The following is a 115,343-nucleotide window of genomic DNA, read 5'->3' as shown; positions in this document are numbered from 1 at the left end:
CTCTGAGCTTTGACACCCCAAGCGGCCTTGCCTATCGTCATCTTTATCTCACTGCTATACGCAAGCTTGATCATGATGGCAGCTATGGCTACTACCGCCTCATCGCCCAGCCCCTCACCTATCGCTTGCACCAGCATACCCGTAGTCAGATAGATACCGACCTATCCGTTCAAGCGATGGTCGCGGAGCGCACCGCTGTACTCAAGATAGACGTCATCGATGACAGTGGCTCTGATGGCAGTAGTGAGGAAAACGCCAGTTGGACCCCAGCGCGCCTAACCCAGTGGCAAAGCAGTGACTGGGCACACATCTGTGAGCGTCTGACGCGTCAGGGTCTCAGCGCCTACTTGCGTCATGCTCAAACCGAGAAGCACACCCCGCCCACCCTCGTCATCACCTCAGCCTATCCCAGTACTGAAGAGGGTATCAGTCAACACATCGGCCCTATCCGCTACCAACAAGTCTTGCATGATCGCACGCACGCCCCTATCATTGCCATCAGTGAACAGATCAGCACTCAGCCAAGCACCATCAGGGTACAGCGCTTCAATAGCGCTAGTGTCTCGCACCCCACCCAGTCCGCCGAAGTGGTCAATCAATCCAGCGGTACGCTTACCCTTGACACCCCAGCCGCCTTTGCTCCTGTAACGGACACTGAGACGATTGATGATGCCCGAATACTAGCCCATCATCATCACAGCCGTCATCATATCTATCATGCCATAGCCCACTGTACTGACCTAAACGTTGCCGATACCTTTACCCTAGTGGATCATAACCATCTCAACCAGCAGTACCGTGCCACCCATATCCTCCACCTTGCTCGTAATAGTCTCGCCCATGTCACAGGACTCACTGTCAGCACCCGTCACCATCAGCGTCATGCCTCAAGCCTAGAGAGCGGCCGTCACTTAACCCAGCTGACCCTGCTTACTGTCGATACCCCTTGGGTCGGTGCGCTATACAGCAGACAAGTGCTCCCGCCGATGACAGGTATCACTGAGAGTCAATCTGATAGCGACAGCCGCAATCATATGACGCCAACCAAACCCTACTTGCTGGACGCTCCTGCGCAACCTATTAATCGATTAGAGACCCAAGCCGGTAGCAATTACGGTAGCCACTTTACCCATAGAGCGGATGATCAAACCCTCATTCAGTCCATCGGTGATGGTGAGCATTTGATGAATACGGGTAGTCTCCTCAGCCAAAGCCGTCATAGTCTCTTCAGTACAGATAACGAGCAAGCCGTTGAGAGCGGTTATCGCAACACCAGTAGCGGTATGACCGAATGGATCAGCGATCATAGAGACCAGCAAGCCTACTCGCAGTTCAAAATCGATGAGGGGCAAGTTGCTGCCAGTCTCAAGATGGGGGTTATCAACCCAGCAGTAAAAGGTAGTAGTAACGGTAAGTGCGAAGGCATTAGTGCCACGACCAACGCGCAGATCAATATCAAATCGGGACAAGCGCTCACCCTGTCCACCCAGCCGCAAACTCATGCGCAAGTCCAAGAGCACAACTATCAGCAGCACATCCCGACCCTGACTCAGACCAGTCTCGGTGGTCAGCACCTAAATGAGCGCCTTGCCCAACTGGCGACAGGCTTAGGTCGCAATGTGAATGATCATAAAACCATTAAAACCCAATTAGAGACTATCGCCAAAGAGCAAGACGTTAACGGACTTAATAAGACGCATCACACCACACCTTTTACCCTTATAGACAGCAATGCTGATATTAGCTATGTCAGTAGCGATACCCTTGTACAAAGAACCATGGGTGAGATGATCACCACCACCCAGCAAGACCTAAATATTAGCAGTGGTGATACTCATAGCCAAATTAGTAGCGAATCGCTCAACATCGTAGCCGACGGTCAAGTGAGTTTCACTAACGCCAAAGACAATATCACTCTCTCCGCGCATACAGGCAAAATGGAAGCGACGGCCAAGCAGGATGTCAACATCGCTTCCTCTACCAAAGAGGTTGAAGTCGTCGCCACCAACAAAGTGACGATAACGGCAGGCGGTGCGAGTATTACTTTGGACGGTAGCAATATCACTATCGCTGCTAAAGAGGTGACGGAAAAAGGCGGTAAGCATAGTAAGGCGATGGGTGGAAAAGATGGGTTTGGTTTGGCGGGGTTGCCGAGTAAATCGATAGAGACAGATGATAATTTAAGAATTGTATATGATGAAGGATTCGTGATCGTTGATGAAGATACTCAAAAACCTATACCAAACTGTCACTATAAAATTACGAAACCTGATGGAAGTATTGAAACAGGGATTACAGATGATGAAGGCAGAACAAAAGTAATAGAGAGCTATGCAATTGAAGATCTTAAAATAGAGGTAAGATTCTAATGACCGATAACTGGCAAAGAATTGGACAGTCATCAACTAGTCCAAGAAGTAATACTAATAGAGCAGTAGTAAGTACGAAAGTACCAAAAACTGAAAATATTATATTTATTGGTTCTGAATTTGAGTATAATAATTTTTGGTTAAAGAATATGTTTATTGCAGCTGCATATCCTTTTACCAAAAGCAGAATTAAGTTTAGAGAATGTGATAAAGTAACAATTGCTTATGTTGATTATGGCTATACTCGCTTGGAAAAATTGGCTATTGAAGGACTAAAAAACGAAATAGAATTTACCGATAACATAAATTTTGTCGCGTTGAAAACCAAATCAAAAATTATAGAACTATTAAACGCGGATAGAGAAAACTATAAAATAAAAGACTTAGCTTTTTTTTGTCATGGGTTGAATGGAAAGATTACCTTGAATTATAGTGCTAGACCTAATATCGACTTAACTACTTCAGATATAAATGCTATTGGTAACACTAACTTTCTTAGTTCAGCTAGAGCTAGTTCGTATGCTTGTAGAACAGGAATGGCAGATAGTATAACACTTAGGACTCAAGGATCGTTTGATGACATTAGCGAGGCAAATCCTGACAACAGTTTTGCTCAACTATTCGCAAATAGACATAATATGGATTTTTATGCATTTTATAAACGTACACTATATAGTAATATTTTGAACCCTAAGGAAGATGCCGAAAAAATATCTGAAGACCTTAAAGATAAAAGAAAAATAAATAGTAATAATGTCATTTCTATATTAGAAAATTATGAAGCATTACTACATCCAGAATTAGGTGAAAGTTATAAAAATATGTGGGGATGGATTCCTAGAGGGGCGGTATCAGAAGGAACAGTTGGTTATTCATTATGGCGAAAAGGGGGTGGATTAAAAATACCAGTTGCTGCCAATACCCCTACAGGATTACCTTCAACAATGACTAGATTCAGTCCTAAATAATATGATCAACAAAAAATTAAAACTCACATTCCTTATATTTACGCTAATAATCTTATTAGTTTTTTCGTATATTTATATGGTGAAATCAATGAATGCATTCAATCATCAATATTTTGATGAGAAAGACTTTTTACTTATTCAGGCAGATTTAAAAAAAGAATATAGCCTTTATTTAAATAGCTTTGAAAAAGATAACAGTGTTCAAGTTACTTTTAATTTTCACAATGTAATACCCCCGCATGAGGCGACTATAGAACTATACTCTCATAAAATACCTAACTACATATATATTGGCCCTTATCAACCTACAATTTCATTTGCTGTAAAAGATGATTTATTCGAAGATAGTCTTGATTCACTAACTATTTCAATAGTAGATTCAGAAAATAGATCTTCCTACACTATAGAACAAGAAAAGGTTTTTGAAGTTTGGAAAAAAGGAAAAGTTGTTAATATTTGGTTTCTACCTTTTAGAAAATATGATGAAGAAACTGGTAGAGACATAGGCTACACAGTTTCACTCAGTTAAATTTTAGACTACTAGTATTAGTATCAGCCGTCGCCACCATCAGCGTCATGCCTCAAGCCTAGAGAGCGGCCGTCACTTAACCCAGCTGACCCTGCTTACTGTCGATACCCCTTGGGTCGGTGCGCTATACAGCAGACAAGTGCTCCCGCCGATGACAGGTATCACTGAGAGTCAATCTGATAGCGACAGCCGCAATCATATGACGCCAACCAAACCCTACTTGCTGGACGCTCCTGCGCAACCTATTAATCGATTAGAGACCCAAGCCGGTAGCAATTACGGTAGCCACTTTACCCATAGAGCGGATGATCAAACCCTCATTCAGTCCATCGGTGATGGTGAGCATTTGATGAATACGGGTAGTCTCCTCAGCCAAAGCCGTCATAGTCTCTTCAGTACAGATAACGAGCAAGCCGTTGAGAGCGGTTATCGCAACACCAGTAGCGGTATGACCGAATGGATCAGCGATCATAGAGACCAGCAAGCCTACTCGCAGTTCAAAATCGATGAGGGGCAAGTTGCTGCCAGTCTCAAGATGGGGGTTATCAACCCAGCAGTAAAAGGTAGTAGTAACGGTAAGTGCGAAGGCATTAGTGCCACGACCAACGCGCAGATCAATATCAAATCGGGACAAGCGCTCACCCTGTCCACCCAGCCGCAAACTCATGCGCAAGTCCAAGAGCACAACTATCAGCAGCACATCCCGACCCTGACTCAGACCAGTCTCGGTGGTCAGCACCTAAATGAGCGCCTTGCCCAACTGGCGACAGGCTTAGGTCGCAATGTGAATGATCATAAAACCATTAAAACCCAATTAGAGACTATCGCCAAAGAGCAAGACGTTAACGGACTTAATAAGACGCATCACACCACACCTTTTACCCTTATAGACAGCAATGCTGATATTAGCTATGTCAGTAGCGATACCCTTGTACAAAGAACCATGGGTGAGATGATCACCACCACCCAGCAAGACCTAAATATTAGCAGTGGTGATACTCATAGCCAAATTAGTAGCGAATCGCTCAACATCGTAGCCGACGGTCAAGTGAGTTTCACTAACGCCAAAGACAATATCACTCTCTCCGCGCATACAGGCAAAATGGAAGCGACGGCCAAGCAGGATGTCAACATCGCTTCCTCTACCAAAGAGGTTGAAGTCGTCGCCACCAACAAAGTGACGATAACGGCAGGCGGTGCGAGTATTACTTTGGACGGTAGCAATATCACTATCGCTGCTAAAGAGGTGACGGAAAAAGGCGGTAAGCATAGTAAGGCGATGGGTGCGGTTGATAGCAGTTATTTGTCGCGATTACCATTTGATAAGCTGGTAGAAAAAGAATTCTTTGATGAACAGGTACAGTTTTTAGATCCTACAGGTACTCCTTTGACCGATCTAGAATATAGATTGATGAGTAAAACTGTCAATATTGAATCGAAATCGGATAGTGAAGGTAAGACACCTCGTGTAAATTCAGGGGATAAAGAGGATGAATTAAAGGTAAAGCTGGTTTGGTCTACGTTTAATAAGAAAAACAATAAATAAGGGAAAATTATGGTAACCAAAGCAAAGGCTAAAACCAATGCAACTTTAAATAGCTGTACGCCAACGACATGTACTTGTGAAGAGTTATGGTCTGTTTCTCAACAGTTTTGCCTAAAACGTTTAAGCGAAGAAGTGTCAGCAAACTCTTACAATTTTGTAGACAGTTATAGCGTAAGAGCCAGACAGATCGCAGGCACCTATGCACGATTTTATTTGGAAACTGAAGAAAACGGTGATCCAAGTAAAAAAGGCCGCTTTTACTGGATGGCACTTGGGGCCTTTGCGAGCAAAACTGTAGCTTGTACACTAGAGCATTGGACGCTTACGTCAACTAAGCATGGCATTGTAGTCACTGCTAGTGATTGGTTTGGCCAAGGCAATTTTTGGCTGTTCCAAGATATCGCAGGATGGCATCATTACTATAGTAGATTTGGATCAACAGTTTTTTTCAACTGTATAGATAAGCGCAATACAAGTACGCTCGTTCCTGAAATAAAATCAGCTATTGATAAAACAGACTGGGCAGCAGAATCTTTACCCAAAATCAATAATCTTAAAAGTAATGACTTTATAAAAAAAGGATTTAATGAAGTTAAGAAATTTGAGAGATTTCCTTCAACTGCAAATAATAAATCGCTAAGAGCAATAGCTCAATATCAAAATGTACTAATTATAGCTGAACATGAACAAGGTGAGATTTTACAGCCTTTAATATACGAAGGCTGGAGAAACAGGCGTGAAATCGATTCAATGGAAATGTTTAGTTGGTTTGCGCCTGATGTTGCCTTGTTTTTTACTAGCAACTGTTCATCGAGTATTGAAAAATATACCGCAAGTGCGCCTGAGGGTACTGTTGTTTATGACTATGAAAGTCGCATGGACTGGATTAGAAAGGTCGCTGAAAAATTTCATGGGCTAATGCAAAATGAGTCTACCTATATGGAAATACAATTGCAAACTATGGCAGGCTGGTACAACAAAGCAGACCGTTGGGTCAATTTTAATTAGATAAGTAGATGAGTATGTTTAAACAATTAACTTATTTTATTTTTTATATCTCCATTATTTTAACGGCTACTTCTTGCCAAGCCGAACCAGAGGTCACTATGCCTGATAAACCGTTAGAGATTGTTTTAAATACAACTGCAAAAGCATTGTATGAGAGAAATCCTGAATATACAGCGTTTCAAGAAAACGATGCTCAGCCTATGGGAGTTACGTTTCAAGGGTATGACTTTCCAAGATACAAAGAGCCTACTGTTGCTATCAAATATCCGAACGGTCAGATAAGTATTGATGGTGTTATGTCAATTTTGGCTTATGACAATACTAAACAGCAAAACTATAAACTCTCTAAGATCAGTCTTGGATTTTTGTTTGATCACAAAGTAAGTGGCATAACAGACGAACGCGCTTATAAAGAGATGATGTCTTTATTTAAAAAGTTAAATAATAAAGGTTGGATGCATGCAAAAACTTTAAGTGAACCTCGTTTAAGTCCCGAGGACAGCTTTACATTCGCCACTAAAGAAGATGGATATGCCTTCAGTCTTAATTATACTTATCCATTAAGTTTTAAACAGTGGTTGCAGCTCGATGATCTTCAAACATGGCAGCTTCGCCATGGTGCAGACACCTTTTTAAATATTAGAATGAATAGACAAACAGACTCATCTACAGGTAAGCGTCATTACCTGATTAGTTCAGAGATTTTCAATGAAGTAGAGCCACTACAACAAGTCGTTCCGAATGATTATGTCGACCCCTTGACTAAAGAATATAGTAAGCTTTATGACAAATTACCCGAAGCTAGACTCTTTATTGAAACTGAAGCTATCAAAATGGGCTTAGATATACAACAATACCAACCCGACTACACTCTACCCCTTGTACTAGAAAAAACAGGTATCGACACTGGTAAGTTTGTATCTATCGATTCCTATAAAATAACCTACGAGGAGTTTATCAAGCGTCAAGAGGCTGGCGAAGACATGACGCCTTATTACGAGAACTAGCCTACCGCTAAACCCGAAATTACCAGTCAAGCCAAAGGACGTTGCCTAGCCAATCAGCCTTGTCCTAAATCTGGCTACTGGTTCACTTTAGCTAAAGAGAACAGCCGAGCTTACTTTAAACAAGGTGACATCATGCCTGACTACCCTAACAATAACTGGGGCGAGGTGATTTGGCAATTTGATGGTGATAAAGGATAATTTATTATTATGTCTACTTGACAGCCTTCGGGTGGTTTTTATCATAATTTAGCATACAAACTCTAATCACGACCACCCTTTGCAAGCAATTGATGCCACCGCTAGCCCTGATTGCAGCGGATATCCTTTACTGATCACAGGATTGCAGGCGCTTAGACAGAGACGTTATCGCAGCGCAGGAACGGCACGGTCTTTAGTGCCTGATCTTGCGTGCCGTCAAGATAGCAGCGAAAAGCAGGAATGGCTACAGTAGTCACTAACTTAGGCAAGCATGTCTATATATAGAAGAGGAGTAAATAGAACGACCCTAGGCTTGTATATATTGCCATACAATGACTAATATAGCGGCGGCGATAGACCATGCCACAACGCCCAATAGCAGAGCCTTGTACAAGCTCATATAATTAATACCAAAAAAGACCACGAGCGTATAAATCAGATGCGGTATGACGCCTAGCATACTAAAGATTAACGCGACCTTTAAGTCTGCACCGCTACGTTCAGTACCAACGATAAAGTGACTAATAAGCGTAAAGGTTGGAAAAAGCGGTGCCAAAGCCGCCAAATAAAAAAAGCGCGTCTGTGCGAAAAGCTGTATCAACAATACCATGAGCGCACCAATAATCATCTTTACCCAGATCATAATGAGGTGCCTCCCCTTATCACGTTATATATAGTCGATCCACTATAAAACAAACACAGTGCTACTGGGATGAATTTTGCGCAGCCTCTGGGGACGCAGCACGCAAGGAAAATTTATACCAGTAACACGCTGACATAGCTGTATTCTTTTTATTTAGGATTAACTATATCACTAACAGAAGCATAGCTCAGTTTGTCATGACACAATAGCCTCTATATAGAATTTGATCAGTAATATCTACGATAAACCCTATTTAGCTCAGGACTAAATAGGGTTTTTGAATTGTTCGATGCATTAAGTACCTGCTCGTTATTGCAGGGCCTTAGTGATATCAGCAAGTAGCGGCGGGATATCGTGCTTATCGGTTATCACCTCTAGCATTACCAGTTTATCCGTCGTTGCCGCCGCTGTCTGTAGTGCAGATTTTAGCTCGCCTGCTGTTTGGGCTCTTAACGTTAAGCTATTGGCCTCATTACCACCAAAGGCTTGCAGCATTACTTGCCAATCACAATGCGGAATATCATTATAAGGTTGGTTCTCACCATGTATCGCACGCTCAACGGTATAGCCGTCATTGTTAACCAGTATGATAAAGGGGTTGATGCCTTCTTTGAGCATGACCGCGATATCTTGAATCGTTAATAGTGCCGAGCCATCGCCTATCAGTAGTACGCTGCGTTTGTGCGTGGAAGCAATCCCAGCGCCGAGGCTAGCGGGCAAAGTATAGCCAATTGAGCCCCACATCGGTTGTCCGTAGCACGTCACTCCAGCAGGCAGGCGCGTATCGCTAATACCAAAATACGCCGTTCCTTGATCAGCGAATACTAGATTGTTATGGGTCAGACCTTTGGCGATGATGTGCCATAGGTCGTCTTGACGTATCGCTTCGCTATCTGCGCCAATCTGCTCGTGAGGCGTCATAGGCTCACATAGTGGCATAGGTATGATATTGATACCTGAGGTCATCACCTCGTGTACAGCTTGCAAGCTGTCCTTTAGTGCGATTGGGGCAAAATTTTGCCCACCTATGCTGGCGCGCTCATAGTGCAAATCAACCACTGATTTTTCATCAATATTTTGGCTAAATCCTGCGGTCGTCGTATCCGTATAATTGACCCCAACTTTGATCAAGCATTCGCAGTTCTCAACTGCATCTTTGGCGACAGGTCTGGAGGCAACACCTGAGTAGGTGCCCACCCAGCGCTCGCCTTGTTCATCGAGTAAGCTTTTGCCCCATGACAAGGTGGTATAAGGCACATCGGTATCAGAGATTAAGGCTTTAAGCTCCTCTTGTAGTCCCAAACGATGCACCATTAGATCAGCCATCAAGGTGGTTGTTTTATTGGGTAAAAAATCAGTTAATGCTTGTTTAAATGCGCTCAGTGCAGCAGCGCTTGTGATATCTTCTTGACTATCATCTAGCTTGGTCGTTGGTGGATAGATCGGCAGCTTTGCCACATCGGGTGAGAGCATTAAGTAGCCTGGACGATGCTTTTTGAGGGTCATGCGTATCACTCTGTCAATCTCTGATGCCGCATTTTCTGGAGTAATCTGCGCACGCGCGACAGTTACAGGTTCAACCATCTTGATAAAGTGATTGAAAACGCCATCGCCCAAGGAGTGATGAATACGGCTCTTGGCATTTTGCAGTGATGTCGCAGGGGCACCAACAATATGCAATACTGGCGCATACTCAGCAAACGAGCCTGCAGTCGCATTAATCGCCGACAGCTCGCCCACGCCAAAAGTAGTCACCATCGCTGCAAAGCCACGCTCGCGAGCGTAGCCGTCTGCAGCATATCCTGCGTTTAGCTCATTGGTATTGCCGACCCAACGCAGCTTGTCCGAGGCTATGATGTTATCTAAAAATGATAAGTTGTAGTCGCCTGGCACGCCAAATACTTCAGAAGCTCCTGCTTCTGCTACTCGGTCAAATAGATAATCAGCAATAGTATAAGGTTGAGTCATGTTTGTTGTCCTTGTTTTATAGTTCTAGCATTAGGGTTATAAGTGTAGTTGCAGCTTTAAAGCTGTTTTGTACTTCACAAATATTATGGAATACTTATTATAAAAATATGTTATACCATAAGACAATCTTGAAGTCACACGTGGTTTGATGACTGAGATAATTTATACAAAAATTATTGACAGACTAATAAATATACGTATAATATGCTGTCATCATCTGGCGATGCTTAGGTATGGCTAATACGATGATTTAGCGGGAATAGCTCAGTGGTAGAGCATAACCTTGCCAAGGTTGGGGTCGAGAGTTCGAATCTCTTTTCCCGCTCCAAATTTGCTTTGATAAAGCACAAAAGCCTCACTACTCTTTATATGAGCGGTGAGGCTTTTTTTTGTCCGATCTTTAAGGGTTGTAGAAGATATTTCGAAATATCTTTTCTGTTTTAGTTAAGTTTAGCTACTTAATCGAAAAGCTCGTTTTCGGTATGGTGCCCATTTGGTGCCCAAACCGTGCCTCACTTCTTATATCAAAAGCTCGTTTCAATCGTTAAAGTTATAGTACTATTAGAGTCGACTATCAACACAGTCCATTCTAATTAATGATAGATTGAGCCATTCATGAACTTTATAGATGTTGAACCCACGCTAGAAAACTACTGGCGAGCTATTATTTTGTTTGGTAGAAACACGGCTTCTTATAAATTCGCGCTTGCCAAAACGTTAATCGATGTCAGTTTGGAGAGAGATTCTGATTTAATTTCACTGGAAGATTTAGCACTGCCCTACGCCACGCATCTTTGTGAACATCTAAAACATAGCCCTAAACAGAGCACTTTTGGTAGTAGTAAGTTTATCAATGCTTGCATTCAATTTAACCATCAACAAATCAGCGAAGACGAACTCATTGATATCACGAATAAAGAAGGATTTAAATACGTTTTGAACGCTTTTCATGTGGTCAATACCAAAGCGGTGCAAGAACGATTCTATGATGTGATTAATGAAGCGTTTTTTATTGATGAGCGCAAGCATAATAAAGGAATACGTCTAACAGATAACTTGTTTAAATTATTCTATGTGTTTGATCACTCGGCTGAAAACCTCAATTTTGAGACAGAATCACGTTGGAATTTGGTTGAAAAAGCATGGGAACTTAATTTAAATAAAAATTTAATTGCGGTCGAATTTGACCAAGATACCAAACAGCTATTTACTCAAGATACTAAACATCGCCGCATTGATATCACCAGTTCAAGAGGCGCATTAAACGGTTATCAAAAGAGTAGATGCTTTTACTGCTTTACAGAAATCAGCGTTGCTCCTAATGACTCGATGCTAGCAGACGTTGACCACTTCTTTCCGCACACTTTAAAACCCCAAGTAGCAACCGCTGGTTGCTGTCGTCCAGTTAATGTCGATGGTGTTTGGAATCTAGTACTTGCTTGCTCTTATTGCAATCGTGGTATAGACGGTAAATCTGCTCAAGTCCCTAATATTGAATTATTAAAAAGACTGCACACACGCAACGAATATTTGATTGGCAGTCACCACCCCTTACGTGAGACTTTGATCAATCAAACGGGTAAAAATGAAAAGACGCGTCAACAGTTTTTGCAAAAGTCTTTTAACTTCTCAAAAGAACATTTGATTCATGTTTGGCACCCTAAACAACAAGGCTGTAGTCTTTTCTGATAATAGTCAGCGATATATAACCTATGATAAACCAATCAAATACCCTAGCCTTTTATAACAGCAATGCACACTCATTCATTGAGCAAACCATCGATGTAAATATGCGTCTACTATATCAACCCTTTATAAATAACCTGCCTGTTAGACCACCAAACCAACAAAAAATACTGGATTTAGGCTGCGGTTCAGGTCGTGACAGTATACATTTTGCCAGTTTAGGCTTTAATGTTACTGCTATTGATAGTGGCTCGGCATTACTTGACCTTGCAAAAGCGGCTGCTCAAAAGCGCATGGACTATCAAGATACGATTGAGTGGCATTGTGCTAGTTTTCAAGACCTTATCCAAAAAGACTGGCAACGTCAATTTACCGCTATCTGGGCATGCGCTTCATTGCTTCATGTGGCTTATGATGAGTTGCCTGAATTAATAGATGGATTACTACACATGCTTACAGACGATGGTGTGTTTTACGCATCATTTAAATACGGTAATAGTGAGCGCGTGAAAGATAGTCGCTTTTTTTGCGATATGAATGAAAAACGCTGGGAAACTATCAAGCAAAAAACCAACCATGAATTCAAAGACGAAATTTGGCTTACTGATGATCAAAGAGCAGATAGAGATGAAAAGTGGTTTAATATTATGATTAAGCGATGATACACTTAAATTCTTACATTAAATAATTTAATATGCTTATTTAGGCTATATTGTATGTGAATACTGCGATTATACTTGCCTGATTGAAGTACCTATACATGTGAGCATAATTTTTGTCAGACAAATAAGTATTACTTATAAGAAAAGCCAGACAGCTTAAGTTGTCTGGCTTAGTTGTATGCACCATCTTTTAAAACAGCTCAGAGCTTTTATGTATCTATAAACTCTAACGCCTAGGTTCTATAAAGCACCTTTACCACATGCCAGCCAAACTTGGTCTTGACTAAATGCGGGATAAACAGCTCGCCGTTGAAGCAGACTTTATCAAATGGCCCTACCATATCGCCTTTTTCAAACTCGCCTAAGCTGCCACCTTTTTTACCTGATGGGCAGGTTGAATGCTTCTTAGCCAGCACATCAAACTGAGCGCCTTTTTTAAGCTTAGCAATAATCCCCTCAGCCACTTCTTTGTCTTTTACTAAAATATGTAATGCGCTAGCGGTACGAGCCATAATATAAACCTTTTATAACATATTGATTATCAGAGCATTGTATCACTACTTACTTTGGGTGCTGACCTAACTGGTATGATCGATTCGAAATAAAATCGATACGCTAATATTATCAGTTTTATAGTGAGTCAACTATGTACTCTATTTTAGGGTCACCCATAGCTTGAACGATATGTTGTACCTGTAAAAAGCGATTTACAAAGGACATTTTTTAATAATTCTCTAATATAATTATGTATCAATGCCTCTACGAAGATAGCTCGTCTAAAACACTTAATAGCTCATAAAACCGCTTGCGTAGCACCCGCAGCCCGCTCAATTAATAGATCCACTGGGGCGTCAGGACTCAAAGTGCCAAAGGCTAAGCCATGCTCATTTGCAAGCCTAGAGCGACAGAATATCGTTGCGATTTCAGTATTGTCAGTGAGTAGCAAGATAGACGCTTGTAGCATTAATGCTAGGCGCTCAATCACGTAACGGCTACGGAACTCCAAGGTTTGAGTATCCTCAAAACGCCCTGTCAGACGCTTGAGTTCAGCATCATAATCAGAGTTTTTACCTGCTGCTTTTTGCAGCTCTGTGAATAGTGCATCGCGAGTTTCGGGCTCTTTTTTTAATGCTCGAAGCACATCTAGACATTGTACATTACCACTGCCTTCCCAAATTGAATTGAGCGGTGCTTGTCTGTAGAGACGCGGCATAATAGTTTCCTCCACATAGCCATTACCTCCTAGACATTCTTGCGCCTCATTGACAAGGACAGGAGTGCGTTTGCATATCCAATATTTGCCAATGGCCGTGGCGATACGCGCAAGGGCGGCTTCATGAGGGTCGTGGTCGATGCTATCAACCGCGCGAGCAATACGCATAGTTAGGGCAATCGCAGCTTCTGACTCTAAGGCTAAATCTGCCAACACATTACGCATAATAGGCTGATCAATGAGTAGCTTACCAAATGCCTCGCGCTGGCTGGTGTGATGAATAGCTTGAACGATAGCTTGACGCATTTGTGCTGATGAGCCAATCATACAGTCGAGTCGGGTTAGCGCTACCATTTCAATAATTGTCGGGATACCGCGACCTTCTATGCCCACTAACTCGCCAAACGCTTCTTGAAACTCTACTTCTGATGAGGCATTTGACCAGTCGCCTAATTTGTCTTTTAGGCGCTGTACTTGGATAGCATTGCGCGTGCCATCAGGACAAAAACGCGGTACTAAGAAGCAGCTAAGACCATTTTCTGACTGGGCCAAAACAAGGTGAGCGTCACACATTGGCGCTGAGAAAAACCATTTATGACCGATAATTTTATATGAGCCGTCCTCTTGTAGCGTAGCTTTCGTCGTATTACGACGTAAGTCTGAGCCGCCTTGTTTTTCTGTCATTCCCATGCCCATAGTACAGCCTAGCTTCTCCTCCATAGGTAAGCTACGCGGATCATAGTCTGAAGATAACAACTTAGGTAACCATTTATCGGCCAGTGTAGGCGCATGTCGTAGTGCAGCAATTGCAGCATAGCTCATAGACATCGGGCACCCAAACCCGGCCTCAGGCTGTGACCCTAAATACATCACGGCGGCGCGTGCCACGTGCGCGCTACTGCGCTCTTCATTACGCCAGGCAAAATTGCTCATGCCATACTTCATGCCCGCCCTCATCAAATCATGGTAGGCTGGATGAAACTCTACTTCATCTATACGCCGTCCATAACTGTCAAAGTTTCGCAGTTTAGGCTTGTTCTCGTTAGCCAAAAAACCGCTAGTGATCAGCTCACCACCAGTAAGTGCACCAAACTCGCTCAAATGATTCTCTGCCCAAGACGCGCCCTCTCGAGCCACTGCTTCTTTTAGCGCTATGTCTGTTTCCCATGCATTATAATTGGCTAAGGCATAAGGCTGATTTTGCACCTCATGAGTATGAAATTGATTTACAATTGACATAATGGTTATCTTCCTTGGTTTTAAATGGCCTATCCTAGGCTTTAGTAGTCAGTATTATAGTCTCGTCTTAAAATGCAACGCATCTGTTTTATCCAGTAATGATTAGATAGCGATATAAGCGTAGGCTAATTCATATAGTATTCAATATGTAGTGAGGCTTTTTTGCTTAACCTTAGAACAACAGGTTATCATTGTCTCTAAAGCGTTCTGTATAATAGAAAATATACACCCAAATACATATCAATAATCAGGTAAATCTTATGGCAAAACTAGAATCAAACACTGAATTAGAAGCCGCGGCATTTCGCCGCTTGCTCGCCCATTTAGACGAGCGCAAAGATGTACAAAATATTGAGCTGATGAACCTTGCTGACTTTTGTCGCAACTGTCTATCCAAATGGTACAAAGCGGCTGGGGAGGAGCGCGGTATTGATATTGATTATGAAGATGCGCGTGAGCTTATCTACGGTATGCCCTATTCTGAGTGGAAAGAGAAATATCAGCAAAAAGCAACACCCGAGCAATTAGCGCGCTTTAACGAGATTGAAGCTGCAAAAAACAAGTCTGATGAAGACAAACAATAGTTACTCGCACTCTATACCCTAATTTTGACACGCACCCTAAGACACACCAATCACTCAACCTTGCCGCGACTTTAGCGGCTTTCTATAGATTTAAGTATGCTGCTGAACCCTACGGTTCCTTGTTTTTGCATTTGACGGTCAAATAGGCGACCGATCAATGGCAATGGTAACATCAAGCGACCCTCAGATACCCAAGTGACGTGTGTGGTGCCGTCCCCTAAGTCTTTTAGATCAATGACACCTTTATCATGTTGCATTTTCATCGGTCTAGATTTCTCGATTTTGTATTGCATATGAGTAGGACGCTCAAATGCCTTGATTCGCTCCCAAAATTTAACAGGCCCGGTTTGAATCACGCGTAAAGCGCCGACACCATTTCGCTCCTCGCTACCTTCCGTTACTAGCTTAGCAGCCCCAACCGCTTTAAATGACCCATAACTAGCATGGTCGCTGAGTGCTTCAAACACGTCGTTAATCGGTTTTTTGACGATACGTTCTACTTTTATTTTAAACATACTATTATCTCGTTAAGATTAAAATTATTTAGCTTATTGCCATCTCAAAACTTAATTAAGCAACCACACTTTAAGAATTAATTATCGTGAAGAGCGCTTAGACCCTCGGCCTTTAGCAGGGCGTTTGCCATTGCCAGCAGGTTTGCCCTTGCCACCTGAATGCTTACCGCGACCAGCAGGACGCCCATCCCTACCCTTTGAACCCTTAGGGTTTCTAGCGCCCTCTTTAGAGTGTTTATTATCCTTTGCGGCGCCCGTTGATTTAGAAGCCGATTTTGATGTATTGCTACGAGATTTTTTTCGTGGGCCGTTGCGAGACTTTTTACCTGCATTGCTATCTTCTGAAGACGACTCTCCAATAGATTTAAGCAATACAGATAACTCTTTTTCGGTCAGATCTCGCCAGTCGCCAACGGGAATACCCTTGAGGCTGACATTCATAATTCGCGTACGCTCAAGCTTGACGACGTCATAGCCAAAATGCTCACACATACGGCGGATTTGACGGTTCAGCCCCTGCACTAAGGTAATATTAAAGACGGTGGGCGCAACCTTTGTCACGGGGCACTTCTTGGTCATCTGCCCTAGTATAGGGACGCCACCTGCTAAACCCTCAATAAAACTATCGGTTATCGGCTTATTCACCGTCACCAAATACTCTTTTTCGTGATTATTGCCCGCGCGCAGTACCTTGTTGACCAGATCGCCATTATTGGTCAAAAAGATTAACCCTTGCGAGTCTTTGTCCAAGCGGCCAATGGGGAAAATACGTAAACTATGCCTCACAAAATCGACAATGTTGTTTTTCTCTGAAGCTTCAGTGGTGCTGACAATGCCAACGGGTTTATTTAAAACGATAAACACAAAATCATCGGGCTCTCGCGGCTCGATAAGTTGTCCATTCACCTTTACCGCATCTCCTGCGCTCACTTGCGCGCCGACTTGCGCGCGCTTGCCATTAACGTATACATTACCTTGTTCGATAAAGCGATCAGCGTCGCGCCTAGAACATATACCGCTTTCGCTAATATATTTATTTAATCGAGTCGTGGTCGCGTTAAACATAGAGCACCGTTTTGTCTAATTAAAAGCTGTTTTGTTAAAGAGCCTAAATCGAATGAATCATCATAAAGGAGATTGCATTATATAGGAAATTTGGTGCTTACCTCAGCAGAGACCAGTAGCACTCAACGTGCATCTAGAATGGTTGATTATCAAAACCAGCCTTTTTCTAATAATTGCTCGGTATTACTGACGGTAAACTCAGTATGCAAGTCATAAAACGTGCCTGCATCTTCAACCTTATCGAGCAACTCTCGTTTGCTAAGCGCTACAAACATTGCTAGCGAATAAGCGGCGCAGTGGATAGACTTTTTGGGATTAAACGTAATATCGGTAAAAGCTTGATACTGCATAACCTCATCATGAAGCTGCGTATTTTGCTTGAGCGCATTGATGTATAACCAGTCATAAAATACAGTCAAAGGCTCTATGCCCCACTCCATACCGAAATCATTGTAGCCAATAAGCTGACCTGAGTGATGCAAGCGCTCGTCCTTTTTAGCTTGTCTTGGCGCAGTAGTAAGCAAATCTGTAAAAGGGCCACCACGCTCAAATACTTTACTCGCCTGAAAGATATTCTCGACACTATACTGCCCGCCGCTATCCTCGTCAGTGAGTTGTAGGCTGAGTGGACTGAGCAAAAAGCTCAGCTTATTACCTGATTTGCTAGACATCTCTAAGACATTGCTAAAGCCATATTTTTTGCGGATGACTTGATGCAAATCATTGATAGATTTTTTCTTTTGGCGACTGGCAAACCCAACATGGCGCTCTACTCTCACCATATCTGTTTTGACCAAATTGTCACTATTGACTCTTGGCATAAATACCGGTTTTTGTTCTACAGCGTTGTGTTCCATAGTTGATAATCTTTATTTTATAGCGTTGGGCATTATAGCAAGAGTTCGGTTTGAGTGTTCTTATATGATGATTTTAGACACTAAACACCAAAAACCACAACCTCATCGCCCTCCGCCCACGGCTGATACTTGGTCATGACTTGCAAAAATAGAGTGTGTGCCAGGCAATGATTCAGCCAGCGCTGCACATTTGGATAGGGCAATTCATAAAAAGTATTGCGATCGACATGAGCGAATTGACGCACAAAAGGCATAATAGCAATGTCAGCAAGCGTTACTTTATCTGCTAACAAATACAAGTTCTGCGTAAGTAGCTCCTCTAAAACTTGCAAAAACGTCTCGCCTTTTTGCCGATATTCAATTTGGGTCATTTCAAGATGACGATCTGCGTATTTGTAGCGATCCAGCCAGTGCTTAAACTCATGATCATTTTGATCGATCAGCGTATTGGCTTGCTGCAACACTTGGGCATCAAGCAAATCTTGCGGATCATTTTGCGCAAGCGCCCACTCCATGATCTCCCTACTCTCTTCAATCACTTGACCATCGCTCAGTTGCAATACAGGGACTGTACCCTTTGGGCTAATCGCTAGCATCTGCGCGGGTTTATCCTTTAGTACGATTTCTCGCAGTACAACTTGCTGCTCTGAGAACAAAATACCAAGCCTCGCCCGCATGGCATAAGGGCAGCGGCGAAAGGAATATAAGAGTGGCAAGGAAGCAGTCATAATCAGTCTCACGGTTGAAATACAAAAAAGACCTCACCAGTCTAGCAGGCAAGGTCTATTTATTGAGTGTTATTTATAAGAATAAGAGTCCTAAAGCGATTATCACGCCGCTGACAAGCAATACAATGACGCAAAAGCCCATGATATCTTTGGCTTTGAGTCCAGCAATGGCTAATGCTGGCAGTGCCCAAAATGGCTGAATCATGTTTGTCCAAGCATCGCCCCATGCCACCGCCATCGCAACGCGCGAGGGGTCGCTCCCTAGCATGTCGGCCGCCTCTAACATAATTGGTGCTTGTACTGCCCACTGCCCGCCGCCTGATGGCACAAAGAAATTGACCAGCCCTGCGCTCAAAAAGGCAAAAAGCGGCAGCGTCTGCTCGGTTGAGACACTGACAAAAGCCTCAGACATTAACCCCGCCAACCCGGAGGCCGCTTAAACACTAGGCGCTATCGGTCTTTTTTTGCTGGACAGTAAATTTATAGTCATTAGTCGCATCGAGCAGCAGTTTGGTATTATCAAATTGAATATTAATGTCATCTCGCAAGCTGTATTTGGGCAAGGCGTGTAAGTTGGGGTTTAATTCATATTTGATCTGCGCGGTATCCTCGGCGAACAGCTCATAGGGCATCTCGAGTACTGTGAACAGCTTAGCTAAAAACGCATCGGCAGTAAAGTATCCGTCCCTATAACTACCGTCAAGCCCAAGGTATTGATTGGACAACACATGACGCAGGCGCTCGCACGCTGGCAAGGTATGTTTGGTAGGATAACCCATGGCTTTTATGATGTCCTGCGCGCGTAGCTCAAGTGTCTCTATTTGACTGATCGCATACTGTGCAAGAGGATGACGCGAACGATATTGGCGTGTGTATTTGGCGTGAGAAGTGCTGTGGTTCATGATAGGTGATACCTTATCCTATGACTCCGGCAAAATAATAAAATTAGGCACAAATGAGGATGTCGGAGTACAGGCTCATGCGCTTTACCAGAATTGTTTTGTATCGTGCTGGAAGTTGCAAGGATTGTCCGTATTTATAGCGGCGCAAACCTGTTAAACCCACGATGTGCACATAGTAACAAGGGTAACTACGACTGTCTAGAGCGTAAAAGTTACTCTAAGGTAAACCTACTCAGCGTCATCTATTAGCGCGTTTAGCGCATCAATCATGTCATCATCAATAATGTGGTCTTCGATATAATCAACCAGTTGATGTACGGTCGCCAGATCCATCTCTGTAATGCCTAAGCGGGCAAGGTCTTCATTGATGGACTCTAAACTATCTAGGTTATCAGGGTTATCTAATAGATGCTCCTCAAACCCAGCATGGACAAGCCAGTATATCTTCTCAAGGACCGTGTCTCTTTCGGTCAATGTTGAGTATCCATCGCCTTGAACGAACAAATTAAAATGATAAGGTATCTTGACATCATTGATAAAAAACGTACGCATACAGTCTATCGTGTAGGCTTGGTTGTCTAAGCTTTCATGGCTTTCTTCGTCTGCGTCTACTTCAATCTGCTCTGTGACTAAGCTTCCTACTATTTGATACTCGCCTGTTTTTACCTTGTGATTATAAATAATCGTCGCGTCCGCTATGGCATCAAAGATCACGGCGCTGACATCTAAAGTGTTGTCATCGATATTATAAAAACGCTTTAGCGCGGGCAAAAACTCGGTCAGCTCGTCCTTGGGTACGGGAATAAGGAACTGCTGCTCGTATATCTTGATCATGTCCTCAGGTGAGTACGTATTGACGCCGTCTTTGTCATCTCTGCCCGTAGGATTGAGCGGTACAAAATTATAAGGGTTATTATTGGACATGTAAGATGCCTGTATCTAAAAGTTTATGGTTATCGATTTGAACGGTGATTCGCTTGGATGCAAATTTATGAGGGTATTATCGCTTATCTAGCGGCTTTTGGATATACCGACTGTAGTAATGGCAATATAGGCTTGTGTTATAGGCAGACGCTTCGCTTCAAACTACTACCCATATTTAGGAACTGTATTACTATTATCCTAGAAACCTATATAGACCAAAAAAGAAGTCATCAGATATCACAAAATCGGACATTCAGTTGTTATATAATAGCCTTTAAGTGGCTTTAGCTTAGTACTTGAGAGATGACCTGACAATGAGTCAAGTTAGAGTCCAGCCTACTCAACTATGAGACCTGTTCATGAAAATTACAGATAACTTCTTGCAAGAAATCCTTGAAAATAGGAAGTTTAAAAAAGACTTCATCCATCAGCAAAATAAGATTGCAGCACTGACTCACTTTTTGAATAATACAAATAACTTATACTCTGATCACTTCAAAGTTGAAGCATTTGACTTTTTAGAGGCCGTATTATCATGGAAGTTTCCTAATGAGACCATATCTGAGGATTTAGTTGAAAATGTCATGAGTTCACTTGAGAACAATGTAAACATAGACTACCCATTCCTAGCGCCTGAGAACCCGAAATTTACTTTTATAGATTTATTTGCTGGTATTGGTGGTTTTAGATTGGCATTGCAAAACCTTGGCGGCAGTTGTGTTTTTTCGAGTGAGTGGGATACTTATTCAAAGCAGACCTATAAAGCCAATTTTGGAAAGTTACCCTTTGGTGATATTACCCTTCCTGAAACTAAGGCTGCCGTCCCTAAGTCATTTGATATTTTATGTGCAGGTTTTCCTTGTCAGGCGTTTTCTATCGCTGGCAAAAGAGGTGGATTTGAGGACACTAGAGGGACTCTTTTTTTTGACGTCGCTGAAATTATTGCCAAACACAAACCTAAAGCTTTTTTCTTAGAAAACGTTAAAGGTTTGACCAACCATGATAAAGGGAGAACCTTAGCAACCATATTAAATGTGCTAAGAGAAGATCTTGGATACTATGTGCCAGAACCAAAGATAATGAATGCAAAAGACTTTGGAGTACCTCAGAACCGAGAGCGCATATTTATAGTGGGTTTTAGAAAAGACTTAAATATAAATTCATTCCAGTACCCTGAGCCACTGTCTTTGGATACTTGTGTTAGCGATATTATTGAAGAAAAAGAAGTGTCTGTTAAATACTATCTATCCAAACAATATCTATCTACATTAGTAGAACATAAAAAACGACATGCCGATAAAGGTAATGGTTTTGGTTATGAAATTTTAAACAATGACGGTATTGCCAATGCAGTCGTTTGTGGTGGCATGGGACGAGAACGTAATTTAGTATTAGACAATAGATTAACCAACTTCACACCCGTCACTAATATCAAAGGTGAAGTAAACCGTGAGGGTGTCCGTAAAATGACACCGAGAGAATGGGCAAGACTTCAAGGCTTTCCAGACAGTTATAAACTTGTGGTTTCAGATGCTCAGGCGTATAAACAGTTTGGTAACTCGGTAGCAGTTCCAGCTATTCAAGCAACCGCTAAACAAATACTTAATACTTTGGAAATACAATGACGGTAAAAGGCAATATCGGTGAATGGAGCGAGATTTATACCCTCCTCAAAGTGTTAGGTGAAGAAAAACTTTATGCAGGTAACGAATCGCTGGAAAAGCTAGAAGATATCGTTTACCCAGTAATCAAAGTCTTAAGAACAGAAGCAAGCGGAGATTTTGAATACCAAATCAATCAAAACATAGTATTCATATCCTCAAATGGAAAAGAGCTATTGAGATTACCTGCCGAAGAATTTACGCGAAAAGCACAGATAACTCTTAAGCAAGTTCTAAATAATAAAAAACTTAAAAACACTACTTTTGCTATTCCAGAAATAGAATCGTTTATGGAGCAAATCCACTGTAAATCTTTAAAAGCATCATCCACTCAAAAAACCGATATCACCATCGTGATTCACGATGAAAAAACCAATCAACAACCTGTCCTTGGCTTTAGTATCAAATCGCAGCTTGGCAGCCCCTCGACTTTATTAAACGCCGGGAAAACTACAAACTTTCGCTATAAAGTTAATGGGTTAACAAGCACTCAATTAGCTGAAATAAACGCCATTGAGGGTCGCAAAAAAATTATAGACAGGGTCGCAAAAATAAAAATACTGGGTGGTATTCTGACGTTTGATAAAATCTTAAATAGCACCTTTTCAAATAACCTCATATTAATTGATAGCCTTTTGCCCCAAATAATCAGTGAGATGCTTCTTAGTTTTTATACTAAAGACTCATCTACTGTAGCTGACTTGGTTCAACTGATAGAAAACTCAAACCCTATCGGCTTTGATAATTCAAATGAACACCGTTTTTACACCTACAAGGTAAAAAAGATGCTTACCGATATGGCATTAGGTCTAACACCTGCTAAGGTTTGGACTGGAAAATATGATGCTACTGGCGGGTACTTGGTGGTTAAAGATGATGGCGAGGTACTTTGCTATCACCTTTATAATAGGAATGACTTTGAGGACTATTTGTTTACTAATACCAAACTAGAAACAGCAAGCACGACAAGATATACTTTTGGCAGTATTTATCAAGAAGGTGAGGATTTATATTTTAATTTGAATTTACAAATCCGCTTTATAAAATAGCTTCAATGTCTCAACATTCAATGAATCTTACTATCTTGGATTACTTCATAAAGCAAAATGAGAGGATCACCTAGGTATAATTTAGTTTGAAATTATAGTATTACTAATTTTTTATAAGACCTGATTCAATTGTATAAAAAACAAGCCATGCTATGATTAACGATAACGAACACTGCTTATCAAGGAAGATAGATGAATACTACAAATACAGAGGCGACTAGTCAAAGCGCCAACGAGACCAACAAGCCGTTTATCATTAGAGAAAACAGCGCTGATAGTGTTGTCACTTTGACACTTAATCGTCCTAAACAGTTCAATGCGTTGTCGGTTGATATGCTCAACGCTATGCAAACCGAGCTTGATGATATCGCGCAAGATGAAAAGGTTCGCGTGGTCGTCATCGCCGCTACGGGTAAGGCATTTTGTGCTGGTCACAATCTCAAAGAGATGCGCGCTCATAGCGATGAGGCCTTTCATAGAGCACTGTTTAAGCAGTGTAGTCAGATGATGCTAACTCTAAACCGTATGCCGCAAATCGTCATTGCAAAAGTACAAGGCATTGCAACGGCGGCAGGTTGTCAGCTGGTCGCTGCTTGTGATTTGGCAGTCGCCTCAGACGATTCTAAGTTTGCGACTTCTGGGATAAATGTTGGACTGTTCTGTTCCACTCCCGCCGTTGCAGTCAGTCGTAACCTCTCTCGCAAGCAAGCCTTTGAGATGCTGATTACAGGCGAGTTTATCGATGCCGATACTGCTATGAGACAAGGGCTTGTCAATCGCGTGGCAACAGCCGATCAGCTGGACGCCGCGCTACAATCCTTGATCGATGCTATCACTAGCAAATCCTCTGTCGCCATCAAAACGGGCAAAGATATGTTCTACAAGCAGCTAGATATGGATCTGCCGCACGCCTATGAGTACGCGGGCAAGGTGATGACTGGTAACATGATGGCGAACGATGTTAGCGAAGGTATTGACGCCTTTATTCAAAAGCGTCATGCGGTGTGGACAGGACATTAGTGCTTTGTCTTTATTAACAATATTTTTAACTATAGCCCTTTAGGCAAGCTTTGTACCCCAAGGCTTGCCGCCTCGACAGCACCTGCGAGATATCCCGAAAAACTTGGCGACCACTCACTACCTATCCCTGTCAGACTATCCGCCCATATACCTGATATTGGCTGAGATTGAGGCGCTTGTGGATGCTGACCGTTGCTACTGGCATCGGCTAGCGTCGCGGTAAATGAATCTTGTGCCCAATCCTTGAGATATTCAGACTTTGGCGCGCCTGCTTGCTCACCAAATAAACGTACCAGTTGCGTGCGGCAATGCTCTTTTAGTACCTCAGTTGAGACGCTTTGACGGACAGATGCAGGTACGCCTACAAAGCCAAATAGCGCGCCGCTGCCATCCATGATAGAGGCATCATGAATCTCAACCATTGGTCCTTGCGAGCTACGAGCAGCGCCAGAGAGACCGTGCCCGCGCCAAAAAGGGGTATCATAAACCGCAAAGTATTTGGCATGAGGCGCCATCCAAGTCGCGGTATTGCGCCACTCATCCCTCAAGTCCGTCGGCAACTCAGGTTCAAAGGTAATACTGGCTTCGACCAAACGAGGTGGCAGTGCCAATAACACTTGCTCTGCTTGCCATATTTTCACTTGCCCTACCTTATCTTCACTCGTTATTCGCGCAAAACCATCCGTATAATCAAGGCTTTTCACTCTCTGACCTGTGACTACTTTTGAAGGATCAAGGCGATGATATAAAGCGTCGATCAAGGCCTTCATGCCACCTTTAATACGCATAGATGGCGGTGAGCTTTTATACCCTAATGTACGCATAGCAGGCTCGTTAGGAGCGCGCTCGATTAATGTATCACCCTCTTCAAACTGTGCAAAAGTCTCAAGCTCTAACTCATCGACCAGAGCACTTAGCTGCGGCTGAAACTCAGGCCAAAACCAAGAGGGCCCTAAATCGAAGCTATCTACATCTTTTGCATTATCAGAGCCAAGATGTTGTGAAGTCGTCTGCTCAGAGTTTGAGTCTCTTAAGAGTCTATTATCTAAAATACGACCACCCAGAGTAGGACGCGCTTCTATCAAGACATAATCGATACTTTGTTTCTCTAGTAAATAAGCGGCGTATAGACCACTTAACCCGCCCCCAATAATAGCTACAGGTATATTTGTCATATTTATTTTTCTTGTATTAAAGGTCTCAAATCGTAAATGTGAAAATCGAGCTCATTAAACGTCCAAATCTTCGACATCTGCGCCAATCACTTGTGCTAAATGACCCGTCTTAAGATAGACGGTAGCGCCTTGCGACCCTGCTTTTATCGACGACGACGTAGCTGCGGTAGCTGTGGGCATACGTATCCAACTGTCTTTATTATAAGTTTGATGCCCTTCTATAAGCGTACCTTTGACAACTAATAGCTCTGCGCCGCCTGTCGTCAATTGGGCAAGTAGATCATCGCTGAACAAAACCTCATCTGCACCCAAACGCTGCAAGCTGACCTGCTCACGGTTGTCTAAAGAGTGCTCACTTGAATATAAAGGACAAACTTCCCGGCTGCCGACGCGTTGCCAGTTAGCGTTATCGTACGTGTCGATAGCGACATGACGATTTTCTGATGCTAGCATCTGTCGCAGCTTAACAAAGATAATCGCTCCTTCATCGCTAAAGGGAGTGTGACCTGACGCTGGTGGATTACGCAAGTACCAGCCTGCAGGGTAATGCTCGTCATCGGCTGAAAACGTCCCTGACAATACCAAAATCTCCTCGCCGCCTGGGTGCTGATGACGGGGAAAGTGAGAGCTTGGCGCATAACGCACAAGACTCGTCGCGCGCGCTTTTTCCGCGCCTACGCGATCGAGCATCACGCGCTCAACGCCGCCTTGCGGGGACTTTACCCACTGGTGTTCTTCAGACGGTAGCTCAGCACGACGCGAAAAATCTGCATTAATTAACATAGGATAGTATCCAAATTTGAGTTAAGAGAAGCCAGCTTAGAAGTCTACCTTGCCGCGTAGCGCTTTGGTTTTGCCGCGCTGGGTCTTTTGATCGACGCGTTTACGTTTAGCATTTCTGCTAGGCTTAGTGGGTCTGCGCGCCTTGGCGACTTGGGTTGCTTGCAAGATAAAGGCTTTAAGACGTTCAAAGGCATCTATTTTGTTACGCTCTTGGGTGCGGTACTGCTGAGCTTTTAACACAAAAATGCCGTCTTTAGTCACTCTGCTATCTTGACTAGCGAGCAAGCGCTGCTTTTGAGAGTCGCTTAGACTTGAGGCGTTAATATCAAAGCGTAAATGTATAGCAGACGAGACTTTATTGACGTTTTGCCCGCCTGCTCCTTGTGCGCGAATAGCACTAATCTCGACCTCACTTTCACTTAGGCTAATGGTATTACTGATAAAAATCATAATTGTCTTTTATTGGTTTGAATATTTGGTATATGGGGCATTATTTGATAATAATCTACGCTATTTATGCAATTGTGTAACTTCAGATGTAAAACTTAACTAATAAAATAACGAATTATACTAAGTCAAAAAGCACCTTATCAGGTGCTTTTTTGTGTCTGCTTATTTTACAGAGTTACTCTAATACCTGTCATTGTTTTTGGTATCCATTATCATTTATCAAAGATGATTGGGTATATATCGCCGCTTGTCTTGTGCAATCACCAGTCATCTCTGACCGACTACTTTTGTAGCGATTTCTGCTAAAATATTCAGCGAATAAAATTAGCTATAAAAAAGGATTTTACATGCGCTTGGCCTCAGTGTTTCAAAAAATGCATGACCGTACGCCAAAGCTTGGCAAAGCGGTCTCACTGGCGACGGCGACTGGTGTCATTTTGGGCAATAGCTTTGCAGGTAGCATTCCTGTTTGGCTTATGGGCGCAACCAAAATCATCACTGGTGCTGATGTCGCTGACAAAGCAGTCATCAAAATCGCCAATCACTGGATTAAAAGTAATAATGCGGTAATCGATACGGTACTCCCCAAGAAAGACTGGCGTATCCAGCTGCCAGAGGATGTCGATACCAGCGGTAAGTACTTGCTCGTGAGCAATCATCAATCTTGGGTTGATACCAGTATCGTGCAGTACATTAGCCAAGACCGTCTGCCCCTGACGCGGTTTTTTACCAAATTTGAGCTGATATATATCCCTATCGTCGGTCAGACCTTTTACTTTTTGGACTTTCCGATGATGCGCCGTCACTCCAAAAAACAAATCGCCAAAAACCCTGCGCTACAAGGCAAAGACATCATTGAGGCCAAACGTGCCTGCTCACTGCTCAAAGACAAGCCTTTTACCTTGCTCAACTATTTGGAAGGCACGCGCTTTACTCAGGCTAAGCGCGATAAACAGAACTCCCCTTACACCCATTTGCTCAAACCGCGCGCAGGCGGCCTCGCTCTTGCTATCAACGCTTTAGGCGATGAGATAGACGGAATACTGGATATGACTATCGTTTATCCTGATGGCATTCCGACCTACGCTGATTTATGGCAAGGCAACATTCAGCGCCTAAGCGTCGATGTGCGCTACCTTGAGGTGCCTGATAATTTGGTCGCTGCTATTCAAAACGGTGGTTACGAGGAGGATGAGGACGTCAAAGCGCAGATGTTTGCTTGGGTTGAGCAGATATGGCAAGACAAAGACGCGCGTATTAATGAGATGCTTGCTAAGTTTGAAGAGTAAATTTTTTTTGCAGAGTAAGTTTTTTAGACCTAGATTGAGTAGTTTTATACACAAAAAAGCCCTTTATCTCTCGATAAGGGGCTTTTGTTTATTGCACAATCATAATTACTTGATACGCATGTCACCGGTCTCAACAAAACGCTGATGCCATGACAGTGCCTCATCAAGAATATGCGGCGTATGCAGTGGACCTGACTTCTGAGCGCGCTCATAGTAGTCTTGAAGCATTGGGCGATAGTCTGGATGCGCGCAGTTATCGATAATGAGCTTAGCGCGTTGACGCGGCGATTTACCACGCAAATCAGCAAATCCTTGCTCAGTGACCAAGAACATTACATCATGCTCAGTATGGTCGTGGTGCGATACCATCGGCACGATAGCAGAGATCGCGCCGCCTTTAGCGGTTGATGGACTCACAAAGAATGAGAAATGCGAGTTACGGGTAAAATCACCTGAGCCGCCAATACCATTCATCATCTTGGTACCCATGATGTGCGTCGAGTTGACGTTACCATAGATATCCCCTTCGATCATGGCATTCATAGCGATAATACCTAGGCGGCGAATGACCTCAGGATGGTTGGTAAATTCTTGTGGGCGTAAAATAAGCTTATTACGCAAAAAGTCAATATTGTCATTAAAGCGCTGCAAAGCATCTGGGCTAAAGGATAATGCCGTTGCCGACGCTGATGCCATCTTGCCGCTTAATACTAGATCTAGCATACCATCTTGCAACACTTCGGTATAACCCATCAAATTATCAAACGGGCTGTCTTGTAGACCCATCAACACAGCATTGGCAACGTTACCGACGCCTGACTGTAGTGGCAGTAAGTTCTTTGGCAGGCGACCTTGTTTGACTTCATGATCCAAAAACTCAATGATCTGTGAAGCGATCGTTTTAGAGTTTTCATCAGGATCAGCAAATTTACTATTGCGATCAGGCGCATCCGTCATGACAATACCGACAATCTTATCCAGATCACACTCTAAATAAGGTGTACCAATACGGTTGGCAGGATCGACGATAGGAATCGGCTGACGATGAGGCGGCGCACCAATGTCATCAGGGATGTCATGCATGCCCTCTAATTTCATACTTTGGCGCGAATTGACTTCGATGATGACTTTTTTGGCAGTTTTCAGCCATTGATTATTGGTACCGATACCCATCGATGGAATAATCTTGCCTTCAGGCGTAATAGCAGTCGCTTCGATTAGCGCAATGTCCATATCGCCATAAAAGCCAAAACGTACTTGCTGCTCAAAGTGTGACAAATGCATATCGACGTAATGCGTGTTGCCCGCGTTGATATTGTTGCGCATAGCAGGATCAGATTGAAACGGCGCGCGAAAGTTAACACAGTTAGCTTCTGCCAAAACACCATCGCAGTCGTGAGCGGTAGATGCACCCGTTAGCATACCGATACCGAACTCTTCGCCATTGGCATGAGCTTCTTTGGCACGGTTAGCGATCGCCGTTGGTACAAACTTAGGGTAGCCTGCGCCTGTGAATCCTGCGATACCCAAGGTCATACCGTTTTTTACAAATGAGGCAGCCTCTTGGGCCGACATAATCTTATCGCGTAAGCCTTCGTGTTGTACGCGGTCTTCATGATTGTTAGAGCTCATACTAGTATCCTAATAACGTCCATATTAAAAGTAACCCTCAACTAAGGGAGGGCGTCTGAAAGATTTGTTAATGCAATATCTTGAACAACTTTGCGCCAAAATACAAGCGCAGTGGCATAAGTATACTCGATTTTGGCATTTTTAAGGACACTTAAGTCGGTAAAATTTCGATGATGAACCCTAGTTAACCAACAAAGTAGCAAGCAACTCATCAATCTCAACCTTAAACTCTTTATCTTCAATCTTGTTCGCAGCGACTTTAGCATTTTGAAGGCTTTGTATCGCCGCCGCTTTATCCTCTTTTTCGATCTGCAGTACTGCCATAGAGTAAGCGATAGAGGCTAGATGATCTTTTGAATTCATCGCTGTCGCCTTAGCTAGCGCTTTGTCATAAATGACCAGCGCTTCATCCAAATCTGCGGTAAAGTCAGCCAGCGTCTCCCACTGCTCAGGATGATCCTTTGGCGTGTCCTCGTTATCTATGCAAAGGGCGTTAAGCTCGCGATAGAGTGTATCAAATTGCAGCTGATCTCCTATGCGATCAGCCTCAAGCAAGTCCTCTGCCAAGGCATAAATGGCTTTATAAATTTTGGTATTGATCATGCTTATTGCCCTTTTTTTAGTCTACAGATAATAATACTGATAGCGCTTACATCTTAAGTGCATATGCTACCTGATTCGACATCAAAGGGTTACTATTTAATCTTTTTAAGCACTGATTTACCCTTTTAAAGCACTGAAATTGCCCTCTTATGTAAACTTGAACAAACGCTCAATAACGACTACAATGCTAATGTCCGATCTTTTTATTGCTGTGCTCTGATTTTATTTGAACAATCACTCAAATATATAAAAGTTTTAAAAGTAACGGTTATCAAACTGCTTTTATAAAAGGTGAAGCGTACTCTTACAATCGCTATCATCCTAAAGCGGACACCCCTTTTTCTTGCCTTTCACTGGACAACCCATGATAAAAAAAATAGCGCTCGTACTCCTTGTAATGATTTTAGTTATTGGATTTTTTTATTTTGGTCTTAACGATCTGTTGACCCTTGAAGGTTTAAAGGGCTCGATGGATCAGTTTGATGAGTACAAAGCGCAGTCGCCGCTACTCATTATCGGTGGGTTTTTCTTACTATACGTATTGGTCACCGCCCTATCCTTACCCGGCGCTGCTATTTTGACGCTAGCTGCAGGGGCGTTATTTGGGTTAGTACAAGGCGTTTTGATCGCTTCTTTTGCCTCAAGTATTGGTGCAACTTTGGCGTTTTTAGTTTCGCGCTATTTGCTTCGCGATACCATCAAGCAGCGTTTTCCTGACCGCCTGGAGTCTATAGATAATGGGGTCAAAAAAGAAGGCGCGTTTTACCTGTTTACCCTGCGCTTAGTGCCTATTTTTCCCTTTTTTATTATCAACTTACTAATGGGTCTCACTGCGATTAAGACGTGGACGTTTTATTGGGTCAGTCAAATCGGTATGCTCGCTGGCACCTTTGTCTACGTCAACGCTGGGACGCAACTGGCACAGATTGAGAGCCTATCTGGCATACTCTCTTTTAATTTGATTTTATCCTTTGTGCTACTAGGGGTGTTTCCCTTAATAGCCAAATCCATTATCAACCTAATAAAAAAACGCCGCGTCTATAAAAACTACAGCAAGCCCAAAAAATTCGATCGCAATATGATTGTGATAGGCGCAGGGGCTGGCGGCTTAGTAACCAGCTATATCGCGGCGACAGTAAGAGCAAAGGTAACCTTGATTGAAGCGGGCGAGATGGGCGGCGACTGTCTGAACTACGGCTGCGTGCCGAGCAAAGCACTGATTAAAAGCGCCAAAGTCGCTGAACACATGCGCCACGCCGAGCGCTATGGTCTTGATAATACTGAGCCGCAATTTGACTTCAAGAATATTATGGCTCGCATCAACAAAGTAATCGCTGATATCGCGCCTAATGATAGTGTTGAGCGCTATACCGAGCTTGGCGTTGAGGTGCTCAAAGGTTATGCAACCTTTATCGATCCGTGGACGGTAGAGATTGCACTTAACGACGGTGGCACGCAGCGGCTAACTGCGCGCGCGATCGTTATCGCCACCGGCGCGCGCCCCTTTGTACCTGATTTACCAGGGTTAGAGGATACCGGCTACGTGACTAGCGATACGATGTGGGAGCAGTTTAGCCAGCTCACAGAGACACCCAAAAATCTTGTGGTATTAGGCGGCGGACCTATCGGCACAGAATTAGCGCAAGCGTTTGCGCGCTTAGGCTCTAGTGTGACTCAAATTGAACGTAGCGAGCGCTTAATCAAAAAAGAGGATGTCGAGGTATCACAACTTGCAAAAAAAGTCCTGACACAGAGTGGCGTAAACGTTTTGACCTCGCATCAAGCTATTCGCTGCGAGCGGCGCGGTGACATAAAATTCATCATCGCTCAAGCTATGGATGACTCAAAAGAGATCGCAATTGAGTATGATCAGTTAATCTGCGCAGTCGGTCGTAGCGCACGCCTTGAAGGTTATGGCCTTGAAGCTCTTGGAATACAGACTGATCGTACTATCGATACTGATGAGTATTTGGAAACGTTATATCCTAATATCTACGCGGCAGGTGATGTGGTTGGACCATATCAGTTTACTCATGTGGCCTCGCATCAAGCTTGGTATGCGGCGGTCAATGGGCTATTTGGTCATCTCAAAAAATTCAAAGTCGATTACCGCGTGATTCCGTGGACGACTTTTATCGATCCAGAAGTGGCGCGTGTGGGATTAAATGAGCAAGAAGCTATCGAAAAAGGCATCGATTTTGAGGTGACGCATTACAATTTTGCCGATCTCGACCGCGCCGTAACCGAAAGTGCTAATTATGGCTTTATTAAGGTGATAACGCCCAAAGGTAAAGACAAAATACTTGGCGTGACCATCGTCGCCGAAAACGCAGGCGAGTTTATGAGTGAATTTATCCTAGCGATGAAGCACAACCTTGGACTTAACAAAATACTGGGCACGATACATATGTATCCGACATGGACTGAGGGGAACAAATACGCGGCAGGTAATTGGAAGCGTAATAATGCCCCTGAAAAACTATTGGATATCGTTGAGAAATATCAAACGTGGCGTCGAGGCTAGTGAAATATGGCGTGTTTGGTTAGGTCTTGTTTAACTTTAAAAGAAGTGGTCACTGATACTTGTCTTTTTCTCGATCCTTTAAACTCGATGTATTAAAAAAGGACACGATACTCATATCGTGTCCTTTTTTGATTGACATAAAACAACTGCGATTAGCTGAGCATACCGCCATCGACCAGCACACAAGCGCCTGTCGTATAGCTGGAGGCATCAGAGACGAGATACAGCACCGTGCCTGCCATCTCATCAGGATCAGCGACGCGTCCTAGCGGAATGGCGTGTAGTGCCATTTTTAAGACTTTATCATTAGTGGTTAGTGCTGAAGCAAACTTGGTATCCGTTAAACCCGGCAATAACGCATTAACACGGATGTTGAGCGGGCCGCACTCTTTAGCAAAGGACTTGGTCATACTAATGACCGCGGCTTTGGTAATCGAGTAGATGCCTTGCTTGTCGCCTGCGACGATACCATTGACGGACGCGGTGTTAAGAATGACCCCGCCGCCCTGCTCAGCCATCATCTGACCTGCCGTGGTTGACATAAAGAAGTAACCGCGAATATTAACATCGACAGTCTTCTCAAACGCGGCTAAATCCGTATTTAGAATATGACCATAATAAGGATTGGCAGCGGCATTATTAACTAAGATATCAATGCGACCAAACTCGTCTTTGATATGCGCAAAGATAGCTTCGATTTGATCCATCTCACCGACATGACAAGCAAAAGCACTAGCCTTGTCACCGTTCTCGACTATGCTATCAGCGACCGCTTGGCAGGCGTCAATCTTACGGCTTGAGACAATGACATGCGCGCCATGTGCTGCTAGCAGACGTGCAATGGACTCACCAATACCGCGACTTGCGCCAGTGACCAGTGCAATCTTGCCTGTTAAATCAAATAAATTTTTCATAGAGTTTCCTTGTATTTTATAAGTGAGAAGTACTATATATACAACACCTTAAGCCAACATACCGCCATCTAATGTAAAGGCATGACCATTCATAAAGCTGCTCTCGTCGCTTGCCAGCCAAGCGATAGCGCCTGAGACTTCCTCAACACGGCCTAAGCGGCGCAGTGGGCTGGCATTGATAGTCGCTTTTTGGGCGCGCTCATCCATCTTCGCCATAGTGTTCTGCACCATTGGCGTATCGATAAAGCTGGGACACACCGCATTGAAGCGAATATTGACTCGTGCATACTCGTGAGCCGCAGATTTAGTCAGTCCCATAACGCCGTGCTTAGCTGCACTATAAGCCGAAAGTAGTGGCGCTGAACGAAGTCCTGCGATAGAGGCCACATTGATGACATGACCACCGCCGTTTGGTGCCATACAAGCAACCGCGGCGCGCATACAATGCCAGACGCCTTTGAGATTCACCGCGATATTGCGATCAAAGTCCTCATCGCTCAGCTCATGCATTGGCGCCGGCTTATGATCGATACCGGCGTTATTGATGACAACATCGAGGCCACCAAGCTCTTGCATGGCAAATTGAAATAACGCGCGGACGTCATCACCATCAGTCACATCTACTCGTCTAAAAGTGACACTATTCTTGGCTTCTATCGCTTGCTTGGCTATGCTATCACCGCCTTTCTCGTTCATATCGCCGATGACGATTTTTGCGCCGCGACTAGCAAGCAATAATGCGCTAGCTGCGCCAATACCGGAGGCGCCACCTGTGATTAAAATACGTTTGCCTGTAACGTTTGATGCGGGCAAATCAGATAGATGACTTGCTTCAACTCCATTTGTACTCATACTTTATTCCTTTAATGTCTAGTTCATGATTAGGGTCAGTCAATGTAACGGTCGAATGTTCAACAGACCTTAGGTTTTTAAATGATGGTTTAAAACCACTCCGCTTGCATGTCTGTACATACTGCATTGTCGTTATTTAACAGGTCAATATCACGCTGAATCGTCGGTAGCTCCCAATCGATAAAGTATTTTGCTGCTTGTATTTTGCCGTGATAGAAGTTTTGTTTGTCCTGATCCTGAGTATCAGCATCTTGTTCAGCAGCGAGCAGTTGCTCCGCCTTACTCGCTTGGCGAATCCATATCCAGCTGACCACGATGGAGGCAAATATATTCATCAAGGCCTGCGCGTTACCCGTTAAAGTAATGGCTTTTTCAATTGGCAGTATTTTGCTCAAATGCACTAGCACCTCATGTAAATGCTCCATGTAGGGCACAAGCTTACCCGCCAGCTTTGCACTCTCAGGCGTAGTAATACTTTGCAAATCTTGCGTGATTTCACGTTTGAGGATTTGAGTACCCAAACCGCCCTTTTGCCATAACTTACGAAATGACAAATCGAGCGCTTGTACGCCATTTGTGCCTTCATGAATAGGATTCAAGCGATTATCACGCCAGAACTGCTCGGCATGATATTCACGAGTGTAACCTGCGCCGCCCAAGACTTGAATGCCCAAGTCATTGGCTTTGAGTCCATATTCAGATGGCCAGGCTTTAATCACTGGCGTAAGCAGATCTAACAATTCTGATAGCTCGGCTTGATGCGTGTCATCATCAGTGGTATTGATGCGATCAATCAAGTTTGAGCCGTAGAGACACAGCGCCATACCGCCCTCACTATAGGCTTTTTGCGCAAGAAGCATCCGCTTAACATCACCGTGATTGATAATAGCCGTAGCCTCATCATCAGGCTTGTTGTTAGGCGCGATGCGGCCTTGGGTACGGTCTTTGGCATAATCAAGCGAGTACTGATAACCGCGATAGCCGATCATCGCCGCGCCAAAGCCAACACCGATACGCGCCTCATTCATCATCTTAAACATATAGCGTAGACCAAAGTGTGGCTCGCCGACTAGGTAACCATAACATTCGCCTTTATCGCCGAAACTTAGCGCCGTAGATGTGGTGCCGCGATAGCCAAGCTTATGGAGTAGTCCTGTTAAATGGACGTCATTGCGCTCGCCGATTGACCCGTCATCCTTTAGACGATATTTTGGCACAACAAATAAGGAGATTCCTTTGACCCCGCCAGGACCGCCTGGGATTTTGGCTAATACCAAATGCACAATATTGTCAGATAACTCATGATCGCCGCCTGAGATGTAGATTTTGCTGCCTTTGATGCGATATGAGCCGTCTTCTTGAAGCGTTGCCGTGGTTCTAATATCAGACAATGACGAGCCTGCGTGCGGCTCGGTCAGTGCCATCGTGCCGGTGAACTCACCTGTGAGCATACGCGGCATAAAGGCGTCTTTGACCTCGTCGCTAGCAAAATGCGAGAGGACATTGATCGCCGCCGACGTCAAGAAAGGATACGCTGTCGTTGAAGGGTTAGCCGCCATAAAATAACCCGCCACCGCCGTCATTACCGTCTCTGGCAATTGCATGCCGCCATCTTCAAAGCTATAGCGACCCGCGATAAAGCCTGAGTCACGAAACGCATCAAAAGCCACTTTGACATCATCAATCATAGAGACTGTTTTGCCATCGAACTGTGGCTCGTCTTTGTCCGCGAGATGGTTATGTGGCAAAAATAAATTAGTCGCAATCTTGTCCGCAGTCTCAAGAACCGCATCAAAAGTCTCTCGGTTGTGCTCAGCGAACTTAGGGTGCTTGATTAAACTCTCGACATCCAGCACATCGTACAATTGAAACGGTAGCTCATAAGTATTGATTAAAGTATCGGTCGCCATAGTCTTCTCTCTGTAATGAAACGAATATATCAAATAAGTGGTTGATCAATAGTAATCTAATTTAACCTCGTACCGTATTGTCATTTATGACATAATTAAGGTGAAAAAAGACATCCGCTTAGCTATAAGTGCAGAGAGGTTAACTACCATGCCCAGCCAGATACCAAGTCAAAAACCTTTTGAAGTCGTCATTCTTGGATTTGATGGCGTGCTTGGTAGCGTATTGGCAGGGGCGTTAGACTTATTTTCGTTCACTGGAGTCAGTTGGCAGCGCTTTTTGGATTTGGAAGTAGAGCCAAAATTTAGAGTGCAGATCGCAAGTCTTGGCAAACAGGATATCAAATGTAGCAACCGCCTTATCATGCAAGCGCACTGCGATATCACTCACGTGAGTGAGTGTGATTTACTACTTATTCCAACCATTGGCGATTCTATTGATAAAGTATTAAAACAAAATAGCGCCTTGTTGCCGCACCTACAACGCCTTGCCAGCACGCGAGCTGATATTGCGAGCAACTGTAGTGGCGCTTTTTTTCTCGCGGCGGCTGGACTACTAGATGGCAAAACCGCCACAACGCATTGGGGTTATGCTAGCAAGTTCAAAAGCGAATACCCACGCGTTGATTTACAAGAAAACCAATTTGTCACTCAATCAGGCAATATATTTTGCGCGGCAGGCGGCAGTGCCTTTTATGATTTAGCGCTACTACTCATCGAGCGCTACTGCGGGCGGGAGGTTTCAACGCAAGTGGCAAAGACGCAAATCATCGATAGCAAACGCGGTAGTCAAAATAGCTATACCAATGTGACGGTTCACAAGTCGCATGCCGATATGCTAGTCAAGCAAGTACAAGAATTTATCGAAGGTAGTTTCAATGAGTCGCTACAAGTGAGCGACCTTGCTGCGATGGTCAACGTCACGCCGCGCACCTTGAACAGACGTTTTCAGGCTTGCATAGCTATGCGCCCTATTGAGTACATTCAGGCAGTCAGGATTGAGCAGGCCAAGCGTCTATTGGAGTCTGGGCAAGTGACGATCAAGTCGCTCGCTTACCAAGTCGGCTATAGCGATATCTCCTCCTTTACCCGTTTATTTAAACGAGCGACCCAGCTGACGCCAAAAGAATATCAAAACAAGTTTTCGCGCTTAGCGATTTAAAACTTCCTCTTACTTAACAGTATGTATTATTTGATAAAACACAGCCCTACTCTACGTTGATTTGCATAAGCAGTTGCTGACAACGCTTAATGACAGGAGCGTCGATCATATGACCATCTATCTTAAATACCGCTTGTCCACTATGCTCGTACTCCTCAACAACCTTTTTAGCAAACGCAATGTCATCAGCGCTGGGCTGTAGGGCTTGCTTAACAACAGCGACTTGTTTGGGATGAATACAGAGCATTCCAGATAGCCCCATGTGTGACCAAAGCTGGACACGATCACATAGACCATTATCATCGTTAAAATCTGGATATATAGTATCGATAGGCGCAGCTAGCTGATGCACGGCGGACACTAGTAGCAGATTATAGCGAATCTGATTAGCGACAATATCAGCGGCCTGCGTGCCCACTTGCACTTGTAGGTCATTACAAAGATCCAAAAATCCGTAGCTTAACGCTAATAGGCCTGATGCTTTTGCCATAGCATCGAGATTATGTAGGCCCTTTGCCGTCTCTATCAGCGCAATGACTGATAGTCCAGTGACCTTGTATACCTGCTCTATATCTGCAGCGTTTTCTGCCTTTGATAAGAGGATACCGGCTAGGTTTGGCAATTGCTGACAGCATGCCAAGTCCTTAGTGAAGTCATGACTGTTTGCACTGTTAATACGCACCCATACGGGTTGATAATCAGCGCTGTCATGGTAGGTCTGTAGATCATTGCGAGCTTTGACTTTGTCCGCTACAGCCACGGTATCTTCTAGATCTACGATGACCGCATCAGCGCCGCTAGCAAAGGCTTTGGGCACGCGATCCATTCTTGTGGCTGGGACAAATAGCCATGCTTTTTTTCTTGTCAGCCTAGTACGCTTGTTTTGTTTACTTGGATTTTCATTATTAGATGGGAGCGTATCAGCAGAGGTTGAGAATAGCAGCATGGTCTTACCCTTTTGTTTATGAAATATTCAAGATAATCATAGCAGTAAAAATCAGTCCTTTTTGCACGCGACATACTGAACGACGGCGCTCATACCTTGATGACTTGATCCTTCCATAACGTTACGGTGTTTTTCGATAGCAACGATCTCGTCTAAGGAGCTAAGCTCGGAGCGTAGTAAATCTAGCGACATAAACATGCCTGTCTGCGTGGCAGGTGGACCACCCACGCCTGACATTGAAGGTTGCTCAGGGGTATAGGCTTCAAGAATGAACGCTCCGTTGGTCTTTAGCGCTGTACTTATTTGAGCATGGACATGTTGGCGTATTTCTTTAGGCGTATGTGCCCAAATGGAGACAATGCCGTCCCACTGCTGCTCGCCAAATGGATAATCTGCCAGATCTGCCAGTTGTGTCGTTATTGTCACGCCTTTATCACAAGCAAACTGCTGCGCCTTTTTTAGTCCGACCTCAGATAAGTCCATAGCCGTGACCTCATAGCCCATTTGAGCTAAAAAAACTGCATTTCTACCCTCGCCTTCAGCTAAGCATAAGACACGCCCGCCTGCTGGAATATGCTGATAAGTCTCCAGCAAAAAATCATTAGGCTCGGTTCCATAAGCAAACCCTGGCTCGCTATAACGTTGATCCCACACAGTTAGTCTCCTTGCTTGTAAATTAAAGATGGATTAGCAAATGTTGATATTTAACATAGAATAGAGTTATTGCCATCATCTTATTGTAAGCAAACTTATATTACCCTCAGAAAATTTTGCCACTATAGTATAATTGCTCCATCTGTATGTTTACCTCAATCTCTTTATATGAACCTCAACGATCATGTTGAGTTCAGTGCCAATCTGGTTTATGCTTTTAGCGGTTTTATTTTAAAGGAAAAAATATGTTTGAACGTGTCGACTATTATGCCGGTGACCCTATCTTAGGGCTAAAAGACAAATTCGTTGCTGACAACAACCCAAACAAAGTCAATCTAGGCGTTGGTGTTTATTATGACGAGAATGGTAAACTGCCCGTACTTGAGTGCGTAAAAATTGCTGAAAAACGCATAGCAGACTCGGTCTCTCCGCGCCCTTATTTGCCTATGGAAGGTTTACCTGGGCACCGTAAAGCGTGTCAAGATTTGTTATTTGGCAAGGACGCACAAGTACTAAAAGACGGTCTGGTCGCTACTATCGCCACTATCGGTGGTTCTGGGGCGCTAAAAGTCGGCGCTGAGTTTATCAATGAGTGGTTCCCGCAATCAAAGTGCTATGTCAGCGATCCAACATGGGGCAACCACATTGCCATCTTTGAAGGCAGTGATGTCGAAGTGGCAAAGTACCCTTACTACGATAAAGCCACGGGCGGTCTCAAGTTCGATGAGATGATTGCACTGTTTAAGACGTTGAACAAAAACGACGTTGTGCTGTTGCATCCATGCTGCCACAACCCTACTGGCGTCGATTTGACACGTGAGCAGTGGGATACGCTACTCAATGTGATTCAAGAGCAGGAGCTGATTCCATTTATGGATATCGCTTATCAAGGCTTTGGTGAAGACATGGATAGCGATGCCTATGCGATTCGTAAGGCAGTTGATATGGGTCTGACATTATTTGTTAGTAACTCGTTCTCTAAAAACTTATCATTATACGGTGAGCGCGTCGGTGGTCTATCGGTCGTTTGCCCGACACCTGACGAGACTGAACGTGTCTTTGGTCAGCTGGCCTTCACTGTACGCCGTATCTATTCAAGCCCACCATCACACGGTGGACACGTCGTCGATATCGTGATGAACGATGATGAGCTGCATGAGCAGTGGGTTGGCGAAGTGTATGCTATGCGCGACCGTATCAAATCTATGCGCCTAAAGCTTAAATCAGTACTAGAGACCAACGTCCCTAGCCGCAATTTTGACTACTTAACGGATCAAAACGGCATGTTTAGCTTTACAGGACTTACGCCCGAGCAGGTTGAGCGTTTGCAAAGCGAGTTTGGTATATACATGGTATCCAATTCACGTATGTGCGTTGCTGGTCTAAATACTAGCAATATCGACTATGTTGCCAATGCTATGGCTGAGGTTCTAAAAAACTAATTGTTGATAGTTTTTACAACGGATAGACACAAAAAAGCTGAGCAACCGCTCAGCTTTTTTGTGCCTTTAACATTACTGATTTAAGCTTTCTTGAGATTGATCTGAGTCTTCTTGAAGCTCAAGCTTGCTACCTATTGCTTTATTTTGAATCTCGCTGGCACTAAATGGCAGACGAATCCACTCTTTATCTGAGTAGCGACGGGTCTGATCACGATGGAATGGACGAGTCGTATCACCCGCTTGCGAGAACGCTAGTAGCGCATCCACAACAGGGCCATTTCTATCGAATGTCACCGCTTGCATGTACGTTGGACCATTAGTTACTGGACCATAGGTGCCATCGTCGTTTTGACTTGAGCTTGCAACGTTGAATACCCCTTCACCACCAAAGCCGCCATGCATAGGGATTTTGTCGTTATTTTTACTCGCGTCAAAAACGAATTGCAAGCTACCCAAAGGCGCATCGAGTGCAATGTTCTTACTATTGTAATAAGCAATGGAATCACCCAAAGCTCTACGAGTACTGTCATTGATAATTAGGTCACGCGGCGTATCAATAGGGTTGGTCTTATCGAAAGGAGTACTAAATCTTGCATAATTATTGACATTAAGATTAGTCCAGAATTTTCTAAAGACATGGGCGCCTTTACTATCAAGATTATTACGACGATCCCAGTTACTTAAAACATTACAAGCCTGAGTGCCATCAATAGTGCTGCCACTAGTTAAAGGCAATGCCGGGTTAGCTTGACAGTTTGCTAGAACGTCATCAAGTACGAGTTCAGCGCCATAACTGCGATTGCTGTAGACTACTTTCTCCATTTTATCAAGATTAAAGGTATTGCCTCCTAAACCGTCGTCATTGCTTACTCGGTCAAATATTTGTGTAAAGGCCATACGAGTACGTAGAGATAACGGCGCAGCATCCTCAGAGAAAGGTAACAACTCGCGTCTTAACAAAGGTGAAAACCCGGTTAACGGCTGTTCTGCATTACTAAGCCAATAGCTATCGTTAGAGTTGAGCGCATAATCATCACGAATGATAAAAGGTAAGTTTGAACCCCCAAAGATACCCGCTTGCGGTGAATCGGCATCATTACCCCATTCACAGGCAGCAGTACTCCCATTGAGTGCGGGTAAGTTTCTTTCTATCAAAAGATGAAGAGCAGCACCAGCGTTAGCACTACAAGCCGCTAGCTTTTCAGCTGTGACATTAGGTACGGTCGAGATATCAGCGTATAGTGCTTTACCATTACGATCTGTCGCAATCGTATTGACGAACCCTAGACCTAAAATAGTCTGCATTCTATCAACGAGATCTTCAACACTAGTAGCCATGTTCATACTGCGCCACTGGTTAAGAGCGCGCGGATTTTCGGAAGCAGCGTCACGAATAGTATAAGCTACGTTGTTGGCATCACCCCATGCTGGTAAGCCAGGATTGAGCGCTTTAGCATTTATCATCGGTCCATATTTTGAAACGTAGATACTGCGAACCAATGGGTCTTGACCATCTGGCATTTGAACCATGACTTCAACTTCTTCTATATCAAGCTGTTCAACTGCGCCTGCGCTATTGATATAGTTGTATTTTAGAGGATTATTATTGACTAGGCTCACCTGATAAAGCGTAAAGCGTTTAGCAGTCGATACGGTATGACTCCAAGCCACGTCTTTGTTAAAACCGATATTAATAAAGGGCTGACCTTGCTGAGCGGAGCCCATCACATCAAGCTCACCTGGTATCGTAGTATGAAATTCATAAAAGCGCTGTACGCCCTCCCATGGTTCGTGTGGATTGCCATACATAACACCGCTATCAGTCCCTGTATAGTCACTACCAAAGGCATAGGCATTACTACCACCGTTTAAGACATTGATAGTTTCCATGTTAAATTCAGGGGCTGACTCTACCACAGGGTCGACAGGCGCTAAACTACTGGCTCTCGAGCTATCTTGAATACCAATAGTTGCAGAATCAGGATCAGCAGGAGGGGCGGCCGCAACAATCGCTCTAACAAAGTTGGAGAGTCCGCCGCGTAGGTTGGCCTTACCGTAAACAGTCAACAAATCATCAAGGGTAATCTCACGTACCCATTCAGCGTTAGCACAAGCAGGATCAATATTAGCTGCCCCTGTATCGCGTAGATAACGGCTAAACCCTGCCGCATAGCCTGTCACCGCATCGATAGTTTCTGGGTCTTGAGCCGCTAAAAACTCAGCGCGTCTCTCAGGGGAGTTATACCAGGTATAAAAAACATCGCTTGCTTCATTCCCTTGATCGCCTAAATAAAGCATGCTCTCCCCTCTAGCGACGACAACTTCACGCGCAAGTGAGCAGAAATTATCCTCAGCAAAAGCATAGCCGACACCATAACCTAAACCTTTGTAGTCATCAGCTGTTATATGAGGGATACCGAACTCAGTACGCTGGATAGTAGCCGAAAATTCAGGCTTAGGCTCAGGTTTAGCATTACTATCAAAATTAACATCATTATCTGAACAACCAGATAATCCCAATGACACCGCTATAGTTATCAGCGTAAGTCTAGCTACACTTTTTCCTGCTGCTTGAGTTGTCATAATATTCACCATCCATGGTTGATTATGTTTAACTAAAACTGAAAACAGCTTTAGTCTGAGATAAATTCCTTTTATCAACAATGCTTTGGGAGCATATATTCATCATATAACATTATGAGATCTATTTGCTAGTGATATAATCAGTACAACTTAATAAAACAAAAAAACCGACCACTTAAAGTGATCGGTTTTTTAATATTTGGTGGAGATGGCGGAAACTAAACTATAAGCATAAGTTACTGATAATAAAAGCTATTAATATTTTAAAAATGATCGATACCAACCATAATACCAACAATCGTTTTTGATAATGCCCTTTTTTGGCTGTTTGCTGCTTCACTCAATGTTATTTTGTAATTATTTTCACTGTTTGCCGTTTCAACATTTCTCAACACGGTAGGGCGGTGTAATTGTTCAGGACTTGGCAAGCGGTGACCGCTGCCATATGTATATTTTTACGCAAGCGAAATTAAAAGTTTAGGGGGTTGCTTTTTGTTTGCATGGGGTTGAATTGCTAATGACTGCATGCACTCAATAAATGCGCTTAAATGCGTGCGTATTTCGTGCGTTTCTGTGCATTTACTAATTCCCACCAATGGGGGTTATCTGCTCAATAGGTTTTTGAAAGATATAAAAAGGCGTTTACCTGTCCGAAAAGTCGCTTATGCTGCCTCGTGTTACTTGTCTTGAAACTACCAATCACGGGCAGAATATGCCCCATGCGCGTACTGTTCCATAAACTACCCTCTAACGTGTCCAACAATACATTTTTAGCCTCTCTTACGATGTCCGAAAAGTCGCTTACGATACCTGTGCATAAAGTCCCTTTTATGGAGTCCAAGAATTACCCTTAGTCGATTTAGAACAGTCCGAAAACAGTCCCTTTTTATGGACTCCAAAAACTACCCTCTACGATGTCCAAAAACCTGCTCAAGTCCTTTTTAAAACAGTCCGAAAAACTACCCCTTTATGGACTCCGAAAACCCCTGTAACTTGGTTTTGAATGTAAGGTTTTATAAGGTTTTGAATAACAAGTTTTGACAAGTCGGCGGCTGTATTAATCGGTTTTGAATGTACGGTTTTATATGGTTCTAACCTTATGGTAATCATGGGGTGGTAGGCGCTGCCAGTAATAAAATGAATGTGAGGTTTTATGAGGTTCTAACGTGTCCGAAAACTAGCCGTAATCTTGCCGTTGTTCCCATGCTCGTACTTGTTAAGAAATTACCCTTTGAATGAGATAGGCTCAAAACTGGGCGCATCTAAAACCTTAGGGTTTCCTTAGGTTGTTGAGCATTATAAAAAGGGCTTGGTATTGATCGCCTAACGTGTCCGAAAACCTAGATAAACCTTAACATTTATTAACATGCTGGCAGTCGGAAAACTGATTTGTCACAGATATTTGAGCCATTGGCGCGGGCTGTCATGGGTAGATGGTCGGATTTGAAATCTAAGCAAGGGTGTATCTTTACACTATAAAAAAGACAGACGATCACGCCTGCCAATATAGTTTTATACCTGTAAAAAGTCGCTAAAGTTGCTAAAGTTCCGCTAAGCCTTATCAGCTATAGCCTGTAGCTTAGATTGCACCTGCTAAGGTGCTGCTAAAGTTGCTAAAGTTCCGCTAAAGTTAGCCATTCTTAGCTAAAGTTTAGCAAGTTTAGCAATGCTTAGCAGCGCACTACCTAAAGTTAAGCCCTTGACTGGCAAGGGCTAGATGAAGTTTAGCAAGTTTAGCAGCTTTTTAGGGTAGCTAAGTTATAGCTAAGGTTAGCTATTCATCAGTAATTAGCTTTGGATTGATTAAAACTAAACGCCTGCGCCCCTCACTTTCTAAGCGAACGTGCCCCATGCTTTCTAAATCATCAAGTAAGCTATTAAGTTTCTTACCTCTTAGGGCATTAGGTGCATTCTGTGATACAAACGACTTATTCAATATCGGTGGCTTCTTACCCCTCACTTTATCCACTAGCCAGCTGCTTAACTTCTCACTGTCGTTCTGCTCACCTGTGGGTGTTGCATCAAGATAGCGTAGGCGTTCGCTGGTGGAATACTCCACCAACATAAACGCCCGTTTAATATCATCAGTAGTGATCTCCTTGCGCCCCTCAAAGAACGCCATTAATGACGCTATACGGCTCGCATTCTCTGCCATACGTGAAGCATACGCCTTTAGATACTCTAATGCCTGCCCTTGTGCTTGGCGGTTCTCTATCGCCTGCATGTGCTTATAAAAGGTCTGCTCTGCACCCTCTGCCCATTGCATTTTGATGCGCTGTGGTGTGCCTGTGCTGTCGTTTGGTAGATGGGCTGGCAATGGGTCAAGTAAGCTCTGACAGCGTGACCAGTAGGCGATTAAATCAGGATTATCATACGGGCTGTCATTCCTGCGCTTTTCATCGTCCCATACTCGATGACCGCGCAAGTCCTCAGGGCAAGCAATCAAGGCACGGGCTAAAAAGCCTTGCCCATTCATCAAAGGATCAGTTAATGCTTGCTCTAATACTACCCGTTGACCTTGTAGCAGTAGCGTCATGCGTACGTTATGGGCATCGGTTTGCGGTGTGGCATAGGCAGACTTTTGCGAGCGTAAACGGGACACCTCACCATCGCTATATAGCTTGGTAATAGCAGATAAGGCGCTGCCAGCGGTATCACCTTTCATTGTATGACCGTTAAAAAACTGCCCTGCCTCGTCTGTTGTCCATGATGCGTTATTCATCTCACCACTGATAAATCTATCTAGTATCGGCTCTATCGTTGCATCATCAAACAAGTTCTTAGGGTTTTGCGGTCTTGGATTATCCTCTAAGAATTGGGCTAACTCTTTACTCTTTAACCCTGCTTTTTCACTGTCCCATGCTGCTAGATCGTCTAGGTAGTTGCCGTATTGCTGGCGCTCATACTCTTTGATCTTAAAGTGAGTTAAGCCCATTGCTTGCGTTTTGCCGCTACCGCTTTCGCCCTCTGTGATTAGAATAAGACTGGCTGGCATGTGACCGTGCCCCATTGGTGCATCAATGAAGCGTTGCCCCATGTGTGCCAGTGCGCCTAAAACGCATTGCCCTGCCATAGCAAGCGGTACTTGTGCATAATATGCCACTAACTCAATAACCCGTCTTAGCAGTCCTGTAAACGCATTTATAGGGTATGGTGTCGGCTTGCTTGGATCATTGGCTAAGGGTTCAGGCTCGCCCCATATCTCAGCTTGTAAATCGAGTATGGTTGTATCATCGAGGGCTAATATATCTCTATAGCTTAGCTCGCCATATTCTAAATGCTCTAAGAGAGTTCTAGCGCCAGTAATAACCCCTTTGACGTTTGCACCTTTAAACGGCTGACACGCTTTGTCTTTTTGATCTAAGGTAGTAAAGATAGTCACGGGGTAGGCTTCGGCAAAATGACTAACCATGCTATTGAATAGCAGCTTATCAAGGCTTACCAGTAGCGTGACATTATCGGCTATGAGGTAGTAAGACAGCTTTACCACGTCCTCCAGTGGGTCATCAATCGCTATAAGCTCATTAACACTGTCTAACGTGCCAATGATTAAGGCAGACGGCTGCATACGGTCAATGATTAACGGTTTATGATTGCTGTTAGGCGTGACACTGGCAAGGGTTACGGGTTCATCTTGGTTATTACTCAATACTAGCCCTATCGTGCCCTCTGTGGGCGCTATATCGCTTTTATCATTGCCTGTCATTATGGTAATATCGCTATCAAGGTGCAATAGCCTGTCTTGTATGCCTAACTGCTCACATAGGTTATAAAGATTAAGCAATATATTGTCATCTGCCAGCCCTTGCCGTGTGGCTGCATCAAAACTATTCAGCAATTCCGTAAAGCCTGTGCTAAATGCACGGGCTTTTTCATGGGCGGTGGTTTGTGGTGTGGTGGTCATCTAGTCCCCCTTGCTTGTGACTGTTTAGGCTGGCGCGTGGCTCTGTACTTCTTGTAGTAGCTTTTGCGCTTGGCATACTTACGGCTTTGCTTTGGTGGGTAGCGTTTCATTGGCTGCCCTCCTTGCCGTAACCTGTCATTGCTAGGGTGTCGTTGATACGCTCTAATTTTTCATATAGTAGGCTTGCCCATGTGTCGGTAGCATCATGTGCAAGGCGTGCCATTGCTGGGACTGTGTGCGTTTCTATCTTGCCATAGTGAATGAGTGCCAGTAATTGACCAACATCATATAAGGCAGTAGCAGCCCCGTTAATGTCACAAGCAATATCTCTTAGATCAAAAGCTGATAATAAAACCGCCTCTTTATCGTCTGCTTCGGTGGTGTCGATAACTTTACGCTGGCTTGATTGGCTGCCATTGTATAGCGTGGCTATCGCTTGGCGGTTGGCTGGCGTGTTGTGGAATAACTGGGGCAGTGCGTAGCAGTCATCATGATAAGCCCTACCATCAGCGCGATATAAGCATTCAACATTGCCAATATTGATAGCTAGGCAGTCTTTTGACTTGTTGACTAGGGTGTAAGTACCACTGCCCACAGACGGGCATAGCACGCTGTCACCTGCCTTGAATGTGGCTGGTGTGGTGTTAGTAGCAGTTTGGGTGTTTGAGGTCGTACGGATTGATTTAGGCATGATTATGCCCTCCTATTAGATTAGTTAGTTTGTTGTCACCCATAAAAATAGGGTGACGGGTCTTAACTACCGCTAATAGACGGTTGAGCTTATTTACCGTAAAGGCTTTTGTATTAGGCTCTATCAACCCGTCATAGATGTTTGCACCAGTGACGGCGCTAGATATATGACGTGCCTGTATAAAGACAGACGTATTTTTATTCATGCCTGTAGTAGCTTGCTGATTAGTAGTCAGGCAAGTTTTAGGCACAAAAATAGCCAATGAATGACGGCTTGGCTTAACCGCTATTAGTTTAGTAGTGGGGTTATGATAACCGCTGTTATCATCGGTTGCAATCGGTTTTGCTTGTACTTGCTGGCAAGCTACCAATGACAGTAGCAAGCCAATACCTATCACCCATCCCATAAAGATGATAAATCTCAGTAGTAAGCCTCGTTTGCCTGTCTGTGTGCCACTGTGTGCTCCGTCACGGGCTTTTAGATTGGTTTTGGTATGGTTAGCACTCATGGCTTGTTACCTCCACAGTGGGCAATATAATAAGCCCGTCTAACATTTCACTAACGATACTTGCCAGCTCACTATTAGCAAGTAAGGCGCTTTTAACTGCCACTATCACGCCACGACTTGCGTCATCATCGGTATTAATCGCACTAAGCGCCATTGCTAGGCTCTCAGCATCGTTTGATAGGTCTTGTATGCGGTCATTAATGACAGATAGATAATAGCTATCTACTGCCACTAGGCGCGGTTCTAATATGTCGTTTGATTGGCTCATGATTGCACCCCTGTAGCGTTGTTGTCGGTATCGGCTGGCGTGTCTATCCAGTAAATTTTGAACGTCTTACCATTGCGTTTGACTGTCTTATCTTGAATAGCCACGCCTTGCGCTCTTAGCTCACTGATCCGCTGTAAAAAGCATGTGATTTGCCATAGATCAAAGGCTTCATAAGTAGATAGGCTGTGACCTGCCAGCATGTGATTATGGATAATCTGCTTATAGCTTTGTTTGGGTTGCCGTGTGCTCATGGTTTACACCTCGCTAGTGGTTGAGGTGTGAGAGTTAAGCCATTCGTGAACCTCTGCATAGCTCCATGCAGTCATGGTAGGGCTTAGCTTCTTGCCAGCTGGGAAACGTCCATCTTTTGACCATTCAAACAAGGTGGTTTTGCTAAAGGGTAGGAACGGCAAAATATCCTTAGCTCTGCCCATGCCTGTAGTAGGCAGTTGCATAGCTGGACTGTTTGCGGTGGTTGGTTCGGTGTCGCTCGAGGTGTCACCAGTAAAGGGAATAACTGGGGTGTTTTGGGTGGCTTGTTGCTGTGTCATTTTAACTACTCCATATCGTATGATTTACACCGCTGCGGTGTGCTGCGATATGGATAGTTTAGGAAGATATAGAGGGGTAGAATAGACGGAAAGGTAACGCTATTGCTACCTCCCTAAAAAATATTTTTTATCACGAAAAACAAGTGTTCTTACTCCCTAAGTCAATAAAATAGAGGGTTGAAAATATAGGGGGTATTAAAAAGGTATATCAGGATCTATATCTGTTTTAGGCAGTTCATTAGGTAAATTAACAGTAAGTTTTTTTTGTATCTCAGTAGCTAGGTTTTTATCTGCGCTTTTACTTACTTTTAGGGGGGTAGGTTTGGCTTTAGCTCTACCACCTGTAACGTCCCAGTTCGGAATAGCAGCAAGGTCTTTGAAAAACTTGTCACCTGTATTAGTCACACCAAAGGCTTTGGCGTTATCTTTCATCCAGTCTTCTATAAACCCTTTCACTCTTTTACCGTTAAGATTGGCGGTTTGTGCTTCCTCCCATGCTCTAACACATAGAGCCAACTTAGCAGAATAATTTGGGTGTTTTTGGTTCATGTAGTCGTCTTTTTTGCCGTTTGGAAATAATAAATGCGGAAAAACGCCTCTATCTGATAGCCATTCTCTTAAATCATCTCTATCTATAGTGGTTTTAGCTGTATCAATATCTGATATAGCTATCCAGTCTTTATTTAAGCAATCCTGAGTAAGGCTTTCAACGTTTGGCGTAATAACTATATGAGCATTTAATTTACCTGATTTTATGGCGTGTCCTAGCGTTTTTAAGCTAATCGAAAAAACCTCTTGTGCGTTATATGGGTCACCTTGATTGGTGCGTATTGCTATATATCCCTCACCAGCATAGTAATCGTGATAAACACTATTTGGGCTGACACCAGCAATTAATGCTGCTGCATCCTCAACGCTTATAACATCCATAAGTTTATATAAATCTGCATCAGATAAAGCATTCATAAACTCATCTGCAAAACTACCAAAAACATCATCCTTACTCATATTCACACCTTTACACACCCTTAAATCAAAGTAGGTGCAAGGCAGTGCCAGCCTAAAGGTGTGTGAACGGCTGGCTTTCGGGTAATTAGTCCTAGCCTTGCATAGTTGGTGCTAAGCCTTAGCCTAGCTTTTGTTTGTGTTGTTTGAAGTCTGCACGGATCACGTTATCTAACTTGCCAGCATAAGCATCATCAATGAAGTTTGCCCATTCGTTCATCATATTAATTCTATATGGCAAGTGCTGCGCCCCGTTATAGGCTGCACTTATCTTGTTTTCTCTATCGTGTGCCAATTGCAGCTCTATAGCTTCGTGCATGTATTCTTGTTCGTGTAGCGTGGTACTGGCTAACCCCCTAAAGCCGTGCCCCGTCATCTTGCCCTTATAACCCATATTCCATAAGGCATTGATAAACGCGCTTTGACTGTACGGCTTGCGTGTTGAGGTATTAAAGAAAACGTACTGATCCGAAAAGCCTAGCGCCTTGATCTGCTTTAATATCGCTATGGCTTGCGGTGCTAATGGCACGATATGCAAGCGCCCTGCTTTCATTTTGTCAGCTGGTATCGTCCATAAGCCACGCTTAAAATCTATATCTTGCCATTCCATGAAGCGGATCTCATTAGTGCGTACAAACGTATAGCATAAAAACCATAAGCCTAGCTTCACCAGTACATCACCACCATAAGCATCAATGTCTTTTAGTAGCTTAGGTAATTGCTGGCTAGTAATGCGGTGGTGGTTGGTTGTTTTGTGTGGTTTGATCGCTTCGGCTAGGTCGGTGGCTGGGTTGTGTGTGGCTAATCCGTTGCGTATAGCATGTTTGAATATCTGCCCTACTTCTCTAATGGTACGCCTTGCCATTTCATTAGCCCCGCGCGCTTCTACTGCTTTACCAATAGCCAATATATCAGGCGCGGTTATGTCGTTTATATCTTTATGACCAATAGAGGGCTTTACATCACGCATATAGGCGGAATAGTTACGGGAAAAGGTGCTTTGTGCTAGGTAGGTTTTGCGTTCTGCATACCATGATTGAGCTATGTTATCGAAAATATTAGAACCGCTTTGGCTGGCTTGCTGCTCTTTTTTATGATCTTTAGGGTTCACACCATCAGCTATTAGGCGTTTAACCTCAATATTGCGCTGCCTTGCATCTTGTAGGCTCATTACTGGGTAAGTACCAATAGTGAGGGTTTGCTGCTTACCTTGCCAGCGGTAGGCGCTAATCCATGACTTAACGCCCGTATATCTAACCCATAGTTGCAGCCCGTTACCGTCACTATGCTTGTCAGGTCGCTTGCTCTCGATAGCTTTATCGCTTGGCTGCAGCTTATTGATAACGGTATGAGTTAAGGGCATTGGACTATCCTTTGTTGGTATTGAGCGCGTGTATAAACTCTAATACCAACAATAATACCAACATTCTATATAGGACGCTATACCCCTATATGATACTCAAAACCCAAAAAACGCCCAAAATAAAGGGCTGACGGTCTATGACGGTCTATGACGGTCAGCCCTTTATCAATGTTTGGTGGAGATGGCGGGAGTTGAACCCGCGTCCGCCAGCATTACGCTCATGAATCTACATGTTTAGTTTCTGTCTTTGGCTTTAATCCGCACCGATCCGACAGTCAGGATGGATTGGACGATTCTCTACTTTTGAACCCAAGCGATTGAGACAATCCCTTGTGGCGAGCCTACATGCGGACGCTTCAACTTAGTTGACCAACTGTAGGTGATCAGCAACCAAGTAAGCAGGGTTTAAACCAAGTAAACTGGGTTTAAGCTGCTAGAGCGTAAGTTTCGTCGTTTGCGACTATAACAATATATGTTGGATTAACGAGAGGACATATACTCTCGACATGCATCATTGAGTTTCATCACCAGCGTCGAAGCCAGAACATCCCCAAGAAGACTGTCTATTATATAGTAGTTGTAGGCTCTACTTCAACCTATAACTGTTCTGTATTACACAACTTTACAGCTCATGCTGTATATAGCATGGACAGGGTTTATTCGTTCTCTAGCGCAGCTGTATTTTTTGCCCAGCGATACAGTTTTCTAAGTCCATAACTAGCAGGATCTACTAGCTCTAGCATATCAGCGCAAGCCTCAGAACAAAATACTCGATGTTCAGGGTTATAAAACCCAGGAACAACGGTTCTAATGAGTGCTAAGTAATCATATTTAAACCTTTGGCGCTTATTGAACCAACGCACGGCATAATCGATATCGCATGGCACAGATACTAACTCCCAGTGACCGCTCGTCATATCTATGACCTTACGCCGCAGTCCGCCATCACGGTGACTTGAGCTGATACAGTCATAATGCTGGTTGCCAAGCTCATTAATAATAAGCTTACAATGACTATAAGGCGATCGATCTATAGCACTAATGATCTTGTCTAATGCCTTTCCGTGCTCAGCAATATAAAAAGCTAAGTAGGTAGATTGCACCTTAAACCTCCAAATGTCTTCTTATAGCGAGTAGTAGAATCAAAATCTATATCTATTAATATAAATATACAGCAATGCCTGAATAATTGATAATTCATTCCTATAAAAAAGCCAGTCGTATCGAACGACTGGCTTTGGAAATAATAGCATTCAACTTTTAATGTTAGACGGCTTAGCTTAGTACTTTATTTAACCATTGACCGATGTTTTGAATCTGCGGCATACAGACTTGGTGCGCCATTGGATAAGTATGACAATCCACGTTATAGCCTTTATCCGCTAAGACCTGCTGCGCTTGTTGTCCCAAGATTACGGGAACGACAGGGTCTTGGGTACCATGTTCAATCAAGATCGGAATATCTTTGTTGGCTTCGCTATAGTCAAGGATATCATTGGTCGCAAGATAAGTAGATAACGTCATCAGCCCTGCCAGACGCTCAGGATGACCGAGTGCGACATGATAAGCCACTGCCCCGCCCTGCGAGAATCCTGCGATGACGATATGTTCAGGTTTGACACCGCGCTCAATCTCACGCGCGATTAGATCACGGATGCTTTGAGAGGAGGACTCAATTTGAGTGACATCAATTTTACGATCTAGACTCATCTCTAAAATGTCATACCAAGCAGGCATCACCATACCGCCATTAATAGTTACTGGAATCTGCGGCGCATGCGGGAAAATAAAGCGCACTGCCATATCTTGACTTAAACCCAATTGCGGAACCACAGGTTCAAAGTCATGACCACTAGCGCCTAGACCGTGCAACCAAATAACCGCACGGTCTATAGGTTTGTGCGACGGATTATGCTCTACGGTGACGACATCTAAATAAGTGCTCATAGGATTTGCCTCAAATTAAAAGTAAAGTTTATGCATTCTGGCTAGTTTATACGTTTTAGTAAAATACCTTGGGTTGTTATTATTCATCAATTTTTCATACCCTTTGCTTAGGTTTTGCATCATTTTACAAACCTTACGTGCTAGGATAGTTTTATCATAAAGGTATATATCTAGCGACATTATAGCCTTTGCCGCTGCCTGCTTTATGATGCTCAATCTGTTTTTTTCAACACTGAGCTTAATGATCCTTCCTCTATTACCTGACGCTATATATATTATGACTCATATTTTACTAGTAGAAGACGATCCCGCTATTGCCATGTCGCTCAAGGTAACTTGCAAGCGCGAAGGCTGGCAAATAACTTGGCTCGATAACGCTAGCAGCGTGTTGCCGATGCTGCGTAGCGATGCGGCAAAGGATTTATCCGCTATTATCTTAGATGTCGGCTTGCCTGATGGCGATGGACTCAGCCTGTGTCAGCAGATTCGCCATACGCCTGACATTAAACAGTTAAAGAATACGCCTATCGTATTTCTGACCGCTCGCAGCGATGAGGTCGATCGTATTTTGGGCCTTGAGATGGGCGGCGATGATTATTGTGCCAAGCCCTTTAGCCCGCGCGAATTAGTCGCTCGGCTCAAATCCATTTGGCGACGTGAGCAGCTATTGTTAGAACAAACGGCTCAAAAAGCGAACCTAGCAGATAACTCAGATAACCTAGCAATCAATCCTTTATCAGAGCAGGCCTTGAGCTTTGAGTGCCAGTCAGGAATTTGGCACTATCAGCCGCTCAATTACTCACTAACGTGGCAAGAGCAAAAGCTGGAGCTGAGTAATACTGAGCGCAAAATCCTTCTGACTCTATTGCAAGCACCCAATCAGGTCTTTAGTCGCGAGCAGCTACTTAATGCGGTCAGTGATTATCCCGATCATCGCCTAGCACGCACGATAGACAGCCATGTCAAATCGATTCGTAAGCAGTTAGCGCAAGTTGATGAGAGCCTCGATGTCATCTATACCCATCGCGGCCTTGGTTATGGATTGTGTCCCGCCTAATGTCTAAGTTGAAGCACAAGTCACATCATACCCCCTCAAAAAATACCAAAACCAACCAAAGCAATTGGTATGCCAAATTGCATCCTATCGGTACTGACCAACAGATTGAAGATCCCAAGCGTCCGCTTAATTTAAGTATATTTTTTCGCATTTGGTTGGCGGTCGCACTGGTGCTTATTATCTGCGGCATTGTCGTCTTTACGCAGCTCTTTAGCTACGTCAAACCTACTGTTAAGCAAGTCATCGAAGACACACTGCTCGATACCAGTAAGCTTATGGCAGCAAGCTTGCAAGAGCCGCTACAGTCAGGAGCGCTATACGATAAGGCTTATCAAGCTGATCTCGACAAGGCTTTTGTAGGTCAGCCAATCGACGGTAATATCAGCAAGACTTACGATAAAAAAACCTATAGCAGCTTTCGTATTTATGTCACGGACAATAACGGCAGGGTCATATATGACTCGCTACCCGCACCTGACAATGCTGAGGGCGAAGACTACAGTCGCTGGAATGATATCTACTTAACCTTGCGCGGACAGTACGGCGTTAGAAGTACGGTACGCGACAACCGCAAGCGTGATAGCTCTGTCATGTATGTCGCGCAGCCCATAACCGATGATATAGGTCAAACTATTGGCGTGGTCAGCGTGGGTAAGCCTGTCGCTAGCGTATTGCCCTATTTGGATAATACTCGTGAGCGTATGCTCATTACCGCTTTGCTGGTTAGTATCGTCGCGCTTATGCTCGCAGGATTAGTGGCATGGTGGCTCAAACAAAGCATTACTCTGGTCACTAGATACACAGGGACGCTGGCAGAGGACACGCAAAAGCCGTATTTTTATCTAGGGCATGAGCTTAATACCCTGACCGATACTATCGAAACCATGAAGCATCGCTTAGAGAACAAGGCCTATGTCAGCGACTATGTCCATACCTTGACTCATGAGCTAAAAAGCCCATTGACCGCTATTCGTGCCAGCGGCGAGCTATTAGAAGACGACGGACTTGACGCCGAAGATAAGCAGATGCTTATTCAGACCGTCGGTGAGCAAAGTATCAAGATGCAGCTACTGATTGATAGGTTACTGCTACTAGCCAAAGTCGAGCAACCCACCTTTAAGCTGAGCCGGCAACCGATAGCCTTGCTTCCTATGTTGCAAAGCCTAGTGAAAGATAACACCGTTAAGGTGCAACAGCAGCAATTAGCGGCTATTAACCTTTATATAAACGATAAGAATTTGGATGGTGGTACAAAGTTATCTGCTGATATGCTTGCACAAACGAACGTATATGCCGATCGGTTTTGGCTGGTGCAATCTTTGCAAAATCTATTAGACAACGCCATTCATTTTGCTGAGTCTGTTGTCACCATAACGATTCATACTTCGATTAACAAAGAGGTGGTGACTATCGATATCTTTAACGACGGCAAAGCTATTCCTGATTACGCCCTTACCAAAGCTTTTGATCGCTACTTTAGTCTATCGCATCAGCGTTTGATGACCACAAATGCTAACCAAAGTCACTCTGATAACCGTGAAGAAAGCACAAATCATACTTTTAACAGTGCTCCCAAAAAAGGCACGGGGCTGGGCTTAACTTTGGTCAAGCAAGTCGTTGAACATCATGGTGGAAGCGTTAGCCTAAATAATGCGATCACTGAGGTAAACGAGCAGCAAGTAAGCGGCGTAAATGTGAGTATTACTTTGCCTTTAGCAAAACCTTAGATAGTTTTTGCTCATTTAAGAGTGTTACTTATCTACGATTAAAGATATACGCATAAAAAAGCCATTCGTTTTCTCAGAAGTAAGAGAAAGCAAATGGCTTTTGGCGGTGCTAGAGAGCTAGAGATACTGCTTTAAGTAATGGACTCAACGGGCGCTTTGACATCACCGTTTTGACCACGGTTACGCAGGTAGTGATCGAGCAAGACAATGGCCAGCATAGCCTCAGCTATAGGCGTCGCTCGCACGCCAACGCACGGATCATGGCGACCTTTGGTTAGCATATCGACCGCTTCGCCTTGAGTGTTGATACTTTTGCCAGGCGTTGTGATACTGGACGTCGGCTTGAGCGCGATACTTACGCTGATGTTTTGACCGGATGAGATACCGCCCAAGATGCCGCCTGCATGATTGGCAGTAAAACCATCTGGCGTGAGTTCATCACGAGAGGTGTGCCCAAACTGTCCTGCCACTGCCATACCATCACCGATCTCAACGCCTTTTACTGCATTGATGCTCATCATAGCATGAGCAATATCAGCGTCTAAGCGATCAAATACCGGCTCACCTAGACCGACAGGGACGCCGCTGGCGATAATTTCAAGCTTTGCGCCGCTACTGGTGCCCGCGCGCCGCAGGCTATCAATCAAGGTCTCAAAGCGAGCAACCGCGTCCTTATCTGCGCAAAAGAACGGATTACTATTGACATAGTCCCAGTCGATCTCGTTTGGGTTGGTGATTTGGCTGTACTCATTACCGATTTGGGTGACGTGTCCGTGAATTTGCACGCCTAATTTATCGTATAGATACTTTTTAGCGATAGCGCCTGCGGCTACGCGCATCGCTGTTTCGCGCGCTGAGGAACGCCCGCCACCGCGATAATCTCGAAAGCCGTATTTCATGCTATACGTATAGTCGGCATGACCTGGGCGAAAGGTGTCTTTGATCTCGCTATAGTCTTTTGATTTTTGATTGGTATTGCGAATTAACAGACCGATTGAGGTGCCTGTGGTTTTGCCTTCAAATACCCCTGAGATGATCTCGACCTCATCCGACTCACGGCGCTGGGTGGCGTATTTGGACGTGCCTGGCTTGCGGCGATCCAAATCTACTTGCAAATCTGACTCGCTAAGCTCCAGACCAGGTGGCACGCCATCTACTATTGCCATAAGACCTGCGCCGTGCGACTCACCGCATGTCGTCACACAAAACAGCTGTCCGATACTATTGCCTGCCATACTTATCCTTAATCATTGGTGCTTGCTATCAGCACTTACATCATCAAATTATTCTCTTTAAAAATCAAAACATAGCCTCTACTGAGCGCCATCTAGCCTTTGTACATAGTTAGCAAATAGCGCACGGTTGGCGATAAGCTCATCATAAGTGATAGCAAACACGCCGTGTCCGCCAAGCGCAAACTTGAGCCAATCAAACTGGATATCAGGATACGCTTGGTTCAATGCCCATTCGCTATCGCCCACTTCACAGATGAGCAGACCTTCAGGGCTTAAATAATCTGCCGCTTGATACAAGATATGATGCACAAGATCTAAGCCATCTTGCCCAGCCGCCAAAGCGTGTTCAGGCTCATACAAAAACTCTGGCGGCAAATCTGCCATGATAGCAGCGTCCACATAGGGCGGATTGGTGACAATGAGCTCGTACTGGTTCTCAGCGGGTATCTTGGCAAACAGATCCGACTCTATCACATTGACCTGATGGCCTAAGTCATGATGATCGACATTGACCATAGCGACCTCAAGCGCGCCTTTGTCAATATCGACGGCATCGACCAAAGCGTCGACGAAACGAGTCGCCATAGCGATAGCGATACAGCCTGAACCCGTACACATATCTAATATACGCTCAGGCTGCGACAACTGCTTCATGTCAAGGCCATGATCATAAAAACTCGCCGCTTTATCCAAGCCTGCTTGACCCAAAGGCACAGCGCGCTCATTCACATCAAAGTAAGGATAAAACTGCTGACGGATCAGCTCAGCAATCGGTGAGCGTGGAATCAAAACGCGCTCATCGATATAAAAGGGCAAATTACAAAAGTAAGCCAAATTAATCAAGTAGCTAAGCGGTTTACGCTCGCTAATACGCTGCTCAAGTAAGCTCAGCACTGCTTGCTTCTCTGATGCAGTCAAACGGCAATCGAGAATCTGCTCATTAGCAGACCAATCTAATGATAAACAATGCAGAACGATAGCCGCCGCTTCAGCGAACTCATCGGTAGTACCTTGTGCGACCACAACGTCATAATTACGCAGTTGTGTCACCGAAAAACGAATAAAGTCGCGAATACTAAATAGCTGCGCACGGGCCTCTTCAAGCTCACTATGCAAATTAGCAAATTGATTATGCTCTGAGTCTTGCATCGCGTCTTCATCTAAATGTAGATTCTGAAAGTCCTCTGCGCTCATGATTTGATCTGCTGACATACTGCCCCTAATGATTAAAATTCGTTATCAAAAGTAATAATCGCTCAAGCCTTTGGCATAATTTTAGCTCAAGTCAAATACGCATTATAGACGCAAACGCCAGATTGCGCCAATTGCTGTTAGTATCGGCTTGTAGTCTTACTCCTAGCGCAAGCTTCGTATCAGCTTCCTTGCTAAAAAACCTGTAGCCTGACTCAATTATCTCTGTATTGTAGTGAATGCGTCATCAGTTGACACAAAGCGGATAAGAGGCACAAAAATGTGTGTCAAAAGTTTGCGAAGCGCCCTAAATATGCGCATAATAGCCCCATTAGTAACCATCACAAGTGAATAAACATGATGAAATTAAACCCTCTTATCGCCTCTGTAGCACTTGCTATGCTTAGCGCAAGCACTTTTGCTGCGCCCAATGATAATACGCGCACCCTGCCCGTAGGTACTGCAGAGCAATTGCCAGATATCGCTGTTCTAGCGAGCCTTGATGTCGAAGAAAACCGCAATCGCTCAATAGCTAAAAACAACAATGCGACCGATCGTATGAGTCAACTTATTGACTCCAAGCGTACTCAGGCGGCGACTCAACCTAGAAACGCTCAAGCTGCGAACAACAATGCGGCATCAAATAACATTGCTGCTGATAACATGAGCGCCCAGGAATTGACCCGTAAAGACGAGCAGTCTGATCGCACAGATGAGATTAGTGAAGGTCAAGCTATTGCCGCGCCCAGTCAAGGTAGTGAGCCTTTTGACGCGCCTGCGTTTGAGATACCGCGCACAGAGCAGTTGCAAGCGGCTAATACCGATACCACGATCAAGAGTATCGAAGATGTTGATGGCAAAATACATACTACGCTGAACCTCTCAAACTATGCCAAACAGGTCAATAACGCTACCTGGTCGCCTAGCATGAATGTCAACTCAGCAATGACCATCAAAATCCAAGCCTTGTTAGATTGGAACCACGCCTCACCTGGTCCTATCGATGGCGGCTGGGGTATGAACAGTAAAAAAGCTTTGACCAATTTTCAGGCGATGAAAGGCTTGCCAACGACGGGAAAAATGGATCAAAAAACTTGGGATGCGCTAGTCAAGAATATCCCAGCCAATAAGCCCGTACTGGTCACTTATACGCTGACCGAAGACGATATCAAAACCAACTTTGCGACAACCCCTTCAGGCTATCCAGCCAAATCAAAAATGAAAGGTCTGTACTATCAGGATATCAAAGAGATGTTAGGTGAGCGCTTTCATATGGACGTGCGCTACCTTGACAAGCTCAATAAAAACAAAGATTACCGCGCAGGCGAGACCATCACAGTCCTCAACACACGCGCGCCACTTAAACAGCGTATCAACCGCGTAGTCGCTAACAAAGCCGATCAAACCCTTTACGCCTATAATGGCGACAAGCTGGTCGCAACTTATCCCACTACGGTTGGTAGTAGTAGCACACCTTCACCACAAGGCACGTTTAAGATTATTAATAGAGTCAAAATGCCGTGGTACAAAGCAACAGTCGGCGAAGGCAGTGACAAGCAAGTTCATATGATACCACCAGGCCCGAACAATCCCGTCGGCGTAGTATGGATGGGACTGTCAAAACCCTCTTATGGTATCCATGGTTCACCTAAGCCTGAAGGCATTAGCCGTCAAGCCTCGGCAGGTTGTGTACGCTTGACCAACTGGGATGTATTAGAGGTCTACGCCAATATCGAAAACGGCGCCACGGTTGAACTTCAGTAATAAAAACGTTATAAAAATAAAAAGACCTTTAATCAAAGGTCTTTTTTTTGCGACAACACTTTACATACTATTCATTGATAGCGCCATAGCCTTCTTCATTGCCTGTAATGCTGCCAAGCTTTCTGCTGAAATACCAGCTGATAGGCAGACACAACATAAACCCGATCGCAATAACGATTTGTATATGAACAATCTGGTTAAATCCAGTCACTAAGGCTGCAATCATAAGTACGCCTATGACGACCGTTAATGCTATGGTAAAAACGACGGAGAATAATGGCCAGTTCATTATCTAATCCTTATATTAGTTGTGGGTATACCTACTTTATACCTCAAAACCACACTAATAGTAAGTATTTAATATAGACCTTTGAGCCAGTAATACTAAGTGACTTAAGCTGATAACCCTGTTAATATTAGGGAGTTATCTACCAATCAATAAACGCGTGTTTTTTTATCCAAAAGCTGTTTTGATTTACAAATTCACTCTTTATCTATCTGCAAAAAACACTCCTCTTTTATTCATTTATCATTACAATAGTGGCTCTCTTTTTTTTCTAACGAAGCTTGCTACTATGACCTCATCCGATGATGCCGCGCCAGAAAATTCAGACACCCTTATTGAGAGTCCTGCCAAAACGGGCAAAGTGTCCTCAGAGCCTCTGATCGATCATATCGAAAACTTAGATCGCACCCGTGTAGATTTTAATTATGACGAATCTGATGAAACGGTCAGTCAAGCCGATAGCCAAGACTCTGAGAATGGCGATTTAGAGACAGATAATACTCAGACAATGGCTGCCGAAAATCCAGAATCTACCATAGTGTTAGAGTCTGTCAGTCCTGATGTGGTGATTGCTACTTTAGAGACGCCTGAGTCTGAAGCTCAAGACACCCAAGTCATGTCTGAAGCTGAAGATTTAGCAAATCAAAAAACAGATAGCGGCGCTGATCCTTCTCTTCTAATTACTGACGACAATGCAGAAATCATCATCAGTGCTGAGAGTGATAGCACGCCAAGCACGCAGCCTACGACCGCTGATGATACCGTTGTGATTAGTGATGCTGCTAATGGGCAAGACGTTGCCGTACAAGGTGACTTACCTGCCAGTACATCGAATCTCCAATCGTTAGAGCAAAACGAACAAGCTGTCACTGATAATAAACTGATAGAAAACAAGCTGATAGAAAATAAGCTAGCTTCTAACTCAGACACGATAGAAAAAAAAGACGCTGCACAAATAGCAAATGAGATAGACGAGCAAGATAAAAGTCATGATGAAATACACGAAGAAGAGGAAAAGGTTAAAGAAGTCAAAGAAGCCAAGCTTGAGTCTTATAAACAATTTGTCGCTGAGCAATTTAGTAAGCAAAAAGTCGACTACCCAGAAGTTCGCGTCAAGATTGAGGCCAATGCCCTCCCAACCCGCATGTATTTTGTGATGAATATTCTCTCAGCCATTATCGCAAGTTATGGTTTGGTCACCAATTCAGCAGCCGTCGTCATCGGCGCTATGCTCGTTGCTATGATGTTAGGGCCTATTACGGGGGTAGCGCTTGCGGTCATTGACAATCGCATCCCTTTACTGCGTAAGTCCTTGTTTACCGTTGCAGCTGGCGTCTTTATTGTTATATTTGTCGGCTTTATCATCGGGCTGCTGCATAACAATCAACCTTTGACCGCAGAGATACTATCGCGTACTCAGCCCACATCAATGGACCTAATGATTGCGCTAGCTGGGGGCACCGCTGGCGCTTACGCTATGGTATCACCGCATTTATCAGTCGCTGTCGTCGGGGTCGCGGTAGCTACAGCATTGGTGCCGCCCTTAGCCGCTAGTGGTATCTTATTTGCCAATGGCGAGCTGACCTTGGGGTTTGGCGCGGCGCTCTTGGCACTGACCAACATTATTGCTATTCAATTTACCAACGCGATGGTGCTGTGGATACTAGGCTTTCGCCGTTTGGTTGATGGCGATTATCAGACCAGTACCTATCTGACATTTTTGCGCCGTAACGCGGTGGCGCTTTTATTGCTTGGTGTTTTGGGCACTTATCTGACGATTAATTTGCAGACCAATGCCAAACAGCAAGTATTTGAGAGTAATGTCAAAAAGACCATCAATGAGCACTTTATTGAAAAAGGTAACGTGCTGACTAATACTCAGTTTACTAAGAGTAACGGCAATCAAATCGTACGCGCTGTCGTACGCGGTGAGACGACTCCAAGCTCTTATGATGTCAATCAGATCGAGGCTATCATCACGCAAGATATGGCAGACAATTTTCCAGGTTATCTACCGATCAAACTGCAATTGCGTTATTTGCCTGTGCAAGTTATCGAGTCCAATCCACTTATCACAGATAAGCTTGATGAAACCGATGCAGCGATTTTGACCAATTAGCCTATCTTAGAGCTTTTCAAATAGTTTTAAGTCATCAAGGATCATTTAATCCATATGACCTAAACGCAAAATGAATGCAAGACAAGTATATACATCGATTACCAAGAGCTTTGGTGTATGTGCTAAAATCGCTTAACTTATTTTCTACCACTTTATCCTTATTAAGGAGCCGCTGTGAGCCAGCCCTCTCAAACAGCCGATATTCGTAAAGCCTTTATAGATTTCTTTGTCAGTAAGCAGCACGTTTCTGTCTCATCTTCAAGCCTCATACCGCACAATGATCCCACTTTATTGTTTACTAATGCAGGGATGAATCAGTTTAAAGAGACATTTTTGGGGATGGAGACTCGCGACTACACGCGCGCAGTGACCTCACAAAAATGCGTACGCGCAGGCGGCAAACACAATGATTTGGACAATGTCGGTTATACCGCCCGTCACCATACGTTCTTTGAGATGCTCGGTAATTTCTCTTTTGGTGATTACTTTAAACAAGCCGGTATCGCTTATATTTGGGAGTTTTTGACCTCAAGCGAGTGGCTTGCAATCGATAAAGACCGTCTGTATGTGACTATCTATGAGACCGACGACGAAGCCTTTGATATTTGGCATAAAGATATTGGCCTGCCTGCCGATCGCATCATACGTATTGGCGATAATAAAGGTGCGCCCTATGCCTCTGATAACTTTTGGACGATGGGTGACACCGGTCCCTGTGGCCCTTGTACCGAAGTGTTCTATGATCATGGCGCAGATATAGAAGGTGGTCTGCCTGGTACTCCTGAAGAAGATGGCGACCGTTATATCGAGATTTGGAACTGCGTCTTTATGCAGTTTAATCGCCAAAAGGACGGTACGATGTTGCCGTTACCTGCGCCAAGTGTCGATACGGGCATGGGACTTGAGCGTATCAGCGCTATTATGCAAGGCGTACACGGTAACTATGAGATAGACCTGTTTACTCATTTGATGGACGCGGCGGCTGATATTTTAGATATTCAAAACGAGCAGCAGTCCTCACTTAAAGTCATCGCCGATCATATTCGCGCGGTTGCCTTTTTAATCGCTGATGGCGTCATGCCAAGCAATGAAGGCCGCGGTTATGTACTGCGCCGTATCATTCGCCGCGCTGTGCGCCATGGTAATAAGCTTGGCGCTGATAGTGAATTCTTTTATAAGATGGTTGCCCCTTTAGCCCGCGAAATGGGCGCAGCCTACCCTGAGCTCACTCAAAGACAAAGCGTGATTGAAGAGGCTATTCAAAAAGAAGAAGCACAATTTGCCAAAACTTTAGCGCAAGGGCTACGCTTACTTGCCAGCGAGCTCGAAGACTTACAAGATGGCGATGTGCTCTCAGGAGAAGCGGCCTTTAAATTGTATGATACTTATGGTTTCCCGCTAGATTTGACCGCCGATATCACTCGTGAGCGTGGTATCGCTATCAACGAAGAAGAGTTCGATGAGCACATGCAAGCGCAGCGCGAACGCGCGCGTGATGCAGGTAAGTTTGATGTCGATTATAGTAGTGTCATTCAAGTGGACACGCCAACTGAGTTTATTGGTTACGAGCAGCTCACTGATGACAACGTCTCTGTTTTGGCGCTATACCAAGACGGCGCGTTAGTAGACAGCCTATCTGAGGGTATGGAAGGGGTTGCCGTGCTCGATCGTACGCCGTTTTACGCCGAAGGTGGTGGTCAGGTTGGCGAGCTTGGTGAGATCTCAACGCAGTCTGGGGTCTTTGAAGTACAAAACACCAAAAAGTCAGGTCAGGCCATTATCCATTATGGCGTCGTGACGATGGGCACTATTAACGTGCAGCAATCCGCCGAGGCGCAAGTCCTCTCTAGCATTCGCGCCGCTAGCGCCAAAAACCATTCTGCCACTCACCTGCTCCATGCCGCATTGCGTGAAGTTTTAGGCGATACTGTTAGTCAAAAAGGCTCGCTGGTATCAAGCGAGGTACTGCGTTTTGACTTTGCCTATGATAAGCCTGTGAGCGCGGCTGAGATCACTCGTATCGAGCGCTTAGTCAATGAGCAAATTCAGGCAAATACGCCCGCTTTAATTGAGAATATGTCTATTGATGATGCGATGGATAAAGGCGCGGTTGCCTTGTTTGGTGAAAAGTATGGTGATACGGTACGCGTACTGACCATGGGTACAGAGACTATCAATGATGGCACACGCCAGCCGTTCTCTATCGAGCTGTGCGGCGGCTTGCATGTGCAGCGTACAGGGGATATCGGTCTACTTAAGATCATTAGCGAGTCTGGTATCGCTGCAGGTATCCGCCGCGTTGAGGCACTCACAGGTATGAATGCTATCAAGTATGTGCAGCAAAACGATCAGCAATTAGGCGAGCTTGCAAGCCAGCTCAAAGCCAAACGCCCTGAGGTAATCGCGCGCGTCAAAACTATGGCAAGCCGTCAACGCGAGCTTGAAAAGCAGCTTGAGCGCTTAGAGCAAAAAATGGCTAGCGCACAAGCGGCAAGTTTATTGGATGCAGTGCAAACCATTAATGACACCCAAGTGTTGGTGAGCACCTTAAGCGGTATCGATGGCAAATCTATTCGCACCCTTATGGACGATGTCAAATCCAAACTACCTGATAGCATCATTGTCCTTGTTGGTGATAAAGACGGACAGTTGGCGCTAGCAGCAAGTGTCGCAAAATCTATGACCTCGCGTATCAAGGCGGGCGATATCATTCGTCACCTAGCTGGCGAGCTTGGTGGTAAAGGCGGCGGTAAACCTGATTACGCGCAAGGCGGCGCACCTAAGTCTAGTAACAGTGCAGCGGTGATCAAAGCGCTACCGACTTGGATTGGCACGCAGCTTGACTGATCCTATAATTTGATTGACATCATAAATAGCGAATATCAACGCGATTGGTTATAACCCTTATAATTAATCGCCATATATCTAAACGCGCTCATGACTTAAAATTGAGCGACAAATGTGATATAAAGGTCAGCATTTGCACGTATGTCAGTTTTAGTACGGATATTTAGTATTCATAACTGCATACAAGCGTAAAAAAGCAAACATCAAAATCATATTGGCTTTGAATAAACACTCATTAAAGCCCTTAATTAATACTAGGTAGATCCTTATGGCGTTAATAGTACAAAAATACGGCGGTACGTCGATGGGCAGTATCGACCGCATCAAAAACGTCGCCAAACGGGTGAAGCGCTGGCATGACAATGGTCATCAAGTCGTCGTAGTCGTCTCTGCTATGAGCGGAGAGACCAACCGCTTGATCGATTTGGCGCGCCAGATTAGCGCTCAGCCTGACCCGCGTGAATACGATCAAATGGTCTCAACTGGTGAGCAAGTGTCTATCTCTCTACTTGCGATGGCGATCAAAGATTTGGGCATTGGCGCGCGTTCATTTACAGGCCGCCAAGTCGCTATCAAAACCGATAACTCGCACAATAAAGCGCGCATTGAGTCTATTGATGACGCCAATATTCGTGAGCAGTTAGAGGCCGGCAACGTAGTTATCGTAGCAGGATTTCAGGGTATTGATAACGATGGTAATGCCACAACCTTGGGCCGCGGCGGCTCTGATACGACAGGCGTCGCGATCGCAGCAGCACTAGGCGCTGATGAGTGTCAGATCTATACTGATGTCGATGGCGTTTATACCACCGACCCACGCGTTACCTCAAAAGCCAAAAAACTTGAAAAGATTACCTTTGAAGAAATGCTAGAGATGGCAAGTTTGGGTTCTAAGATTTTGCAGATTCGCTCGGTTGAATTTGCAGGCAAATATGGTGTGCCTTTGCGCGTACTATCAAGCTTTGATGAAAATACTGACGGCAGCTTTGATGAAGACTTTCAAAACAACGTCGGCACCCTAATTACGATAGACGAAGGAGACAATATGGAACAGGCAATCATCTCAGGTATCGCCTTTAATCGGGACGAGGCAAAAATTGTAGTACGCGCTGTCCCAGACCATCCTGGTATTGCTTCAGCCATCTTGAGCCCTATCGGTAACGCTAATATCGAAATCGATATGATCGTACAGAACTTATCGACCAATGGCACCACTGATTTTACCTTTACCGTCAATCGTAGCGACATGGACAAAACCATGAAAGTGCTCAACGATGAAGTCAAAGACGAGATCGGTGCCAAAGAGATCATAGGTGATAGTGAAGTCGTCAAGGTCTCATTGGTTGGCGTCGGTATGCGCTCGCATGCAGGAGTTGCCAGCCTTATGTTCCAAACACTTGCTGAGAATAACATCAATATTCAGATGATATCGACCAGTGAGATCAAAGTCTCTGTGCTCATTCAAGAGCAGCATCTAGAAAAAGCGGTCAAATCGCTACATACAGCCTTTGGTTTAGACCGCACTGAGGGTGAGAGCAAGGTTGCTGGACAGTAGCTTTTATCGACCTCGCATGCTCTACAAGCGAAGGAAGAGAGTAGCTGATTAGTTTATATTGCATAGGGTCTTTATTGACCCTATTTTTATGGTTAACCCGTATTTTAGTTATATTACCTAGCAGTTTTGTTAAAAGCCGTGACACTACTTATCATGCCACATATAATAGAGAACTGAATTGGGCTAAAGATCTATTTTACGGCTGCTGTAGATAACAATTTTTATAGACTATTTTTTTTTATACTATTGTTTTGAGCGAGGTTCGTTCTTTCAATAGTCACTCTTTACAGTGGCACCTTGTTAAAACATATCTCAATGGGCAATAACTTGTTCATGTGACATAAGGAGTATGACGCATGTTAATTTTGACACGCCGCGTGGGCGAAACGCTAATGATCGGTGACGAAGTTAGTGTGACTGTGTTAGGCGTCAAGGGCAATCAAGTACGTATCGGTGTGAATGCACCCAAAGACATCGCTGTACATCGCGAAGAGATTTACCAGCGTATCCAGCACGAGCGCTCGGTACAGTCGCAGATGCAGCATCTAGAACAGGGCAACTTTGCGCCTTCGTTTGACGATGAAGACTATTTTAACCGCTAGTTGCTAGTGCTATCTATAAAAATTTTAAACCGTTTTGAGGTCATCACCTTATGAGTATTCGCCAATCAGATGTATCCGCGCTACTTAATGGCTTGAGTAAAAAGGCTATTGGATTCAATGACGTTATTAGTTTCATTGATGATTTTTATCGCTACGCGCCTGCGCCTTTTGTTAATGGTCAAGTACACAATGCTGCTGGAGAAAACGAAGGTAGCGCTAAAGTCTTTGGCTTTGCCAAGCATCATAAGTTAAGCCAGCTTGATACCCTAAAGCTATTTGGTGAGCATTATGAAAAGGTGCAAGCGACGCCAAATGGTACTGATCACGCCAATATTCGCAACTTTTTGCATTGGGGCTGGCAAGGGTTTTTAATGGAAAAAAACCCATTAACCGTACGTCCAAGTGTTGATACAACGGCGCTGTAGTTTTAAAAGTAAACCATTAAAAAGCCACGCTATTATAAATAGCGTGGCTTTTTTTATTCTAAAATCCTACTTATCTCGAAACTTTACTGGTTGAATCGCACCTTTAGGATTGGGCATATTAGGATAATGATGCTCATGCTCAACGTCACATTCAGCGCCGACAATATCACCATTATCTTTGATGGGCTTATGAATATAACCTGTACGCTCAGAAGGTGGTAGGTGCTCATGCTCCCAAATCATTACCGCTTGCATACACGTCTGACGCTGCTCGTCACTGAGCGCGCGGCCATCAGGCCATTTGCCAAGCTCAATGGCAACCTTAAATCTCTCGACCACCTCAGGTGTTAAGGTTGCTAATATCGTTTGTTTATCCATCTTGCCTACTCCGTATCTGTACTCTTCATCAAGGGTTATGCTTGTAGTTTGCTGATTAGCGCTTTTGCTTAGATTTTAGAGCTTCGCTTAAATTTTAGCGCGTTACTCAGATTTTAGCGTTTCGCTTAGATTTTAGCGCTTTGCTTAGCTCATTTAGTCCGTAAATTCGTCATCATCGTCGTCGTCACGATCCAAACTGAACTCTTCGGCGTGCACGTTCCAATGTAGTTTGGTACGGCAAGCTTCATAAAAATCAAAACCTGGCGGATGCAGTAGCGTTAGTTTGTCAGGATGCTTGCGAATATATAAGCGCTGATCTTGATCGAGCGGCAAACTGGCCTTGCCATCAGCGCTGACCATAGGCTGGGTGCGATTGTCTTCGTGTATACGAATACACACTTCACTATTCCCACTCACCACAATCGGTCTACTCGATAAGGTATGCGGATGCATGGGTACCAAACATATCGCATCCATACTCGGATGAATGATGGGTCCGCCACCAGATAACGCATACGCCGTAGATCCTGTCGGGGTGGCGACAATTAAGCCATCGCTATGCTGGCGATAGACATCATGACCGTCGATCTTGAGCTGAAAGTCTATCATATGTACCGACTTACCTGCATGCAAGACGATATCATTGAGCGCCATATCCTGATGAATAATATCGCGCCCTTCGCGAATCTCCATCGTCAATAAAAACCTATGATCAAGCTGATAGTCGCCCATCAACACTTGACGCAGTTTAAAGGCAGCTTCATTAGGTTTGACATCCGCTAAAAACCCAAGCCGGCCACGGTTGACGCCCAGAACAGGGACGCGATAACGCGCGAGTGCCTCTGCGGCATGCAAAATAGAGCCATCGCCGCCGACCACTATGACCAAGTCACAAATCTCACCGATAAGGCCGCGTTTGACGATTTTGACTTTTTCAATATCGGCAAGATTAAGCGTCGGCAGATTTGCAGTTTGTACATCCATAATCAGCGTAAGATTCATCTCATTAATAGTCTGCGCAATCTGCACCAGGCTCTGAGTCACGCTACGCTTGCCGGCGCGTCCCATAAGTCCAATACGCCTAAACGCTGGGTTTTTGATAGCATGAAACAGCTCTGACTCATGTAAGTGTGGCAATCTCTCTGACTGCACTGAGTTTTCCATAAAACGACTCGGCATTTTAAAAAGGTATGTGTTAAAAGGGGTCTTGCAATAATAGCGACAATTGAGCGCTTAAACTAGCATGTTTTAGCCACTATCGTTGTTAACTGTAGTAATTGGCCCCATATATTAACTAAGTTTCAGTAAACAAAAGATGTTAACACTAACAGGTAAGTGTGACTGCTAACAGTCGCCCAAAGCCTTGTTGTCACTCACGTAAACACAGTTGACAATAATAGCGGTTTTGCTAAAGTAGCTGACATCTTATTTTATATTTTTATTAAGGATATATATATGGCCAACCCTATTGTCAGTCGCGCAGAGCTTGCGATCGGCGGCGCGCCTATGACCGTCAAAGGTGTCATTCAAAAAACCAGCTTACTGCTCGGTTTGTCTGCTATTACAGGCGTAGGCTTTTTCTTTTATGCCCTTATGGCAGGTTTGTCACAAGGCTTTATCACTATGGCTGCCTTTGGTAGTATGTTTGCAGCTTTTGGCTTAGCTATTTTTATTACCTTTAAACCGCAAAAGGCCAAAACCTTTGCAGTGCCTTATGCGCTATTAGAAGGTATCTTTTTGGGCGGTATTTCGCTGTTCTTTATGCGCATGTACCCAAGCGTACCCGTTACCGCAATGTGTGCAACCTTCGTTACGGCAGCGGTTATGCTAGGTCTATACCGCTCAGGTCTTATTAAGGTTACGCAGAAGTTTCGCTCTATTGTGACCTCAGCGCTTATTGCTATTATGCTCGTTTATGTCGCACAGTGGATATTGTCTTTAGCCTTTGGCTCAAGCCTACCCTTCTTGTTTGAAGGCGGCGCTATCGCTATTGGTTTTAGCTTATTCGTTATCGTTATTGCCTCTTTTACCCTATTGCTCGATTTTGATAACGTTGATCGCGGCGTTGCTATGGGTATCTCTGAGGATTATGAGTGGTTATTTAGTATTGGTATTTTGGCGACCCTAGTCTGGATGTATATCGAATTTATGCGTCTGCTTAGCTATCTACAAGACTAATCTCAAATCATTAAGGGTATAAATAAAAAACCGCCTTCATTTATTGAGGCGGTTTTTTCGTGCTATTAATCAAGCTAAGTCGTTATAACTCATGCCCGCTTTAACCGTAGCGCATTTAACACCACAAGCAGGGAGCTTAGCGACATACCGATAGCGGCAAGCCAAGGCGGTACATAGCCAAAGATAGCAGGTAGAAGCACAATACCGTTATAACCAAGTGCCCAGCGAAAGTTTTGCCTAATAATACGCTCAGCTTTGTCCGCGATACGCTTAGCAGCAGCAATCGCCTCAATCTGACCGTCCAATATAATACTATCGCTTGAGACCTGCGCAAGATCTGCTGCCCCTGCAATCGAGGTCGAGACATCAGCGGCGGCAAGTACAGGCGCGTCATTGATACCGTCTCCAATCATTAGCACCACGGCCCCATCTGCCTGCAAGCGCTGAATATGATCAACCTTGTCAGTTGGCGATAGACCGTTAAAAGCCGCTTGCATACCTAAATCATTGGCTACCTTTAGTGCTTGCGGGCTTGGGTCACCCGTTAGCATTACAGACTCGATACCCAGCGCCTTGAGACTATCGAGCATAGGCTTTGCAGTATCGCGTACTTTGTCATTGAAATAAAAACAGGCCAACGGCTGCCAACTCTGGCTTTGCTGCGCGGATAAGACCACCGCTGAGCTGGCCCTATTGGCAATGAGATCAGGCTCAAAGCTATTAATGTTGTCATTATCTAGAGCAAAATCGATGTGCCCGATACGGTATTTTATCCCCTCTATTATCGCCTCCACGCCGCCCGCTGGATAATGCGTTAGGCTTTGAGTATTAGGCAGATGCAATTGATGAGCCGCTGTTAATAGCGCATGGGCGATAGGATGACGGCTGCCTACTTCTAACGCGGCAGCAGTGGCTAGTAGCTTATCTTCTTGTGCATTTTGCTCTGTATTGACACTAGCGCTGATATTTAATAGTTCAATGTTGAGTAAATTAGGTTTGCCATAAGTGAGCGTTCCTGTTTTATCAAAAGCGACGTGAGTAATCTCCGCCAAGGTTTGTAGGGTATGCCCGCGCGTGGTCAAAAAGCCATAGCTGGCAAGGCGGTTAGTCGCTACGGTCAGCGCGATTGGGGTTGCCAGAGACAACGCACAAGGACAGGTAGCGACGAGTACTGCGACCGTCGCCCATATCGCTTGGCTTGGGTCAACGATATACCAGCCGATAAAGACAAAGACCGACAAGATCAAAATGCGTGCGACAAACCAACGCGCAAGCTTATCAGCCTGCTGCGCAAGTTTAGGCTTCTCACTCATAGCTCGGTTCATCAGCCTATCGATCAGCCCAATCTGACTGTCTTTTGGTAGGGCGGTCACAAGCATGACAAAAGGCTGACTATCGTTTTGCGCGCCGCCAACGACATACTCACCCGCGTTCTTGGTAATAAGATCGCCTTCACCCGTTAGCAGGCTTTGTGACACCGTCGCCGTTTGACTAAGCAAAATACCATCGCTAATGATTTCGGCGCCAGCATCTATCATGATAATATCGCCAACTTGCAAACTATGGACAGTTACCATTTCGCTATCATTTACTAGATCTTCTGACTCTATTGAGCTGTTTTGCGCTTGTTGCCATTTTTGTGCGATATTTTGGGTCACTTTATAGACGCTGGCATCCATACTTTGCATAAAACTTGGAGAGCTTAAACTGTTATTTACGATATCAGATTTTTCTGAATTTGCCTCTATCTTGTCACTTTGACTTACCTTTAGGTCATTTGATTCTGAGTTTATTTGCTCCAAAATAATCTGCGCGGAGTATTTATCTTCAGCGATTTTTTTGACCAGTATCGGCTCAACCACTACCAAATCATTAGCCATAGTCGCCGCTTTTAGGCGCGCGTTATGCTCGATGTAACGCCCTGCCAATAAGAAAAAGATAAACATACTGACCGAGTCATAATAGGTCTCCCCTTGCCCTGTGACAGTGGCATATAAACTGGCAAAAAAAGTAACGATAAGGGCGACGCTAACGGGCACATCCATATTGACTTGGCGTGCGCGTATCGCCGACCATGCCGAGGTAAAAAAAGGCACGCCAGCATAGAAAAATACAGGAATACTGACAAAAAGGGACACCCAGCGCAAAAAGTCACGCTGAAATACGAGCATATCGCTGTATTCGCCAAAATATAACGCTACTGCGTACATCATTGCTTGCATAGCGCCAAGTGCTGCGATACCCAATCTAAGCAGCATCTTGTTATTATGGCGGGCGAGCATCGCCTCGTGGGTGTCTTGCCGATAGGGTTTGGCTTCATAGCCTATGGCATTGATAGTAGCGAGGATGCGGCTGATGGGTAATTTGCTCTCATCCCATACCACGCGCATACGCTGATTGGTGAGGTTGACCTGACAGCGGCTCACACCGTCAAGCTCAAACAAGCGCGACTCAATAAGCCAAGTACAAGCGGCGCAGCGTAAATTGTTGACTGATAATTCAGCGACCGATAATCCGTCCTGCGCATACACGAACTGCGACTTGATCTCATCATGATCATAGGCTTCAAGGCGCGTCATTTGTGTGGGCAAGCTGGCAGTACGATTGATCTCTGAGCGATCTAGATAATATTGCTCAAGTCCAGCTTCGACAATGCTTTGGCTAGCGAGCTGACAGCCCATGCAGCACATCTCGCGAGGCTCGCCTAATACCTTACTAAAAAATGGCGGACGCGGCAGGCGATCGCCGCAATGAAAGCAATGACCCTTTATGGGCAACACAAGTCCTTGAGTGATCGAATCATCATAAGGATCAGTGGCGCGCGGCAGCGTAGACACGGACGAAGAAAAATCACTAGACATAGCTTCGCTTACTTCCTTTAAATAAAGAATGACCGATACCCTACCCTTTAGGCAAACGTTTATCAGTCATCAAAGTATTGATTAAGCCTGCACTAATTCACAAAAAAATCACCATAACTGGTATGACAAGTTGCTATCTTAATTTGATATAACGCTCAAGGTTATATAACATCCAGTTTTATACAACATCTACTCTTATATGGCACTTAGTCGCCGCTTTAAAAGCCAGTATAGTCATCAATTTTGTCCTCATGACTATGCGTTTATTATTAACATATCCTAGCGGTAGTGATGATAGATTGAAAAACATGTCAATTTACGTCATTATGAGGCAGTTTTTTATCTCAAAATGGTGCGCCATCAGTGCAAAAATCTAAAGTTAATCTATCACAGCCAGCCAAAACTCATTTAAACGCTTTGCCAAATACGCAGCGCGGCTTGGTATTTAGTAGTCTTTTGCTTATTGTTATTATCGCAGGCATGGTGCTACTGGCCCTATATCTTGTCAAGCTTGATCGCACCATTACCAGCAAGTTTGAGGGTAAGCGCTGGGATATACCTGCCAAAGTATACTCGCAGCCCCTTGAATTGTACCAAGGCGCAAGCGTTGATAGAGAGACGATGACAACTTGGCTTGAGCTGCTTAACTATAGTAGTAACCAAGCTTATGATCGCACAGGTACTTATCATAGGTCAGGTAATACCTATTTTATCCATACGCGTGGATTTACTTATAGTGCAAATGATGTAGATGCCGAGCAAGTCATCAAAATGACGTTATCAGGCGGTAAGATCGAATCGGTACAAAGCACCATTCCTGCCAAGACGGGTATCATTCGCCTAGAGCCTGTCAATATCGGTGGTATCTACCCTGATAGTAACGAAGATCGCTTGGTAGTCTCGCTCGATCAAGTGCCGCAGCCGTTGATTGATGCCTTAATCGCTACCGAAGATCGCAGTTTTTATGAGCATAAAGGCGTCTCGGTACGCGGTATCGCCCGCGCTGTACTCAATAACTTCTCTGGCGGCTCCATGCAAGGCGGCTCGACCATTACCCAGCAGCTCATCAAAAACTTTTATCTCAATTCAGATCGCACCATGAAGCGTAAAGCTAATGAGGCGCTTATGGCGGTACTGCTTGAGCTACATTATAGCAAAGATGAGATACTCCAGACCTATCTTAACGAGATCTACCTAGGCCAAAATGGTAACCGCTCTATTAATGGTTTCGGTCTGGCCTCGCAGTTTTATTTTAATCAGCCGCTCAATGAGCTACGCGTTGATCAGCAAGCTATGCTAGTAGGTATGGCAAAGGGGCCAAGCGTCTATAACCCGCGCCGCCACCCCAATGACTCCAAAGCACGCCGTGACACCGTGCTTGCCAATATGCTTACCATGGGTTCGATCAGTCAAGAGGATTATGACGCTGCGCTTAAGCGACCTTTGGGCGTTGTAGATAAGCCTGTGGAAGGCAAAAGCCAATTCCCTGACTTTTTGGATATCGTCAAACGTGAGCTCAATGACGTCTACTACCCTGATGACCTCAAAAACGAAGGTCTTATTATCATCAGCACCCTTGACCCTATCACTCAATTGGCAGCAGACAAAGCCGTTGATAAAAAGCTTGGAGAACTGCGCCGTAGTAGCAGTAAAGCCAAGGACTTAGAAGGCGCTCTAGTTAGTGCTAACCCTGAGACAGGCGAGCTGGTGGCGGTCGTCGGTAGCGGCAGCGAATTTACAGGCTTTAACCGCGCGGTAGATGCCAAGCGTCAAGTTGGCTCACTTCTTAAACCTATTATCTATATGACCGCGCTTGAGAGTGGGCGCTATAATCTAGCCAGCTCAGTTGATGACTCGCCTGTTACTGTAAATTTGGGAGATGGTAGCGATTGGAACCCCAAAAACTACGATGGTCGTGATCATGGCTATGTACCTTTGACCACAGCGCTGGCTCAGTCTTATAACCAAAGTGCGGTACGTTTGGGTATGGAGTTTGGTGTTAGCACCTTTGCCAAACAACTGCAGCGCATGGGCATTAAAGAAAAAATCCCCACTTATCCCTCAGCTCTGTTAGGCTCAGTCAATCTTAGTCCGATGGATATGCTTGGCGTCTATCAAGTCTTTGCAACTGGTGGCTTTCGCACCCCTATTCATAGTATTCGCACCGTCATCGATGATCGCGGACGCATTTTGCAACGTACTGGACTCAACACCCAGCGTAGCATACCGCCTGAGGCCAATTATCTGACCAACTACGCTTTGCAAGAAGTAGTCAAAAGCGGTACCGCTAGGCGCGCGCAATCTTTAGGCCGCGACCTTAATTTGGCGGGTAAGACAGGTACTACCAATGATTATCGCGATGCCTGGTTTGCAGGATATAGCGGTAACTATGTCAGCGTCGTTTGGGTAGGACGCGATGACAATAAGCCTATTGGGCTTAGCGGCGGAACTGGCGCGTTACCTGTATGGGTTGATTATATGAATCGGCTTAAACTTACGCCAGTATCGATGCCAGAGCCTGAGGGTATTGAGTGGCTATGGCTTGAGAACAACTCAGGCAAACTCTCAAACGAGCGCTGTGCTAATGCGCGCTATCTGCCTGTAATGTCCGCCTACTTGCCTGAGGAGGCTAGCAGCTGCGCCCTTGAGCTTTATCAGCAAGAACGCGCGCGTGAGCAGACTCAATTCCAAGATGAGCAAAGCTCAATAGCTGATCAGCGTCGCCGTGAAGGCTTAGACATCCCTGACGGTCAAGCCATAGATCCAGACGCAAACGATTCAAACGCAAACGATGGTGACGGCGAAGTACGTGATGACACTTGGTACGATCGCGCCCTTGAATGGTTTTAACTATTATATGAACAGGTAGCCACATTTAATTGAATCGCTGGCACCTTACATAATGATCAAACACGCTTTGGTATAAGAGGCTTAATATGTTGTTATTCGCTCAACAGTCTACTACTAGCAAGCATCAACGCACATTATCGTCCTCTGTGCTGATGCTTGGTCTCTTGACAGGGACACTTACTCTAAGTGCTTGTCAGACTGCGCCCTCGACGACGGCAACCGAACGCACAACTACTGTTGTAATGTCGCCTGCTAGCAACGATAGCACGACTGACGATAGTTACCCTATAGAGCCTTATAACCTGCCTGCACCAGACTCTCAGCCTCAGCCTCAGCCTCAGCCTCAGCAAAATATACCGTCAAGTCCGAGCAATGATGCTTACACCATTCCTCCCTATCAACCAATACCGGAGCCTTATCGTGAAGAGATCATTATTACGCCGCCGCGCACCAGTGAGGTCACGCCGCCGATAGTGCCTTCGCACGGTGATTTGTTAGAGCGCGCACGAGCAAACTCGCAGCAGCAAAGCCGCGCTACCAGTAGTAGTAATAGCGACCTGCCCGCTTTTCGCAATTTGATGCAAAATGGTACCAATCAGCTCAGAGCCAACGATCTAACCGCAGCTGAAAACAGCTTCACTCGTGCGCAGCGCTTAGCGCCTAGATCATCTGCGGTGTACTTTTATCTAGCGCAAGTGGCCCTCAAAAAGAATCAACCGCGAAAAGCTGAAGCAATGGCACGCCGCGGTTTGAGTGTCTCGCAAGATGACACGCGGCGCCGTGCCCTGTGGCAGATCATCTTGCGTTCAGGTCAACTACAAAACAACGCACGCGTTATCAATGAGGCGCAAAGAGCACTTCGATAACTAACGCTATGTTCAAGACTTATATTTTATTTTATCACTTATCAAGGTTATCGTTATGGCATGGCAACAACTGCATTTACAGTGCGAAAAAGCAAATGTCGATTTGGCAGAATCCCTTTTACTAGAGGCAGGCGCATTATCTATCGCTTTAGATGACGCCGGTGATCAGCCTTTGTTTGAACCTCTCCCTGGCGAGTCGCCACTGTGGGATGAGGTCATATTAACCGGGCTATTTGATGCTACGACTCCCATTGGTGATCGTCAAGTACTTGAACAATTGAGCCATGAGATCGCCGCACAAGTACATGCCAGCCGAATCTGGTTGAGTCGTGTCGATGATAAGGATTGGGAACGCGAGTGGATGGTCAACTATCACCCTATTGAATGCGCGAACAACCTATGGATCGTCCCCAACTGGCTTAAGCCGCCAAATCCTGACGCAATTAATATTATTATGGATCCAGGACTGGCCTTTGGTACAGGTTATCATGCTACCACGCGCTTGTGCCTTGACTGGCTCACAGAGCAAAACCTAACAGACAACATTGTGATCGATTATGGCTGCGGGTCAGGTATCTTAGGTATTGCCGCTTTGCTGTTAGGTGCGCGCCAAGTGTATGCAGTTGATATAGATCCGCAAGCGGTACTTGCAACCAACCAAAATGCCGAACGCAACCAAGTTGGCGAGCGTCTGCAAGCTTTTTTACCAGAGGACTTTAGAGACTACTGCACGCAGCATGACGTCTTGCCCGTTGACGTTATTGTCGCCAATATTTTGGCAAAGCCCCTCATTAGCCTAGCACCTTATTTTGCAACCTTAATCACTAAACAGGGCCGCATAGTCCTAGCAGGACTTATTGAATCACAAACTGAGCAGGTGAGCGACGCTTACCAGCCCTATTTCAAACTTGATCCAAAGCATGCTTTTAGCGCTCAAGAAGATCAACACTGGCAGCGACTCTCAGGCACGTTTACAGACTAGTAACATCTGATTACATCTGTTACGATAGGTGCATTATTTGAGATTGGCACTGCCAAGTGCTTAGCTATTTCATTCTAAAAATACTTTAGCTAACTTTGAACCCTTGGCAATGCGATATTGATAATTGTACCTTTTTGGATTTGAGCATATGACTACGCCTATAAATACTCAATGCCCTTATTGCGGTGCTCATTTTCATTTGCATCAAAATCAGTTAAATAAAGAAGATGCGAAAATTGTTTGTAATCAATGTTCTCGTAGTTTTAGAGTTAGCGATAATCTGTCTGTAGCTACTTTTGACAGTCATTCACTATCAGATTCTATACCTTTAAACAGTCAGACCATCGATAGTTTAATACAAGATGAGGCTCAAGGAGCACACGCTACAACCTCAGAGTATGATTCTCTAGATTATATGCTAGAGAATATGGAGCCATGGTCTAAACCGGTGAGTAGCAGCGATGCGTCCTCATTGCTTGAGACATCATCTGAGCCAGAGTTATTTGATGATAGTGTCGCAGATTCAGACAATAATACAGCTCATACTTTGTTGAATGATGAAGGGACGCTTACTGACTTTGATACTGATACTGATACTCAAGTGGCCTTAAAGAAAAGCACTGTCAACTCTAGTGCTACTAATAATACGGGCTTAGAGAACGACCATACTTTTGATAATCATTCTCTTGATAAGAGTGACGGCGCAGATAATGCTTGGTTAGAGCAGCTATTAGCAGAAGAGAGTGAAGACGACATTCAGCATCAAAACGATACTGATCTCTCGCAGCTTCTTATCGATATGGGCGTGCCTTTTGAAGAAGAGGGCGACGCAAATGATGGTTTTGAGTTAGCGAATAAACCGCTAGAGCGTCATCAAACCATGCAAACAAGCTCTCGAACGTCAATGGCTATCTTGCTGTGGACAGCTGGCAGCTTAGCTTTAGTGCTTCTTTTATTAGCGCAATATGTTATTTTTAATGTGGATACTTTAGTAAAGGATCCTGTTTATGCACAGCGTTTACAAAAGATTTGCACGGTTGCAGCTTGTAGTCTACCCAATGCTGATCTAAGCCAATTGATGATAGCAGATATTACTCATCGTTCAAGCCAGCTCAACGATTCAGGTACCTATAGTGATATTCGAGCGACTTTAAATAATCAAAGCAGTCAAAGTCAGCTATTACCAAGTCTTAGGGTAAGTCTTTACGGCTCAGACAAGCTCATCGGCGCCTTTATTGCCGCGCCTGACGATTATTTGCTAAGCCCACAAAATCAGCTAGCAGTACAAGGCCAAAAGCAATTGTGGTTCACTGTACCTATAGACAATCAGCAAATCAGCACAGTAACCATTGAGCCTATTTATTAGCCCTGATATTAATCATAAATTATCATGGCTTGTGGGTAGCTATCCTCATATTAACGTAAAGGACATCACTTTATGGCACCTCAAATACCAGATCATGCCAACCGTTTTGCCCACACCTCAGATTATCTACAAGCACAAGAGACGCATGAGCCTTTATGTATGCATGTCGAGCGCGTTGTACGTCAATACTTTGTAACGCTTGGCGATGATATACCCACAGACCTCTATGAGCTTATCTTAAAAGAAGTTGAGCGCCCTCTGTTGAGCGTTGTATTAGAACAAACCCGCGGTAATCAATCAAAGTGCGCACAAATACTAGGCCTTAATCGCGGCACCCTACGTAAAAAGCTCAAAACTCATAATTTGATGTAAGCGCTTTAAAATAAGCATTTAGTCGACGCTTTTAGGTAGCAACACGTTAACTATCGTTACGTCAACGCTTTAATACTAATGTTTTGATTATCCTAGATATAGCTTATAATTAAGGTCTATCCGATCCCTCTTCGTCATTTTGATATGATTATTTTGCCAGACGCTACTGTCAGGCTTTTTTTATGGAACTGTTTTTATGAGTACAACACCGCTTGCCCTATTGTCCGTCTCTGATAAATCCAATATCGTCGAATTCGCTCAAGGTTTGCTACAAGCAGGGTTTGGTCTGCTCTCGACTGGTGGTACTTATCGTTTGCTAAAAGAGCATGACGTTGCTGTCACTGAGGTCTCTGACTATACTAAGTTTCCTGAGATGATGGATGGCCGCGTCAAAACCTTGCATCCCAAGATTCACGGCGGTATTTTAGGTCGCCGCGGTACTGATGACGACGTTATGAGCGAGTATGATATCGCTCGTATTGATCTAGTAGTGGTTAACCTCTACCCCTTCGCTGAGACGATTGCCCGTGACAATGTTTCGATGACGGACGCTATCGAAAACATCGATATTGGCGGTCCTACTATGGTACGAGCGGCGGCCAAGAACCACGCTCATGTAGGTATAATTACTGATCCAGCGGACTATCAGCGCGTTCTTGGAGCGCTTGGTAATAGACCTCAGCTCAGCTCAGCACTACGTTATGATTTAGCGGTAAAAGCGTTTGAGCATACCGCGCAGTACGATGGCATGATTGCTAACTTTTTGGGTAGCCGAGTCAATGAGCACCAAGAGCCTGAAACCTTTGCTCGTACACTAAACGTGCAGCTTGAAAAAGCGCAAGATTTGCGCTACGGCGAGAATCCACATCAAAAAGCAGCTTTTTATGTTGAGGCGTCTTCATCCAATGGTGCTTCTATCGCTACTGCCAAGCAATTACAAGGCAAAGCGTTATCATATAATAATATCGCCGATACTGACGCAGCGCTCGAGTGCGTTAGAGCCTTTAATGCACCAGCTTGCGTTATCGTCAAGCATGCCAATCCATGCGGCGTAGCGGTTAATGCTGATCAAGTCGCTGCTTATCAGACGGCCTTTAGTACCGATCCTGAATCTTCTTTTGGTGGTATCATCGCCTTTAACCGTGAACTGAGCGTAGCGGCTGCAAAAGCCATTATCGACAATCAGTTTGTCGAAGTCATTATCGCTCCTAGTATTGAAGATGGCGTACTACAAGTAACAGCGAACAAGAAAAACGTCCGCGTCATGGTCTGCGGCGCGCTACAAGCATCAGATAGCTCTAGTACGCAGCTTGACTACAAGCGCGTGAACGGTGGCCTGTTGGTACAAGAGCAAGACTCAGGGATTATTAGTGCAGGTGAACTACAACTGGTGACTGATGTACAACCTACTGAGGCGCAAATCGCTGATTTACTATTTACTTGGAATGTCGCTAAATACGTCAAATCAAATGCTATCGTCTACGGCAAAAATTTGCGTACTATCGGTATAGGTGCAGGTCAGATGAGCCGCGTCAACTCTGCTCGCATTGCCGCTATAAAAGCAGAACACGCAGGATTGGCTACAAAAGGCGCTGTCATGGCCTCCGATGCGTTCTTCCCGTTCCGTGACGGTATCGACAATGCGGCAGAAGTAGGCATCTCTGCTATCATCCAGCCTGGTGGCTCCATGCGTGATAACGAGACTATAGCGGCAGCTAATGAGCATGGTATCGCCATGGTCTTTACAGGTATGCGTCATTTCCGTCATTGATGCGCTTGTCGATTATTAATGCATTTACCTACCTCAAAACCTTGAAGATAAAAAAAGCCACTATACTTATAGTGGCTTTTTTTTATCTTATATTTGACACTGTAGTGTCAAACTTGCTTGCTAATTAACGCTCTTGAGCACTTGCCATATTGGACTCATTAATCTCAACGCTATATATCAAACGCAGGTAATCTAAGTAGTCTTGCAACTGATCTTGTCCCAAATTATCACGAATAATCCGTGCCGTTTGCGCCTTCTCGCTCGCAGATAGCTGTGATTGCTGCTCAGTTTTGATACGGTCGCCGGCGATAACACTAGCGCCTATCTCAGTTGCACCCGCTACAGCCACGACGCCATTATCATCCGCTTGCTGACTAAAGGCCATACCGCGCTCTTTTTCAGTTAATTGCGTGGTCTGACGATTGACATCACCTAGTGCTTGAAAACTCACCACTTGGTTATTGATATCTGCTAGCGTCTTAATGTTTGCAGCGACTTGCTTAGCTTGCTTAAGTGCCAGCTCAGTGGCTTTTTCTTGACGCAGTAGTTGGGTGATTTGCGGCGTTGCAGCAGCGAGCGACAAGGTTTTAGTCGGGCGATAATTACTTGGCTGCGCCCATACCGTTCCATTACCAACCTCAATACCTGAGGTCACTGCTTGATCTTGAATAGTAAACTCATCAAAAGCGGCTTTGATGACCGCAGGCTGCGCTAACACTGAAGTATTATTGTCCCTGCGGTAGTCTTTTAAACGTTTTAAGGCGACGTTCTCTTGCTGAGCGATATCTTCGATACTAAAGCCATCAGCTGCCAAATCATTAATAGCAGTGACTTTATCAGCATAGATCTCTTGACGCTTATACTCTCTTGCCTTTGCCGTTAGCTCCTCGCGCATACTCTCAAGCGTAGGCACTTGAGGGCCATTATCTTCGGTTATGGTAAATATCTGATAACCAAAACTGGTTTTGACAGGGGGCGTAGTGTCACCAACGCTCAGACCTTCTAGTGCCTGTTCAACCGCTTGGGCGTCACTACCAAATACAGAAGGATTAAAGCTACCAATAGCGCCGCCTGTGGCTCCCGTTGGGTCATCGGATTCTGTTTGCGCCAGTTTTGCAAAGGCCTCACCATTAGCCAAACGCTTTGCAACCTTGTCAGCGCGCGCCTTAGCATTATCACCGCTTATTAGTATCTGACTGATTTGACGCTCATCAACAACCGCCATTTCTTGCTTGTAGCCTTCATACTGCTGCTGCAACTCTTCATCAGTAATGTCAGTGACGTTAATGGTCTGCGGGCTTAATTGAATATAAGCCAAATCAACCATCGCCACACTTTTTAGCGCCTCTTTATTGGCGTTGTAGTAGCCCTCTATATCGCTTTTGGTAAGCTTGACTTGGTCAGCAAAGTCCTGCCAGTTAAAGCGATGCAACCAGATATTGCGCGACTCCAATTGCAAGTCTATTAATTGATTGACCGCTTTTATGGGATAGATGGCTGTACCAACGATACTCGCATTTAATTGATCAAGGCTTAACTGATTACGAAACTCCGCAAACAGCTGATCTTTGGTCATACCGCGCTGACGCAAAAAGTTTGAAAACTGATCGTTTGAGAAGTTACCCTCAGCATCCAAAAAGATGTCTTCTTGGCGCAGTAAACGATTGATAGTATCATCAGACACCGTCATACCAAGCTTGCCAGCTTGCTGCTCTAAAAGCGTACGGTCAATCAGACCGCGCAGTACTTGCTCATGCAAGACATCTTCGTTAAGTAAGCTTGCATCATCTAGCTGATCTAGTATCTCACTGCGACGATTGTTGACCGCCGTTTGATACTCAGACAGGCCCACACTCGCCTCACCCACTTGAGCGATTTGATTGGGATCAACGGAGCCGCCAAAATAGCTTTCGATACCCAAAAGCGCAAGCGGCGATAAGCACAAAATTAATAAAATGCGACCTGGCCAGGTTTTCAAAAAATCGCGCAACTTATCCATAGTTATCTCTGTGTTATGAATGAAGAACCATTGTGATAGGACAAGGACATACTATAGCGAGCAATGGCAAAATAATAGAGGTTAATATAAAAAGGTAATCAATAACGAGCGAATCTGAGCATCATGGTGCTAGTTGAGACCGCGCGCCCTATAATACGTGATTTTTAAGATAGACTCAAAATATTACGTGCTAAAAGGGTTGACGCACAAAAAAAGCACCTATAAAAGGTGCTTAATTAGAACTATTTTATACGCGTAAATCTTAGTTTAAACGCTCTTTTAAGTTTTTACCTGCTTTAAAGCTTGGTACTTTGCTCGCAGGAATCTGTAGCTCATCGCCAGTCTTTGGGTTACGACCTGTACGTGCTTTGCGATCTTTGACACTAAAGGTACCAAAGCCTACTAGTGAGATACTATCACCAGCTTCCAAAGCGCTACCGATGCTTTCCATAACGGCGTTTAGGGCATCACCAGCTTGAGTTTTATTTAGACCACTTTTTTCGGCGATGCTATCAATCAATTCTGACTTATTCATAAAAGTTCCTTCAAGTTTAGGGAGTATAATAAAACGCTAACGTCAGGCATTGTATCGCTCTCACTTCGTTTTAGCAACGAACTCATGCTATTTGAGTAGCAATATTATCTGACTTACGTAATAACAGGTTACGCTTTGCTAGCATCTTTATAGCAAGGGTGTTAAACGAGCGCAAGTCATTTTACATTTTTTTGCGCTCTATACTACGTATTAGCCACTTATCATTACGCAAAACGCCTGTATTTGTTTGTTGGCATACAAAAAGCGGCATTTACTTGTAGTTCTACTCGTAGCCCCTCAAACCTAATTTTTACGATAAATCACATCTTTATACTAAAGACTCCTAGTACAAGTGGGCTAAGTTGTAGAAACTTACGTTACTTTTTAAATTAAAAACGGTACTATAAGCGTTGCACAGCATTCAAGAATTACTGCGCAGTACTTATAAATGTGGTACTTATAAATATAGTCTCAATAGCACAGTGCTTATTAGTCTTAGCACTTAAGAAACTTAGTACTTAATAAACTTAGGACTTATTAGACTTAATACTTGATAAGCCTAGTACTAAAAAGGCACTGCACTTAAAGAAAACTGTACTTAAAAAACAGCAGTACTCAAGACGCATAGCATTCAAGCTGTATTGACTACCCTCAACTCGTTGCCCCAAATTGGACTACTTACATGAAGCGTTCTACTTTATCTCACTCTTTTCTTAATGTCGTTTTGGTTTTTGTCGAGTCATCCCTGACTTTGCTACTACGTTTAGATCCAGAGCTGCGAAAAGCCGCTTATCCGCTAGCTAAGCAAGAGACTGTCGTTTGCCTGCGCTTGTATCTGCCTCATGTTGAAGTCTACGCCACCTTTAGTAGTAAAGGGGTACTACTCGATGCCAATCTTCCTGTAGGACGTACTGAGCCTGATGTCATCATCAATGCCTATAGCGTGCAGGTTATCAACGCTATCACTACTCATGATAGTGCTACTACCGACAAACTACAGATGCGCGGTGAAGCCGTACAAGTCAAACTGGTCAAACAGTTTATTATGCAACTGGGGCTTGGTAGCTTGATTCAAAGCCTGATCAAGAAATTTAAAGGCGACAAGAGTAAATCGAAACCAAACGAGACAGAGCTTGATAAAAAAAGAGACGATTACAAGTTACGTATCAAAGAGCAGCAGACGCAAATTAATACTTTAACGATTAAAAATCGTGAGCTTGAAACGACCGCAAAAGAGCTACAGAGTAAGCAAAAGACACTGACGATTGCCACTGTTGTTGCTGCTATTATCGCTGTCATCTCGCTTATCGCTTTGTTTATGAGTTAATGTATAAAACTCAGAGCCGATAATGTGTTGCTTGTCATGTCACTGTTTTGATGTCATTGTTTGCAACCTCACTACCCTGTTCTTTATCTTATAGTTATTATTTGCTACAGGCGCCTGCAAGCACATCACATAAAAGGTATCTAATTTTTAGATACCTTTTTTTGCTATAAGGTCTTTAATAGGCATCATTTTTAACACGCGCTATTGATGCTAGCTTTGCAGATATTTAGACTTAACAGGTATCATTGTTTTTTTAAATAGCCGTGATAAATACAATTAACGCATTAACCACATTTCAATCTTGACTAAATTAGTCGGGATTAAGTATAATAGCTTTACCGTCACCAACCTATAGCTTGTTGCTGTTATTAGATGACGGTGATATATCTTAGATGATAGCGCTTAGTAGCAAACATGGCGTAATAGGTTTAAGACTATGAATAGATTTTGACAACGACATGGATTGGAGATGACTTATGCGTTTGACTACTCGAGGCAGATACGCGGTAACTGCGCTATTAGATTTGGCATTACAGGCGAGTCAACAGGACAGCGCAGTATCTTTATCAGATATTGCCAAGCGTCAATCTATCTCCATCTCCTACCTTGAGCAGTTGTTCTCCAAACTTCGTAAGCAAGGTCTTGTAACAAGTATACGCGGCGCATCAGGAGGTTATTATCTAGCCAAACCGCTTGATGAGATTGATGTCATGAGCATTATATCAGCAGTTGATGAGTCCGTAAATGCTATGCAATGTGAGGGACGCGGCGACTGTCAAGGCGGTAGCATGTGTCTTACTCATGACCTATGGTGCGCTTTATCTAACCATATTGAGCAGTACTTGAAAAATATAACTTTAGCGCAATTATTAGATATGAAGAACGTAAAATCAGTATCAGAGCGTCAGAACAACGCAAGCAATGACAACATTATACAAGATATCAATACTATTACTTTATCGATTAGCGAGGCCAATCCAGCATGAATCAACTTATCTATTTAGACTACGCTGCTACAACGCCAGTTGCCAGACCTGTGGCCACCAAAATGAGTGAATACCTCACTGTCGACGGTGTCTTTGGTAACCCAGCATCACGCTCGCACGGCTATGGTTGGCAGGCTGAGGAAGCTGTTGAGACTGCTCGTAGCCAAGTTGCTGAAGTCATTAACGCTGATCCGCGTGAGATTGTCTTTACCTCAGGTGCTACAGAATCTGATAACTTAGCCATTAAAGGTGTTGCTCATTTTTATCATTCTCGTGGTAAGCACATTATCACTAGTAAGATTGAGCACAAAGCAGTCCTCGATACTTGCCGTGAGCTTGAGCAAGAAGGCTTTGAGATTACTTATCTTGAGCCGCAAAAAAGCACTGGCCTTATCTTGCCAGAGCAAGTTAAAGAAGCGCTACGTGATGATACTATCTTGGTCTCTTTGATGGTGGTAAACAACGAGCTTGGCACCGTTACTGATATCGACGCTATTGGCGAGATTACCCGCGCAGCTGGCGTTATTTTCCATGTCGATGCCGCCCAAGCAATTGGTAAAGTCAAGATTGACGCACAAGCGACTAAGTTTGACCTTATGAGCTTTTCAGGCCACAAAGCTTATGGCCCCAAAGGTATCGGCGCTTTGTTTGTACGCCGTAAGCCTCGTATTCGTCTAAAAGCAGAACAGCACGGCGGTGGTCATGAGCGCGGTATGCGTTCAGGTACCTTACCGACGCATCAGATCGTAGGTTTAGGTGCAGCCTTTAGCTTAGCTGAAGAAAAACGTGAAGAAGATCGCGCTCATGCTGCCCATCTGCGTCAAAAGCTTTGGGATGGCTTGCAAGATATCGAAGAGATTTATCTCAACGGCGACTTAGAGCATAGCGTTCCTAATATTGTCAATATTAGCTTTAACTTTGTTGAAGGCGAGTCGCTTATGATGTCGCTTAAAGACTTAGCTGTCTCATCAGGTTCAGCCTGTACTTCAGCAACCCTTGAGCCTTCATATGTTCTACGCGCTATCGGTCGCCCTGATGAGCTTGCTCACAGCTCAATCCGTTTTAGCTTTGGTCGTTATACCACCGAAGAGGACATCGATAGAGTGATTAAGCAAATGCACGAAGCCGTTGATAAACTACGCGCCCTATCGCCACTTTGGGATATGTATCAAGAAGGCGTTGATTTGGATTCGGTCGAATGGGCTGAGCATTAATCTTAAAAACATTATTAAATTATAAATACACACGTTACGTTTGACCCCAATTATCGATGAGTCAGTTGCTTTTTAGAATTAGCTTGAAGTTAATAAATACTTACTCATCATCTAACCAGGAGAAAACTCATGGCCTATAGCGACCAAGTTATTGATCATTACGAAAACCCACGCAACGTCGGCAATTTAGACAAAGACGCCAAAAATGTCGGTACTGGCATGGTTGGTGCTCCAGCTTGTGGTGATGTTATGCGCTTGCAGATTCAAGTTGATGATAATGGTATTATCGAAGATGCGCGTTTTAAAACTTACGGCTGCGGTTCAGCAATTGCTTCAAGCTCGCTCGTCACCGAGTGGCTCAAGGGCAAAAGCCTTGATCAAGCAGGCGAGATCAAAAACAATGATATCGCACAAGAGCTTGCTCTACCGCCTGTAAAAGTGCATTGCTCAGTACTTGCTGAAGACGCTATCAAAGCGGCAATCAGCGACTATAAAGGTAAGCATGGCGCGGCTACTGAAGAAGTAGCCAGCTAGGTTGTTGATCCTTTACTGTAGACATAATCGTATTTCAGCATTTGAGTAGCCCAGGTGCCACTCAAATTGCAAGTAAAAAAGGTGACAATTACGCTTATGCCATTGTCACCTTTTACTTTATATCAAAAGATAGTTTGTGTACTACCGATTACTAACTGTTAATAGGAGTTGTCATGATAGAGATGACAGAACGCGCTGCCAAACATGTTCGGGATTTTTTGGATAATCGCGGCAAGGGTGAAGGCATTCGAGTCGGTATTCGTACGGCGGGCTGCTCAGGCTTGGCCTACGTTTTGGAATTTGTCGATACTCCAGATGAGAACGACACGCGTTATGAAAGCCTTGGCGTGAGTATTTTTATTGATCCAAAAAGTCTCGTTTATTTAGATGGCTTACTTATGGACTACGAAAAAGAAGGCCTAAATGAGGGTTTTAAATTTAGTAATCCCAACCAAAAAGGCGAATGCGGCTGCGGTGAGTCCTTTACGGTTTAAAATGGCTTAATATTAATATAACTGTGACTGCATTTTTTTTGTAGCCGTATACATGTTGGACCTTTATATAATAAAACTTACTATTAAAAAATAGAAATCAAAAACTAGAAATTAGGCATCCTGTATGACAGATAGCACTAAAGAGACCAGTATAAAAATTAGTGAAGAAGTAAGGTTTGATACCTTTTTTGCTTTATTTGAGCAGCCAGTTACCTTTAACATTGCACAAGAGGACTTAGATCAGCGTTTGCGAGTGCTGCAAAAACGTTATCATCCTGATAATGCAGATAAAGATAATGCTAGCGACGCCAAGCGACATTCAGAGCGTACTTCAGCGCTTATCAATCAAGCCTACCAAACTTTGAGTATGGCAGATAGCCGCGCAAGCTACTTACTTGATATACAAGGTCAAGCGATTACCCTTGAGCAATCTATTGCAGATTTGGACTTTTTAGATGATGCTATGGATTTGCGCATTAATCTGGACGACGCTATAGAATCTAATAATCAAGCGGCGTTACAACAGATGCATCCACAAATCACTCAACGCATAGCGGTGCAGTCTGAGAGGTTCAGTGGTGCTTATGAGCAGCAAAACTGGGAACAGGCAATTGATGCCACACAAAAACTTAAGTTTTTGGTGAAACTAGAAGCAGACGTCAAATCTGGCCTGGATGCTGTCGCTAGCAGTGCTCAATCTGACGATGATGATCTATACGTATAGTACGTTTTGGTTTGATATCATTATTTAAATACTATTATTCCTATTAAGTTAGCAGTCATAATCCCGTATAATCTAGCGCACCTATTCGCCTTTCATTTATTCATTTTATATTAGATCTGAGTTGTCCTATGTCTTTAATGCAAATCGCCGAACCCAATCAAAGCGCTCAACCACACCAGCATCGTTTCGGTATTGGTATAGATTTGGGGACGACGCGATCTTTAGTCGCTGTTGTACGCTCAGGTAAGGCGCAAGTATTGGAGGCAAGCGATAGCGTGGATAATTTACTGCCTTCTGTTGTCTATTATCCCGCTGATGGCGCGCCGCAAGTTGGCACGCAAGCACTAGCACATCTAGCAGATGATCCTCAAAATACGATAATCTCCGCCAAACGCTTTATGGGTCGTAGTCAAGCCGACATCAAATTCTCACATCCTTATAAACTAACAGGTCAAGCGGATGCGATGCCAGCTTTTGTTACTGCTCAAGGCGAGGTGTCCCCTGTTGAGGTCTCAGCGCGTATTTTGATGGCGCTTGAGAAGCGTGCTAACAGCGCACTGCCTATCGATAGTATTGAAGGCGCAGTCATCACTGTACCCGCCTACTTTGATGAAGCGCAGCGTCAAGCAACTAAGGATGCTGCGCAGGCTGCTGGTATTAATGTGCTTAGACTACTTAATGAACCAACAGCTGCTGCAGTTGCTTACGGCTTAGATGAGCCCACCCAAGACAATACAGCGCGCTATTATCTTATCTATGATTTAGGCGGCGGCACCTTTGATGTTTCTATCTTAAAGCTCACTGATGGTGTGTTTGAAGTACTGGCGACTGGTGGTAATAGTGCCCTTGGTGGCGACGATATTGATCGTCTATTGACCAATTGGCTTATCAAACAGATGAATATTCTGCCCGCTGATGTTAGCTTGCATGATAAATCTATACTCGCGCAAGAGGCCAAAGCGTACAAACAGCTACTGAGCGCACAAGAGCAAGTTGATATCTCACTTTCTATTAATGGTCAGTCCTTTGATGGCGTATTGACACGCGGCGATCTATTAGCTATCGCTGATCCAGTTAACCGCCGTACGCTCAGCGTTTGCGAGCAGGTATTACGTGATGCCAAATTGACCATTCAAGACCTTGATGAGGTAATATTGGTCGGTGGCTCTACTCGCATGCCAGCGGTACAGCAAGTCGTTGCTAAGTTTTTTGATACAGAGCCTCTATCTAGTCTCAATCCTGATGAGGTCGTCGCGTTGGGCGCGGCGCAAACCGCGCATCAACTGGTCAATGGTAATAGCGATAACAATCTACTATTGCTCGATGTCACGCCGCTCTCATTAGGCCTTGAAACCATGGGCGGCTTGGTTGAAGTATTGATACCACGCAATACCCCTATTCCTGTCAAAAAACGTCAAGTATTTACCACTTATCAAGATGGTCAAAACGGCATGGTGATCCATGTGGTCCAAGGTGAGCGTGAAACGGTTGACAACTGCCGCTCGCTGGGTCGTTTTGAGCTGTATGGTATCCCGCCTATGAAAGCAGGTTTTGCACGTATTGAGGTGACCTTTAATATCGATGCTAATGGTCAGCTTACGGTAAGTGCACAAGAGACTACGACCAAGACTGAGAGTCAGATTGAGATCAAACCGACTTATGGGCTCTCAGATGAGCAAAAAGAGCAGCTATTGACCGCAGGCTTCAAGCATGCTGAAGAAGACAAACAAGCGCGCTCAATGATAGAGACTAAAGTTGAAGCTGAGCGTGAACTGTTAGCACTGCAATCAGCGCTCAATGAGTTCGCAGCCTTGTTGACAGCTGAGTCCCAAGAGCAACTTGCAACTCATATGCAAGCTTTGCAAACAGCGCTTACGAGCACTGATTTGAAAGATATAGAAGCCAAGCAGGCAGCTCTTAAGCCGCATAGTGATGCTTTTGCCGCTCTTATCATGAACCAGAGTGTCAAAACCAGTATGGCAGGAACCAGCGCGCAGGACTGGTAATAGCTGTACACGTAAAACTTTTAGTAGTATTAATGCAAATTAATCCTTTGAATACCAATCCTTTGAACACCTTAGTAGCGGATATCCATTTTATGCCAAAAATTACAGTACTTCCCCATTTTGAAACTTGCCCAGAAGGCGCTGAAGTTGAGCTCAAAACTGGCGACAACTTATGTAAAGCGCTTTTAGAAAAAGGCATCAAAATTGAGCATGCTTGCGAGATGTCAAAAGCCTGTACAACCTGTCATGTGGTAGTACGTAAAGGTTTTGATAGTTTGGATGAGATGGATGATATCGAGGCGGACTTATTAGATCGCGCTTGGGGACTTGAGCCTGACTCACGCCTATCTTGTCAGGTAATGCTAGAGGATGAAGATCTAACGATTGAGATTCCCAAATACACGCTCAACCATGCCAAAGAAAATCACTGATGTGTATAAGCATCCTGTCGAACAACAAAGCCAGTTATAACTTCTAACTGGCTTTTTTTGGTTTAAGATTTAGGGTTTTTTTCCTCTTCTTGAATACGCTCAAGCGCTAGTCTTAAACGGCGTCTAATATCCTTGTAATCATCGTCTTTAATATCTTTAAAGTTTAAATGCAGATTAAATCCTGGCAACGTATGATCGACCCATTTGGACAAACGACCATTATTAACATCAGGGTCTAGTACTTGCCATGCACTCACCTTGTCATCAAAACCTTTTAAATCATAGTCACCTGCAAACTGGCACTCATAGTCATGACAGATATAGTCATAAGTGTTTTGACTGATTAAAATCTCGCCTTTATTCGCGCTAAGCTCGAGCCTTGAGGCTAAGTTGGCCTCTTTGCCTATTAAAGTGTAACTCAAGCGGCTACTACTGCCAAAGTTACCCACATGACAGTAGCCTGTTGTGATACCAATACGTATATCAAGGCCATCAAACCCCATCAAGCGCCACCTTTGCCGCAGCGAGCGCATCTCGCGGCGCATATCTACTGCCATCGCTACGCAGTCCAAAGCATCTTGGCGCGTGCCGCGGCTATCAGGCTCACCAAAGAAGCACACCATACCATCGCCGATAAACTTATCAAGTACCGCGCCATGTTTGCTTGCAATGAGCGTCATGCAATGCATATAGGTATTTAAGATATCTGCTAGATTGTCAGCGCTTAGACTGTCTGACAATTCAGTGAATCCTGCAATGTCAGAGAACATGATAGATAGCTTGACGCGCTTGTTTGAAACGCTAACGGGACTATCTGTTTTTACAATAGGTTGCCAGATTTGCGGCGGTACAAAACGGGTGAGTTTATTAATCACTGAGACCATAGTGGTCAGTCGTTTGCTAGACTGATTGACATCGGTTTCAAACTTTACATACTGCTGATAAATGTGTCGAAACTGAAAAAGTATGGTTATGATGCTCACCAATAGTATCACAGGAGGCAACCAGCTTCTGGCACAATCCATACCAGCGCCATTCAATATCACGCTGACATAATAAAAAATGACAATGGTGACAATAGATACCATAGCAAGCTTAAGCTGATTGTCAGCTTGACTCACTATAATACGTGCACCAATGAGTAAGGCTAAACTTAACGAGATGATAGTACAGAGCTGAACAGAACCTATGACCACTGAGAGTAAAATGACCGTAAGATTAGAGGTCCAAAAACTAGTTTGGCGTCGATAGTTATAGATAACAATCAATAAAGTGGGCAGGCTGACCACTACGAGTAATGCCATAGAGGTCGGACTAAATTCAAAGTACAAAGCAATGAGCGCGACACTAAGTAATAGGACAAACAATTCTGGATAATCAAACTGATAGATACCGTCATCTTTTGCTAAAGTTGGCGGTCTTAACACATCCAAGATTGCCATAATCATCGCCTATTTTAAACTCATCAAGAATAGATTCAGCACTTTGCTTAGTTCTTAACAATAATCAGAACGCTTTTTGTAAAAAACTAAGCAAAGCCCTTCATTATAAGAGAATAGTTATGCAAAAGGTATACCATTAATCATCAAAAAACCTCCAATCATTACCTGATACAGAGATTATCTGTATAAATAACAAAAGGAGGCTGCTTAATTCTTTCAAACTATCAAATACTTAATGCTTAATGCTTGGTACTTGGTGTTTGATACTTAATGTTTAGTACTTAGTGTTTAATACTGAGTCGTCAAAGCTAAAATCTACATTTGCCAATCAAAAGGCATCTGATGATGACCACGTAGCGCCATCATCAAAGTCTGCTGCATCTGCGACATAACCTCGTTAGTATAAGGAACCGCAGGTACACCCCACACAGGATTTGGCCACTGCATATCGTTTTGATAGCGCACAATATGATGAAAATGTAGCTGCGGAACTTGATTGCCAAGTGCCGCTACATTCATTTTGTCCGCCTGAAAGGTCTTTGCCAGCTGACTAGATAACCAACTGGACTCACGCAAAAACTGCGCTTGGTCAGCATCAGATAGCTCATACAATTCTTTGATACCCGTCACTCGCGGCACCAAAATGAGCCAAGGAAATTGGCAGTCGTTGATTAGACGGCATGTTGACAATGGAAAATCGCCTACCAAAAAACTATCAGCAGCAAGCTTAGGATGCAGTTGGAACATAAGGACGGTTTCTCTCAATTAAAAAGCAAAATACAATCTAGCTATTTTATCAGGTATCCTGTCGATAAAATAGCCGTACGGGCGAGCAATTTGACTAGGCCTTATTTGCTCAGTCATTATGCAGCGTCAGCGACTAGATGCTCGCTGAAGTACTGAAGCAGCTCTTGTACCGCTGTTACGCGCTGCTGCGGCGTTTCAAGCTTATCGGCATTTTGATAGCGAATGCCAGAGGCACCATTCATACGGTAGTGCTTGTTATTGGACTGGATCAGTTTGATAATCGCCAGCGCATCGACTGGCGTATCTGGCGCAAAATCCAATGTCATACTGCTAGTGCTCGCATCGATTTTATTGATCATCAGCGGCTCAGCTTGTATGCGTAGTCTATGAACCGCAAACAGCTGCTTGGTTTGATCTGGCAAAACACCAAAACGATCTATCATCTCGGTACGGATATCAGTCAAGGCATCCTTGTCATCGGCGTTGCTAATACGCTTATAAAACAACAAGCGCTGATGCACATCATGTAAGTATTCTTCTGGTATCAGCGCTGAGGCGTGCAGATTAATCTCACTGGTCAAGGACAGCGGCGTGCTCAAATCGGGCTCTTTGCCCGCTTTAATGGCTTTGGTCGCGCGCTCTAGCATATCCATGTAGAGGCTAAATCCTATGGCTTGCATATTACCGCTTTGCTGCTTGCCAAGTATCTCGCCTGCTCCTCGAATCTCCAAATCTTCGCTGGCAAGCATAAAGCCTGCCCCCAAAGTATTAGCGCGCTCAATAGCATGTAGGCGGCGTTTAGCATCGCCTTTAAGACCCTTTATAGAAGGGACTAGCAAATAACAGTAAGCTTGATGATGGCTACGACCGACGCGGCCACGCAATTGGTGCAGCTGCGCTAAACCAAACTTATCCGCGCGCTCAATGATAATAGTGTTGGCATTAGGCACATCAATGCCAGTTTCGATAATAGTTGAGCAGATTAATACGTTAAACTTTTTGTGATAAAACTGCTGCATGACCTGCTCAAGTTGACGCTCTTGCATCTGACCATGGGCGACGCCCACGCGTGCCTCTGGCACCAGCTCACGTACGGTCTCAGCCATACGCTCGATACTTGCCACGTCATTATGCAGCAGATATACTTGCCCGCCGCGCAGTAGTTCACGCAAAATGGCCTCTTTCATTAGCGAGTCAGTCTTTTGCATGACAAAGGTTTTAATCGCTAGCCTTCGTGCAGGCGGCGTGGCGATAATTGACATATCGCGCATACCTGAGAGCGCCATATTAAGCGTACGAGGAATAGGCGTGGCGGTCATCGACATACTATCGACATCAGTCTGAATGGCTTTGATACGCTCCTTATGGCGCACGCCAAAGCGGTGCTCTTCATCGACGATCATTAGACCTAAATTTGAGAACTTAACATCAGGTTGCAACAATTTGTGCGTACCGATGACAATATCAACTTTGCCCGCGGCCAGATCAGCGAGTACCGTGTCTTGATGTTTTTTGCCGCCAAAACGTGAGAGCGTCTCTATGCGCACCGGCCAATCAGCGAAGCGATCACGGAAATTATCCTCATGCTGACCTGCCAGCAGTGTCGTTGGTACTAAAACAGCCACCTGATAGCCTGCACTAACCGCAATGAAGGCTGCGCGCATAGCGACTTCAGTCTTACCAAAACCAACGTCGCCGCAGATGAGACGATCCATAGGCTGATTTTGTCTCATATCTTCCATAACGGCGTGAATAGCATTGGCCTGATCAGGCGTCTCCTCAAAAGCGAACTGACTGGCAAACAGCTCATACTGTGAGGGATCTATCTTGAAGTGAATTCCAACTTTGGCCTCGCGGCGAGCTTGCATATTAAGTAGCTCAGCTGCCACGTCATGAATCTGCTCAAGCGCTTTTTGTTTGGCACGATCCCATTTGCCACTGCCGATCTTGTGCAAAGGCGCAAGCGCAGGATCGCCACCACTATAGCGGTTGATCATTTGTAAGTTAGCTACAGGCACATAGATACTGGCATCATCAGCATATTTTAGATGAATAAACTCTTGCTCGCCGTCACCAACGTCCAGTGTAATTAAGCCGTTGTAGCGACCAATACCATGCTCGATATGGACAACCGGGCTACCTTCGGTGATTTCAGTGACGCTTTTGACCAAAAACTCTTCTGATACGCCGCTTTGTCTGCGGCGACGCGTTTGTAGTACTTGCCTACCAAACAGCTGCGTCTCACTGATCAGTACCAATCGCTCAGGCACATAAACGCCGCGCTCAATAGGCGCAACCGTCAGCCCAACTTGCGGGCGTACGCCCTTGTTTGAGGTATCGCTTAGCGTATCTGCTGCCAAAAAATCTGCAAAGCTGTCATAGGCTTTGATATCGATCTTGCCTTTGAACAGCTCAATTAAAATTTCACGACGACCTGCGGTCTCAGCGACAATAAGCACTGGCGTATTGGTTTGTATTTGCAAGTCTAAGAACGCTAATAGCTCCGCTAAAGGCTCAGCCTTTTGATGATTAACAGGTAATTGCGGCGGTACTTGGGCGCTCAAGGTAGTAACGCCTTTTTGTTTGCTAGGTAATTGATCTGATCGAGTATCGCTACCATTAGTATTATTTATCGCGCTATTACTCGATGTTGCCAGTTCATCCCGAGCGCTCATAATCACTCTAGGGTAGTGATTGAGATGCTCGTTTAATGCATTAGATAACAAATATAGCAGCTCAGGCGCTACGATTGGCTTGTCGATATCATGACGACGCTCCTCATAACGACGCTGAATCTGTGACCAGTAATCTGCTTGCTTCTCGTTAATGAACTCATCGGTAATAAACAGAGCGTCTTTTGGAAAGTAAGAAAATAAACTACTTTGCTCTTGCCAGTCTTTTATATCAAAAAATAGCGGCTGATAATACTCTAGTCCACTACTAGCAATACCTGCCATTACATCTTTATGTAGCTCAAACTTACGGCTGCTAGTGTTTGGGAACATTTCGGCAAAATTAGTACGAAAAGTCTCGCGACCTTCATCGAGCGGAAACTCTTTTGCAGGGAGTATCTGAAACTGGGTAATAGGTTTTGAGATATCTGGCAACTTGTGCAGCAGCGATAACGACTCTTGAGCCATACTAGTATCGTTGCCACTAATCATAGCTTTGAGATCATCAGGCGTCAGCGTACGCTGGGTTTGCGGATGGAAAAAGCGAATGGTCTCAATCTCATCATCGAACAGATCAAGGCGTAGTGGGAATGGCTGCCCCATAGCAAAGATATCTATGATGCTGCCGCGTACCGCAAACTCACCTGGCTCAAAGACATTATCGACCGCGCGGTAGCCGGCCTTAGCTAATAGTTCACGCTGAGTGTTGATATCGAATTGATCGCCAACGCTAAGATCAAAATGCTGACCGATAAGCCAGCTTGGCGGCGCTACTCGGTGCATCAACGCCTGTACGGATATTAGCAGCACCCCTGATGTCGGCATATCTGTTAATAAATTGATGCGCTCACTGACGATATCTTGATGCGGCGATAGCTCATCATAGGTTAGCGTCTCCCAGTCAGGAAATACGTAAGCATCAACGCCGCAAAATGCCAGCTCAGTTTCTATCTGATTGAGCTGGTTTTGGTCGCGCGTCACCACGACCTTTAATCGATCTGTCAGTTCCCATAGCTCTGATGTTACAAGACTTGCCAGCCACAAGCTACCGACAGCACCATAAGTTGGCGCAAGCCAGCGCTTTTGAGCATTATCGATAGGAAATAGGTGTTGATTAATAGGAGCAAACGCGTCAGTCAAAGCAGTGATAGGCATAGCAGATGAGATCAAGGTTAGGAGTCAGAAGACCATTATACGAATATTTTGCTCATTGACCAAAATGTATGCCGTAACGGTTTGTCACTAAGTTTATCACTCAGACAGTTAGTCAGTGCTCGTTACGCATTAGATCTTATAATACGACTCTAAATGCTGTCTTAGTACAAGCAAAAACCCCAGCGAATAAGCTGGGGCTAAAAACAGAGACTGACAAAATGTAAAAACTAGTATTTTATACGTATCAAATGAGCGGTTTGTCACTAGCGATAATGCCATTGTTGTCAGCGTAGACATACATACCAGAGTTAAGGGTCAAATCACCAAAGCGAATCTCTATATCGGTTTGACCTTCATCACGGCGTGTGGATTTGCGTGGTATGCAGCCGAGCGCCATCACCCCTATCTCCATCTGCGCCATATCATCGACATCACGGACGCAGCCGTAGACCACAACCCCAGCCCAGCCATTATCAATAGCAGATTGTGCAATCATGTCTCCTAGCAGAGCGCAGCGCATAGACCCGCCACCATCAACGACAAGTACTTTACCTTCGCCGTTTTTATCCTTGCCATCACTATTAAGGAGCGCCTTAACGCGGCTATTATCCTCAAAGCACTTAACGGTCACTATTTCACCGCAAAACTTGTCTTTGCCGCCAAAACTATAAAAAGATTTGCCTTCGATATTAGGCAGACAAACTTGCGACTCAGGATTGGCATCTAATAGATCACAGGTGACAAAATCCTCTTTGGTCATAGCTTGAGACTCTGACATGATAAAACTCCTTTTATGTTAATTTAATTATAGTGCTTAGGCTATTTATTGATACTCATTTAAGATTTAACTCGTGTCATTGAGAGCATGGCTTTGTTTTCAATAATCGTCGTCTTAGGAGCGTCTTTAGTATGATAATCGCTAAATTTGCGCCGCTCATATATCTCTTGCGCGCTCATCGTCATCGCGTTGGCCACCCGCTTGGCTGATATAGGATGCAGAGGCAGAGACTCAGATACCAAAGGCGATATCAGACCAAATACTGTTTGGCTAATACTTTCTAAAGGACGACCTTTGTGCTTGCCAAGCAGCAATGAGGGGCGAAAAATAACCAGCTCTGTAAAGCCAAGAGCACTGATGGAATGCTCAGTCTCACCCTTGACTCGATTATATAAAAATCGGCTGTCGACATCAGCATTCATTGATGATAGTAAAAAGAAGTTCTCAACGCCTTTATCTAAGCAAAGCTGCGCAAAACAGACGTTGTAATCATGATCGACCTTATGAAAAGCTTCATCACTGCCCGCCTGTTTTTTGGTAGAGCCAAGGCAGCTAAAAGCATCCGTCGTTTTGTCAACGCCAACACTGGCAAAAACCTCACTTAAATTATCAAAATCATTGACCTGATAAAAATGCATACTGGCATTGATGTAACGCGGCGGACGCCGTGCAATGACGATGAGCTTGTCGTACAACTCACTAAGCTGCTTAACTAGATGCTGTCCAACCAGCCCAGTTGCCCCTATTATAATGGCTTTTCGCTGCATACTTTATCCAACTTTATTGTATTTGTATGATTAAAACTTAATTCTTACTAAAGTAGCCGCTACTACTAAATCGATCTCATATAAAAAACCAAACTTTGTATGTTCTACAAATTAAAACTAGGTTCTTTGACCTGCAGTAAATACAAAATAGCTTCTAATGTAACAATACCTACTAAGGCAATAATACCTAATAAAGTAATAATACCTAAGTTAGCGGATAACTGATGCCGTTATATTCATTATATTGTAAGAGATTTTGTCTATAACGCCCTAATACTTGCTGAATGATTGCTGCAAATGTATGTAAGGTACTACTCGCAAGTCATCTTTACCCAATAGCGTGCAAATATATTGTTCTAAGCGCAATAATTTGTTAAGATAACCGGCTTTACACGTCAAGGCTGTCTAATTATTCCAGATGTCTTTGACGTTTTAGATGACCTATTTATTTGGCATCGACATCATGTTTGATGAGACGGCTGCTCGTCAATGATGACAACCAAATCCATAATCGCAATCGACATTCATTTTTTATCTGTCTTTTACCAAGGAGATACGCGTGGCTAATACTGCACAAGCTCGTAAACGCGCTCGTCAAAACACCAAACGTCGCCAACATTCAGCATCACAGCGCTCAATGGTTCGTACTTATCTAAAACGCATTGATGCTGCTATCGAAGCTAAAGATTATGATGCTGCTACCGAAGCTTACAAGCAAGCGGTACCTGTTCTTGATCGTATGGCTGACAAAGGTATCATTCATAAGAACAAAGCGGCTCGTCGTAAGAGTCGTTTGAACAAGACTATCAAAGGCCTGCAAGCTTAAGAATAGCTCTGTTTAGAGCATTTTATTACGACTCATGTAAAATAAAATGCTCAATAAAAAACCTTGTCTTTGCGACAAGGTTTTTTTGTGGCTCTTAGTTGATCGTTTATGGTCAGTAGCGGCTTTCTTTAGCGCCAGGTGACATCTGGCGGTAGCAGTAGCTTATCTTGAGAGAATCCTGAGGTTGAATAACTCTCCAGTAAACTAATAATAGAGCGACTATAAATCTCCCCGCGCCAAACAAAATGCGCATGAGCCTTGTCAAAGGGCGCATCATCGAACCACAAAAACACCCCTTCCATCATCTTAGGCCAATCATTCCAGTCAATCTCATTCATATCTAGCATGACTGCTAAAAATGCTGATAGTAGTGTGTCATGACTCACAGCTAGCATCAGATGACCTTCTTTCGGCTGATGCTGATAAAACAGCGACAAGATATCCAGCCCGCCTTGATAAGCGTTTTTGGTGCCTTGTAGACTGCCTTGCAAAAATCGATTGATAAAGTTTAAAACGCCCACTTCTTTGAACACTTTACTTGCGATCTCAGGCTGGGTCACTAGGCTGCCTGGCTCAACGAGCAAGGATTGATGGATAATACTACGCTGCAGCCCTGCACCCTCTTGCATTAACTGCGCGGTATCAATGCAGCGCCCGATAGGACTTGAGATACTATCAACATCAAGTGAGTAAGGGAGATGACTATCAAGCCAGCGACCCCATGACTTTGCAAGCACGCGGCCTTTGGGCGTCAAGGGCAACTGATCACTAGCAAATCCATTACCATCAGAGCGCGCACGCAATGAGTGACGAGTAAACAGTATCAAACGCTTATCTTTGGGTAATAGGCTGACCGAGGACATCATACTATCAGGCAGATGTGAAGGCGCAGGCGTGCTTGGCTTATAAACCTCCCTATCGGCAGCTGTAAGATCGGACTTAATATTATCGTAACTTTTATTCATGGTTATAAGCCTAGCAAATTTGCGCGCTAATGTGGAAATTTAGATTTTAAGTGAATAGATAAATACTTACCATTAAGCTAACTCACCTATAATCAGCCATTTCAGTTATAGCACCTTTATCAGGAGCCTATGTCGATAACCCTATCCCAAGCAAAAGCTATCGCGGTACTGCTCACCTCATTAGGATAAGCGCGGGGATTGACGATAACTCGAGTATTATTGATACGATAATCAAACGCTTCATGCGTGTGCCCATGTACCCAAAGTACAGGTGCCCATGGCTCATACATCCAAGCCGACAGGTCACTGACAAATGCAGCATTACTCGGCAGGGTTGCATATTTTTCAGACACGGATAAGGGACTAATACTATGATGGCTCATCACTACAGCCTTCTTGCCCAAATCTTTGGCGTCTATCAACGCCTGACGTAACCATGCGCGATGCTCGCCATGTATCTGAATAGACAGCTCTGGCGAGAACATTTCATTACCTGCATAAATCTGCTTATAGTCACGCATAAAGCGCTTCGCCACTTCCATAGTATCGCCATTGGCTTGATACTGATAGTCAGTCCACAGCGTACAGCCAAGCAAACGCACATCGCCAATATCGATATGTTGACACTGCAAAAAACGCACGCCCTGCTGCGTATCTACATCGAAGTTGTCCCAAGTGGCAAGCTTATGGTCAAAATGCAATATGTCCTCACCAAAGTACTCATGATTGCCTGCCACTGTGATCACAGGTACGCCTAGGAGGCGAGCTTGTTCTTGTAGCCACGGCATACCGCTATCACTATTGGCAGTATCCCCTGCCACCAATACAATATCAGCATCCGTTTTTGGAATTTGCCCTAATGGGTGCAACTGACGAGCATAGCTGTCTATATGTAAATCACTTACGATTTGTAGTTTCATGGAATTCATCAGTAGTAGAAGGTACGACAAGCGCAGGGCCTGCTGGTTTTGCGTTGGTTTGGCTAGTTTAGCATCGATTGACTCTGCGACAAAAAATAAAAAGACAACTAAAAAGTTGTCTTTTTGTCAGAGTAACATTTTGGTTTTGAAAGTACCGCTTAATTTTAATGGATAGTTAAAGCACAAATAGTTAAAGCATAGATAGTCAAAGCGTTGCTAAAATCTTTTGGAGCTTAGCAGTAGGATTTTGATCTTGGGTGATTGATCTCCCAATCACGAGATAGTCTGATCCATCACTTAACGCTTGATACGGGGTACAAATGCGTTTTTGATCATCCGCATTGTCATCAGCTAAGCGTATACCGGGCGTTATTAGTTTAAAGCTGCTAGCACACTGACCTCTTAGAGCTTTGGCCTCTTTTGCAGAACAGACCACTCCGTCCAAGCCAGCTTGCTCTGTTAAGGCAGCTAAACGATTAACTTGTGCATCCAAGCTATCATTGATACCAATTTGAGTCAGATTGTCTTGGCTCATTGAGGTCAATACCGTCACAGCTATCAGTAGAGTATCAAACCCCCCGTCCAACAAACGCTGTTTGGATAATGACATCGCATCAAAACCTGAACTGGCATGAACGTTCACCATCCAAACGCCAAGCTCGGCGGCAGCTAGTACTGCTTGCGCGGTAGTATTAGGGATATCATGGAACTTTAAATCTAAAAAAACCTCAAATCCGCGCTGATGCAATGCTTGTACAACAGCAGGACCTGAGCGCGTAAACAGCTCTTTGCCTACTTTTAAGCGGCATAGACTAGGATCTAGCTGATCAGCTAATGCCAGCGCGGCCTCTAAAGTATTGTTGTCTAGGGCGACGATAATTGGCGAACGAGTTACATCATTAGTCATAATTGGACCATTTGGTTTAATCACTGCTTTAAGTCTATTTAGTCACGTCTTTGCTTACTCAGCTTAGTTGTGTCTTTGACTTGGCTTGTATTAACGCTAGTGTTTGCTGTCGTACCATAAACGGCTTCGTCGATTGTTGGAGCATTCGCCTGACGATCAATCACTACGTTGGCCTGAGTCAGCTGCTCTTGCAGTTTTTTATTCTCTTTTTGCAGACGGGAGATTTCCCATTTGTTCTGAAATACTCTAAATATTAGCAAGGCTAGGAGCAAGCCTATCACCACGCCAAGGGTCAGGCAGATAATCAGTAATAGCCCTAGATTCATTGCAGGTGCTTGCGAGAACAAGAGATTAACTTCGATGTCAGTGTTGTTGACAAGCACTAAGCCCAAGGCATAAGCAAAGCTCAAAAACAGGAGTACAAACAGTATAAAGCGCATCAGATATACCTTAATTTACGAATACAAAATAGTTAGAGGACAGTAAACCATAGACATCAAAAACTTGACGTCAAAAATTTGTAAATGTTATCGAATCTATTTATCAGTTATCGTGTTCATCTGCTATCGTGACAACCAGCTACTAAGATTGAGTAAATAAATACGCTTTAGTTCGCTACGGTATCGTTTACCGCTTCACGTAGCGCCTTACCCGGTTTAAAATGCGGAATGGCTTTTGCCGGTACTGGCACACTCTCTCCAGTCTTAGGATTACGTCCTGTGCGCGCACGGCGATGATGGAGACAAAAGCTGCCAAACCCGCGTACCTCTACTCGCCCATCATTGGCTAGGGTGTCTACCATGAGGTCTAAGATTTCTCTGACTGCTTCGTCAACGACGGTATCATCAATAGTGTCGCAATCTGCGCTTAGATTGCTGATAAATTCGGATTTATTAATTGCTTGTTGCATTATGACGCTTGCCTTATAAATGAATGACAATGGTTATCTTATATACCTATAAAATATCATTGGTAAATCAATCATACTCTGAGCATGATTCTTACTAGTTTACATTTCGTTACCCAATAACTCAGATGATAACGGAAATCGGCGCAAATAGAAATAAGAGTTTGTTTTTAAGCAGAAACTTAATCGCAAAAAAAGCGACCGAAGTCGCTTTTTTTGTTATATAAATTAGTGATATTTACTGCATTTGCTCTTTGATCAAATCACCAATGGTTTTTGGCTGTGCATCAGTTCCTGAAGCTGCTGTGGTACCTGTACTACCAAGATCTTTGATCGCTTGACGCTCTTCAGCTTCATCTTTTGCTTTGATTGACAAGCTGATGTTACGAGTCTTACGATCAACACTGATGATTTTAGCTTCAACATCATCACCAACGCTTAAGTGCTTAGTTGCATCTTCAACGCGGTCACGCTGAATCTCTGAGGCACGTAGGTAAGCTTCCACTTCATCAGCAAGCTCAATCGTTGCGCCTTTAGCATCAACGTCTTTTACTTTACCATTAACGATAGCGCCGCGATCATTGTTGACCAGGTACTCGTTGAATGGATCAGAGCTTAACTGCTTCACGCCAAGGCTAATACGATTGGCTTCTGAATCTACAGACAATACCATCGCTTCCACGGTGTCGCCTTTATTGTAGTTACGGATAGCGTCTTCGCCAGTCTCGTTCCAAGAGATGTCTGATAAGTGAACCAGACCATCGATACCGCCGTCTAGACCGATAAAGATACCAAAGTCAGTGATTGACTTGATCGTACCCGTGATTTTATCACCGCGCTCATGCTTCTTATCGAACTCATCCCATGGATTAGCTAGTGTCTGCTTGATACCTAGGCTAATGCGGCGACGCTCTTCGTCGATATCGAGAATCATGACGTTAACTTCGTCACCCACTTGTACCACTTTTGATGGGTGGATGTTTTTGTTGGTATGATCCATCTCTGATACGTGTACTAGGCCTTCGATGCCCTCAGAGATCTCAGCAAAACAACCGTAATCTGTCAAGTTGGTTACGCGAGCTTTGACTACACTACCCACTGGGTAAGTGCCACCAACGTTATCCCAAGGATCAGTACCTAATTGTTTGAGACCTAGGCTTACGCGATTGCGCTCACGGTCAAACTTCAATACTTTAACCTTTAAGTCTTGACCCACTTCAACGACTTCTGATGGGTGCTTGATACGGCGCCATGCCATGTCAGTGATGTGCAAGAGACCATCAATTCCACCAAGATCAACGAACGCACCGTAATCAGTCAGGTTCTTGACGATACCTTCGATCTCAATACCTTCTTCTAACTTGTTGAGTAGCTCTTCGCGCTCAGCTGAATTTTCAGCTTCCATAACTGCACGGCGGCTAACCACAACGTTGTTACGTTTTTGATCAAGTTTGATAACTTTAAATTCCAGCTCTTTACCTTCAAGATGCGTCGTATCGCGGATAGGACGGACATCTACTAATGAGCCTGGCAAGAACGCGCGTACTGAGCCGATATCTACAGTAAAACCGCCTTTAACTTTGCTTGAGATAATACCTTTTACAATCTCATCATTGTCAGAGATTTTTTCAAGGAAATTCCAAGTTTCAACACGCTTAGCTTTTTCACGTGACAGTAAGGTTTGACCCATACCGTTGTCAACAGCTTCAACCACAACATCAACATTGTCGCCAACTTCAACTTCAAGTTCGCCTTCTTCGCTTAAAAACTCTTCACGAGCGACGATACCCTCAGATTTTAGACCCGTATCAACAGTGATCCAGTCGTTATCGATGGCAACAACAGCACCTGTGATGACCGAGCCACGCTCGATATCCAGACCCGTCTCTTCGATGCTCGCTTCAAATAGTTCAGCAAATGATTCCATTATGTCTACCTTTGTATAGCCGTATCCTGTCCAGCACAGTACGGATCAAATTTATGAATATACAAAACGAGATACTGGTTTTATATCTTGTACACTCATATAAAAAAACAATGATTGCTAATAAGCTTAAATAAAATCACTAGCAATCATTGACTCGTTACTTATGTCTAAATTACTTGTATCTAAAATAGTCAGCTACTCAAAATAATTAGAATCGCTTTCTACAATTTTATACTAAAAGCGCGCAAGTAGATATTTTTTATTATAAACAAATTTATTAAAAACAAATACCTTGCGTCTGACAATGCGCTTTTATTTGCTGATAAACCTCATCAGCATTTAGGTTAGAGCTATCAATATACAATGCATCTGTAGCAGGCTTTGATGGTGATGCCTCACGGTTCTCATCACGCTCATCACGTGCTTTGATCGTTGCTAAAATAGCCTCAAAATCTGCAGGTTGCCCAGAGGCATTCAATTGAGCAACGCGGCGCTTAGCGCGAGATTCAGCACTAGCACTCAAAAATATCTTGGCGTCCGCATTAGGAAATACCACCGTACCCATATCGCGTCCGTCGGCTACTAGTCCTGAGCGCGTTGCCATATCTTGCTGCAATGCTAGTAACGCCTTGCGCACTGAGGGAAATACTGCCACTTGCGAAGCGTAGCCGCCTACCGTTTCATTGCGAACTTTTTGCCCGACTATATTGCCATTAACGACGATATCGATGCAGACAGATTCATGATTAAGCTCAAATGCAATGTGCAAGTTTTGCGTCAATGCTAGTAGCGCCGCCTCGTCTATAATTTGGCTGCCATCTGGATGAATCAATTCTGCTTCAAAGGCCTTTAGACCGACAATGCGATACAAAGCACCAGAGTCTAACAATTGATAGTCTAAGTCCTTTGCTAAACGCCACGCCGCTGTACCCTTACCCGCGCCGCTTGGTCCATCAATACAGATAACAGGATAACGATGCGGTATCTGTATACTGTCATTTGTCACGGACTTAGCGTCAGTCATAGTGCTCACTTAGTAAAGGAACTTTTAGATAAGGGACTTTCAAATAGGGCAATATTATAGCAAAAATCTGTAGCAATCACTAGCACAAGCATTATTATCTTGTTACTCAGTTAACACCTTTTTAGCTCTTTTGATGCTTGCCTGCGAGCGCGAAAAAAGCGCTTGAGTAACTCGCTACTTTGCGTTTCATGTAAGCCGCTTAACGTTTGAATATGATGGTTATAAAAAGGCTGCTCAGATAAATTCATTTGACTGCCCACCATGCCAGCACGCGGTTCACTTGCGGCGTAGATGAGTCTATCCACACGCGCGTGAATAAGCGCGCCAATACACATGGTACAAGGCTCAAGAGTGACATAAAGCGTTGTATGAGGCGGCAGGCGATAGTTTTGTAGATGTAAGCAAGCACTCCTCAACGCGACTATCTCAGCGTGAGCAGTGACATCGCAGCGTCCAATAGGCTCGTTGAACCCTCGTCCGATACTCTGATTATCGTGTACCAGTATTGCCCCTACTGGCACCTCACCTTTGCTTGCACCAATCTTGGCCAGCTCAAGCGCCTGTGTCATCCATCTGACATCATTGAGATGCCAAAATTTGTGTTCAGATATATTCTGTACAACTGCTTTCAGTGGTTGCAGACTATAGTTAGTACTGACCATTATTGCGGCAATTGCCAATCAATAGGGGTCTGTCCATGTTGCACTAGATACTCATTGGTTTTAGAAAATGGCTTTGAGCCAAAGAATCCACCACGGTTAGCCGCCAATGGTGAGGGATGCACCGCAGTCAAAATCAGATGCTTGTCTGTATTAATGTACTTACCTTTTTTCTGAGCTTTGCTGCCCCACAGAATAAAAACCGTATGCTCGGTATGCTCGTTGACCGCATCAATCACCGCATCAGTAAATGGCTCCCAACCTTCATTTTGGTGACTATTAGGCTCGCCTTCTCTAACTGTCAATGAGCTATTGAGGAGCAGCACGCCCTGCTGCGCCCAGTAGGTTAGATCGCCATGTTTTGAAGGGCTCAAACCGATATCATCTGCCATCTCTTTTAGAACATTATTTAGTGAGGGCGGTTTTGGAATCGTTTTGGGTACAGAAAATGATAGCCCCATTGCTTGTCCTGGGCGATGGTAAGGGTCTTGACCTAAAATTACCACTTTGACTTTGGATAACGGCGTAAGATTAAAAGCGTTGAACATCAAAGGTGCTGGCGGATAAATGCTATCACCTGATTGATAAGCCTGCTTTAAAAACTCCCGAAGCTCATCCATGTTGTCAGAGGTCAGCTCATCCTCTAACGCCACTTTCCAGTCCTCAGGCAGGCGCACCTTATCTAAAATCTCTTTTTTTTCGGCGGCACTTTTACTCGAAAGGCTTTTGCTAGAAGGACTATCTAAAGGCTCATCAAATAAGTTCATTATTATTTATCCTATTATTGTCTAAATTCTACTCGTTTAAAGAATGATAGCAAAAACATTTAAAGTATTTCGTTATAAAATTTAACCAAAAAAAACGGCTACCCTAGTCTAAGCGGTAGCCGTTTGTCTTAACACACCATCAATTAGCTGGCTACAGATTCAGAATCTGAACGCGGCTCATGGGTCTCAACAACCGTTAGTATAATACGACTGTCAGATGAGCCTTTATCTGAATGAGTAGCATCCTTGTCAAGCTTGATACTATCGTCATCTGCCGAATCGACATCTTCAGGCTCTAAGCTTAATTGAACCACTCCACCGTTGACCAAGTCACCGAACAAAATCATGCTCGCTAGTGGCTTTTTGATCTCATCTTGGATCAAGCGCTGCATAGGACGTGCGCCCATGAGGCGATCGTAGCCTTTTTGCGCTAAGTAATCGCGAACCTCGTCATCAATCTCTAAGGTCACTTGCTTGTCATCAAGCTGCGCTTGTAATTCAACCAAGAACTTATCAACGACTGAGACGACGACTGAGGTATCAAGCGCATTGAACTGGATAATAGCATCCAAACGGTTACGGAACTCTGGCGTAAAGACACGCTTTAGAGCTTCGTTGTTATCGCGGCTATGATCTTGCTGCGTAAAGCCCATAGACGAGCGACTAATACTATCAGCGCCAACGTTAGTCGTCATAATAACGATAACTTGTTTAAAGATAGCAACGCGGCCATTATTATCTGTCAAGGTACCGTGATCCATGACTTGTAAGAGCAAGTTAAAGACATCAGGATGCGCTTTTTCGATCTCATCAAGCAATAATACGCAATGCGGATGCTGATTGATCTTTTCAGTGAGCAGGCCACCTTGATCAAATCCGACATACCCTGGAGGCGCACCAATTAAGCGTGAAGCGGTGTGCGCTTCCATATACTCACTCATATCAAAGCGCACCAGCTCAACCCCTAACAAATTAGCAAGCTGGCGTGACACTTCGGTCTTACCGACACCTGTAGGACCTGCAAACATGAACGAACCTATGGGTTTGTCCGGAGCTTTTAGACCTGCACGTGACAGTTTGATTGCATCAGCAAGCGTGGCAATCGCTTCATCTTGACCAAACACAAGACGCTTGAGATCGCGATCTAGATGCTCAAGGATGCTCTTATCATCGCTCGATACAGATTTTGGCGGAATACGGGCAAGCTTAGCTACGATAGCTTCGATATCAGAGACATCGATTTTCATCGGAGGCTTTTTGCTCGTCGCCGACTGTAAATCATCAAGAGTAATGGACTTAGCATCTGCTATTGCCGCATCTGCCTCATCTTTCATCTCATTATCGATATCTAGATCGATCTCGCTAATGGGATCATCAAAATCCTTTTCTAAATCAGCGATAAAGCTCTCTTCAGCTTTGATATCCTCAGCATCAGGGATGACGCCTAAACGCTTGTACGCGCCTGCCTCATCGATAACGTCAATCGCCTTGTCTGGCAAAAAACGCTCATGTATATGCTTAGAGGATAATTCAACAGCAGTCACTAAAGCCTCATCGGTGTATTCAACATTATGAAACTCTTCATAGCGCGGTTTTAAACCCCGTAGAATATCAATGGTGTCGTTTACGCTTGGCTCTTTGACATCAATTTTTTGAAAACGACGTGACAGCGCATGATCTTTCTCAAATACCTGACGGTATTCAGTAAAGGTCGTAGAACCGATACAGCGCAGCTCACCGTTAGCCAGTGCAGGCTTAATAAGGTTAGACACGTCCATATTGCTACTCATCGACGAACCTGCTCCGATGATCATATGCACCTCATCAATGAACAAGATAGCATTTGGCTTTTTCTTTAGCGCATCAAGAAGTGACTTCATACGTTTTTCAAAATCGCCACGATACTTAGTACCTGCAATCAAAGAGCCAATATCTAAACTATAAATCACGCAGCCGTTGAGTGGCTTTGGTGCTTTATCATTGATAATTAACCACGCAAGACCCTCAGCGATAGAGGTTTTGCCTACACCTGGCTCACCGACCAATAAAGGGTTGTTTTTGCGGCGGCGACAAAGCACTTGTGCGGCGCGTTCAATCTCTGAGGCGCGGCCGATAAGAGGATCAGTCTTGCCCTCAGCTGCACGCTGGTTGAGATTGGTTGCAAACTCAACTAATGGGTCTTTACTAGTCTTTTCAGAGGGGCTACGGCGCTCGCCACTCATAGAGGCACGCGGCTCTGCAGGCTCATCTTTATCCTGACCATGCGATAGATACTGCGTGAGCTCAAGACGGCTGATGCCTTGCTTTTTAAGTAAGTAAACGGCGTAAGTATCATGCTCTGAGAACATAGACACTAGTATATCGGAACCTTCAACCAAGCGACCACCGCCGATTGACTGCACATGGAATATCGCGCGCTGCAAAATACGATCAAAGCTTTGCGTCGGTTGCGGCGATTGCTCCATATCCACGTCTACGGTTGGCGTATGCTTGTTGATATAGGCTTCAAGCTCGCTACGTAGCGTGGTCACGTTGGCATTACAAGCGGTTAGCGTATTAGCAGCATGAGTATTCTCAAGCAGGGCCAATAGCAAATGCTCGACTGTGAGATACTCGTGCGATTTTTGCCGCGCAAGTGTCATTGCCAAACGTAGGGATACTTCTAAATGACGACTTAACATAAGGACTTCCTAAGGTTATACCTATCTTATAATTGATAGCTTAATGAATGACTTAGTTAGTAAATTAGGGCGAGAATGAGATTGTTCAAGAGCATTTACTCTATTAGCTTACTCTATTAATAACCAGTATCGCTTATTACCACTGTGCACTAAGTATCAGTTTTGTGGCTGTTGTTGCAGCGAGGGTTTGTAGACTTATTCATGTCGGCTTATATTCATATCAACATGATAAACACGGATAGTCAATCCACTAATACGTACTAAAATGTATCAGTATCTATAGCAATTATGACAGGACGCCTTCTAAAACGATGACTTCGTTGAGATTTATGATAACAATGCAGGATAAATAGGATAAGAGCGTGCTAAATAAAGCGCTAGATAACTTCGTTATAGGTAAGTGCTACAACCAGTGGGTAGATGTTTTATATAGGGGTGATCAAAAATTAATCAAGAGGAATAATCCAAGACTCATTGTGAGACAATCATTACCTAGCATTGCCTAAGATAGGACAGACTAAATTTGTACCGTAAGCTTTAGATGACAAAAACATTATGTTGAACTTCGTGCTGAACTTAAAGTTATTTGAAAAGTTATGTGAGTTACCAAGAGCTTATGTTGCTAAGGGCTAATAAAGTAATAAAGCGAGTTACTCTCCTTGATGCGGCTCTATCTGCGTCAATAAAGGGTAGCCTTCTCTATGCGCTAAGCTATTGACCTTTTTGGCTTTGGTCTCTGCGATGTCTTTTGGGTAAATACCAGCAATACCTTTGCTAGTATTGTGAATGGACAACATTATCGCAACCGCTGAATCCATACTATGACGAAATTCAGATTGCAGCACATAGACCACAAACTCCATAGGCGTGTAGTTGTCATTATACATGACGACCGCATACATAGGCGGTTTGGCGACCTCTGGCTCAGCAACCAAAACATCTGCTTGCGGCGAGGTCTCATTCTCAAGGTCATCATCTTGAGCGCGGTGAACAGGTGCACTTGGAAAGTGCCAGTCAGCCGCGATAGAATCGGTGTAAGTGCAGGGCTTTTTAATCATAATTAGAATACAAACATAAGGTAAAAAGAAGGAGAGAATAGTATAGTAAACAACTACTCAGATTCAATAGGACTTTCATCAAGCTCCTGTAAGTCCATAAGTGACAGCGGCATATCATCAACCATAGCCCCTAAATCCCAATCATAGAGCTGGACGGCTTCTTGATTGCCCGACTTCAAAGTCAGCTTAGCCTGCAAAGGCTTAAAACGCTCAGGCATCACAAAGCGTCCACGAATACGCTCAATGCCTTTGACACTATAACGCGTAGGCTCTAATGGCACCTCTACAAAATCATCATCATTGAGCAAGGTTAGCGAGACTAAGACAGACTTCGCTGTGCCCTCAGCACTGAGCATCCCAATATCAAAACCATACTCAAAAGCATTCTCTGGTAGCGGTTCTATCTTTGCACCAAGCACTTGCAGTGGCATACCGCCATTGTCTGCAATGACATCTGAGTACAAATCATTAAGCTGAGTGACTTGAGCATTTTCAATATTAAGCTCGCGCTGAGTACGGCGCAGCTCATCTAAATTAGCAAGACTGATTTCAAGCTCTTGCTTGGCAGTGGCGACTTGATTAGCTAATACCTTTTGGGTAACGCGCAGATCCTCTAACTCTTGAGAGGTCTGTTTGCCATTGACAGCAGCTTTGTCAGTCTCAGCCTTTATTGAATGATAGCCGCTTTGATAGCCAAGCTTGTGACCAAATACTGAGCCGACAATAGCTGTAACAAGTATCGCCGCCACAAACAATGCCAGTAACCAAGTTGATGCCCCAGTCTGGCTGACGCTTATACGAGTAAGCATATGACTATTTGTATCAGTCCGATCGCTAATAGCAGCCTGATAAAAAGAGGATAGTTTGAGCATAAAATCGTGTGATAAGGGAGCCTGACATGATGGACATGTGGGCTGTGAGCACAAACGCTTGGCAGTCTTAACACGCATCTATAGGGAATCTCTTATCAGTAGGAGCGATGTATTATAGCGGAATTCATAATCAATACCTAGCACTGTCCATACGAATGACTCATTGGATATATCGAGTCAAATATCCAAATTTGACTCAGTATATAAGTATAAATTAAGGCACGATAGGAGCAAAATTAAGCCCTAATGACTCATCAAGCCCAAACATGACGTTCATGTTTTGTACCGCTTGCCCTGATGCGCCTTTCACTAAATTATCTTGTACCACCAATACTGTCAGATCCCGGCGCTCATTGTCTTGATGAATGGCGATACGCAGGCGATTGCTAGCGCGTACACTACGCGTATCAGGATGCATACCTGTTGGCAATACATCTACAAAGCTCTCTTGAGCATAGCTGGTCTCAAACTGCTCTTGCCAGTCGATACCCTTGCCCGCCTCTGTAAGCTCCATATGAATAGAGCTGAACATGCCGCGTATCATCGGTATCAGATGCGGTAAAAAACGAATACGATGCGTAAACTGGCTGTTCAATAACTGGGAAACGCCTTGCTCAATCTCTGGTAAATGCCTGTGACCCTCAACGCTATAGGCTTTAAAATTGTCAGTCGTTTCAGCGTAGTTAAGCGCCAGTTTCGCTTGCCTGCCTGCACCAGAGACGCCAGATTTGGCGTCAATAACGATACGCGCATCGATAAGCGGTTCGTTTTGCTTATTTTGCATCTCAATAATAGGCTTTAGACCCAATATTGCTGTTGTCGGATAGCAGCCTGGATTTCCAACGACTAAAGCCTTGGCTAATTTGTCACGGTTAACCTCAGGCAGACCATAAACGGCCGTTTTAAGTAGCTCAGGACAAGCATGGGTTTGCTGGTACCACTGCTCAAAATCAGGTAAAGATTGCAGGCGAAAATCAGCCGCTAAGTCGATGACTTTAACGCCCGCTTGCGTGAGCGCTTCAGCTTGCCTCATAGCTACGCCGTGAGGGGTAGCAAAGAACACCACATCACACTGCTGCAAAGCAGACAGCGTATCATCGCCCAAATCACTAAAGACTAAGTCTGTAATACCGCGCAAGCTAGGAAATATCTCATCAGCGCGCAAGCCTGCTTCGCTGCGTGAAGTCAATAAATCAATAGATACTTTAGGATGAGCGGAGAGCAAGCGAATAAGTTCAATACCCGTATAGCCTGTGCCGCCAACGATAGCTGCTGAGATCATAATGTATCCTTTTGTCCTTTAAACTTATGACTTTAAATATTTACCTAAGTGCTAAAAAAGCGCCAAATCTTACAAGTCTCAAATTTTATAGTCATGTACCGCATCGATAAAGACTTTGGCATGATCAGGGTTGACCCACTGAGTGATACCGTGACCTAAATTTGCAATATAGCCCGTCTTGTTACCACTTGCGTAGGCGCTATCAAGCATAAACTTGACTTCATCACGGATCTTTTGCGGTGAAGCATACAAAGTTGAGGGATCTAAGTTGCCTTGAATGGCCTTGCTACCTTGGATCTTTTTATAGTGCTTGGTCAGTTGGCGCTGGCTCTCTGTAAGCACCTGACGCGCGCGATCTAGTGGCATCGTCCAATCAAGCCCTAAGACGTCCGCCTCACTATCAGCTTGAACATCTAGCCACAGACCGCCGCCTTTGGTAAATAGAACTACCGGAATATCTGGATGACGTAACTTGAGCTCTGAGACAATGCGCTTGTTATAAAAGTGCGAAAATTCAATAAATTGACGATGACCCAGCGCCCCGCCCCAACTGTCAAATATCTGTACAATCTGCGCGCCTGCAATGATTTGTGCATCTAAGTAATCTGTGACCGCAGTGGCAAGTTTGTCTAGTAACTCATGTAGCAGCTCCGGCTGACTATAGAGCATGCCTTTGGTATAGCGGTAGTCTTTTGAGCTGCCACCCTCAATCATATAAGTGGCAAGCGTCCATGGACTACCTGAGAACCCAAACAAAGGGACTTGACCATTTAGTGCATGACGAATGCTAGTCACTGCGCGCATGACATAA

Annotated in this window: 98 protein-coding genes, 1 tRNA gene, 1 other RNA gene and 1 pseudogene (2 of these 101 only partly in view); 41 read left to right on the top strand and 60 right to left on the bottom strand. The window is 44.2% G+C overall.

Annotated elements, in window-relative coordinates; translation table 11 throughout:
- The 6 genes from ACR64J_RS05050 to ACR64J_RS05025 all read left to right on the top strand — a co-directional run.
- Positions 1-2,369 carry the 3' portion of a DUF2345 domain-containing protein gene (locus tag ACR64J_RS05050; RefSeq protein WP_435950785.1) on the top strand. 310 nt of this gene lie to the left of the window's left edge, so 2,369 of the gene's 2,679 nt are visible here — the last part of the coding sequence; its start codon lies off the left edge, out of view; its stop codon occupies positions 2,367-2,369.
- Entirely contained in the window at positions 2,369-3,337 is a 969-nt protein-coding gene (locus ACR64J_RS05045) for a hypothetical protein (RefSeq protein WP_435950784.1), read from the top strand. Before ACR64J_RS05050 ends, ACR64J_RS05045 begins: the two co-directional genes overlap by 1 nt.
- An 88-nt stretch (positions 3,338-3,425) precedes the next feature.
- Positions 3,426-3,866, top strand: coding sequence for a hypothetical protein (locus tag ACR64J_RS05040; protein WP_317200883.1), 441 nt, complete (start codon positions 3,426-3,428; stop codon positions 3,864-3,866).
- A gap of 151 nt (positions 3,867-4,017) precedes the next feature.
- Positions 4,018-5,412 carry a DUF2345 domain-containing protein gene (locus ACR64J_RS05035; RefSeq protein WP_435950783.1) on the top strand — a complete coding sequence of 465 codons (1,395 nt, stop codon included), beginning with the start codon at positions 4,018-4,020 and terminating at the stop codon, positions 5,410-5,412.
- Positions 5,413-5,421: 9 nt separating this feature from the next.
- Positions 5,422-6,420, top strand: a complete 999-nt coding sequence (locus ACR64J_RS05030) for a DUF2515 family protein (protein ID WP_435950782.1) — start codon at positions 5,422-5,424, stop codon at positions 6,418-6,420.
- A gap of 14 nt (positions 6,421-6,434) precedes the next feature.
- Positions 6,435-7,427, top strand: coding sequence for a hypothetical protein (locus ACR64J_RS05025; RefSeq protein WP_435950781.1), 993 nt, complete (start codon positions 6,435-6,437; stop codon positions 7,425-7,427).
- Between the two features lie 505 nt (positions 7,428-7,932).
- On the opposite strand, the gene ACR64J_RS05020 is transcribed toward ACR64J_RS05025, so the two are convergent.
- On the bottom strand, positions 7,933-8,268 hold the full coding sequence (locus ACR64J_RS05020) for a GlpM family protein (protein ID WP_435950780.1): 336 nt from the start codon (positions 8,266-8,268) through the stop codon (positions 7,933-7,935).
- Between the two features lie 309 nt (positions 8,269-8,577).
- Complete coding sequence (locus ACR64J_RS05015) at positions 8,578-10,236, bottom strand: alpha-keto acid decarboxylase family protein (RefSeq protein WP_435950779.1); 1,659 nt, start codon at positions 10,234-10,236, stop codon at positions 8,578-8,580.
- Between the two features lie 253 nt (positions 10,237-10,489).
- Here ACR64J_RS05015 and ACR64J_RS05010 point away from each other — a divergent pair.
- The 3 genes from ACR64J_RS05010 (at position 10,490) to ACR64J_RS05000 (ending at position 12,584) form a co-directional block, all read left to right on the top strand.
- A tRNA-Gly gene (locus ACR64J_RS05010) sits at positions 10,490-10,564 on the top strand.
- Positions 10,565-10,851: 287 nt separating this feature from the next.
- Complete coding sequence (locus ACR64J_RS05005; protein WP_435950778.1) at positions 10,852-11,925, top strand: HNH endonuclease; 1,074 nt, start codon at positions 10,852-10,854, stop codon at positions 11,923-11,925.
- Between the two features lie 23 nt (positions 11,926-11,948).
- Positions 11,949-12,584: a class I SAM-dependent methyltransferase gene (locus ACR64J_RS05000; protein WP_435950777.1), complete on the top strand. Its 636-nt coding sequence runs from the start codon at positions 11,949-11,951 to the stop codon at positions 12,582-12,584.
- A gap of 233 nt (positions 12,585-12,817) precedes the next feature.
- On the opposite strand, the gene ACR64J_RS04995 is transcribed toward ACR64J_RS05000, so the two are convergent.
- Together ACR64J_RS04995 and ACR64J_RS04990 are read right to left on the bottom strand one after the other, a co-directional pair.
- On the bottom strand, positions 12,818-13,096 hold the full coding sequence (locus ACR64J_RS04995; RefSeq protein ID WP_435950776.1) for a peptidylprolyl isomerase: 279 nt from the start codon (positions 13,094-13,096) through the stop codon (positions 12,818-12,820).
- 281 nt (positions 13,097-13,377) lie between these two features.
- Positions 13,378-15,036 carry an isovaleryl-CoA dehydrogenase gene (locus ACR64J_RS04990; RefSeq protein WP_435950775.1) on the bottom strand — a complete coding sequence of 553 codons (1,659 nt, stop codon included), beginning with the start codon at positions 15,034-15,036 and terminating at the stop codon, positions 13,378-13,380.
- A gap of 260 nt (positions 15,037-15,296) precedes the next feature.
- Here ACR64J_RS04990 and ACR64J_RS04985 point away from each other — a divergent pair, with 260 nt between their 5' ends.
- Complete coding sequence (locus tag ACR64J_RS04985) at positions 15,297-15,620, top strand: DUF1244 domain-containing protein (RefSeq protein WP_435950774.1); 324 nt, start codon at positions 15,297-15,299, stop codon at positions 15,618-15,620.
- A gap of 71 nt (positions 15,621-15,691) precedes the next feature.
- Here the strand turns inward: ACR64J_RS04985 and ACR64J_RS04980 are convergent, their stop codons facing one another.
- From ACR64J_RS04980 to ACR64J_RS04950, 7 genes are all read right to left on the bottom strand, one after another.
- Positions 15,692-16,135, bottom strand: a complete 444-nt coding sequence (locus tag ACR64J_RS04980; protein ID WP_435950773.1) for an SRPBCC family protein — start codon at positions 16,133-16,135, stop codon at positions 15,692-15,694.
- A gap of 81 nt (positions 16,136-16,216) precedes the next feature.
- Positions 16,217-17,200, bottom strand: coding sequence for a 23S rRNA pseudouridine(2604) synthase RluF (gene rluF, locus ACR64J_RS04975; RefSeq protein WP_435950772.1), 984 nt, complete (start codon positions 17,198-17,200; stop codon positions 16,217-16,219).
- Positions 17,201-17,349: 149 nt separating this feature from the next.
- On the bottom strand, positions 17,350-18,057 hold the full coding sequence (locus tag ACR64J_RS04970) for a DarT1-associated NADAR antitoxin family protein (RefSeq protein ID WP_435950771.1): 708 nt from the start codon (positions 18,055-18,057) through the stop codon (positions 17,350-17,352).
- An 80-nt stretch (positions 18,058-18,137) separates the two neighbouring features.
- Positions 18,138-18,785 (bottom strand): glutathione S-transferase, encoded by a 648-nt coding sequence (locus tag ACR64J_RS04965; RefSeq protein WP_435950770.1) that lies wholly within the window; start codon positions 18,783-18,785, stop codon positions 18,138-18,140.
- Positions 18,786-18,858: 73 nt separating this feature from the next.
- Complete coding sequence (locus ACR64J_RS04960; protein WP_435950769.1) at positions 18,859-19,197, bottom strand: TIGR00366 family protein; 339 nt, start codon at positions 19,195-19,197, stop codon at positions 18,859-18,861.
- A gap of 31 nt (positions 19,198-19,228) precedes the next feature.
- On the bottom strand, positions 19,229-19,687 hold the full coding sequence (locus ACR64J_RS04955; protein ID WP_435950768.1) for a hypothetical protein: 459 nt from the start codon (positions 19,685-19,687) through the stop codon (positions 19,229-19,231).
- Between the two features lie 228 nt (positions 19,688-19,915).
- Positions 19,916-20,611 carry a hypothetical protein gene (locus tag ACR64J_RS04950; protein WP_435950767.1) on the bottom strand — a complete coding sequence of 232 codons (696 nt, stop codon included), beginning with the start codon at positions 20,609-20,611 and terminating at the stop codon, positions 19,916-19,918.
- 359 nt (positions 20,612-20,970) lie between these two features.
- Between ACR64J_RS04950 and ACR64J_RS04945 the strand changes: the two genes are divergently transcribed.
- The 3 genes from ACR64J_RS04945 to ACR64J_RS04935 all read left to right on the top strand — a co-directional run bounded on the left by ACR64J_RS04945 (position 20,971) and on the right by ACR64J_RS04935 (position 24,341).
- The gene (locus tag ACR64J_RS04945) at positions 20,971-22,236 is read left to right on the top strand and encodes a DNA cytosine methyltransferase (protein WP_435950766.1); all 1,266 of its coding nucleotides are present in this window, start codon (positions 20,971-20,973) and stop codon (positions 22,234-22,236) included.
- Positions 22,233-23,321, top strand: a complete 1,089-nt coding sequence (locus ACR64J_RS04940; protein WP_435950765.1) for an HpaII family restriction endonuclease — start codon at positions 22,233-22,235, stop codon at positions 23,319-23,321. Before ACR64J_RS04945 ends, ACR64J_RS04940 begins: the two co-directional genes overlap by 4 nt.
- 192 nt (positions 23,322-23,513) lie before the next feature.
- Positions 23,514-24,341 (top strand): enoyl-CoA hydratase, encoded by an 828-nt coding sequence (locus ACR64J_RS04935; protein WP_435950764.1) that lies wholly within the window; start codon positions 23,514-23,516, stop codon positions 24,339-24,341.
- A 29-nt stretch (positions 24,342-24,370) separates the two neighbouring features.
- Here ACR64J_RS04935 and ACR64J_RS04930 read toward each other — a convergent pair whose 3' ends face one another.
- From ACR64J_RS04930 to arfB, 3 genes are read right to left on the bottom strand one after another with little or no spacing between them, the layout of a single operon-like run.
- Positions 24,371-25,516 (bottom strand): flavin monoamine oxidase family protein, encoded by a 1,146-nt coding sequence (locus ACR64J_RS04930; RefSeq protein ID WP_435950763.1) that lies wholly within the window; start codon positions 25,514-25,516, stop codon positions 24,371-24,373.
- Between the two features lie 54 nt (positions 25,517-25,570).
- Positions 25,571-26,299: a cupin domain-containing protein gene (locus ACR64J_RS04925; RefSeq protein ID WP_435950762.1), complete on the bottom strand. Its 729-nt coding sequence runs from the start codon at positions 26,297-26,299 to the stop codon at positions 25,571-25,573.
- Between the two features lie 36 nt (positions 26,300-26,335).
- Positions 26,336-26,749 (bottom strand): alternative ribosome rescue aminoacyl-tRNA hydrolase ArfB, encoded by a 414-nt coding sequence (gene arfB, locus ACR64J_RS04920; RefSeq protein ID WP_435950761.1) that lies wholly within the window; start codon positions 26,747-26,749, stop codon positions 26,336-26,338.
- Positions 26,750-27,096: 347 nt separating this feature from the next.
- On the opposite strand from arfB, the gene ACR64J_RS04915 reads away from it, so the two are divergent.
- Positions 27,097-28,038, top strand: coding sequence for an acyltransferase (locus tag ACR64J_RS04915; RefSeq protein WP_435950760.1), 942 nt, complete (start codon positions 27,097-27,099; stop codon positions 28,036-28,038).
- A gap of 105 nt (positions 28,039-28,143) precedes the next feature.
- Here the strand turns inward: ACR64J_RS04915 and ACR64J_RS04910 are convergent, their stop codons facing one another.
- The gene (locus tag ACR64J_RS04910) at positions 28,144-29,670 is read right to left on the bottom strand and encodes an acetyl-CoA hydrolase/transferase family protein (protein WP_435950759.1); all 1,527 of its coding nucleotides are present in this window, start codon (positions 29,668-29,670) and stop codon (positions 28,144-28,146) included.
- A gap of 180 nt (positions 29,671-29,850) precedes the next feature.
- Positions 29,851-30,273, bottom strand: coding sequence for a tetratricopeptide repeat protein (locus tag ACR64J_RS04905; protein ID WP_435950758.1), 423 nt, complete (start codon positions 30,271-30,273; stop codon positions 29,851-29,853).
- 364 nt (positions 30,274-30,637) lie between these two features.
- On the opposite strand from ACR64J_RS04905, the gene ACR64J_RS04900 reads away from it, so the two are divergent.
- On the top strand, positions 30,638-32,797 hold the full coding sequence (locus tag ACR64J_RS04900; RefSeq protein ID WP_435950757.1) for an FAD-dependent oxidoreductase: 2,160 nt from the start codon (positions 30,638-30,640) through the stop codon (positions 32,795-32,797).
- A 152-nt stretch (positions 32,798-32,949) separates the two neighbouring features.
- On the opposite strand, the gene ACR64J_RS04895 is transcribed toward ACR64J_RS04900, so the two are convergent.
- The 3 genes from ACR64J_RS04895 to ACR64J_RS04885 all read right to left on the bottom strand — a co-directional run bounded on the left by ACR64J_RS04895 (position 32,950) and on the right by ACR64J_RS04885 (position 36,473).
- Positions 32,950-33,711, bottom strand: coding sequence for an SDR family oxidoreductase (locus ACR64J_RS04895; RefSeq protein ID WP_317199822.1), 762 nt, complete (start codon positions 33,709-33,711; stop codon positions 32,950-32,952).
- Positions 33,712-33,759: 48 nt separating this feature from the next.
- Entirely contained in the window at positions 33,760-34,563 is an 804-nt protein-coding gene (locus tag ACR64J_RS04890) for an SDR family NAD(P)-dependent oxidoreductase (protein ID WP_435950756.1), read from the bottom strand.
- A gap of 89 nt (positions 34,564-34,652) precedes the next feature.
- Positions 34,653-36,473 carry an acyl-CoA dehydrogenase gene (locus ACR64J_RS04885; RefSeq protein WP_435950755.1) on the bottom strand — a complete coding sequence of 607 codons (1,821 nt, stop codon included), beginning with the start codon at positions 36,471-36,473 and terminating at the stop codon, positions 34,653-34,655.
- Positions 36,474-36,621: 148 nt separating this feature from the next.
- Between ACR64J_RS04885 and ACR64J_RS04880 the strand changes: the two genes are divergently transcribed.
- Positions 36,622-37,632, top strand: a complete 1,011-nt coding sequence (locus tag ACR64J_RS04880; RefSeq protein WP_435950754.1) for a GlxA family transcriptional regulator — start codon at positions 36,622-36,624, stop codon at positions 37,630-37,632.
- A 46-nt stretch (positions 37,633-37,678) separates the two neighbouring features.
- On the opposite strand, the gene ACR64J_RS04875 is transcribed toward ACR64J_RS04880, so the two are convergent.
- Complete coding sequence (locus ACR64J_RS04875; protein ID WP_435950753.1) at positions 37,679-38,578, bottom strand: HpcH/HpaI aldolase/citrate lyase family protein; 900 nt, start codon at positions 38,576-38,578, stop codon at positions 37,679-37,681.
- 51 nt (positions 38,579-38,629) lie between these two features.
- Positions 38,630-39,232 (bottom strand): class I SAM-dependent methyltransferase, encoded by a 603-nt coding sequence (locus ACR64J_RS04870; RefSeq protein WP_435950752.1) that lies wholly within the window; start codon positions 39,230-39,232, stop codon positions 38,630-38,632.
- Between the two features lie 245 nt (positions 39,233-39,477).
- Here ACR64J_RS04870 and ACR64J_RS04865 point away from each other — a divergent pair, with 245 nt between their 5' ends.
- Positions 39,478-40,674: an aromatic amino acid transaminase gene (locus ACR64J_RS04865; protein ID WP_435950751.1), complete on the top strand. Its 1,197-nt coding sequence runs from the start codon at positions 39,478-39,480 to the stop codon at positions 40,672-40,674.
- 72 nt (positions 40,675-40,746) lie between these two features.
- On the opposite strand, the gene ACR64J_RS04860 is transcribed toward ACR64J_RS04865, so the two are convergent.
- The 12 genes from ACR64J_RS04860 to ACR64J_RS04805 form a co-directional block, all read right to left on the bottom strand.
- Entirely contained in the window at positions 40,747-43,257 is a 2,511-nt protein-coding gene (locus ACR64J_RS04860) for a penicillin acylase family protein (RefSeq protein WP_435950750.1), read from the bottom strand.
- A 1,774-nt stretch (positions 43,258-45,031) separates the two neighbouring features.
- Positions 45,032-47,161, bottom strand: a complete 2,130-nt coding sequence (locus ACR64J_RS04855; protein ID WP_435950749.1) for a DUF3987 domain-containing protein — start codon at positions 47,159-47,161, stop codon at positions 45,032-45,034.
- A gap of 106 nt (positions 47,162-47,267) precedes the next feature.
- The gene (locus tag ACR64J_RS04850; RefSeq protein WP_435950748.1) at positions 47,268-47,852 is read right to left on the bottom strand and encodes a hypothetical protein; all 585 of its coding nucleotides are present in this window, start codon (positions 47,850-47,852) and stop codon (positions 47,268-47,270) included.
- Positions 47,845-48,360 (bottom strand): hypothetical protein, encoded by a 516-nt coding sequence (locus ACR64J_RS04845; RefSeq protein WP_435950747.1) that lies wholly within the window; start codon positions 48,358-48,360, stop codon positions 47,845-47,847. The genes ACR64J_RS04850 and ACR64J_RS04845 overlap by 8 nt, the downstream gene beginning before the upstream one ends.
- On the bottom strand, positions 48,350-48,628 hold the full coding sequence (locus ACR64J_RS04840) for a hypothetical protein (protein ID WP_435950746.1): 279 nt from the start codon (positions 48,626-48,628) through the stop codon (positions 48,350-48,352). The genes ACR64J_RS04845 and ACR64J_RS04840 overlap by 11 nt, the downstream gene beginning before the upstream one ends.
- Positions 48,625-48,879, bottom strand: coding sequence for a helix-turn-helix domain-containing protein (locus ACR64J_RS04835; protein ID WP_435950745.1), 255 nt, complete (start codon positions 48,877-48,879; stop codon positions 48,625-48,627). Before ACR64J_RS04835 ends, ACR64J_RS04840 begins: the two co-directional genes overlap by 4 nt.
- A gap of 3 nt (positions 48,880-48,882) precedes the next feature.
- Entirely contained in the window at positions 48,883-49,179 is a 297-nt protein-coding gene (locus tag ACR64J_RS04830) for a helix-turn-helix transcriptional regulator (RefSeq protein WP_435950744.1), read from the bottom strand.
- Positions 49,180-49,374: 195 nt separating this feature from the next.
- Entirely contained in the window at positions 49,375-50,187 is an 813-nt protein-coding gene (locus tag ACR64J_RS04825; protein WP_435950743.1) for a hypothetical protein, read from the bottom strand.
- A 118-nt stretch (positions 50,188-50,305) separates the two neighbouring features.
- Positions 50,306-51,547, bottom strand: coding sequence for a tyrosine-type recombinase/integrase (locus ACR64J_RS04820; RefSeq protein ID WP_435950742.1), 1,242 nt, complete (start codon positions 51,545-51,547; stop codon positions 50,306-50,308).
- A 173-nt stretch (positions 51,548-51,720) separates the two neighbouring features.
- Positions 51,721-52,099, bottom strand: a transfer-messenger RNA (tmRNA) gene (gene ssrA / locus ACR64J_RS04815).
- Between the two features lie 104 nt (positions 52,100-52,203).
- Positions 52,204-52,650, bottom strand: a complete 447-nt coding sequence (locus ACR64J_RS04810) for a hypothetical protein (protein ID WP_435950741.1) — start codon at positions 52,648-52,650, stop codon at positions 52,204-52,206.
- A gap of 172 nt (positions 52,651-52,822) precedes the next feature.
- Complete coding sequence (locus ACR64J_RS04805; RefSeq protein WP_435950740.1) at positions 52,823-53,494, bottom strand: alpha/beta hydrolase; 672 nt, start codon at positions 53,492-53,494, stop codon at positions 52,823-52,825.
- A gap of 277 nt (positions 53,495-53,771) precedes the next feature.
- Between ACR64J_RS04805 and ACR64J_RS04800 the strand changes: the two genes are divergently transcribed.
- Together ACR64J_RS04800 and creC are read left to right on the top strand one after the other, a co-directional pair.
- Positions 53,772-54,551, top strand: coding sequence for a response regulator (locus ACR64J_RS04800; RefSeq protein WP_435950739.1), 780 nt, complete (start codon positions 53,772-53,774; stop codon positions 54,549-54,551).
- Positions 54,551-56,278: a two-component system sensor histidine kinase CreC gene (creC, locus tag ACR64J_RS04795; RefSeq protein WP_435950738.1), complete on the top strand. Its 1,728-nt coding sequence runs from the start codon at positions 54,551-54,553 to the stop codon at positions 56,276-56,278. The genes ACR64J_RS04800 and creC overlap by 1 nt, the downstream gene beginning before the upstream one ends.
- A gap of 131 nt (positions 56,279-56,409) precedes the next feature.
- On the opposite strand, the gene aroC is transcribed toward creC, so the two are convergent.
- Together aroC and prmB are read right to left on the bottom strand one after the other, a co-directional pair.
- Positions 56,410-57,513 (bottom strand): chorismate synthase, encoded by a 1,104-nt coding sequence (aroC, locus tag ACR64J_RS04790; RefSeq protein WP_435950737.1) that lies wholly within the window; start codon positions 57,511-57,513, stop codon positions 56,410-56,412.
- 78 nt (positions 57,514-57,591) lie between these two features.
- Positions 57,592-58,725, bottom strand: coding sequence for a 50S ribosomal protein L3 N(5)-glutamine methyltransferase (gene prmB, locus ACR64J_RS04785; protein WP_435950736.1), 1,134 nt, complete (start codon positions 58,723-58,725; stop codon positions 57,592-57,594).
- 336 nt (positions 58,726-59,061) lie between these two features.
- On the opposite strand from prmB, the gene ACR64J_RS04780 reads away from it, so the two are divergent.
- On the top strand, positions 59,062-60,468 hold the full coding sequence (locus ACR64J_RS04780) for a L,D-transpeptidase family protein (protein ID WP_435950735.1): 1,407 nt from the start codon (positions 59,062-59,064) through the stop codon (positions 60,466-60,468).
- Between the two features lie 67 nt (positions 60,469-60,535).
- Here the strand turns inward: ACR64J_RS04780 and ACR64J_RS04775 are convergent, their stop codons facing one another.
- Positions 60,536-60,757 carry a hypothetical protein gene (locus ACR64J_RS04775; protein WP_317199760.1) on the bottom strand — a complete coding sequence of 74 codons (222 nt, stop codon included), beginning with the start codon at positions 60,755-60,757 and terminating at the stop codon, positions 60,536-60,538.
- A gap of 286 nt (positions 60,758-61,043) precedes the next feature.
- Between ACR64J_RS04775 and ACR64J_RS04770 the strand changes: the two genes are divergently transcribed.
- The 5 genes and pseudogenes from ACR64J_RS04770 (at position 61,044) to ACR64J_RS04750 (ending at position 68,302) form a co-directional block, all read left to right on the top strand.
- Complete coding sequence (locus tag ACR64J_RS04770) at positions 61,044-62,873, top strand: DUF389 domain-containing protein (RefSeq protein WP_435950734.1); 1,830 nt, start codon at positions 61,044-61,046, stop codon at positions 62,871-62,873.
- A 174-nt stretch (positions 62,874-63,047) separates the two neighbouring features.
- Positions 63,048-65,720, top strand: a complete 2,673-nt coding sequence (gene alaS / locus ACR64J_RS04765; RefSeq protein WP_435950733.1) for an alanine--tRNA ligase — start codon at positions 63,048-63,050, stop codon at positions 65,718-65,720.
- Between the two features lie 268 nt (positions 65,721-65,988).
- Positions 65,989-67,275, top strand: coding sequence for an aspartate kinase (locus tag ACR64J_RS04760; RefSeq protein ID WP_317199757.1), 1,287 nt, complete (start codon positions 65,989-65,991; stop codon positions 67,273-67,275).
- A 356-nt stretch (positions 67,276-67,631) separates the two neighbouring features.
- Positions 67,632-67,799: pseudogene (gene csrA, locus ACR64J_RS04755) on the top strand (carbon storage regulator CsrA); the annotation flags it as partial.
- A 128-nt stretch (positions 67,800-67,927) separates the two neighbouring features.
- On the top strand, positions 67,928-68,302 hold the full coding sequence (locus ACR64J_RS04750; RefSeq protein WP_317199756.1) for a HopJ type III effector protein: 375 nt from the start codon (positions 67,928-67,930) through the stop codon (positions 68,300-68,302).
- 66 nt (positions 68,303-68,368) lie between these two features.
- Here the strand turns inward: ACR64J_RS04750 and ACR64J_RS04745 are convergent, their stop codons facing one another.
- Positions 68,369-68,680: a YeaC family protein gene (locus tag ACR64J_RS04745; RefSeq protein WP_435950732.1), complete on the bottom strand. Its 312-nt coding sequence runs from the start codon at positions 68,678-68,680 to the stop codon at positions 68,369-68,371.
- A gap of 153 nt (positions 68,681-68,833) precedes the next feature.
- On the bottom strand, positions 68,834-69,748 hold the full coding sequence (locus tag ACR64J_RS04740; RefSeq protein ID WP_435951026.1) for an NAD(+) kinase: 915 nt from the start codon (positions 69,746-69,748) through the stop codon (positions 68,834-68,836).
- Between the two features lie 387 nt (positions 69,749-70,135).
- Here ACR64J_RS04740 and ACR64J_RS04735 point away from each other — a divergent pair, with 387 nt between their 5' ends.
- On the top strand, positions 70,136-70,858 hold the full coding sequence (locus tag ACR64J_RS04735; protein ID WP_317199753.1) for a Bax inhibitor-1/YccA family protein: 723 nt from the start codon (positions 70,136-70,138) through the stop codon (positions 70,856-70,858).
- Positions 70,859-70,947: 89 nt separating this feature from the next.
- On the opposite strand, the gene ACR64J_RS04730 is transcribed toward ACR64J_RS04735, so the two are convergent.
- Positions 70,948-73,719 carry a heavy metal translocating P-type ATPase gene (locus ACR64J_RS04730; protein ID WP_435950731.1) on the bottom strand — a complete coding sequence of 924 codons (2,772 nt, stop codon included), beginning with the start codon at positions 73,717-73,719 and terminating at the stop codon, positions 70,948-70,950.
- Between the two features lie 363 nt (positions 73,720-74,082).
- Here ACR64J_RS04730 and mrcB point away from each other — a divergent pair, with 363 nt between their 5' ends.
- From mrcB to purH, 6 genes are all read left to right on the top strand, one after another.
- Positions 74,083-76,569: a penicillin-binding protein 1B gene (mrcB, locus tag ACR64J_RS04725; protein ID WP_435950730.1), complete on the top strand. Its 2,487-nt coding sequence runs from the start codon at positions 74,083-74,085 to the stop codon at positions 76,567-76,569.
- 86 nt (positions 76,570-76,655) lie between these two features.
- Positions 76,656-77,435, top strand: coding sequence for a tetratricopeptide repeat protein (locus ACR64J_RS04720; protein WP_435950729.1), 780 nt, complete (start codon positions 76,656-76,658; stop codon positions 77,433-77,435).
- A gap of 55 nt (positions 77,436-77,490) precedes the next feature.
- Positions 77,491-78,417, top strand: a complete 927-nt coding sequence (gene prmA / locus ACR64J_RS04715; RefSeq protein ID WP_435950728.1) for a 50S ribosomal protein L11 methyltransferase — start codon at positions 77,491-77,493, stop codon at positions 78,415-78,417.
- Positions 78,418-78,565: 148 nt separating this feature from the next.
- Entirely contained in the window at positions 78,566-79,783 is a 1,218-nt protein-coding gene (locus tag ACR64J_RS04710; protein ID WP_435950727.1) for a DUF3426 domain-containing protein, read from the top strand.
- Between the two features lie 159 nt (positions 79,784-79,942).
- Complete coding sequence (locus tag ACR64J_RS04705) at positions 79,943-80,155, top strand: helix-turn-helix domain-containing protein (protein WP_317199854.1); 213 nt, start codon at positions 79,943-79,945, stop codon at positions 80,153-80,155.
- Between the two features lie 196 nt (positions 80,156-80,351).
- Positions 80,352-81,926, top strand: a complete 1,575-nt coding sequence (purH, locus tag ACR64J_RS04700; RefSeq protein WP_435950726.1) for a bifunctional phosphoribosylaminoimidazolecarboxamide formyltransferase/IMP cyclohydrolase — start codon at positions 80,352-80,354, stop codon at positions 81,924-81,926.
- A 124-nt stretch (positions 81,927-82,050) separates the two neighbouring features.
- On the opposite strand, the gene ACR64J_RS04695 is transcribed toward purH, so the two are convergent.
- Both ACR64J_RS04695 and ACR64J_RS04690 read right to left on the bottom strand, forming a co-directional pair.
- Entirely contained in the window at positions 82,051-83,925 is a 1,875-nt protein-coding gene (locus ACR64J_RS04695) for a SurA N-terminal domain-containing protein (protein ID WP_317199746.1), read from the bottom strand.
- Between the two features lie 262 nt (positions 83,926-84,187).
- Positions 84,188-84,460 (bottom strand): HU family DNA-binding protein, encoded by a 273-nt coding sequence (locus tag ACR64J_RS04690; RefSeq protein ID WP_317199745.1) that lies wholly within the window; start codon positions 84,458-84,460, stop codon positions 84,188-84,190.
- Between the two features lie 682 nt (positions 84,461-85,142).
- Between ACR64J_RS04690 and ACR64J_RS04685 the strand changes: the two genes are divergently transcribed.
- From ACR64J_RS04685 to fdx, 8 genes are all read left to right on the top strand, one after another.
- The gene (locus ACR64J_RS04685) at positions 85,143-85,787 is read left to right on the top strand and encodes a hypothetical protein (RefSeq protein WP_435950725.1); all 645 of its coding nucleotides are present in this window, start codon (positions 85,143-85,145) and stop codon (positions 85,785-85,787) included.
- 476 nt (positions 85,788-86,263) lie between these two features.
- Positions 86,264-86,773, top strand: a complete 510-nt coding sequence (locus ACR64J_RS04680) for an Rrf2 family transcriptional regulator (protein ID WP_317199743.1) — start codon at positions 86,264-86,266, stop codon at positions 86,771-86,773.
- A complete protein-coding gene (locus tag ACR64J_RS04675) occupies positions 86,770-87,987 on the top strand; it encodes an IscS subfamily cysteine desulfurase (RefSeq protein WP_317199742.1) in 1,218 nt (405 codons plus the stop codon). Before ACR64J_RS04680 ends, ACR64J_RS04675 begins: the two co-directional genes overlap by 4 nt.
- Before the next feature lie 129 nt (positions 87,988-88,116).
- Positions 88,117-88,521 (top strand): Fe-S cluster assembly scaffold IscU, encoded by a 405-nt coding sequence (gene iscU, locus ACR64J_RS04670; protein WP_317199741.1) that lies wholly within the window; start codon positions 88,117-88,119, stop codon positions 88,519-88,521.
- A 173-nt stretch (positions 88,522-88,694) separates the two neighbouring features.
- A complete protein-coding gene (iscA, locus tag ACR64J_RS04665; RefSeq protein WP_317199740.1) occupies positions 88,695-89,015 on the top strand; it encodes an iron-sulfur cluster assembly protein IscA in 321 nt (106 codons plus the stop codon).
- 124 nt (positions 89,016-89,139) lie between these two features.
- Positions 89,140-89,739 carry a Fe-S protein assembly co-chaperone HscB gene (hscB, locus tag ACR64J_RS04660; protein WP_435950723.1) on the top strand — a complete coding sequence of 200 codons (600 nt, stop codon included), beginning with the start codon at positions 89,140-89,142 and terminating at the stop codon, positions 89,737-89,739.
- Positions 89,740-89,867: 128 nt separating this feature from the next.
- The gene (gene hscA / locus ACR64J_RS04655) at positions 89,868-91,745 is read left to right on the top strand and encodes a Fe-S protein assembly chaperone HscA (RefSeq protein WP_435950721.1); all 1,878 of its coding nucleotides are present in this window, start codon (positions 89,868-89,870) and stop codon (positions 91,743-91,745) included.
- Between the two features lie 92 nt (positions 91,746-91,837).
- The gene (fdx, locus tag ACR64J_RS04650; protein ID WP_317199853.1) at positions 91,838-92,176 is read left to right on the top strand and encodes an ISC system 2Fe-2S type ferredoxin; all 339 of its coding nucleotides are present in this window, start codon (positions 91,838-91,840) and stop codon (positions 92,174-92,176) included.
- A 62-nt stretch (positions 92,177-92,238) separates the two neighbouring features.
- Here fdx and ACR64J_RS04645 read toward each other — a convergent pair whose 3' ends face one another.
- The 5 genes from ACR64J_RS04645 to ACR64J_RS04625 form a co-directional block, all read right to left on the bottom strand.
- On the bottom strand, positions 92,239-93,618 hold the full coding sequence (locus ACR64J_RS04645; protein WP_435950720.1) for an adenylate/guanylate cyclase domain-containing protein: 1,380 nt from the start codon (positions 93,616-93,618) through the stop codon (positions 92,239-92,241).
- A 315-nt stretch (positions 93,619-93,933) separates the two neighbouring features.
- Complete coding sequence (locus ACR64J_RS04640) at positions 93,934-94,365, bottom strand: HIT family protein (RefSeq protein WP_317199736.1); 432 nt, start codon at positions 94,363-94,365, stop codon at positions 93,934-93,936.
- A gap of 116 nt (positions 94,366-94,481) precedes the next feature.
- Complete coding sequence (gene mfd, locus ACR64J_RS04635) at positions 94,482-98,192, bottom strand: transcription-repair coupling factor (RefSeq protein ID WP_435950717.1); 3,711 nt, start codon at positions 98,190-98,192, stop codon at positions 94,482-94,484.
- Between the two features lie 244 nt (positions 98,193-98,436).
- Positions 98,437-98,952, bottom strand: a complete 516-nt coding sequence (gene rraA, locus ACR64J_RS04630) for a ribonuclease E activity regulator RraA (protein WP_435951025.1) — start codon at positions 98,950-98,952, stop codon at positions 98,437-98,439.
- A gap of 77 nt (positions 98,953-99,029) precedes the next feature.
- Positions 99,030-99,737: an NAD-dependent epimerase/dehydratase family protein gene (locus ACR64J_RS04625; protein WP_435950715.1), complete on the bottom strand. Its 708-nt coding sequence runs from the start codon at positions 99,735-99,737 to the stop codon at positions 99,030-99,032.
- Between the two features lie 559 nt (positions 99,738-100,296).
- Here ACR64J_RS04625 and rpsT point away from each other — a divergent pair.
- Positions 100,297-100,563, top strand: a complete 267-nt coding sequence (gene rpsT / locus ACR64J_RS04620; RefSeq protein WP_317199734.1) for a 30S ribosomal protein S20 — start codon at positions 100,297-100,299, stop codon at positions 100,561-100,563.
- A 128-nt stretch (positions 100,564-100,691) separates the two neighbouring features.
- Here the strand turns inward: rpsT and ACR64J_RS04615 are convergent, their stop codons facing one another.
- From ACR64J_RS04615 to hemE, 14 genes are all read right to left on the bottom strand, one after another.
- Complete coding sequence (locus tag ACR64J_RS04615) at positions 100,692-101,429, bottom strand: histidine phosphatase family protein (RefSeq protein ID WP_435951024.1); 738 nt, start codon at positions 101,427-101,429, stop codon at positions 100,692-100,694.
- A 218-nt stretch (positions 101,430-101,647) separates the two neighbouring features.
- Positions 101,648-102,448: a metallophosphoesterase gene (locus ACR64J_RS04610; RefSeq protein WP_435950713.1), complete on the bottom strand. Its 801-nt coding sequence runs from the start codon at positions 102,446-102,448 to the stop codon at positions 101,648-101,650.
- Between the two features lie 205 nt (positions 102,449-102,653).
- Positions 102,654-103,355 carry an orotidine-5'-phosphate decarboxylase gene (pyrF, locus tag ACR64J_RS04605; RefSeq protein ID WP_435950711.1) on the bottom strand — a complete coding sequence of 234 codons (702 nt, stop codon included), beginning with the start codon at positions 103,353-103,355 and terminating at the stop codon, positions 102,654-102,656.
- A gap of 38 nt (positions 103,356-103,393) precedes the next feature.
- Positions 103,394-103,795 carry a lipopolysaccharide assembly protein LapA domain-containing protein gene (locus ACR64J_RS04600; protein WP_435950709.1) on the bottom strand — a complete coding sequence of 134 codons (402 nt, stop codon included), beginning with the start codon at positions 103,793-103,795 and terminating at the stop codon, positions 103,394-103,396.
- 167 nt (positions 103,796-103,962) lie between these two features.
- Positions 103,963-104,265 carry an integration host factor subunit beta gene (locus ACR64J_RS04595; RefSeq protein ID WP_317199729.1) on the bottom strand — a complete coding sequence of 101 codons (303 nt, stop codon included), beginning with the start codon at positions 104,263-104,265 and terminating at the stop codon, positions 103,963-103,965.
- Positions 104,266-104,500: 235 nt separating this feature from the next.
- On the bottom strand, positions 104,501-106,189 hold the full coding sequence (rpsA, locus tag ACR64J_RS04590; RefSeq protein WP_317199728.1) for a 30S ribosomal protein S1: 1,689 nt from the start codon (positions 106,187-106,189) through the stop codon (positions 104,501-104,503).
- Between the two features lie 277 nt (positions 106,190-106,466).
- Complete coding sequence (cmk, locus tag ACR64J_RS04585; RefSeq protein ID WP_435950707.1) at positions 106,467-107,213, bottom strand: (d)CMP kinase; 747 nt, start codon at positions 107,211-107,213, stop codon at positions 106,467-106,469.
- Positions 107,214-107,323: 110 nt separating this feature from the next.
- A complete protein-coding gene (gene tadA, locus ACR64J_RS04580) occupies positions 107,324-107,782 on the bottom strand; it encodes a tRNA adenosine(34) deaminase TadA (RefSeq protein ID WP_435950705.1) in 459 nt (152 codons plus the stop codon).
- A 92-nt stretch (positions 107,783-107,874) separates the two neighbouring features.
- Positions 107,875-108,639: a uracil-DNA glycosylase gene (locus ACR64J_RS04575; protein ID WP_317199725.1), complete on the bottom strand. Its 765-nt coding sequence runs from the start codon at positions 108,637-108,639 to the stop codon at positions 107,875-107,877.
- A 143-nt stretch (positions 108,640-108,782) separates the two neighbouring features.
- Complete coding sequence (gene clpA / locus ACR64J_RS04570; RefSeq protein WP_435950703.1) at positions 108,783-111,320, bottom strand: ATP-dependent Clp protease ATP-binding subunit ClpA; 2,538 nt, start codon at positions 111,318-111,320, stop codon at positions 108,783-108,785.
- A gap of 650 nt (positions 111,321-111,970) precedes the next feature.
- Positions 111,971-112,378 carry an ATP-dependent Clp protease adaptor ClpS gene (locus tag ACR64J_RS04565; protein ID WP_435950701.1) on the bottom strand — a complete coding sequence of 136 codons (408 nt, stop codon included), beginning with the start codon at positions 112,376-112,378 and terminating at the stop codon, positions 111,971-111,973.
- 53 nt (positions 112,379-112,431) lie between these two features.
- Positions 112,432-113,187, bottom strand: coding sequence for a hypothetical protein (locus tag ACR64J_RS04560; protein WP_435950699.1), 756 nt, complete (start codon positions 113,185-113,187; stop codon positions 112,432-112,434).
- A gap of 277 nt (positions 113,188-113,464) precedes the next feature.
- Positions 113,465-114,532 (bottom strand): N-acetyl-gamma-glutamyl-phosphate reductase, encoded by a 1,068-nt coding sequence (gene argC / locus ACR64J_RS04555; RefSeq protein ID WP_435950697.1) that lies wholly within the window; start codon positions 114,530-114,532, stop codon positions 113,465-113,467.
- A gap of 78 nt (positions 114,533-114,610) precedes the next feature.
- A protein-coding gene (gene hemE / locus ACR64J_RS04550) for a uroporphyrinogen decarboxylase (protein WP_435950695.1) crosses the window boundary here: on the bottom strand, positions 114,611-115,343 show its 3' portion. It continues 401 nt past the right edge of the window; only the last 733 of its 1,134 coding nucleotides appear in the window; the start codon falls outside the window, past its right edge; the stop codon is at positions 114,611-114,613.

The sequence above is a fragment of the Psychrobacter sp. DM8 genome (genome assembly GCF_051307025.1).
Taxonomy (GTDB): domain Bacteria; phylum Pseudomonadota; class Gammaproteobacteria; order Pseudomonadales; family Moraxellaceae; genus Psychrobacter.
This window is presented reverse-complemented; position numbering and strand designations above follow the sequence as displayed.

Coding starts and splice junctions, on each gene's coding strand:
- ACR64J_RS04895 (WP_317199822.1), bottom strand. CDS start 33,711: ATGAAAAATTTATTTGATTTAACAGGCAAGATTGCACTGGTCACTGGC.
- hscB (WP_435950723.1), top strand. CDS start 89,140: ATGACAGATAGCACTAAAGAGACCAGTATAAAAATTAGTGAAGAAGTA.
- ACR64J_RS04805 (WP_435950740.1), bottom strand. CDS start 53,494: ATGAGCACTTATTTAGATGTCGTCACCGTAGAGCATAATCCGTCGCAC.
- ACR64J_RS04680 (WP_317199743.1), top strand. CDS start 86,264: ATGCGTTTGACTACTCGAGGCAGATACGCGGTAACTGCGCTATTAGAT.
- tadA (WP_435950705.1), bottom strand. CDS start 107,782: ATGACACAGGCGCTTGAGCTGGCCAAGATTGGTGCAAGCAAAGGTGAG.
- ACR64J_RS04880 (WP_435950754.1), top strand. CDS start 36,622: ATGCCCAGCCAGATACCAAGTCAAAAACCTTTTGAAGTCGTCATTCTT.
- clpA (WP_435950703.1), bottom strand. CDS start 111,320: ATGTTAAGTCGTCATTTAGAAGTATCCCTACGTTTGGCAATGACACTT.
- ACR64J_RS05020 (WP_435950780.1), bottom strand. CDS start 8,268: ATGATCTGGGTAAAGATGATTATTGGTGCGCTCATGGTATTGTTGATA.
- ACR64J_RS04560 (WP_435950699.1), bottom strand. CDS start 113,187: ATGCTTACTCGTATAAGCGTCAGCCAGACTGGGGCATCAACTTGGTTA.
- ACR64J_RS05005 (WP_435950778.1), top strand. CDS start 10,852: ATGAACTTTATAGATGTTGAACCCACGCTAGAAAACTACTGGCGAGCT.
- ACR64J_RS04730 (WP_435950731.1), bottom strand. CDS start 73,719: ATGTCTAGTGATTTTTCTTCGTCCGTGTCTACGCTGCCGCGCGCCACT.
- ACR64J_RS04625 (WP_435950715.1), bottom strand. CDS start 99,737: ATGCAGCGAAAAGCCATTATAATAGGGGCAACTGGGCTGGTTGGACAG.
- ACR64J_RS04685 (WP_435950725.1), top strand. CDS start 85,143: ATGAAGCGTTCTACTTTATCTCACTCTTTTCTTAATGTCGTTTTGGTT.
- ACR64J_RS05025 (WP_435950781.1), top strand. CDS start 6,435: ATGTTTAAACAATTAACTTATTTTATTTTTTATATCTCCATTATTTTA.
- argC (WP_435950697.1), bottom strand. CDS start 114,532: ATGATCTCAGCAGCTATCGTTGGCGGCACAGGCTATACGGGTATTGAA.
- ACR64J_RS04575 (WP_317199725.1), bottom strand. CDS start 108,639: ATGAACTTATTTGATGAGCCTTTAGATAGTCCTTCTAGCAAAAGCCTT.
- ACR64J_RS04750 (WP_317199756.1), top strand. CDS start 67,928: ATGAGTATTCGCCAATCAGATGTATCCGCGCTACTTAATGGCTTGAGT.
- ACR64J_RS04710 (WP_435950727.1), top strand. CDS start 78,566: ATGACTACGCCTATAAATACTCAATGCCCTTATTGCGGTGCTCATTTT.
- ACR64J_RS04645 (WP_435950720.1), bottom strand. CDS start 93,618: ATGGCAATCTTGGATGTGTTAAGACCGCCAACTTTAGCAAAAGATGAC.
- ACR64J_RS04770 (WP_435950734.1), top strand. CDS start 61,044: ATGACCTCATCCGATGATGCCGCGCCAGAAAATTCAGACACCCTTATT.
- ACR64J_RS05030 (WP_435950782.1), top strand. CDS start 5,422: ATGGTAACCAAAGCAAAGGCTAAAACCAATGCAACTTTAAATAGCTGT.
- hscA (WP_435950721.1), top strand. CDS start 89,868: ATGTCTTTAATGCAAATCGCCGAACCCAATCAAAGCGCTCAACCACAC.
- ACR64J_RS04865 (WP_435950751.1), top strand. CDS start 39,478: ATGTTTGAACGTGTCGACTATTATGCCGGTGACCCTATCTTAGGGCTA.
- ACR64J_RS04945 (WP_435950766.1), top strand. CDS start 20,971: ATGAAAATTACAGATAACTTCTTGCAAGAAATCCTTGAAAATAGGAAG.
- ACR64J_RS05035 (WP_435950783.1), top strand. CDS start 4,018: ATGACAGGTATCACTGAGAGTCAATCTGATAGCGACAGCCGCAATCAT.
- ACR64J_RS04830 (WP_435950744.1), bottom strand. CDS start 49,179: ATGACACAGCAACAAGCCACCCAAAACACCCCAGTTATTCCCTTTACT.
- ACR64J_RS04720 (WP_435950729.1), top strand. CDS start 76,656: ATGTTGTTATTCGCTCAACAGTCTACTACTAGCAAGCATCAACGCACA.
- ACR64J_RS05015 (WP_435950779.1), bottom strand. CDS start 10,236: ATGACTCAACCTTATACTATTGCTGATTATCTATTTGACCGAGTAGCA.
- prmB (WP_435950736.1), bottom strand. CDS start 58,725: ATGTCAGCAGATCAAATCATGAGCGCAGAGGACTTTCAGAATCTACAT.
- ACR64J_RS04960 (WP_435950769.1), bottom strand. CDS start 19,197: ATGTCTGAGGCTTTTGTCAGTGTCTCAACCGAGCAGACGCTGCCGCTT.
- ACR64J_RS04885 (WP_435950755.1), bottom strand. CDS start 36,473: ATGGCGACCGATACTTTAATCAATACTTATGAGCTACCGTTTCAATTG.
- ACR64J_RS04990 (WP_435950775.1), bottom strand. CDS start 15,036: ATGTCAATTGTAAATCAATTTCATACTCATGAGGTGCAAAATCAGCCT.
- ACR64J_RS04890 (WP_435950756.1), bottom strand. CDS start 34,563: ATGAGTACAAATGGAGTTGAAGCAAGTCATCTATCTGATTTGCCCGCA.
- mfd (WP_435950717.1), bottom strand. CDS start 98,192: ATGCCTATCACTGCTTTGACTGACGCGTTTGCTCCTATTAATCAACAC.
- ACR64J_RS04915 (WP_435950760.1), top strand. CDS start 27,097: ATGCGCTTGGCCTCAGTGTTTCAAAAAATGCATGACCGTACGCCAAAG.
- ACR64J_RS04930 (WP_435950763.1), bottom strand. CDS start 25,516: ATGACAAATATACCTGTAGCTATTATTGGGGGCGGGTTAAGTGGTCTA.
- ACR64J_RS04695 (WP_317199746.1), bottom strand. CDS start 83,925: ATGGATAAGTTGCGCGATTTTTTGAAAACCTGGCCAGGTCGCATTTTA.
- purH (WP_435950726.1), top strand. CDS start 80,352: ATGAGTACAACACCGCTTGCCCTATTGTCCGTCTCTGATAAATCCAAT.
- creC (WP_435950738.1), top strand. CDS start 54,551: ATGTCTAAGTTGAAGCACAAGTCACATCATACCCCCTCAAAAAATACC.
- ACR64J_RS04950 (WP_435950767.1), bottom strand. CDS start 20,611: ATGTCCAATAATAACCCTTATAATTTTGTACCGCTCAATCCTACGGGC.
- rluF (WP_435950772.1), bottom strand. CDS start 17,200: ATGTTTAACGCGACCACGACTCGATTAAATAAATATATTAGCGAAAGC.
- ACR64J_RS04970 (WP_435950771.1), bottom strand. CDS start 18,057: ATGGAACACAACGCTGTAGAACAAAAACCGGTATTTATGCCAAGAGTC.
- ACR64J_RS04980 (WP_435950773.1), bottom strand. CDS start 16,135: ATGTTTAAAATAAAAGTAGAACGTATCGTCAAAAAACCGATTAACGAC.
- ACR64J_RS04600 (WP_435950709.1), bottom strand. CDS start 103,795: ATGCGCTTTATACTGTTTGTACTCCTGTTTTTGAGCTTTGCTTATGCC.
- ACR64J_RS04845 (WP_435950747.1), bottom strand. CDS start 48,360: ATGAGTGCTAACCATACCAAAACCAATCTAAAAGCCCGTGACGGAGCA.
- iscU (WP_317199741.1), top strand. CDS start 88,117: ATGGCCTATAGCGACCAAGTTATTGATCATTACGAAAACCCACGCAAC.
- ACR64J_RS04935 (WP_435950764.1), top strand. CDS start 23,514: ATGAATACTACAAATACAGAGGCGACTAGTCAAAGCGCCAACGAGACC.
- rraA (WP_435951025.1), bottom strand. CDS start 98,952: ATGACCAAAGAGGATTTTGTCACCTGTGATCTATTAGATGCCAATCCT.
- ACR64J_RS04640 (WP_317199736.1), bottom strand. CDS start 94,365: ATGTTCCAACTGCATCCTAAGCTTGCTGCTGATAGTTTTTTGGTAGGC.
- fdx (WP_317199853.1), top strand. CDS start 91,838: ATGCCAAAAATTACAGTACTTCCCCATTTTGAAACTTGCCCAGAAGGC.
- ACR64J_RS05040 (WP_317200883.1), top strand. CDS start 3,426: ATGAATGCATTCAATCATCAATATTTTGATGAGAAAGACTTTTTACTT.
- ACR64J_RS04840 (WP_435950746.1), bottom strand. CDS start 48,628: ATGAGCCAATCAAACGACATATTAGAACCGCGCCTAGTGGCAGTAGAT.
- ACR64J_RS04860 (WP_435950750.1), bottom strand. CDS start 43,257: ATGACAACTCAAGCAGCAGGAAAAAGTGTAGCTAGACTTACGCTGATA.
- ACR64J_RS04775 (WP_317199760.1), bottom strand. CDS start 60,757: ATGAACTGGCCATTATTCTCCGTCGTTTTTACCATAGCATTAACGGTC.
- ACR64J_RS04940 (WP_435950765.1), top strand. CDS start 22,233: ATGACGGTAAAAGGCAATATCGGTGAATGGAGCGAGATTTATACCCTC.
- ACR64J_RS04905 (WP_435950758.1), bottom strand. CDS start 30,273: ATGATCAATACCAAAATTTATAAAGCCATTTATGCCTTGGCAGAGGAC.
- ACR64J_RS04735 (WP_317199753.1), top strand. CDS start 70,136: ATGGCCAACCCTATTGTCAGTCGCGCAGAGCTTGCGATCGGCGGCGCG.
- ACR64J_RS04850 (WP_435950748.1), bottom strand. CDS start 47,852: ATGCCTAAATCAATCCGTACGACCTCAAACACCCAAACTGCTACTAAC.
- ACR64J_RS04800 (WP_435950739.1), top strand. CDS start 53,772: ATGACTCATATTTTACTAGTAGAAGACGATCCCGCTATTGCCATGTCG.
- prmA (WP_435950728.1), top strand. CDS start 77,491: ATGGCATGGCAACAACTGCATTTACAGTGCGAAAAAGCAAATGTCGAT.
- ACR64J_RS04820 (WP_435950742.1), bottom strand. CDS start 51,547: ATGCCCTTAACTCATACCGTTATCAATAAGCTGCAGCCAAGCGATAAA.
- iscA (WP_317199740.1), top strand. CDS start 88,695: ATGATAGAGATGACAGAACGCGCTGCCAAACATGTTCGGGATTTTTTG.
- ACR64J_RS04565 (WP_435950701.1), bottom strand. CDS start 112,378: ATGATTAAAAAGCCCTGCACTTACACCGATTCTATCGCGGCTGACTGG.
- ACR64J_RS04745 (WP_435950732.1), bottom strand. CDS start 68,680: ATGGATAAACAAACGATATTAGCAACCTTAACACCTGAGGTGGTCGAG.
- aroC (WP_435950737.1), bottom strand. CDS start 57,513: ATGGCAGGCAATAGTATCGGACAGCTGTTTTGTGTGACGACATGCGGT.
- arfB (WP_435950761.1), bottom strand. CDS start 26,749: ATGATTTTTATCAGTAATACCATTAGCCTAAGTGAAAGTGAGGTCGAG.
- rpsA (WP_317199728.1), bottom strand. CDS start 106,189: ATGGAATCATTTGCTGAACTATTTGAAGCGAGCATCGAAGAGACGGGT.
- ACR64J_RS04740 (WP_435951026.1), bottom strand. CDS start 69,748: ATGGGACGCGCCGGCAAGCGTAGCGTGACTCAGAGCCTGGTGCAGATT.
- ACR64J_RS04965 (WP_435950770.1), bottom strand. CDS start 18,785: ATGACTGCTTCCTTGCCACTCTTATATTCCTTTCGCCGCTGCCCTTAT.
- ACR64J_RS04610 (WP_435950713.1), bottom strand. CDS start 102,448: ATGAAACTACAAATCGTAAGTGATTTACATATAGACAGCTATGCTCGT.
- ACR64J_RS05000 (WP_435950777.1), top strand. CDS start 11,949: ATGATAAACCAATCAAATACCCTAGCCTTTTATAACAGCAATGCACAC.
- ACR64J_RS04615 (WP_435951024.1), bottom strand. CDS start 101,429: ATGATGTCCTCGGTCAGCCTATTACCCAAAGATAAGCGTTTGATACTG.
- ACR64J_RS04780 (WP_435950735.1), top strand. CDS start 59,062: ATGATGAAATTAAACCCTCTTATCGCCTCTGTAGCACTTGCTATGCTT.
- ACR64J_RS04675 (WP_317199742.1), top strand. CDS start 86,770: ATGAATCAACTTATCTATTTAGACTACGCTGCTACAACGCCAGTTGCC.
- ACR64J_RS05045 (WP_435950784.1), top strand. CDS start 2,369: ATGACCGATAACTGGCAAAGAATTGGACAGTCATCAACTAGTCCAAGA.
- ACR64J_RS04835 (WP_435950745.1), bottom strand. CDS start 48,879: ATGAGCACACGGCAACCCAAACAAAGCTATAAGCAGATTATCCATAAT.
- ACR64J_RS04900 (WP_435950757.1), top strand. CDS start 30,638: ATGATAAAAAAAATAGCGCTCGTACTCCTTGTAATGATTTTAGTTATT.
- ACR64J_RS04855 (WP_435950749.1), bottom strand. CDS start 47,161: ATGACCACCACACCACAAACCACCGCCCATGAAAAAGCCCGTGCATTT.
- ACR64J_RS04995 (WP_435950776.1), bottom strand. CDS start 13,096: ATGGCTCGTACCGCTAGCGCATTACATATTTTAGTAAAAGACAAAGAA.
- ACR64J_RS04690 (WP_317199745.1), bottom strand. CDS start 84,460: ATGAATAAGTCAGAATTGATTGATAGCATCGCCGAAAAAAGTGGTCTA.
- ACR64J_RS04595 (WP_317199729.1), bottom strand. CDS start 104,265: ATGCAACAAGCAATTAATAAATCCGAATTTATCAGCAATCTAAGCGCA.
- ACR64J_RS04760 (WP_317199757.1), top strand. CDS start 65,989: ATGGCGTTAATAGTACAAAAATACGGCGGTACGTCGATGGGCAGTATC.
- ACR64J_RS04955 (WP_435950768.1), bottom strand. CDS start 19,687: ATGAACCACAGCACTTCTCACGCCAAATACACACGCCAATATCGTTCG.
- ACR64J_RS04825 (WP_435950743.1), bottom strand. CDS start 50,187: ATGAGTAAGGATGATGTTTTTGGTAGTTTTGCAGATGAGTTTATGAAT.
- ACR64J_RS04910 (WP_435950759.1), bottom strand. CDS start 29,670: ATGAGCTCTAACAATCATGAAGACCGCGTACAACACGAAGGCTTACGC.
- ACR64J_RS04705 (WP_317199854.1), top strand. CDS start 79,943: ATGCATGTCGAGCGCGTTGTACGTCAATACTTTGTAACGCTTGGCGAT.
- ACR64J_RS04875 (WP_435950753.1), bottom strand. CDS start 38,578: ATGCTGCTATTCTCAACCTCTGCTGATACGCTCCCATCTAATAATGAA.
- ACR64J_RS04925 (WP_435950762.1), bottom strand. CDS start 26,299: ATGTTAATTAATGCAGATTTTTCGCGTCGTGCTGAGCTACCGTCTGAA.
- pyrF (WP_435950711.1), bottom strand. CDS start 103,355: ATGACTAATGATGTAACTCGTTCGCCAATTATCGTCGCCCTAGACAAC.
- cmk (WP_435950707.1), bottom strand. CDS start 107,213: ATGACTGACGCTAAGTCCGTGACAAATGACAGTATACAGATACCGCAT.
- ACR64J_RS04985 (WP_435950774.1), top strand. CDS start 15,297: ATGGCAAAACTAGAATCAAACACTGAATTAGAAGCCGCGGCATTTCGC.